Origin of the sequence: cyanobacterium endosymbiont of Epithemia turgida isolate EtSB Lake Yunoko (assembly GCF_000829235.1) — a bacterium.
GTDB lineage: Bacteria > Cyanobacteriota > Cyanobacteriia > Cyanobacteriales > Microcystaceae > Rippkaea.
Genome location: NZ_AP012549.1, coordinates 1,326,447 through 1,441,789 on the forward strand (window position 1 = coordinate 1,326,447; position 115,343 = coordinate 1,441,789).

Sequence of the window (115,343 nt, forward strand, 5' to 3'; positions counted from 1 at the left end):
CTTGGATTCCAGGTCATGAAAGCTGGAATCATATTGATAAGAGGCTATTGCCAGTGGTCTTAGAAAATGAACGTAGTTGGCGAATTCTACCCATATGGAAAAAAACAGATAACCCTGTCCTCATTTTGGAAGGAAAGGTAGTTCAAGATACTGTACCTACTAATCCAACCACTTTATTGGTAACGGTATTAGAGCTACATTCGGACGAAAATAAAGAAATTATTGGCGAAATATCTTTGAATAAACCTAGGATAAGTGCGCGAATTCCTTTCACTTCAGAGAAGCTAAAGAATTTAGAATTTCATGAAGGACTATTCCGTCTTCAGTTCATTGTCAAAGGAAATATTGAGCAAGGTCAACGCCCTAAAATTGAACTTGATAATTTTGTTTTTGAAGGAATGTCTTTTGAAGATACTATCATTCCTCTTGATGTAACCAGAGATCAATGTACGTCACGAGGAATTAAAACCTTTTGCGAAGTATCTGTAGGAGAACAGGCGCGAGTGGTTCAACTTCCAGCGATGTACTATCCTAGAATGCAACAGGTAAAAATTGATGGAAGACTAGTCGACTATTTTCCTGTCAACTATTATGACTATAATCTAGTCGGTCTGCGTCTGAAACCTGGCAACCATAATATGCAAGTTATCTTTGTTGGATTGGACTGGGCTAACTCAATTAGTTTTGTTGCTTGGCTTAGTGTTATTGTAATTACAATAACTTTAAACACAAATAATATCAAGAAAATGTCTAATAAAATTATCAAAAAGTAATGAAGCAATTTGGGAAGTTATATGGGTGAATGTTTGCAAAATAATCGGTATCATTATACGGGATCAGAACTGGAAATTGCCCGTGAAGCAAAAAACTGGAAAACTTATTTTTGTAATCTAATTGAGCAGTATCTAGGCAATGAAGTTTTGGAAGTGGGTGCTGGGATGGGAGGAACAACTAAAGTTCTTTGCAAGAACCATCATAAGCACTGGGTTTGTTTAGAACCAGATATTCAATTAGCATCTACTATTCAAGATTTTATTTCTCAAGGAGAGTTGCCCAATTTTTGTTTAGTTAAAAATGGAACTTTAATTGATCTGAAAAATTCAGACCAGTTTGATTCTTTAATCTATATAGATGTTTTAGAACATATTAAGGATGATAAGAACGAGGTTTATTTGGCAACTAATTACCTCAAAATAGGAGGATATTTGATTATTCTTTGTCCAGCTCATCAATGGCTTTTTACTTCTTTCGATCTAGCTCTTGGTCATTACCGCCGCTATGATAAAGAAACTTTATTATCAATAATGCCTGATAATTTGGACTGTCAAAAACTCAACTATTTAGATTCTGTTGGAATACTAGCTTCTTTAGGAAATCGCTTTTTTTTAAAGAGTTCTAATCCAACCTCCAAACAAATTCAATTCTGGGATACTTTGATGGTTCCTTTGTCGACAAAAATCGATCCTTTAATTAGATATTCCTTAGGTAAATCAATTTTAGGGATTTGGAAAAAGATTAATAATTAAGGATAATTTTTAATGAAAATCTGGAAGTTGTATCATACAGTAACTACATTTTTGCAACCATATAATACTAATTTATTAATTCTCTCTCTTTATGGAGTGATTGCCATTGGATTGATGGGACCGATGGCTTCATCAGAAGTTATTTTTCCCTATCCTGATCCTCAGTCTCATATTGGCTATGTTCACCAAGCACGTATCGCCTTAGAAGAAGGGCAATTTCCACTTAGAGTTGCTCCTGTTGAAAATCATGGTTGGCGTTATCCAGGTTTTCAATTTTATAGTCAGTTTCCCTATCTTTTCGGTGCATTACTCTATAAATTTATTACCCCATCAAACCCATATGATGCCTATAAATTGGTTATCTGGACATCATCTTTAGTAGGAGCTTTTTATATCTATCGTCTTAGCCTCTGGTTGATTGACTCTCAAACAGGAGCAATTTTGGCAGGGATATCTTACATATCAGCTCCCTATTTTCTTAATAATATTCATGCCAGAGGAGCCTTTACCGAAGCGATCGCCCAAGGAATTTTACCCGTTGTTCTTTATTACACTATTCAATGTTACGCAACAGGAAAAAGGCGTTATCTCCTTATGAGTAGCTTGAGTTGGTTTTTATTAGCAACTACCCATATTATTACTTTTATTTATACCACCTTAGCGATAGGGATATTGAGTTTTATCGTTTTTCTTAAAACTCGTAAAACAGGGTTTCAATGGTCCCAACTACTACCTCCTGTAATTGCCTATGGACTGGGGTTATTATTAGCCTTCTATTTTCTTGTTCCCGTAGTCTTAATGTCAAGTAACCTAGCTGTCGGCAAGCAAGTGGGAGGTTCTAACCCTTTTGATAGTCGTTGGTATACACCCCTATCTACGCTAATTTCCCCTACTTCTTTACCCCCTGCACCTTCAGAAACCGGGTTTGCTCCCACCTATGGATTACATCCTGCCGTAGGTTGGATTTTTCTGGCTGCTTGGGGAGTGGTAATTTACTATCACTGCTCTTCCCGTCGAGTCCCTTATAAATTACAGTCAACTCAACCCTATCTTATTGGGTCACTATGGGTCTTTTTAATTGCCTTTTTTGCCACTTGGAGTCCCATCGACTTCTGGAGGTTACTACCCCGTCAATTGTGGGTAACTCAATTTACCTTCCGTATTTTGACCCATGTTATGTGGTCTGGGGCATTATTAACAGGTTACGCAGTTGTATTGATATTTCGCCAACGGCTAGACCGTCGCCATTTAGTCATCGGTATTTTAGTTATTCTTATTGCCAATCGTCCTTGGCTTCCTATTCCTCGCAGTACAGCAACAGTTGCAGACTTAATCAAAGAACCTTTATTTCGATATTCTGGCGCACTTGATTATTTATATCGCGCCCCTATTACTACATTGTACGGAGGAGCAGAATTACGTTTACTTCCCGTAGACTGGCTTCCTGGGTATGCTACTTGGGATGTTTTTGTTAATAGTCCCTTATTATTAGGAGCAGAATTTCGTTACCCTCTATGGCAAGATAATGAAAAGCCAATTCTCCACCTTCAAGGAAAAGTTAATATCGATAATATTAAGGATACAGCCTCGCTTGAGATCCAGTCTGATGGCAGACCGTTTGATGAAATTCCCTTAACCTCCCGCGCGTTAAATTGGGCAATTCCCGTTTACAAGGCTCCTATTTTTGGGAAAGATCTTGGGCTTAAATTTGTATTTAAAGGGTCAACCAATGATGGTCAAATGTTAAAAATTCAGGTCAACCAACTCTCTTTTGAAGGAATGTCTCCAGCGCGTATGGTCATTCCCGTTTTTGTTACCCAAAATAGTTGTTTCCAAAAAGGAATAAGTACCTTGTGTGAGATTACTCTTAACCAAGATGCTCAGATTGTTCAACTTCCTGTTTTATATTATCCTCACATGCTAAAAGTATGGGTAGATAACCAGCTAATACAGTATTTCCCAGTGAATCATAGGGATCATAATTTAGTAGGATTAAATTTAAAACCAGGAACCCATAAAATTCGTGTAACTTTTCATGGTCTAGCTTGGACTAATTGGATTAGTGGTTTAGCTTGGTTAGGTTTTGTTTTAACAAGTATAACTCTTTTTATCGAAAAGAAACTCAAAATAAGCTCCTAGTTTTTTTATACTAGTATGTATATCACAACCTTAAAAAATAGTTTAAATACACAACAGTTTATTGGTAATCAATTCTTGATTAACTTAACTAATCGATAATATGGTTCGCCATTAATTGTCTCAAACGTCTTAATATCTTGCCAACGATATTCATCTGTTTTTAACACATTATTATCGCGGTAATAATGCAGTAGGTAAAGACAATTATCATTTAGATTATCCTCAATTTTTGGTAAATCTCCCTGATTATAAGGCTTAAAATCTATAATTTTCCATCGTTTCATATCCAATTTATCAGTAACAACATCAATGTCAAGCTTTTGATACTCAGCTGCTGGCATTTGTGTATAAAACGGAACTAATATATAAGCATACTTGCTCTCTATATTATCACTAATAAGTATGCAGTCAATGTTGCTGTTATTTGCTTCAAAAATAACATCCCGAAAGGTTGGCAACCAAGCATCTGAATTTAGCTTAGGGTAATCAACAAAATAATGTTCAGTAAAAATGGTTGAACTAGCAAAAATAACTAATAGGCTTACCCATGTTATTTTATATTTAAGCTTACCATTAAATTTATTGAGCAATAAGAATATTCCATAGCCAGATATCATCGCAAAAAGAGGTGCACCCACACAAGTTCTAACTGCACTAGATGGACTGACTAATGCGGCTGGAATAGGGTAAAGAAACAACCATAAAATAAGTATTGGTTTATAGTTAACTTGATTTCTAATTAGTCCTGCTATACCTAAGATTAAAGTTACTATTTCAAATAAATATAATTCCCCCATGTTATCAATAGTGTGTCTAGGAATAGGATCTCCTTTAAAGAATAAATAATCAGGACTAAAATAGGATAAATAATGACCGGCAATTTTGGGAATATTTTCTAAGATGCCAACTTCATTAGCTCTGGCCATTCCTTGAGGTGAAAGTTGATAAATAAACTGAGGAATAAATAAAATAGCAAAAAGTATTAGAGCAAGAATTGTTTGATTTTTATGTTTTATTAAATATTCTCTATAAATGATTACTGAACCTATCATGAAGAGAGGAATAAATACTCTAGCGGAGTAAAAAGTGTAAATACTGATTGCAAATAATATACCCGATATAGGAATTAATTTAGGAGTCTCAAGACTTCTCAAAAAAATTAGTAATGTAACACAAAATAATAAGGGAAATAAGATAGCTCTAAAAGTTATCCTACTAAAGTGAATATGCCAAGGAGAAATGGCTAAAAGTAAAGCAGAAAATAAGGCAACATGTCGAGAAAAAATTTCTTTAGTTAAATAATATAGAACTAAAACAGTCAAAGTTCCGATGACGGCTGATGTCATTCTAGCCCCAAATACATTAAGTCCAAAAACTTTAATAAAAGGGACCATAAGATATATGTATAATCCTTCACGATAGTCATTAGCTGACTTAAAATATGCTGGTAAAAATTCCCCATATTGATCACTTAAAGTGTGAATTATAGAATAGGCATCATAAGCATTAGAAGCCTCATCTGGAAAAAATCCATTGGGAATAGTTTCCAAAAATATAACTCTCAATAGGAACCCTAAAATAACAATTCCCAAGAGATAAAAAATACTGAGACTTTCCGTATGAATATGTTTAAGCATATTAAGTATTAGGCTCTAAAGGAGCTACTATAGACTTATATTATAATGACCTAATTGATATTAAATCTCCATCTAACAATCTACTCATCTTTATAACTTCTCAATAAAATCCTTAAACTATAAATAGCTGCGGTTAAATAAACAGGGCTAAATAAGACAATAAAGAGTAGTCATCTAACGATTCTTCTACCTTCACATTTTTCTTCTATATACTCTGGCGACATATCAAATTCCGCTTTAATTGAATAATCAGAGTCGGAGTGAAAATAAGAATTATAAAGAAAAGAATGGGGAACTTTTGCAACTAAACAAATCTGTTCTTCATGTTTAAAATTTTTTAGTAAATTTTGATCAATAATATCAGTTCTTTGAACCTGATCATGAAATGAAGAAAACTCAGGAATTGTAAAAAAGTATCTGGTTTTAGTGATAAAAATTATCATAAAACTAGCAGCAATTAAAGCTAAGTTTTCAGGTTTAATCCATGAAATATTTGAAGAAGAACCTTCCACTAAACGACAAACAAAATAACAATTTAATGAAACAAAAACAATCATCCAATACATATAATATCGAAGTTCATAAGACTGAGGCATGATCGATGTAAATAGGGTCATAATAACCATTAACGTCATGGCTACTTTTGAATCAGTATTATTATGTCTCCAACAAAGAAAAATGAATAATAGTATGTTGAAAACTACATATCCGCCAAAATATCCTCCCATTCCAAATCTTTCTTCATTCCAGGAAATAAAGTCCATTGCTAAAGTCCATTGCCAGGGTCTTCTTGAATCAAAAGCATTAATTTCTAGAACTGACTTTGCCCAACGGAAGGTAGGGGAAAGCTTTTTAAGATTTTCGTGCATAAAATCTGGTACTGCTTCATTATGATTAAGAACTATTCCAGCAATTTCTACTTTGACAGGATAAAATGGATTTTTATACAAAACTAAATTTTTAATCGGTGTAGCGAAAATTATTAGACTAGCAACAAAGCTAATTAATAATAGTTTCATTAATCCTATTATTTTAGATTTTCCTTGGGGAATATTTTTCCAAAATTGAGTCAGGATATTAGTTAGAGTAAAACAAAGAGTTATAAAGGTAACAGGAATAAGTTGAAACTTCGTGTTGGCTGCTGCAGTAGCAGATAAAAGGATTATCAAAAAGTTCTGGATATTAAAATCAATTTTTTTTATGTATAAAAGGTAGGTCGTTAAAATAAGAATTGAGACTGAAACATTTCCAGGTAAATCAATATAACTTCTAGCTGCATGCATATGAACCATGGGAATAGCTAAAAGGGCAATTGTTCCTAAATACAAAGGAATTCTTAAATAAAAAATTAGATAACTAATGAAAACTATCAAGCTAACATAACACAATAAATTAGTTGCCTCTGGTTTCTGGAAAATAAACCAAAAAAACCCTTGTAAAAAGTTAGCTAGTAAAGGAAATCCCAAAAAACGGTGTTCTGTATTATATTCAAAAGTGTACTGTTCTGGAGGAATAATGTGCCAAATTCTAGCTGCAAAGGGAATATGATACATAAAAGCATCACCCCCATAATTAGCATCGAAGAAACTAATTAAAAAGATAGAGAATAGAATTAAGCTTGCAGTGAATGTCAGAAGAGTTTTAATATTAAAGTATTTTAAAACTATCAGGATTTCATTGATTGTTCGACTAATTTTATGTAATCTATTGTCTTTATTAAATATTTCATAATCCTTAATATTTTCGAGAAAACTTAAACTAATAAAACTCAATCCCAATCCTCCTAAACAAATCCTTATTATTCTGAGAAATGAAGTGTCAAAATAATTAAAGTAGCCTATAATTCCTAAAATTAAAGCCATAGAAATTAAACCACTTCCTCCTAAGAAACGCGGCTCATTTTTAAACTTCAATAGCCAGGGAATACTTTGATAAATAGGAAGTCCTGAATAAACTAATAGAGTCATGCTCAACAAAGCAATACCTAAAATGAGGCTTAATAATGGGACTAGCATGATTTTAATTTTTATAGTGATTCCGAAAAAATAACTGGACTAGATATTTAGATATAAAGGTTAGTAGGTTGGTTTTGAAAATTAGTAACTTTTCTGATTTTTGCTCCTTGTATCAATAGAGTTTTGTCCTTTGTTCCATTAAGAAATTCAAAATACAAATTAACTTTTGAAGTTTCAGACAAATGAATCACCCAATCACGATAACTAGAAGCTAGTAAGTTACTATAGGCATGATAACGAAAAATAATCTTTTCCCCTACTCTAACACCACAGGTTAGGTCATTATCTTGACCTTCAGCCACAAAATCAATATCAATTAGATAACGTCCTCTATCTAGGATCAAAGGAGCTTCGAGGTAAATTGAACCATTAGTTTTAGTCTCAAAATCCGTTGCCTTTAAAGAAGCATATTCCTCAAAGTTAAAGGGAGGATTATAAACTACGTCAGACAGCTTATCTTGATGAATATAAAGGTTATTCCTAATTCCAACTCCTTTAGGATAGTTTTGTGAACTTTCAATGATCTGATAGTTGTTTAAATCGATGGAAATATAACCAGCTTTTCTCAAAAAATTGAGACAGTTGGTATCCTCTGGTTGAGTTTCTAAAATTAAATGTGGCTTAGCTGATTTGATAGTTTCATTCATTCCTTTTACTGCATCAAATTCAGCTCCTTCAATGTCCATTTTTACCAAGTCAGGGACTAACCCGGTGTGTTCTACAAAATCATCTAAGGCAATAGTTGAAACCTGATAAGCAGCAGACTCACTTTGTTTATTTGTATAAATACTATCATTAAGATGACTACCTAAATAAATGGGAACAGTTCCATAAGATTTACGATAAACGGCAGTATGAAAAAGTTGTACATTACTACAACCACTCAAGACGATATTACGTTGACATTTATCAACAATTCGGGGACTGGCTTCAAAGGAACAAACTACTCCTCTTGGTCCTACCATACGAGACATAACGGTGGTTAACCCCCCAAAATTGGCTCCTACATCAAATACTATATGCCCAGGACGACATAAATCTCGTAATGCAAGTTGAACAGGGGGTTCCCAGAAGTTCTCTTTATACCAAGGAGCAACTCCATAGAGTCTAACCTCTTCTAGTTTTTGATTGACTCCTAGTTGTCGATCAATCTCTGGGGACAATGCACGACTCAAACGAACCTTTAACCAGTCTTTAAATTGATTAATCATTAACTTTTTTCTACCTCAGTAAACCAAAGAAAAGCGTGTTGTTCATGACGATTATCATTGAAGATTTTATAGTTGGGTTGTAAACCAAAACTTTGTTCTGAATTCCAAGATTTGAGATGTTCTTGCTCAATTTTATGAGCAATATTTCGAGTTTGTAACATACGTCCTAGAGGAGAGAAGCGAGAAAGTTTAGACATCCAATCTAACTCTCGATATGCGTTAAGAAGAGTTTTTATTCCTGGCAAATATTTGAGAACTTGGGATTCGGGAGCAATTTCTCTCAGATATAAACTTAAGTTGTAAGCATACTCTAAATCGGTACTGGTATGACGGCAGTAGGACTTACGATAACACAAACATAGGTAAATTAATTGCTCTATTTCCTCAGTCTTTCGATTAGCAAAAGCATAACGCACTCCCGCTAAGGTTCGATGTATATACCAGGCTCGTAAATCTTCAATTTCCGTTTGAGGGCTTTGGGTAGTTCGTTCATCAGGATAGTTCCAAAAAACTCCTAAAGTTCGGTCAATAACTTTACTTTTAATAAAGGGCAAAACTCGACTTTTAAACTCTGTATCTCCCGCTCCTTGAAATGTACCATCATAGTATCCAAATCGATCATGAATTGAACGACGATATAATGCTCCCACCCAAGATAAATAACAGGTTTCTAAGTAGACTAAATCTTGCTTATATTGACTTCGATAATAGGGCATGATATCATTAATCCAACTCCCTTGTTTATCAACGTTTGTGACCAAACTGTTACCAATGACCCAGTCAAGTTGAGGATTTTTATCTAATTCTTCTGCTAAGACTTCTAGACATTCAGGAAGAATGGTTTCATCTACTCCTAAAAAAGATAAATAAGGAGCTTTGGCAAGAGAAATTCCACGGTTCCAAGCGGTCTGAATAGTTTCTCGTTGGCGCGATTTCACATAAAGAATTGGTAAATTAAGTTTGGGAGCTAACTGTTGAAAAACTAAGTATTCATCCCCTGGGGAACCACTATCAATCAGAATAATCTCTGCACACCCTGATTTCATTAGACTTTGATGCTGCAAAGTTTTCAGGAATAAAGGAAGTTTTTCCTCCGCATTATAGAGAGAAACAATAACACTTACTCGATAACTAGACTTCTCTCGGCGATCATCGATAATTTCATAGTTCCAGTCAGGATTATTGTGTTTATTTTCGTTAAAAGCCTGCTCAATTAGAGTGTGACATCGACTTTCTCGTTCGGCTAAATTGCCATACATTGCTTGTAGAACTTGTGCTTCACGAGTCAACCCTTTCTTTTCCAACGTTTGTAGGACAAAGGGGAGATCTCTAAAATTATCGCCGTCTAATAAACGCATTCCCCGAACCTTATAGGTGGCAGCTACAAAGTCATTACCTCGCAATTCCTCGAGTCTAGCAATTTCTCTCCACAGACGCACCCGATCAATACGATAGCCATTCTCTAAGCGATTTTGCCAGGTTTGAACATCCGCTTCAAAAGCTGATCCTAACTTCCAACATTCTTTAACTTTATTCCTCAAATCTTTCTGTGTTAATTCTGACGCATTAAATGTATGTTTATAGCGTCTGATTAATTTGGAAGCTTTTAATACTTGAGCATTCCTTGTTTCTTCTAAAGGTTTTCTTAACTGTTCTTTAATTTCTCCAATAGTTTGTTTTAGTTGCTTATAAGCAGGTTTAATTTTGAACTTTACCTTAGATTTTACTGCTTTAATGATTGGTATTTTAGAAAACCTAAAGCCAAGTTGATCTGACTCCCAATAATCGATAAGTTGAGAATACCACTGGTCTAATTCATTTCTGATTTGTACATCAGCTACAGAAGATTTATTATAAATCTCTTCTAAGATGGGATCAGTTATTTCTAAATTAGTACAGAGAATTGTATCTACTAGGTTTTTACGATATTCTTCATAGTTTTCTATTACTTGAATAATTGCTGGTAGACTCGAATAAATATCATTAATATCAATGGTTATAAAAGGAACTTTAGGAAATTGTTCTTCTAAAAAGCGACAAACCCCGGCTCTATTACCGACTACTGTTGGACAACCAGATAATAAGGATTCTAAGGCAACTAGATTAAAAGTATCATATCTGGACGGCACAAAAGTAATAGATTTACTCGCAAATAACTCTATTAATTCTCTCTGACTGACTGGAGCACTTATGTAGAGATCTTTGAGTCGATTTTCTAACATCTTTTCAAGATAATCTTGAGAAGAAATTGTGTTGTTATAGTTATAACTATGAGGACCAATAATTTGAGCACGATTATAGCTAGAACGGGGGAGCCACCATACTAAATCAATAAAAATATCAGGACCTTTTCGTTTTTCTGTTCGTCCAATAAAATTTAAGTTTGGGGCAGTTTCTGATGTTAAACATTGGGTAGGTTTAGGAAGATTAAAAAAATGAAGGGGATTATAATAATACGATGGGAGCTCAGAAATTTCTCTCCATTCATCTAGATAACTTTTACTAATACCATAGCGAATATCTACGGTTTTATACTGCATCATTTCTTGAATATCCAAGGGTATATTATCCCGTCCAAAATCAAACCAATCTAAGCGTAAGGTTTTAGATATTTTTCCATGCATTGATAGGGCAATACTTTTAAAATTGACTTGATAACGATTTAGGGCTGATCGCAAAAAGATTCCCCATTGTTCATAATCGGGAACGTCAATAATATCAAATTGTTGACCGACCGCAGAAATAGCAATATTACTAGCCATAACACAAGCCCGTTCAACCCATTTAGGAGGAGTTACTTCAAAGAAATTTTTAAAATCAGTAAGTAAAAATTTTTCTTGATATTTAAGAACATTAGCATTGAGTGGGCGAGAAGTGTTTAAAGGTTCTTTGTCGAGAAGATAATAAAACTCAATCTGGGGATTTTTTTTAATAATACTTTTGTAAAAGGTTTGCCCACCCCCTACTTTACTGAATAAATCAAAATCTGCAATCAGAACTTTCATGATATTTTAGTTAATAACGCTTCTCTGGTTTAAACATATTTTTTATGTTTGTAATAAATCCCCAAGGGGCTTATCCAATGGTCCTGAAACCTTTAGGACAAACTTTAACTTTATAAGAAATTAATAGTTAATTTTACTTAGGGACTGAGTTAATAGATTGAAACTATTACATTCGTAGAATCTTAGGAACAAGAGCCAAGTAAGTCAACTCATAACTGGTCAACAATATTAGTGTTTAACCTAGTTTAGGTTTAAGATACCTAATCATTGTGATTAAATTTACATCCTCAAAGGGTAACCAATTTAACAATCATTAAACTTGTCACTAGTCGACGCGTTAGTTTTAGGGTAGGTTCCCTCCAGGAGAGAGAGACTGATCAAGATAACTAATTGGAGAAAAATAAAATTAAAATTTGCAACCTTAGATATAGAATGCTCCCAGAAATAATTGTTAAAGTTCAATCAACTCTTTATATACAAAATATAAGCGAATAAAATCGTGATTTTGAGCTATTTTTTTGATATTAAGTACAATTTATTGCTATTTTTACTGATTATCAAGTAAATCTGCTATTTACAAAGAAAAATCTGTTAAGCAGTCGCATATAATGCTTTCCTATTGTGATTTCATAGGATAACCTCTAAAGGCAATAGCAGTTCCTAGAATCACTTTTCCGTAAGCCATCCTCTCCATAATTTTTAAGGAAGTTCCTGTTACTGACATAATAGGTGTAATAATCAAAGATACTTTTAAATAGAGGAGTGATAGTACTTGATTGTTAAGCTTCCCCAAGGATAAAAAGTCATCTTAACCTTCCGGTTTCCAAAAACTCCCAACCAGGATAAAGTTAAAATTCATACCGAGATATTCCTAAGCAAAAGATAGAACTATTTGACGAATTTTTGCAACATCATAACATAGTATATATTTACTATAATGATTAAGTGATTAGTATTCTAGTTGATATTCAGCTAGATTAATATTTTTACACTTGTTTGAAGTATATTGATAAGATCAAGTATTATAAACTTCACAAATAATTATAGTTTTATCTAAAAAATATTTTTATTAACTACCTTGCTAGTTGGAGTTAATAAAAAAAAGATTAAATCTATTAATTTTTACTAAAACATGAGCTTACAAATTATATATCTAGATTAGATTTTGTTATATACCTATTTTAAAAAATAAAAGAATAGGTATATTTACGAGTATTAATACCTTGAGGAAGTAAATCGGGGAGTTTACAATTTAAAATGTAGCTTTGAGTTAAAAAAAATTATTAATATCAGTAATTATTCTATTGAATTTACTTATTAACCCATCAAAATCTTCTTATTTTTAATCCTAAAAACTAGGATAAAATAGTCCATATATTTTACCCTAGTTTTTATAGCCGCAATGAGATAAGTATTCAATCGGCTTTAGTGTCAGTTCTTTCTTATTAGTCTGTAATAAGGAAAAAATTAATTTTTATAAATAAAAAACTTTTAAAACTTTAAAATCTATATGTTCAGTGAACATATCAACTATTTTTATTTAGAAAATAGAGCTTAAAATTTACTTTTTAAAATTTTTAATACCCACTAAAATTTTAACTATATAATCAAGTATTTTTTTGGTTTTATCTTGCAAAAATTGATTGAATTTTGCTGTAAGTTTGGGTAAATTTTTAAGAATTTAAAAAAATATTTTTGCTTTTATTCTCGTTCTATAGACAATTTTTAGGTGTAAGCAAACTAGTAAACTTTAATAGTTAACGTCTAGTGCTTAGACAAAAGTGTTCACTTTTGTCTAAGCTTCTTTAAGTTCACCTGCTTATGCAATTTTGAGCTAGTCCAATATATAGTGATCGCTTTACCCATTTCAGACAAAATATTGTATTCGATGTATAGTATCTTGGCAGAAGTTCCAGAGATTTGAGACAATTATTGTGTTGAGGAAAGATAGCTTTGTTAACTTAATGTCGGATTTATAAGTTCGTTATTTTCCCTAGACGTTTTTAATTATAGTTAGCAGAATTGTGATAACAATACCAATCTCTAGCCTGAGAAATTTGACTTTTATTTGGTGAGAAGCTTCTGACTAAACTAGGATGATTAGTCGATATTTCGTTTGGTAGACTTTTTTGCCAAAAACTTCTGTTCCAGAGGAAAATAGGTTAAAAACCAGTTACAAAATGATAGTAATCGATGAAGTATCAACTGACTTTAAGACAGCATAATCAAGTTTCTTGTAAAGAATAGCTGTATGTTTTAGCATGGGGAGTATATTAAAATCAATTACAGGTTAACGTTATTGTGAATTCTCAACGTCGATCAGAAACCATCACTTATGTCCGCATTACTCAGCAGTCTTGGCAACATGGCAAAATCGAGGGAGAAGTTAGGGCTTCTCAGTATGAATGGCGATTTCAATGGTGCTTTCAACAAAGTCGTTTATGGGTTCAACCAACCTTAGGAAGAGCTTTAATTTATGAACCGTTGGGGCGGTTTTTAGAAAATTGTGACTATAAACTAGAATTAGGAGGGGACTATCAATTTATAGTACGGGCTGAACTTTAATTCTAATCACTAGCAAAAAAATTTATCAAAAAAACTTTCAATCAATCTAAAATTAAAGTAAAAAAAAATAATATTATCTTCTAGACTAAAAATGTTTATCTCTAAATAAAAACCAACTAATTTGTAATGGCTTTAGCCGGTTCTTTCGGTGTGTTTGTAGTTTTTATTACAGGAACAATACTTGTGAATACTCAAGCGAAACAAGCAAAGATAACCGCCTAAAAATCTCGATCTAAAAAACTTAAAATAGCACAAGTTACTTTTACCAAGTTTACTAAGAACTTTAGCCAATACAAAATGTAAAATCTATTGCTAGACTCTGCTATTTGTCGACTAGGACAGACGGACTCTTAAACAAATGTTACTACTATAGTATCATCTAATCTTTTGTGATAACAATGGTGCTGTAATCTAGGTTTTTAAATGCGGATACTTTCTTTTTAAAAAACCACAAAATTATCTTTTTTAAAACTTGGATAATAGTGACGGTAACTCTTATCACGACGATAATTATATCTTGAACGTCATCAATCTTTGAGTATCATAAATGGGTTTTCTTGCTCAACATTTAATTTGGAGCCTAATTGAGAAGACTGGTAAGCAACATCAGCAACTTTCAGGGCATAAAGACTTGATTGTGGCTTAACATAAAGAGAAGTTTCTTCAAACAAATGATCTAAAATTTGTTCAGTATCTTGGGCAAATAAACCGTGAAGACTGCCCAATTCAATAGTTTTAGTACCTTCTTCTGTAATTACTGTCCCTAAATTACCGGCAAATTTTAAGGTTCCGTGACTTCCATGTAATTCAAATATTCGTTCATTTTTCCAAAACACTTCTCCTTTGCTATAGACTAAGTCAACCTTTAACCGATTATTAAACTCCAATTGAGCACCACATAAACAAGCTGTAAAATATCCCTCTTCCGGAGCATCCCAATAGCGAATGTGAGAGGATACGTTATGTACCGTACCAAATAAATTAGTAAAGCGATGAATATGAGGTAGGGCAGCTATCATGGGAAAACCAAACATCTCTCGATGATAAGTCCAACGGCGTGGAGCTGGTTTTTGAGAGGTAGTTGTTGCATAACGACCATAGAAGACTTGACCTAATTGGGAAAGATATTGACGAGTTTTTTGATGCATTTTCCCCAAGAGTTCAATGTGTTCGATGTGTAAAAGTTTTTCTTGTTGAATGGCTAAGGATAGTAACTCAGCTCCTTGAGCAAAATTGAGAGCTAAGGGATATTCTAAAATTACATGTTTTCCAGTTTTGAGGGCCGTGCGAGCGATCATGGCATGGTCTCGGTTAATGGTACAAATAACTACTAAATCAATTTCTTGATGGCTAATCAGGGTTTCCCAAGACTCACAAGTAGAAATATCGTAGGTTCGTCCAAAAGTAGCTACTCTCTCAGGAGTATGTCCTGTGACACAACAGAGTTGTGATCGCTTGTCTTGGAGAAAGGTTTCAGCTCGTTTCTGGGCGGCATATCCTGTACCAATAATACCAACTTTTAGGGGCTGCGAAAGGGAATATATCTTCTTCATTGAGTTTAATTACTATTGATTAGTATGTTATTTGTAAGTACTAATCATCAATTATAGCCATAACTATAATCAATAGTAATTGATAAAAGATTTTTGGAGAATAGTTTTCCGATACGAAATTTATCAAAGTATTTTAAAGACAAGATTAATAAAAAATTATTATTTAGTTAGATTACAATAACTTTCTCTCCTGATAAAATATAAGAAAAACTTATTATAAATTTTTTTAAAAATCTCATTACTAATCCTTCCCTAACTCTGGTTCTTTTTCCTTTAGTATCAGAGATGAGACTTGTAATCAAGTCTCATCTCAATAATAGTTGATAGCCGTTTTACTTGAAAATAGGAATCACATATGGCAACCTACAAAGTTACGTTAAAAAACGAAGCCGAAGGAATTAACAATACTTTCGAAGTACCTGATGACGAGTATATTTTGGACGTAGCAGAAGAGCAAGGGTTAGATCTTCCATTCTCCTGTCGAGCGGGTGCTTGCTCTACCTGTGCTGGTAAGATTATCTCTGGCACTATTGATCAGTCTGATCAGTCTTTCCTGGATGATGACCAAATTGAAGCAGGGTTTGTTCTTACCTGTGTTGCTTATCCAACTTCTGATTGTACTATCGAGACTCACCAAGAAGAATCTTTATACTAAACTCTTTAACCAGAGTACGACACCCATTAATTTTGATTATAATTTAGTACGATTCAGCAGGGGTATGTGGCACTATAATCCCTGCTGAATCATTTTTTTCATTGACCCTCAATTTTGACATGAATAGTAAATCGATTTATCAAAAGTTACCGAGTAACTGATCAAGACAAGGTGAGGGCTTTGGTCAAAGTTAGATCCTGAAATTAATCGTGGCTATTTCTTATAGTTGCTTGTAATCAATTTTACCTTGCTAATTACGAGGCAGATACTCAACAAGATCCGACATTGTAGCTGTTTAAGTTAACTCAATTACCCTTTAATAGCTGTCTGAATAGTTTCCTGAGATATGAAAGAGAGGTGAGAATGTATAAAGCAGTTATTTACATTTCTTATTTATTATGAATAATACTAATGACTGTTACGTTTTTAACTAGTCCTGTAGCTAAAATCTTTTGTTATCCTTCGATAGGAAATACATTCTTTCTCTTTGTAAGAATTTTTTAACTATTTTTATCAATAAGACGTAAGCAATTATAACCATCAAAATATTATAAGTCATCGGTTATTATCTCTGTTTGCCATTTAACTTAAGCATAGTAACTTAAAAGAAGTTTAATCTTAATAGTTCCTGTTTTATTAGTCTGTATAGTCTGTGAATAGATTTTAAGTTTTTAAATAAAAATAACCTATACATGCTTTAAAATTTTTTCTTTGCTATTATCTACTTTAAGAAAATTTAAGGTTTAATATTAAAAATTTAAAAAGCTATTTCAGTAGTTATATAAGTAATTTCATAAGTAATATTATATAAGTAAGTACTAGGTTGTTTATCTTCTTTTTACATGGTATAAAAAATTTTTTACATATTAAAATTATGCCAATTATTGGGCATAATTTTAATGGTGTTGGAACTAAAAAATATAAAAAACATAAAAAGTATAAAAAGGTTAATTAATTTAATAATATAATAAAGTCACAAATAAAGAAAAAAATTTACTTACTTATACTTAAAATATTAAATAAATTCTTAATTCTAATTATATAGATTTTTCCATGAATAAAAAGGCTAATATATTTCTTCTGATAATCTACTAGTCAGAATGATTATTAAATTTTTAAAGTTAAAAATAAAAAGATTATAACTCCCCATCGTAGATAATAAATTTTGTAAAATATGAAGTTGATTATCCCCTAAAATTAAATATAGCTAAGCTAAGTTAAATTAAATGCCTACTTTTATACTTTTTCTTTTTATTAAAGATTCTAGAAAAAATAGAGTATACACTATAGTGCACTATAAATAGTCAAAAATTGGGTCATAATTAGAATATAATAAAATATTATAGTAATATTTTTAGGATCTTAATATCTATTATCTGTTCTATGATATTCTATATTATTTAATAGAATTGATTTAGAGAAATATTTATTTTTTAAATAAATGTTTCTCTAAATCAATTCATCCATACGTTAATATCTATTTTAGAATATATTTAACCGATCTTTATTAGTATCATTAAACCAGTCATTAATCTAAAACAAAATTTATATATTTTTAGGTATTAATTCTTAAGTTAAATTTACAATATATTTTTACCCAATTTCCGTTCTAAAAACACTTGCTGTTTTCACTATAAAAATTACTGATTCTTCTTTTTAATAAAATTATTTTAATTTAACTAAATCTGAGATAGATTGACCCAAAGTTAAAGTATTCAAATGAATACAACATAATTATACTATTAAACTAAATACTTAAAGGTGATAAAATCTATCAACTAAATTCAACAATATTAAGTTTATTAAAAAATTAATAAATTATTAATATCTAATTGTAACTCAACTACTCTTGATAAGACATTAATCAAATTATACCTACTTTAATTTTGTGTTTAATAATGTTTTTAACTTGACTATAATTCCACTGCTATCTATCTAAAGCATACTTTTATATTGGTAACAAATAACCATATTGAATCTTTTTCTCTCTTCTACTTCTGTGTTAAATAAAATTAACTTCTATTAAGTCGATTGAAAGCTAAACTGACATACCGAAAACCTGTCAGTAATACCTCTAATGTAATCTACACTTAGATTACCATTTACAGCCGCAAAAAACTTTAAAGCTTATTTGAAAATTTATGTACTTAACTGAGATGAAGGAACAATTTCTCTCCAACAACCAACACCACAAATTTTATCAGTCAAAAGAAAATAATCTCTTTCCCTTCCCCTAAACTCCATAACTAGTTTTTAAAGGTTGGAAAAACAGCTAAAAATAGCAATAAAGATAGATAAAATTTACCATAATAAATAATTAATTTTGAAACCAACTAACATCAATATAATTAATTTTTGCATATGGTTCTAAAGCTGTTAAAATTTGACTACCATAACTCCGACAATTAACTCGATTATCCAATAAAGCCACCACCCCCTGACATTCCCGTAACGGCATTACCACCCGTTGAATTATCTTCATAGCTGTCGGCAAAAGATAGAAACGAAACCAATCTTTATGTTGTTTTTTATAATAGCTAACACGAGCAGCCACTAAAGGATTTTCTAAGGAAGGAATTGGCAGAGTTGCCATCACTAACAGTTGAGTTGTGGGCAATGCTTCATGATTATAATACCAAAAGTCCCAACTACTAATTAGAATTCCATTATTAGTAATTTGAGTTTTTTCTACTTGTACTCGCGATCCAAATTCAGCGGCTAAGGCTGTTCCAACCCGTACTTTTAAGAACATATCATTAATTAAAATAACAATTAGTTGGGAACGATAACAACATAAAGTAACAAAACGACGAACTTGGTTAAGCATTACTCCTTGAAATTCAGGTGTATTTGGCATGGGTAAATTATCACAAATATACAATTTAATACATTTATTTTGTCGATTAGGAGAGAATTTAAGACACAAAACATCATTTTTGAATCCAATGCTATCACGATAAGTTATTGCAGTTTTGTCTCCATCAAGAAACCCACCCATCAAAACAACAGGAGATGTTTGCCAAATCGACTCTAATATCGAACCTACTTCCAAGGGACTACTATGAAGGGAAAAATCTTGAATTTGATAATCTATAGAAGCCCAAAGCAATTGACTTTGGGCTGACATTTTCTTCCAGAATTTTTTAAAAGCTGAGTCCCCTGTAAGTACTTCTCCTAAATATTGGAGAGTCTTATATTCCTCTTCGTTTAAGAGATAACATTGATAGGGATTAGTGGAACGGCTTAGGATCTTTTTGGCGAGATAAAGACGCACCTCTTGAATTAAATTGCCATAGGCTGAGTAGTTTTTTTGTAATTGTCGCCAATGGTGAGGTTTAAGGGTGCTAGTAAGGTATTCCCTTGTCCAGTCTTCTAACTCATCAGCATTATCGATTAAAGTTAGAATTTTCTCGGAAAAATAGCTTTTTTTTCCCAGTCGAGCACTTAACCAAGTTTGGGGAGAGACCATTAATATCCCCCGAAAATTATCCCAAGTTAATCTTTCATCTTCTGTATGAATGACTTGATCAGTTTGTAACCATTCTTGTAGTTTAGGAATAATTCCGGTTAATAATTTTTCTTGAAGTGTGGAAGAGGCTACTAATAAAACAGGGCGATCACTCAGTAATGCTGGCATTAAATAACTACATCCATAACGGGATACTGTACTCCCAGTTTGAATAATTGCTGAACGTCCCAAGCGCAAACCCCTTGAGACTAATCTTGCCATGGTTAGATGGTGATCCCATAAAGGCAGTCCTTGTTGGCGTAAAAACGCTCGCAGTGAGGCGTGGACTTCTGCTTCAAGTAGGGTCATTGATAATTATTTTTTTTACCAAATTAGATTTTAACATTTTTATTGACTATGTACAATTTACTTTTAGTCTATAACTCAATTTTTTTCTAGATTTTATCTTTGAAATTTGATTCCTTAGTTGCATAGCAATTCACTTAAATATTAAAATTAAAATATTTTTTATTACCTAAATTATTGATATATAATAAATAATTATTATCAGATTAAATGTATCAATACAGATATAAATAAACTTCAAAAACAAAAGAAGATGATTCTATATTTTTATACCCGATCAATTACAGTTAAAATCATTATCTCTTTTTAAGAATAAGAGGAAAAAGCTAAATTTTATTGATGTCTTATTCTACATAAGAGGGTTTGAAAAATTATGAGTTACTGATTTACTAAGACTTGGTATAGAAAAACAAATGCATGCCTTATACTGTTTCAAATAAATTATTCTAAAAAATTTATTTGAAACAGTATAAGTCTGACTCTAATTATTTAGATATAGAGTACAATACGATTTATCCTTTATATTGATTTCTAGTCGTCTACTTATACATTAAAAAACAATTAGAGTGGTCATATCACTTGATTTCTCAAAAGAATTTATAATTTCAACAATAAAATCAAGAATTTATTTCATTGTTAAATAGAATTAACTAGTAATATGTTAGATTGAGGAATTTGCAAGTAAAAAATAGATAAAGTTTATAAATTAACTAGCTATTGTCTTAATTAACTTCAATCTATTATTAGGAATTTATACAATATTTTAAATTATTTAGGGAGTTTTAGGGAAATTATCCTAGTTATTTCTGTAAATTCGGAAAAATAATTAATTTTTAAAAAGTTATTGATTCAGATAAGGTTAAATTAATGTAACTAAGTTTAAAGATACTATAAAATACAAATTAACAGAAAGAATTTATATCCATTGTGTTACTCTGACTAGAGCAGATAATTTTTTCTATTGGGTTATTAACATGAGCCATAGGATAGACCATCATAAGAAAATTTTTATCCATAAAAAATATTTTAAATCGGTAATTACTCTTAAATATTATTTAAACCTATTCTTAATGGCTACTATTAACGCTACAGAATATAGCCGTAATCATAGTTTACATATAAAAAATCAACACTATATGGCTAGTAAGAAGAGAATTGTTATTTATAATACTTAACGGGTGATTGTTTATCATGTCATATGTGCTAAGAATGACAACTGGGTTTTCATTCTCCTTGTGATAAAGTTAATGTTATTTTTAATTGTATTTACCCTAACAAAAAATAATAATATCTTGAGTTTTACTATTTAAATTTTCGGTATCATTTTACAAATAATAATAAAAAGACTATTTATTGTGTGGGTTAAATAACTTATAACGAATCAATTTATGTTTAATTAAATGTGGCAGTAAAAGTATTAGAGAAACTTTAAGGTTATGTAAAATTATCAGTATTACTGGTGGCAGTAATACTGATAATTAACAAATTCTAGCTTAGCAGTTATAAATTAAGTATAAATTTAATTTTGCTGGGGTCATATCTGATGAGAATTTAGATAAATTTTAAACTGTTTTTGATTGTGCTGGGTTTCCTAGTTTAGATTTATTTATTAGTACTTTTATAGTAAAAAATTTTGTGATTAAAGTATCTGTTGTAGTTTTGGATACAGAAGGACAACCAGAGGTATTTTTTAGTATGGGTAATTTTATTTGATTTTATAAATTCTGATTATAGTTAACAGTTAATAGTTAATACTTAATAGATAGTTTTCATGAAAATTTATAATCATATTTTAGTTGATCAAAACTAGCCTAAAAGAATAGAAAAATCTATGAATTGCTAAAACAATTATTAAGTGCTTGAAGTTAATACTGAATAAAATAACAATAAAAACTTTATTAGTTTATTTAATAAATAGAGGTATCATTAGGTAGATCTAACAAAAGCTGATTTCCTCTTTTTGTTTAATTAAATTGTTTCAAATATATATTTAAGTAGGACAACATAATTTTTATTAATTAAACATTAACTTATTAATATAAATATTATTAATATAAATTATATTAATATATTTAAAATCAACATATATTAGTTTTAAAATAAGTAGGTTAGCTTGTAAAAATCTGAAAAAAAATTAATTAAAGCCTAGTAGTCGCTAGATATAAATCTGTCTAAAAATTAAGCTAACACAATCAGAATAGTAAGAAATATAAAAGTTAGATAATGCCAAAAAATTACTTATGGCATAAAAATATAAATTTTATATCTAAATCTAATAGATTTTTATTTTATAAATAAAAAGTAAATATAACTATAAAAAATATATATAACTTTTATATTTTAAATTATCAATTATTCAAGAAAGTAGTTATATAAAATTTGATTTATAAAGATAAATATCTTTGATTGAATATTTTCCAACATTCTTGAGCAATTGCCCAATCTTCTTCGGTATGAATAATAAGAATCCTGACAGTTGAATCATCGGTTGCAATATCAGTATCTACTGAGAAATTATTGTTTTTCTTAGGATCTAATTTCAGTCCTAGAAATTCAAACGCTTCACAAGTTTTTTCACGTACAATAGCTGAATTTTCTCCTACTCCTGCGGTAAAAACTAATGTATCTAATCCTCCTAAACTACCTAACATTCCTCCTAAGTGCCATCGTAGACGATGAATATACATATCAAAAGCTAATTGTGCGCGGTAATTTCCTTCATTAACTGCTTGAATAATAGATCGTAGATCAGCAGAAATACCTGAGACTCCTTGAACCCCTGATTTTTTATTCAACATAGTATTTAATTGATTAGCAGTAAAGTTATATTGACGTATTAAATGAATTAAAATGGCAGGATCAATGGAACCACTACGGGTTCCCATCATTAATCCTTCAAGGGGAGTAAATCCCATTGTCGTATCAATACTAATTCCATTCTTGATAGCTGCTAAAGAACAACCATTTCCTAGATGACAGGTAATTAATTTTAAAGATGTTAAGGATTTATTTAAAATTTGAGCTGCTTTTTCGGCACAATATTTATGACTGATTCCATGAAACCCATAACGACGAATACCCTTTTCTAACCATTCATAAGGAATGGGATAAGCTGCTGATTTGAGTGGTATATGACAATGGAAAGCAGTGTCAAATACTGCTACTTGTGGAACATTTCCTAATACCTGTTCAATAGCTTGTATTCCATTAATATGCGACGGATTATGGGTCGGAGCTAGTGGAATTAAGCGGGCGATTACCGCTTTTACATCCGGAGTAATTAAAGTTGCTTCAGAATAATCTGTGCCTCCATGAACCACCCGATGACCGACAATATTAATTTGTAAAAAATTTTTAATTACTCTTGTTTTTCCTTGAATTAACGTATTAAGTATTTGGGGTATTGCTTGACAAAAATGCTTATGGTTTAGAATTTTATTTTTCTTGATTCCATTAGCTTCAACTGTTAAAATACCTTGACCTTTGGCTACTGTCCAATCAATATTAGCTTTCCAGATAGGTTTTATGGAATATTTAGGTAAATGATCACTAGTTAAGTTATATAAGCAACTTTTTTGACTACTTGAACCTGCATTAATGATTAAAATTTTCATGATTATTTTATTTATTAAATTTTATATTATTCTGTATTTATGAAAGTTTTTCTAGGTTAAATTAAATTGATAATAAATTCAGAGTCTCCTCTTTAGAGGCAGTATAAACTCAGAGACGGTATTTACTTCATTTAATATTGTATTAGGATAATATTAAACAATGTAATATGAACAAAAGACAGATACTTGATGGTTACAATAATAACAATGATCAGTTAACCAACTTAAACTAACTCTATTATTTAGATATTCTTCCATGTTAGCTTTTTGAATATCTGAATTATCAGTTTTAGGATAAATTTATATAGCAAAGTATGGTGGTAGATAAAAAAAATTATTTTCCCTTTCACTCCATCCCCAAGGAAAATAATTGTTAGCTATAAATAAAATATCATAGCAATAAATCAGACTGCCAGGCAGTTCAAGCCCTGTATGAAAACCAAACATATCTCCTCATGCTTTTTCTTGTAACAAATTTAGTATATGCTTTAAGTTCTTTATTTTCTGATATTTCCCCTCTACGTGTAGTTGTCACTAAAATTATAGTAGTCTTTGATTATAATCTTAAATTTTAGATTTTAAAAACTTAGCTATTTTAATTCTTACTCACTAATATCGTCAATAGTTTATTTCATAAAATTATTGTATTTACTTTTTAATTATTGGATAATTAATGATATTAAATTCCTAAAAAACTCAGCCATATTAACATTATAAATATCCTTAAAAGTTAATAAAAAATATAGCAAAAATAGATTTCAAGCAGACTTTAATTAGTTATAATCAATATTTAATTAAAGTTATCTTCTCTTGATTACTGTTGCTAATTAGTTAATTTTTATATTAGTATCTTTACACTATATTATAAAATATATATAGCATATATATCATTTTTTTGTTGTTATAAAATATAAATATTTTATAAATCACTGATTCACTTTGTATCTATTTATTATCTATCATTACTTACTATATTTGAATTTAGTATGAGCTATTTTAAGTTTTAAAAAACCTCCTAATCCAGCCATTACTAGGAAAAAAAGAACAGTCATAGATTGGGGAACAGCCAAAGAAATAATTGAATTTTGCACCTCTAAAACATTCTGAGCCTCTGATGGGACAGACTGTTTTAGAATAAACTTTACAGGAGTATTTTTTAAATTATTGTGAGTTTGAGCTTGATCTAAATTAGTATAACCATCAACACTGAATGTTAAAGAACTTCCTATGGTTGAAGCAAGAGTAGCAGAGGAAGTTGCTACCACGAATCTATTAATTACGGTCATTTGTGTAAAAATCTTAATAAGAATAAAGTATCTTGGCAGAGATTATATACGACTGTTTAAATATACCTTTTTTCTTTATAAAAATTTTACATTTTAATTAATGAAGTAATTATGTATTAATAGCTAAAAGCTGTTCCCTTAATACTGAAATAATATTTATATTTTGTCTTTTTATAAAGCTCAAATTTTTATACTGAATCTATCTTTATGATTAAAGTTTATTAATTTATTTTTTACACTACAAATAGATTAGTATCTATTGTATAAAACAAAAGTAAATTATCGGTTTGGCTATGCTTATTTTTAAAAAATTAACTAATCATGGACTACAAGTGAGTATAATCACTGGCTTTAGTAGTTTCCTCTTGCCCAGTTCAATCACAGCTTAAACTAATTTGGATAAGTTAATAATAGAACTTTGTCAAAAGTCTATTGAAATCAAAGTAGCAGTCACTGAAAACATAAGAAAACGGATATAAATATCTTTTGAAACCGTAAAACTATCGTCGATTTCTAATACAGAATTTAAAATTAAAGGAACAGCACGTTTACGGAGTGGTAATAATTGGCGATTCTTCACCTATAACTGTTTAGTTAACGGGAGTGGGGAGTGAAGGACTGGTAAATAAAGTTAACTATAACCTAGATAAAATATAGACCCAGACCAAGTATCCGATTATGTCAAGAAGAACTGCGAGTGACTGTCAAACGAGATAGTAACGGTTCGGTGGAATTTAACGATAGTCTGAAAGCTTATTATGTGTCCAAGACAGAAAAAGGAGTCAGAGGAACTTTCATGGACAAAGGGACTCGAAATAGGTTAGTTAGAGCGAAAATATTTTAATTGCACATTCAATCTTCGGGAAGAATAGGTAATAAAACTTATTTAGAGTTCTGACAGTAGCAATCGCCCCATCGCCAGTGAAGAACAAATGATTTGGCTGTGTCAAGATGCTGTCCGTCAACAAGTCTCTTAAAATAGAATTGATCTAGGAGGAATTTTGGGAATTAGTATCGGAACTGGACAGAGTGTTAAATTTTGAGAATCGGTTAACACTTTTGATATCGCAGATGCTCAAAAAAGAATTGGAGGAAATGCCACCTTGTTAGAAGGCTAAAAACAGCGTCAGGTTAGTTATAAATGTACTCTTAACATTCGTCAGGGAATCATAACTGACACTACAATCAAATAATTTTGTAGCAAACTGAACTCTATAATTTGTATTTTTATTACACTCTAACTAAATATATAAAGAGAACAATGAGTAACTATAATTCCAGCCAAATTCAACAACTTCGAGAATTAGGGGCGTATTTGTGCCAACAAAGATTGGCTCGTTCCTTAACCTTAGAGCAAATAGCGACGAGTACCTTCATTCACTTATCTATCCTAAAAGCTCTTGAACAAGGGCAGGTTAATGAATTACCCGAACTCGTCTATGTGCGAGGCTTTGTGCGCCGTTATGGAGAAGTCTTAAATCTCGACGGACATAGCTTAGCCGATCGATTTCTCCTTCAGCAAGTTGAAGAATCCTCTTCTGCAACTTCCCCTGAATTGGCGATCCCCTCACCAGTTGAATCTTTAGGAGAAGGTTTGTTGCCTTTCTTAGGGGGCATACAGACAACCGCAAAAATACGAAAAAAATTGTCTTCTTTCCTAAAAAATTTAATACCCGTAACTCATAAAGAATTATCGATTCCGCCCATTTTTTTACCGTCTACACTCAAAGTTTGTGGGTCTGTATTCCTATGGGTAGGAGCTATAACAGTACTTTTTTATATTTTCTCTGCCTCTCAATTTTCTGAATTTTTTTCCAAAAACAAGACTTCCGAAGTGGGAACCCCCCTTTTAAAAAAGACTAAAAACCTAGCAGACCGAAAATCTCAACCTGCTTCCAATATCATTGAATCTGTTGTGCCTAAGTCCAATACCACCCCGGCTGCCAAAAATGTAATTCAAAAGCCAGTAGACGATAAAAAGGAAACCCCATCAGTCTTTACTTCGGCAAATACTGACACCAGAGAGAATAATGCTCCGAGTACGGGCAATACTACTTCCAAATTACCCCAAGAGCTAATCTTTTCAAATCTCAATTCAGGTAGTCCTGTAGATGTCTCTATTTTCCTGGAAGAGGATTCTTGGATGAGGATTAAGATAGACGGTGAAATTGAATATGAAGGAATTTTAGGAAAAGGCACTCAGCAAACCTGGACTGCCCAAAAAACTTTGATTATTCGGGCTGGTAATGCGGGAGCAGTCAACCTTATCGTTAATGATCAGCCTAGCCGAAAGTTGGGAAATATTGGTGAAGTACAAGAAGTTACCCTAACTACCAATAGTTGAGTATCAGTTTCTGATGAGGCTCAATCACCTTTGATCTCTACTCTATAATTTGTGTTAAACCCCTTCGATGGAAGCTAAGGGATCAACAACAGAGATCGATGGGGTTTAAAATTTGTTATAAAAGACGAATTTTAAACATAACTTTAGCCAAGTAATAAACTCAGAATTCAAAGAGATTATGGCAAAAGATAGTTTATGATACTTGTCCTTGACCTCTTTAAATTTTAGGGCTTCTATAAAAGTGGGTCATTTAATTAACTAAAAATTAATTTTTTTATTTTCCTCTTCATGGTTCCCTGCTCTTTCCTCAAACACTTCACCAAGGAACTCTTCTTCTCCAAGAAAACGTTGGCTGCCTAAAACACAATAATAGGTTGTTATTACTTAGTGATTAATATCTAATTATTAAAGATCAATTGTTAGTCCCCAAAAAATTTTCTAGATTAAGGATCATTAATAATTTATAATTGTCCTCTCATAGCTAGTTTCATTTCTCGGACTGCTCGTTCCATCCCTACCAACACCGCACGACTGATAATAGTGTGACCGATATTCAATTCTTCTATCCTCGGTAAACAAGCAACAGGGTAAACATTCTTATAAGTTAAACCATGACCAGCATTTACTCGTAATCCCAAGTTTGACGCCTGTTCACATCCTTGTCTTAAAAATTCTAACTCTTTTTGGCGTACTATAGCGTTAGGAGCATCTGCATATTTACCCGTATGGAGTTCAATAAATTGAGCTTGGGTGTCGGCTGATGCTTGAATCTGAGTTTCCTGTACATCGATGAATAAACTCACTGGAATGTCTGCACTTTGCAAGCAGACAACAATTTCTTTTAGACGATAAAAATTCCCTACAATGTCTAACCCTCCTTCGGTAGTTATTTCTTCTCGCTTTTCGGGAACTAAGGTCACGTAATCTGGTTTAATGTCGAGGGCGATCAGAACCATTTCATCAGTGGCAGCCATTTCCAAATTTAGATGAGTGCGAACAGTTTTACGCAACAACTGCACATCTATATCTTGAATATGACGACGATCTTCCCTGAGATGGATAGTAATACCATTCGCCCCTCCTAATTCTGCTAAGACAGCAGCAGCGATGGGGTCAGGCTCAACAGTACGTCTTGCTTGACGGATAGTGGCTATATGATCAATATTGACACCAAGAGTTAGCAATTAATTTAACCTCGTCTTTTGAACTCATATGTATTCTAACATTCACTATTTTAACTGAAGTTTTTAAAGGTTTTTAGTATTGTTTAATGATACTATCAATATAGTATCAATCTAATTTATTTTGAATTGATTATTATAAATAGGTTAAGAAGTTTTAAATATTGATCTCAGGAAGGATGCGTCAAGTTCTAGATACCTTGTTTTTTTGTAAAATAGTTAAACTACAATTTAATACAGCTATATTTTATGTTCACATTACCCTTGTCTCTTCTTTACTAAAAGAAACACTTTCATAAGTTCTAAATTAGAATTTATGAAAGTGTTTAGTATAAATTACTTTTTAGATAAAAATTACTTTGATTTTTTAACCAATTAGCACAAGGAAAGTATTGTCTGTTGATTCATTAGAAAATATCTTTTTATTTTATTGATATAAAATTTATAAATAAATCAATATTAACTAAATTTTCAGTATATATAAATATATTACTAATACAGTCAGCAACTAATTGAAATATTTGTTGTAAATTTTAAAAAAATTTACAACAAATATTTCTGTTTTTTTCTTGTATCAAAAATTAACTATTATCTAGATAAAATTTAATTTTTTTTTAGTTGCTAAAACTAAAATATTACTACTTATCTCTCACTCTTTCAGTCTGTTTTAAAGCAGAATATAGAAAATCTAGTTCATATCTAATTTATGCAATTTAGTTAATTCTATGATTTATAGCTCTTTGAAAAACACCGCCACTAACTATTGGAGCAACAATCAAGTCCTATATCTACTGAATATTTAAATTTTTTCTAAATTTTTAGTTATTAAAAATAATTATATATCAGGGTTTTAAACCTATTTACAATAATTTTTTCTAAAAGTTTGATTGTTAAAAATGTTTCATTCTAGGTTTCATTAATTAGCTCTTCTTGATAATTCTTATCAACTATTGTTTGAATAAACTTAGGGACTCTAATAATTACATGTCCTAACAACATGATTTAAATATTTAATTATTGTAATATTAATTTAATATACCAAAATTTTAATATTTTATTGACTTTATTCAACTATCTATCTATTGCTTCATAAATCACAATCAATTTATCTGTCTATTTATTTAAATTTAGCTTACTATATTTCATAGTAGTTGAAATAATTTATAAATTTTATCAGTAATAATTTTATTATATAATTAGAATTATTTATACTTAATTTTTTTAAAAATATTTTTTTTAGACTACATGTATTATCCTGAAATAAAACTAATTTTTGATGATTTTAAAATCAAACAGATAATCTGGTAAGTTTTAAGTATAATTTTATCTTTACATGTATTTAACATTTATTTAGATATTTAAAATAGATTTCTTTTTAATAAAAAAATTATTCTAAACCTTCTTAAGATAAGCTTTGCTAGATGTTGCATATTTTTGTTGAAATTACTTCGACAAAAATATTGTTTAATCTCGGTTTTTGAATTAAATAGTTCATAAGAAGAGCAAATTGTTATAATTTTATGACTTAGTAACTATATATATATTAATGTTTCCATAAATTATTCTTGATTAGTTATAGAATTTTACTTCTGTTCTTAAAAGAATACTCTTAAAAATTTTGACAAATCTGTCCATCCCGAAACAAAATAGTTCGTTGACAGTGACGGGCAACTTCTGACTCGTGAGTTACAATTACTAGAGTAATACCCGTATCATTAAGTTCTTGGAAAATACCCAGTATTTCTTGAGTCATTTGGGAATCGAGGGCTCCTGTAGGTTCATCGGCTAGAAGTAACAAAGGATCATTGACAATAGCGCGGGCTATGGCCACCCGTTGTTGCTGTCCGCCCGAGAGTTGATTAGGCTTATTATGAAGACGATTCCCTAATCCCACTTTTTCTAAGGCAGTAGCAGCGCGCTCACATCGTTTTTGAGTGGCAATTCCTGCATAAACCATCGGTAAGATTACATTTTCTAAGGCTGTCATCTGCGGCAGTAGGTGAAATTGTTGAAAAACAAAGCCAATTTTGCCATTGCGAATGGCAGCTAATTGTGTTTCTTGGAGTTCTGACACATTCGTATTGTCAAGGTAATAACAACCTGAAGTGGGACGATCAAGACAACCGACAATATTCATTAAGGTCGACTTTCCTGAGCCTGAGGCCCCCATGATAGCACAAGATTCTCCTTTTTCTATAGTTAGACTAACGTTCTTGAGAGCATGGAAAGTGGTATCGCCACTACCATAAACTTTAGAAATCTTTTCTAAGCGAATAATGATGGAGTAATATTCGTTAATTTTATTAAGATAATTCAAGGTATCTTGGGAAATGGTAAACTGCCAAAGGACATTTTAAAGTAAACGTCAATCTCACTTATATTTACCTTTTATTATGGCGTACATCATATAAATCAGACATTTCTTAATAGAATGGTTAGTAATCGCGGTTCTTAGATAGTTTCCATTAAGTTAAAATTTATTACCAATCAAGTGTGTTAGTCGTAAATCTTGTCTGATATTCTTAAATTTTTTGATTACTTATCTTATATTAATTGACAGTCAAATAACTACTTGTTCAATGCTATATCTTTTAGTGGGTTAGTTCATTAGTTTAATTTATGCTGTTAGCACAGTATCTTTAATATAGGATAGAAAAAAATTTTTTCTTAATTTGTATCGTGTATAAATTAAGTTCTTAATATAGAGGAAACACGCCGCTAGATTATATTAGCCTAGCATCCCCTTAATTTTTATATTTTATCGATCAACCTTTAGCTAAGAAAAAAGTTTTCATGATTTTACTTTCAATAGCAATTACGATAGTAGAAATCATTCATTAATAACCTGATCGTTCTCAATGACAGTTAAACGCTCAGCTAGTTCTCAATCGCTTGTTTCCCAATCGTCTATTCCTCAATTATCCTCTAGACAGAAGAAATCTTTCCCATCTTCTGCGATCGTATTATCAGGAAGAGCCACACTCCCAGAAAAGCAAAAGATAGATGAGACCCTTCGTCCTAGTTGCTTAGCTGATTATTTTGGACAAAAAGGACTTAAAAATATTTTGTCCATTGCTATAGGAGCCGCCAAAGCTAGACGAGATTCTCTTGATCATTTACTTTTGTACGGACCTCCTGGACTAGGTAAAACCACTATTTCCTTGATTATAGCTACGGAAATGGGGGTCAACTGTACAATGACAACTGCTCCTGCTTTAGAGCGTCCTAGAGATATTACAGGACTGCTAGTTAATCTTAAGCAGGGCGATATTCTCTTTGTTGATGAAATTCACCGTCTAAACCGATTGACTGAAGAATTACTTTACCCAGCAATGGAGGATTATCGTCTTGACATTACCCTTGGTAAAGGACAAGCTGCTAGAACTCGTACCATTTCCTTGTCCAAGTTTACTTTGATCGGAGCAACGACTAAGATTGGATCGTTAACCTCTCCATTACGCGATCGCTTTGGGCTCATTCAACGATTACAGTTTTACGAAATTGATGAATTAATGTTGATTGTATTACGAACTGCCAAAATTCTGAATACGGAAATTACTAAAGATGGAGCGGCAGAAATAGCTCATCGTTCACGAGGAACCCCTAGGATTGCTAATCGTTTATTACGGCGAGTGAGAGACTATATACAAGTAAAAAAACTCGATTGTATTAGTCAAAAATTAGCAGCCGAAGCCTTGGATATTTATCAAGTTGACATTCAAGGACTTGATTGGATGGATCGCCTAATCTTAGAAACTATGATCAATCAATTTCAAGGAGGACCCATTGGGCTAGAAGCTATAGCGGCTGCTACAGGAGAAGATGCAAAAACTATCGAAGAAGTTTATGAACCCTATTTATTACAAATTGGTTATCTTTGTCGTACGCCTAGGGGAAGAGTCGTTACTAACCAAGCTTATCAACATTTAAAGCAAATAACTCAGGGACAGTGATAGATTTTAAATAGATAGTTAATAAGGAATTTACTCTTCTGTATTAGGCATAAAAAATCATAAAATAAAAGGCTAAAAATCTTGTTTTGCAAGTCGCTAAAAACTTACTTTTAATAAGTAAGTTAGATTTAGTCACTAAAAAAATAATCTCTCCGGAGAGAGACTTGATTCTAAACTTAATTATTAATTTTTAACCTAATGACTGTAACCGGTTACTTGTTGGACTAAAGCAATAACGTCACTACGGCTTAGTTTTTTTTTGCCTAAAGCCATTACTTCTAGAGTTCTATAGGCTAATGCCAAAGGAATTTTACAGAAATCCGAGGCCGGTCCTGGGGGCAAAGACTTAGTGTAACAATCAGCTAGCGTAAGGTTACGACGAGCATATTGATGAACATCTTGTTCTAGCCATCCTTGGGGCAGGAAATTCACTCCACGTTTCAGATCTTCGCGATGATTACGGACAATATTGACTGCTTGTAACCCTCGACCAAATCCAATAGCATAAGTTCGGTTAGTTTGAGTTCCATCGTACCAGGCCCACAAGTCAGACAAAAGTAACCCCACTGCCCCAGCAACACTAAAGGTATATTGATCTAAGTTAGCTTCAGTATTAATTGTCCAGTTGTTTTCAGCCCAATATGCCATACGATCAGCCATTGCTGCTGTAGCGTCCCAAACACGAGGAGCAATGGAATCAGGGGCCAACAAAGCCCATTCTCCTACCCGTAAAGTCACATCTGGCAAAGTAGCGTTATAGGACATTAATCCGACTGAAAAATTCTCAATCCTAGTGTTTTCTGTTCCTGATTGCAAATTGAGACTCATACGACGTAAAAGTTTAGCTTTAGTAAAATTATCAAGTTGAGGATGATCTTCTACTTCATCAATAGCCCGCATGCATAAATAAGCAGAGGAGACGGCCTCCTGTAACCCATCTGGAAGACGGCTAATGGGAATGTAAAATGTTCTACTCGTTTCCTTGAGAATTTTTAAGGCATTATTTCGTAAAGTCATTTATTTAACTCCTCACACCAATTTAGGCAATAGCATAGACTTACTTACCTGAGACATCTAACTAAACTATTATTAAGTTCCTGACTAAAGGAAAATTTATTATCTTATATGTTTAGATAATAAAGACGATGTCCATTGTATTACGCTTAAGTAAAATTTGCTTTAATTAGAGAGTTTCATCAAATTAAGTATATTTTTATTAAATAAACAACGGCTCTCTATTCTCAATGAAATAAAAACTCAACAAGTTCTAAAGATTCAGTTGTGACTCACGATATAAATAAGTCTCAACCAAGATCAGAGCAACTAGTGAGTGGTTCTTGGTATTATAACTGTACCTCTACCAAATCAAGATCTAACCGAGATTTCTGTAGGGCTTCATCTCCTCGACATTGCAAAAATTAGTGAAGTTGAGCATAGTTTCATTATTGATTTTTATTTAGGATCGCAATCATACAACCAGCAACCATCATGATGAAATTAGCATTTTGGTCATATTTTTGCCAAGTTATTCCCCACATTACCCTAGCTACAGCTACTATGATCAGTTTGACTACCTATTTAATTTGTGCTGCTTTAAGAGTTATCCCGTACGGACTGTTTAACCGCAGAGAATAAGGATCATTGTCGCGATTTATTAGTTTTTGTTGTTTTGGTAGAGTCAGTAATTAACATTAATACCTGAAAGTTATCAGCTGGTAGTTTTACTATGATATAATGGCAATATTATCTCAAATCATTAGGATATAGCTCCTATAGTAATTTTTATTCAGATAAATAAAAGTGAAAAAACAGAGAAAATATTAGTTATATTAAAGAATGAAAATGTACTCCATAGATATCCCCACTAAAATAATAAAAAAATCACAGTAAAACCAATTGATCAACTGAGGCAGAACTGCTTAATATTATTGAACAGGTTTTAAAAGACAAAAACTATGCTACTTTTCATACAAGTGAGTATTTACTCACGGGAAGAAATTAATATTGAAGATAATATTGCACCATATTTAATTTAATTTAAAAACGGGAAGAAATTAATATTGAAGATAATATTGCACCATATTTAATTTAATTTAAAAACTTAAGTAAACTAACGAATACATTTTATGGATTTTCAGTTTACTTAAACTGAGTTTATTTTAACAAACCCGTAGTTGATTTAGCCATAATTTATTATTTTAACGTAGCAACTAAATAAAAATAAACTTATAGAAAATATATCAATAATCTAGAAAAAAATATTGTATTAATTAGAATGCTCGCTACATTGAATGTTTTCGCTATTTTCACTCTTAAACGATTAATAACTAAAGATATTTTTTAAAAAATTAACTAAAATGTTAACATCTTAACTCTTGACAAGAGTTAGAAAAAGGATAGGATATACAACAATAGTAAAAGTCGTATTTTTATACTCTTATTCTCATAATTCTTAATTTATTGAAAATGGTTAGTTAAAGATTAAATTTTAAAAAAATCTCAATAATACCGAAATTATATCATACCAAATCAAGCGATAAATTTAGTAACTAATGAAAATATAGCCAGACAGTTTATCCCACTACTATTATTATGAATAATATAATTGAAAACCACTACTACAAGTTATATTGTATTTGGTATTTTCAGCACTAAACTCGGTATGTTCCAAATCTTTTGTCGGAAAATGGGACGAGTAATTTTTTTCACTGTGATTCACGGCATAGCTATGTACTATCATTGATATCAAAATTCTTAAAAAATTCATTACAATTTCTTTACATAAAAATTTTAGATAATTAGAAACTACTCTTGTGAAGAATTTCCTTCGTCAATAATGTTGTTTTACATGGTATCTGACAGAATAATATTAATCTAAGCAGAATTTTCTAAAGATATTAAAAGAATAGGAGTCAATATCCTTACATTTATTGTCGCCAAAAACTCAGTACAACACTATTATAAATATTACCATTGGCAATAAAAACTCCTACTAGAGGGGAATAAAAAGCCCCTTGTAATCAAAAAGATACTCTAAATTATAATGAGTATCTCTTCCGGTATTAGCTATTTCAGATAGATCTAATAGTTGAACTACAGGAGAGTTTAAAATATAAAAAAGAATAGGTTGAAAATCCCAAAATAATGAAACGTCTAACATAGTTGAAAGTACCTCTAATTAATTCTATTTTTTCAAGCACTAATCAGCTTTTCTAAAAAATTTAACATGAGCCCAACATTTTTTTAGTTATATACACAAATTTACTTGTTGAAGCAACAGAATAATACCTTACTATCTCATCATTTTTTTCTATAGAGGAGCTAAAATTATAATTATTTTCAATCTTTTTTTCTGAATTTATATCTTTGAGAATTTTTCATTTACATTTTGAAGCTTCTAAAGCACTAAAAAAAATTTTTATATCTTTGGTGTTTAGATTTTTCACTTCCTGACTCAGAATAAACTCCAACCTTTTTAACTCATTTTAATACTTTTATATTGTAAATAACGTTTCACCTTATAAACAGACAATTATTACCTAATCTTATTTAACCAAAGGAAATCCTAATTCATCACGTTGTTGTAAATATGATCTAGCAACTTCTCGGGCTAAATTGCGAATACGGCCAATATAACGAGTTCTTTCGGCTACTGCGATAACTCCCCGTGCATCCAACAAATTAAAGCTGTGGGAACATTTCAGAATATAATCTAAACTCGGCAATACTAACCCTCGTTTAAGGAGTTGTTTGGCTTCTTGCTCATATAGTTCAAATAGTTTAAACAATAATTCTGGATCAGAGGCTTTAAAATTATAGATACACTGTTCTATCTCACTTTTTAGAAAAATATCACCATAATTAACCTGATCGTTCCACTGAATTTTGGTAATGGCTTCTACATCTTGGAGGTACATAGCTAACCGTTCCAACCCATAGGTAATCTCGATAGAAACGGGACGACAATCAATCCCCCCACATTGTTGAAAATAGGTGAACTGGGTAATTTCCATGCCATCTAACCAAACTTCCCAACCTACACCCCAGGCGCCTAGAGTAGGAGACTCCCAATTATCCTCGACAAAACGAATATCATGATCTTCAGGATGAATTCCTAACTTTCTGAGAGAATCAAGATAAGTTTCTTGAATATTATTAGGAGAGGGTTTAATAAGTACCTGATATTGAAAATAGTGCTGAAAGCGATTAGGGTTTTCTCCATAGCGGCCATCTGTTGGCCGGCGACAGGGTTCTACATAGGCTACTGCCCAAGGTTCAGGTCCAATTGCCCGCAAGAAGGTATGAGGACTCATAGTTCCTGCTCCCTTCTCTGTGTCATAGGGTTGAGTGATCAAGCACCCACAATCGCCCCAAAACTCATGCAATTTAGTAATGATTTCTTGAAAATTAATCGACATTTAATACCCTCACGTTCTAAAACAAATCTAAATAAATTGTCTAACTTCCATTTTGACACTCTGACTATTATATTTTCAAGGATTATCTTGATTTATCTGAACTATAATTCACAGCGGAACGTGTTGAAGCAAGAATGGGAAACCCAAAAAAGAGAATGGTTTTTGTTTTTTCTTAAAATGTTAGTTTACTGAACAATGAACAAAATGTATCAGTCATCAGTCTCAATGTCCTTGAGACTAACATGGACACTAGTAATTAGGTAGACTTAAATTTAAATAGATACAAAATAGAAAAGTACTTGAGCAAAGTTATCACTAGTTAGATAAATATTAGTATACTTGAAAATTTAGCTAATAAAATTAGAAGAAAAAAAATTATTTAATTTAACTTAACTTAACTTACAACTTAACAATCATCTCCAGAATAAAAATAAAAACAGAAATATTATGTTTACTTGCAACAGGATAGAAAATTTTATAAACTGCAGATTTGCTAAAAATTTCAAGAATATCATTAAGAAAACAATTTCTAGATAGATTATGCAAGAAACAGAATGATTGTGAAATTTTTCGACGGACCATTTGTTTAAGAGCTTGTCATTAAGATTTTTATCTCTACTATTGAAAATAATATTGCTATAAGAAGAAAGTATACATATTAGGAGGTAAAGCGATCAGCTTATTGATATTTTGCTCTAATATATGCTGCGGAGACATTACTTGGTGGTATAATTTGCTGTGAATATTGGCTAGTTACTTGTATTGTTCCCACAACTTTTTTATTTAAGGACGGTATCTTTAACAAATAGAATTAAGTTTGTTTATTTTTTTATTTAATTTTCCTGAGCTTTTCTGTCCTTATTTTCCCAAGTTACCACATCTTCGGGCATGCTGTTGATGTTGACACTTAGGAATAAAACAATCTTGTTGTGGAAAAGATTATACAAAAATAATGTTACTCTGTAACAGAAGAGTGAACAAAAATATTATTAATAATCTACTATTAAATTTAATATTTAAGATCCACTTAGGTATTTTTAGTGCATTTATATTTTTATAAATGACAAATTCACTTCGGAAAATTAATACTGAGATATGAGGTTTTAAGTTTTCTTGACAACTGATGTCTTTCCTAGAAGTTTTTGTAAAAAATTTACAAAAAACCTTTAGAATTAAATTATATTTATCCCATTTTCTATTTATTAAGATAGTTGTAATAAATGATAATTTTTACCAATAGCTGCTAGCGACTGTTGTGCTAGGAATAAGCGAAACCTAAAGTTGAACTTTCTAACCTTTAGATTAAAATTATTTAGTCAACTTGTAGATTAATTAACTTTTAAGGTAGGGTTTGTGGGGATAGGCAAAATACGGCATTTTAAAAGAAATTGAACATCATAATACTCCTTGTTTTCCAGAAAATTTGCGGACTTAATTGTGAGCATAAAATAAACAATACTTGATATTTTCTACAGAATTAACATAATGTTCTAAGCTGGGGGTTTGTAATCATTGTTAAGCTAAATCTCAATAATTTATCCATATTAGGTTAGGAGTATCTAATGATAGAGAAAGGGTAATATTTAAGGTCGCGCTGTTTTCAGTCAAAAAGAGACTTTAAGCTAACTTCCGCCTTTTATCAGTAGCCACGTTCCAGGTAATTCCATACATTCAGGTAGAAAAGTAATTGAGGTTTCGTAGTTTTCCAAACTCGGAGAAAGACTTTCTATCTTAAGTTATGAGGCATTTCACTTCCACACAATGTTGATAGCGCCAGTACAGTTGTCGGAACAGAATAGAATTACCTCACTGACACCGCAGCACTATGTCTTTGTCTTTTGTCTAAGTTTGGCTGTCTGCCAACATGATTGCGCCTTACTTCACCAGTCAATCCATTTACTTACACTGAGAAGTTATTTAAAAGTTCAATGAATGACGAAGAACAATGAATATCTGTCCAGCTTTTAAAAAGTTGTTATTCAAATGTCATGTTAATGCAGTTGTCTATATGTCTATCAAATTTATATTGGAGAGGAAAAGATAAATCAATAGTGGATAAACTGATGCAAGAAGATCAGTCAAGAAGTTTTTAACAATACCTTTTTGAAAAAGTCCCTTTTGCTTTAGCTTGCTGCAAATTTGATTGCGGTTTTATTAACTGTTATAGCTGTTATTTATTAAATACCTGCAGTAACGCACTAAGTCCAATTAATCCTAATTGCTTTGTGTCCTTTATTGTACTCTATCTCTCTTCCTATCTTATTAAACTTTATCAAAAATACAGTTTTTTTTATTTAAAATACTTTTTTACAAGATAGTGACTCATTAAAATATAAATTTTGAGATTAGTGAAAAATATATATTAATGGTGTAAGCAGTTAATAATTTAGGAAATTTACTTGTAGTCTTATCAAAAATAAAATCTTTGTTTTGCAAGTAAAATATTTAAGATCATAATTATTGATTAGTTATTAGTAAACGAGAGTCTAAAAATCTATCCATCCACATTTCTAAATAAGCACGATTAATTTTTCTCTGCTCAAATTTAGTTGTATTTAAAGAATAAGGAGCTAAGCTTTTAATAGCGGCTGTCATTACACAAAACATAGATTTCTGGAAAGTCTGACAAATTTTTACTAATAAGTCGTCTTCTTGACGAATACTTTTTTGGTAAAATTGATGAAGGTAGCTTGGTAGATAGTGTCTCATATCATGCATCAATAGAGTAGGTGGAATTCCTGCACATCCTATAGAGAGAGGATCAGCGTATAAAGCGCCATAAGTAAATAAACCTTGTTCTTGGGGAATTTGATAAGCTTGAGCGTTGTAAGAAACAGTTCCCAAAAAGGGAGTTCCTCGAAAAAAAATTGATTCTATATAAGGAACTGCTGTGTCATGTAAAAAAGTCAACCCAACAGATTTAGGAATAATATCGTAGCCTTTATTAAAAATAATAACTTGATAATAAATCGGTTTATTAGCATTTTTAACTAACCTATCTAAAATATGTTCAACTACTTGTGAAATTGAGTTAATTTCTTCTTTGTCATAACAATCAGAAAGAGACAAAAATATATCAGCCATGACTCGCCAAAATTGTCCTAAGCTACTATAGTAGGACATCATTCTTATCTGTTCAGGTAAAAATTCATGAAAAATCTTATCTAAAGCTAACATTAAAAAATTATTCTTAAATTTAGCTTTAATAACCTGTTTAGCAGTTTCTTTAAACTCTGGGGTATCTAAGTATTTATCTAGTCCTCCTCCCCCATGCCACATCATAGACTTCATACAATATTCAGCATACTCAAAATTAATACGGTCATGACACCAATGGTCCAATAATTTTGGGAAGGAAACCTCACCATTGAAATTTTTAAAAAAAGGAAATATTATTAAAAATTGATTTTCAGCAATATAAATTAAATTACGGGAATAAGCATCTAATATCATTCCATAACTCTTTAAAATACCTACCACTTCAAGAACATTGTTAGGCGAGTTTTTTAGAAGTGCTTCCCCTTGTTCTAAACGATAGATATATTCAGCAAGAGGATGGCAAGAAGGCTTCAGTTGAATAGTAATCATAATATATTTATTAAGTTTTTGTTGAGGGTTTAATTTAATGATTGTAGAAAATTGATCGCCTGCTATAGTTCTACACGAAAGGATTTATATCCCCCACCTTGTGTGTTAATTTACCAATACTGATGGTACACATTGCTATATAATGGAGGATGTGATTCCCAAACGCTACCATCGATTAAAACAAGTTCTAAACCGACGGCAACCGGATTTAACCGTCCTGACTGAGGACGTCCATAAACCTCATAATCTATCTGCAATTATACGCACCTGCGACGCTGTAGGAATCTTCGAAGTTCATAGTGTTAATGTTAAGGCAGAATTACCTACTTTCTCTCAGGTATCTCAGGGCAGCGAAAAATGGATTTTTCTGAATACCCATCCTGATACTAGAACAGCAATAAGTTACCTTAAAAACCAAAAATTTAGGGTCTATGCAGCTCATTTTAGTTCCAAATCCTTAGACTATCGTCAGATAGATTATACTAAACCTAGTGCCATCATTTTTGGAGCAGAAAAATGGGGCGTTACTAAAGAAGCAGCTCAATTAGCCGACGAACATATTGTTATTCCCATGTTGGGAATGGTGCAATCTCTCAATGTGTCTGTAGCTGCTGCAGTGATTTTATTTGAAGCGCAACGTCAACGGTTAGCAGCAAACATATATGATAATACTCGCCTAGAGTCTGAAATATATGATCAAGTTTTATTTGAATGGGGCTATGCTGAAATAGCACGAGTTTGCCGCGAACAAGGAATATCTTATCCCATTTTGGGAGAGAATGGAGAAATAAAAGAAGGCTTTTCTAAGTAGTTCTACATCAATAAACGATTCTATTTTAAGAACTACTAAGGAGTCATCTAAACTGTCAACTCATGCTGATAAACTCGAAAAGTTGCCTAAAATAATAGGCTTAAATAAAACTTAAAACTAATAGAAACGTCAGTTGGTGTATGTTTTACACTAGGTTTTTACCTGGTTGAATAAGATTTAGATTTTTCTGTTTAGTTTTAACTTAGTCAACTTTTTCAGGTTTCTAGTTTTTAACCAGAAATCTTCCCACTTATAAACTATTTTTTTCTAAGCGTGATTAGATAGAAATGATACAAACTATCGCCGATTCATGTTTATCTTCGAACACGAATCGGCTAATTTATCTTCTTTTATTTTTTGCCATCCATTTTCAACTATTGGAAATAAAAATATAACTATCATTTTTAAAACTAGTCTATATTAGAGCTATCTTTTTATTTCTAATAAATTAGATATATATATTTTTTTATGGATATGTTTATTTTTTTTCTTTTTTTAAAAAAAGTGATAGCTTGCCAAGGATTAAAGTCTAATTTATCTAGATATTGTAAATATTTTTTTATAGCCAACTTTATATTAAATTAAAAACTAACAAAAGTCTAAGTACTTTGTTAAACAACATGATACTAGAACTAGAATTAAAATAGACATTTTATGAAGAAATAATATTACTTAACAGAATATAAATTTTCCTTATTAAAAATTAGAAAACCCTAGCTTAAGTTTTAAATACCTAGAGTAAATAGCTAAATAAAAAGTATTTTATCTATATAAAGTTGAATTTAATGATAGAGAGAATTATTTATATAGTCTTAGAGCAGTAAGATTCTATGCTCTAAAATTTAAAAAGAAGAAAGAAAAAAGAAAGAAATAATTAGATTAGTGCTTTAAAAGAAAGAAAGATTTTTTCTACTTTCACTGTTGATGAGAGTTGTAATGAAGATCTATTTAAAGTTTAGTTATCTCAAAATTTAATTTATTAGTTGGAACTAGAAAATATCATTATTTTAGATAATGCCATTTATTATGAATGAGCAACCATTAAAGAAATACTAGAAAACCCTGGATGTGAACTATGGTATCTACCACCTAACTTTTTAGATTAAAACAAAATTTATAATTGGTATTTTTTTGTAAAAACTTAGTTTAAATAAATATTAACCAAATTTAAAATAGTTAGATAATATGTGGACGCTTCTTTCGAAAAGTATCCTAAGGCTTTTAGACCCTGCAATACCAATATATCACCTTTCAAAAATAATTATAATTACTAAAATCAATCATAGTATAAATTTTTTACTATTTTTATAAATTCTTAAATCAAGATTTTAACTTCTAGTGTTATTGACTAAAGCGTTATGTATTTTCCATAAATTATAGCGACTGTTTTTATTTAAATAAATTAAAATTAAGAAGTAAAAAATATTAGTTTTACTAATAAATAAAGTCTTATTCAAAAGATATTATTAGTAATAATATCTTTTGAATAAGACTAATTAATCAACGCAGTAACTAGCAGAACATTTTTAAGTAAATTAAAGTTTTGTTAGTTATCTTCTTGACAGTCATGAAGTAATAACAATATTATATTATATTATGATTATTTCCTTATGGACAAAAAAACTTTCCTTGATTGTGACAGAATAGGTTCATATCATATAATAATTTATAAAATAAAAGAATAATTACACTCTACAAGCACTAGGCATTCGTATACACAAAAAATAAGTTTTACAGTTTATCTTTGCACCATTTATCGCTTGATCCACAAAATTAACTTAATCCAAAAATAAATTATTTCTTATAATGTTTACATATTCAGACCTAAATTTTTTTAACAAAATTATTGTTTTACTGAAAAAAGTCAAATGTCATATAAATAACAATATTTATTCCGTTATTTTTTCGTAAATATTAAGTTTTAAATAATAAATAAATTAATAATTTTTTTGATTGTATTTAAATAATAAAAATAATGGTATAGTAGTTGCTGAAAAAATATATCATCAGGAATAATTAACTGACTAGTAAAATAAAATAATCAGATAGTTGACAGATGTTATATAAAAAAAATTTATATTTTTCTTTGTTTTTTCTGATTTTAGCTAAAATAAAACCTATTAATAAAAAATAAAAGATATTTATAAACTCAGGAATTTTCTGATTACATGGACTTTAATAAAACGCTTTTTTGGCAATTTATTAAAGACATAATTGCCTAGTTTATTCACTACAAGGAAGAAAATAGATCTTTTTTTGTACTCAACTTTTTTCTTACTCTCTCATTAATTTTTTAAACTTTTTATTAAATACAAAGATATAGAAATACTTGTTGTTAATGATATTTGCTAATAGACAGCGTACTTTTAAGAGAGTATTTAATACAGGCACACCTAGGAATATTGTTATCACCCACAATATGAATTTAATAGTGGTAATTACTGGAAAACTAAACCCTCTTAAAATAGACAGTATTTAGGAATATTTATGTTAAGTATAGAATGTTTGTAAAATTTAAGTAAGATAATTAATTGTTGAAAATCTAAAAATTTTTATTATCCTCTAAATAGGGTTTAAAAACTTGAAATATTGAGACTAAATATACCGTTATTATTAAGTAATATGCTATTTAAATTAGAGCTAAATGTTAATTATAATTAAGTTATGTAATTTATTTAATTTTATTTTTTGTTAATTTTTTCTAAATCAAAAAAAATCCGACATTTTCTAAATAGTAAACATAAAAACTACTATACTAGTTAATTATAATAAAAGGTTGAGCTACAGCTACATTCTTTTCTAAAACTTTACCTATAATACAGCTATCTTTAAATCCTGACTGAATTAGCTTTAATAAGCATGTATCAGCTTTATTTGAAGGAATTGAGGCAAGCAATCCTCCAGAAGTTTGAGGATCAAATAGTAGGGGGAATTTATTTTTCTTTTTAACTTCTTCTCGGTTAAGAATATAATTACTTGTCTGTAAATTCTGCAGGTATAACGAGCTAGTAATTCCCTGTTTTGTGGTTTGTAGTGCTCCTTCCAAGATAATAATATTTTCTAAGTCTAAACTAACCGATATTTTAGAAGCTTTAATCATTTCTACTAAATGTCCTAGCAACCCAAACCCAGTGACATCTGTACATGCTGTCGCTTCAAATTCTAAGAAAATCTTTGCTGCTTGTTGATTCGATAGTAACATGGATTCGACAGCATTATCGATCCATCTTCCTTTAGCTTGATAATTCATATCAGCTGCAAATAAAGTTCCCGTTCCAATTCCTTTAGTTAAAATCAGTTGATCTCCTGAATTCATCCCACTTTTCTTTAAAAGATTACTTGAAGAAATAAAGCCATTACAGGATAACCCTAATGCTAGTTCTGAGGATTCTATCGTATGACCACCAATTAAAACAACTTGAGATTGATTTAAAATTTTAATAACTCCAGAAAGCAATTGATATAGGCTTTCTTCTAGTTTATTTTCTAACCCATAAGGAAGTGTAACGATTGCTAAAACACTATGAGGAGTTGCGCCCATGGCGAAAATATCACTTAGACAATGATTAGAAGTAATTTGTCCAAATATAAAAGGATCGTTAATTATACTTGGAAAAAAATCGATAGTTTGCACTAATAAATTTTGATTTTTTAAAATTATTATCGCTGCATCATCTGGATTATTTAGTCCAACTAAAATGTCGTTATTTTGCTTAATTTCTAAACGATTTAAAACTTTATCCAAAATAGAATATCCCACTTTTGATCCACAGCCAGCACAAGGTATTAAATTTTTTGCGTTTGTTTTTAAATCTAAACTATCAATGGTAATAATTTGATTTTTATTCATTGAAGAAATTTTTTGAAATTGCTGCATAAATTGTCGATCAATATAATTCTTCCAATACCATAAAATAGAAGATTCCCAACCCAAATGACCCCAAGAGGCTATCGCTCTTTTATCTCCTGTTCCAATTAGACTTAAAAAATATTTTTGAGGTTGATAAGATATTAAAGGTTCTTCTAAAATTATTTTCTGTAAGTTTTTAAATAAAGGCTTTCCTTGTCGAACTGCAAAAACCCCCGCTTTTGGATAGGAAGTATTCTGAATTGTAGCAATATCGCCGGCTGCAAAAATATTGGCATGGGAAATAGATTGTAAGTTGTTGTTAACTATGATAAATCCTTTATTATCAGTTTTTAATCCAGAATCTTTTATCCAACTAGGTGCTGATGCTTGAGTTACCCAGAAAACAAAATTACAGTCAACAGCTAAACCTGTATCACAATAAACTCGATAACTATTAGAATTATTGGATATTACTTTTATTACCCTTTCATTAAGAAATAGTTGTATTTTTTTTTGTTGTAATACAATCTTTGATCTTTTGCTAACCCAATAATTATGACTATTTAGTAAAATTTCCCCTGGATGAAATAGATAAATTTTTATATTAGATAAAGACTGGTTATATTTTTGTAAAATTCTAGTCAAACGACTGTGTATATTTAAAGCTAATTCAACTCCTCCTGCGCCGCCACCAACAATGCTTATAGAATATTGTTGGTGGGGCTCATTAATAACCATTTCAATCAATGCATTCCAAACTGTTAAAAACCTGGAAATAGGTTTAGCAGTAATCGCATATTGAGAAGCACCAGGAATATTAACTGTTTCTGGAGTACTTCCAATATTAATAGATAAGTAATCAAAGTCTACTGGAGGATAATTATCACAAATTACTTTGTTATTAATTAGATCTAAATTAATCGCTTGATCAAGATAAAGTTGAGCTTGAGAAAATCGAGCAAGACGACGCAGATCGATATGAATGTCATCAAAACTATAGAAACCAGCTAGATAACCTGGTAACATTCCTGAATAAGGGGTGTGGGAGGTATCTGTAATTAAAGTGAGTCGTACTCCAGGAATTGGATTCATGCCCCATAATTTTAGTGTTATTGCATGGCTGTATCCTCCCCCAATTAGTACTAAATCATGGATAATTGGACTCGGTTTTGATTGCATCATTTTATTTTAGACCAAAAATAATCTACAGAAAAAATTTTATTGCCATACCTATTTAACTTATCTCATTTTTTTCCAAAAAGACAATACCTAGCATTTATTAGATACTAAGTAAATAAACTTAAATAAGTTTACAAAGAGCAATTACTAGATACTAGCTTGTATAAACATTTAGCTAATATAATTAAAAGAGTAAAAACTATGAAAGCAGACTCACGACCTAGAAATTTCTTCTAGAACCAGAACAAAAATAAAGATATTATATTTAAATACAAGAGGATGAAAAATGAAGAAAATACTGAATTTAGCAAGCCAATCAGAAAACCAATTATAGGGGGGTTTTTAAAAAAAAAGAACTTGGAACATAGAGAATATAAGATATTTTGAAGGGCACTCAGAAAAAGATTAAATAGTTTATGAGAGTCGATAATTATCAAGAATTTTAAACAGGAAAAAAGAGTTAAATTAAATTGTTTAAAAATTTATTTAACATTTAAAATATAGATATATATAATTAATAATATAGAATTTAAATTTATTTAAAAATAAAATACCTAAAATAATTAGATTTTTATCTATAAATTTTAGTAAAAAATGTTTATATAAAAATCATGATATAAAATTACTTTTTATATTCTATAAAACAGAAAAATAACTAAATATGATAAGAATATATAAAAAAAATTAGTTATATTTAAAGTATTCATTAGTCTAAAGAAGAAGATATTCCCGATTATTTTAGATAAAGATCTGGATAAAGTTTAAAAATACGGCAAAGATAAATGTATAAATACGGTAATTATTCTTGATACTAATTTAGTATATATAAATAGTCTAGTTTTAAAAGAAATAAAACAATAAAAAAATAAACATAATATATGATATTATACCTGTTTTATTTGTCAACTTATACTTAAAAATTTAATTTAATCCAAGGTAAACGGTATACAAGAAACACTGATTAAATATCTACAAGTATGTTTTATGAATATGATTTAGTTAAGACATCTAAAGAAAATGACATAAGTTAAACTTTGATTACTTAAATATAGAGACACAAGATTGTTTATAACAACTCTTATACTAGTGAGTTATATTTTAAATCTAAATTATATAATTATCATAAAAATTTTAAAATAAGTAATGACTATAAAACGGATTGTAATTTAATTTGAATATTTATATTTTTTCCAACTACCATAATAGCCGATTCACTAAACTTAGGAGGACCGCTTTTAATTATTGGATTGCTAGAAAATCCAAATTTTTCTGTGGGAATTCCTAGAACATTCCGATTTAGTTTACTATCTTCATTCTGGTCTAAAAAAACTGCCACAGCATAGGTTTTTGGAGGTAAATTATTGAATGTAACCCGCATAGGATTATTGGTTATTTTTACACATTCACTTTTAATTGCATATTTCTTATTATCTGGAAAACCTTGCCTGCTTGAAAATAGACTTAAACAAAGCTGTCCGCGACGTTCACCTAATCCAGTGATTTCAATTGTGAGATCGCTCATTAAATTGGCATTTGCAGAGCCAAAAACACCTAATATTCCTACTAAAGATAGTAATCTATAACTTATTTTATATCTACACTTCATTATGGTTTCCTCTAAAAAGATATTGTTTTATTTGATTTGAATACAATCGTTAGTTGTAGACTTCTATAGTGATTGTTTAAGAGAGTTATTTTGTTGCTATATTTTATTATAATTTGAGTATTAATTGTCTCTTATTTAACACCTTATTAAATATAACATATTTATAAAAATCATGAATTTTTTAAACAAAAAACATAATCTATTTATTACTGGATCTCGAAAATATAAATATTAATTTTTATTAAAATAACATATTTTATGGTATATAATTACTTTTGCCGATCTAATAAAGATTAATTAAAAATTAAAGTTTAATTTTTAAACTAATTTAATCAAAAAATATAAAATCTTTAAACAAGTCGAAATATGTATTTTTAGATCTTACTAAAGAGAATATACAAAAAAAATATATATTTTTTGTATATAGTTTTTAACTATGAATTTTTTATCTTAAGTTCGTTAAAACTAAACTTTATAAAAAAATGATAAGCATGCTCAAAAAACGATTTAGCTCTACTTAGTTAGAACAAATATTCTTATTGCAGACTGATGTATTTTGATAGACATATTGTGCTGTTGACTAAAAAGAATGATGGCAAAAGTTATTCCAAAATATTTAATCGTAATAAAACACCTTATTTTAAAACTTTAATCAACAGTATTTTTTCCTTAAAATTAATAAATATTTAATTGAACTTAATCTAATTAATAAAATACCTGAAAACAATTAGTAATATATGATGTTACTAACAGTTAATTAAAAATAATTTATTGTAGTAGCTTGTAACTATTATGAGTTAAATTTTTATTAAATATATGGAATAATTTATTTTTATGTATAAATAAATCTGGTTAATTTATTGAGTCTATAAATCATGATTTATCTCCTAGATTAGTTATGTTTAAAACAATAATTAAAATATACAAGCGTTACTTTTTCAAGTTTTATTGGAATTATAGAAATTTAAATTCCACAACCTTTAAGCTTTGAGCCTAAAAAATATTGTTATAATAAAAATATTGTTAATTATTGATTAATATTTTATTGGTTTTAGTATGCAATAGCTGAGCTAAGATTTTTTAAATGGTAGAAATTAATTTAAATTACAAAAAATCAATGATTAAGGCAGCTAATCGTCAATTATCTTAGTATTTTTCCTGAAATCAGAAATAACTAATATTCAACCCTATTTAGAAATATATGAAAGGAAACTCTTGGGAGTCTCGCCATGTTTCGATCCCAAGAGCTTTTGTCTTTCATTCTTACTTTTCACATACACCTGTGTTGACACAAGTTTTTTGTTAAAGTTCCTATGAAAGTGACAGTTTATTTATTATCACTGGTTAACAGAGAACGTTCACAATAGAAACCGTACTGTAACGAGTACATTTAGCCATAATTAAACTTTGCCTTTTTAAGTAGAATATAAAACTTATTAATTTGTTGATAATCTATGATCTATTTTTATATCAAAACTTAGATCTGACAATATCAATCTATGATTTTAAATCTCATAAGAGCTATGCTCCATATACTTAATCAACTATGATATTGATAATTATTACAATTACAGCCTTAAAAAGTAGAGTTGATAAAACAACGATTATATTAATGAATTGATACTGATCACAGTTATTATACCCTAATTTTATTACGGCAAGGCAAACTTCTCTTTTATATAATTTTCCAAGCGAGCTTAATCAATATTATCCGTAAATATCTTCTCTTCATATTATTAATCATTAAAACGCGAATTAGACCTGAACCAGAATAATTTAAAAATCTTGCTGATGATGATAAGAGTAATTTGTTGTACTTTATCCACAACTTACAATCATATTGTATTAATATGCTACCTTTAAAGCTGTTTAGCGGTTACAATACCTTGATACTAGTCTTTACATTTTCCTTGCCAAAGTTGATGTTGAAATTAAAAATAAAAGAAGAGTAAAAGCATTTATAAAAATACTTAATTTATCATATTTAAAACTAAAATATTTTTCTTAGTAGCTGTTAAATTTAATTTTTTATAAGGAGTGATAATCAAAAATAATTCTAAATTTTAAAATAAAATTTACTTAACTAGTTTATAAGGAAGTAATATAAAGGATTATGTTATAACTCTATTTTATTAGAACCCAAATTAGGTTGATTTTTAACGTTGTAGATTTTAGATAGGTACCTAACCTGACGATTATAAAAAACAGGTTAAGTTGATTAACTAAAAAATTTTAATATTTAAATTAACTTTAAAATTGTGGCTATTCTAGCCTAGCTGTAACGGAATTATAAGCAAATATGAATTTGATAAATTTTAAAAACACTGTTTTCATTCTTAATACATTCAGTTAAAATCTGACGAGGTTAACGATTATCTGAAACAGTAACGAAAACCGATTAAGACCACAATAATTATTATGAAACGGCAGGAAGCGAGCCTAAACTAAATGTATATTTACTTCCTTTCTAAAAAGTTACTATATTCTTCCTGTAAATACGTAAATTTAAATATTGGGCTAAATTTTTACTAACTAATCACTAATAATTACAGTTTGGGCTATTAACCTAACTATTAGACATCTGAAGATACGCATAAAAACGCATCCTGAATTTATTCTGAAAACGAGAAAATTACAATTTTGAATATTGCCTATCAGCAGAGGCTATGTCTGCAACTCTTAAAACTTATTGTGAAACTTAAATATTAGCTATTTTGATAAAATTATTAGTTCTTATTTGTGTTAGCGACTAAAATTATTTATAATTATCGACATAAGTAATATTAGAATGAATAATATATTTCTGTTTTAAAAGTAAGCACTAATGGCTAAGTTAGTAAAAATCAACTAATTTTTATATTTTCTCAAGGCATAATCTCGGACTGACTGGCAAACACTTAGTGTACATAAATTACCTCATTTTGCTATTTATCTGACTAAAAACTTAATATCCATACCTTGAAAAGAGCATTGATTGAATCTTTATTAATGCCTCTGTTCGGCTAAATTAATCTAGACAAACTTTCAAGCTTTGTAAAAGTCTCTTGTGAGTCGGTTGATTTTTTTAAAACCCTCATTATATTTTCCGATTATTAATAATTAAAATATACTAAAAAAGTATTTTATTCTCTATTGTATTTAGCAGTAATTGCAATAAAAATTTTTATAAATAAAAAGAAAGAGTAATCTAAATTCTTGAATTTTGGGGTTTTGTCTCTGCCATTATTATAATATGCTAATTTTTAATAGTTTAATAGTGATAAGGATGTCAATATAAGTAGACAGACTACAAATTTAAGTGATAAGATCACTTAAAGATCAAGTTAATAACACTCTTAGATTATACTCCCTATGTATGTTATGATGAGCGAGTAAGTAATAAAATCTAAGTTACAAAGCCTCCAGGGTAAGTTAGAGTTAAAAGCTATAACTATTACCAAATTTAATTGAGGAATTGAATTGAGTCCTTGTCAAATTAGTATGGCTAACTATTCTAAGCAGGAAGTTACCATTGCCGTGGTCGGTGATATTCACGGTCAGTGGGAAGAGGATGATAATCTTGCTTTAAAAAATTTAGGAGTTGATCTTGTCCTCTTTGTTGGAGATTTTGGGGATGAGGCAGTTTCTACTGTTCGTTTAGTTGCTGACCTCACTCTTCCTAAAGCCGCTATTATGGGTAACCATGATGCCTGGTACACTGCCTCAGACTGGGGGCGCGAACAATGTCCTTATGATCGAACTAGAGAAGATTGGCTACAGGCACAACTCGATTTATTAGGAACAACCCATGTGGGTTATGCTAAGTTAGATTTTGTGAAATTAAACCTCTCGGTGGTGGGGAGTCGCCCCTATAGTTGGGGTGGCTCTAAATGGAGAAACAAAGACTTTTTACGTGCTCGTTACGGTGTCACTAGTTTTGCAGAGTCTACTGCTAAAATTGTCGCTGCAGCCAAACAGGCAAAATACAATACTGTGATTCTTTTGGGACATAATGGACCAACAGGATTAGGAGAAGAACCTGGGGCAATCTGTGGACGTGATTGGAACCCCCTGGGAGGTGATCATGGTGACCCTGATTTAGCAGAGGCTATCACTGAAGTTCACGCTTTGGGTAAGCACATTCCCTTCGTGACCTTCGGGCATATGCACCATCGATTACGATATACAAATTCTCGACTCAGAATTCAAGTTGAACATAATTCAACAAAGACAATCTATTTGAATGCTGCTAGTGTTCCCCGCCACATAAAAAAAGATAAAGTTAAACTACGCAATTTTTCATTAGTTTTTTTGAATCAAGGAGAAGTTAGAGAAATATCTTTAGTTTGGGTTAATTCTGATGGGATAATTTCTTCTCAAGAATGTTTGTATCGTCGTCAAGATACTATTGCCCCAAGTACAGCCTTCCTGAATACCCAACTTTTTTAACCAATCCACTAATCTTATCTATGTCTAGTACTCATGTGTGGAGCTTTTTCCCGAAGATTTGTAAAGTCTTATTAATCATGTGTTAGTCTAACAATTTTTGATAGAATCGAAGATGCTTGTATTATTGGAGAGGTGGCAGAGTGGTCGAATGCGCCCGACTTGAAATCGGGTTTGGGTCAAACCAACGTGGGTTCAAATCCCACCCTCTCCGTTATGGGATTAATTGTTAAGAAGTTTATGAGTCAACACAAAGTTTTAAAGTTGAGAAGTCACTTTGACTTTGAGCGATAATAATCGGCTAGAGTGGTAGACGATAGCTTATGGAGGCTCTCTGTGTATTATGACATTTTCATCCCTGTTCATTAGAGAACTTCCTCTGTTTTCCTTCGTAGAAATAGGTTTATTTTTTAAGTCGCCCCTTCCTCTCCATATCTTTAAATTTCTCTATCGTATGATGATAAATACAGTTTTAGAGTAATGATAGTTGTTTTGGGGTTTTGATGGGTAATTCTCTCAACGGTAAAATTACCAAAGTGGGTTGTTGTTCTGAAGTGATTCGATTTCAACGTTTACCCGATAATTGTGTGAAAGTTCTTATCCTTTCCTTGGACAGCGAAAATTTAGACTGCTCGATACCGTTTCAGAAAACACCTATCGAATGGGATAGCTAGAATAGGTCAAGCATCAACCTTAATCCGAAGATTTAAGACCCCTAGCTGACTAAGTGCAACAGTTATTTTAAAATGTTGTACGCCTTTCAGTAAAATTGATAGATCAAAAGGTTGAATTGTCCAAAAACTCTACTGAGTAAATAAAATACTGCAATTCTCTTAAAACGTAGCTTAGAGACCTTAACTTGAAATCATTAATTTTAACTTATACCCGTAATCATTTAGCAGCTAGAACAGCTCTTTAAATAGATTAAGCTAGTCCCAATAGCTTAAAACTGAGCAATATCTATTTTTTTAAGTGATAATACTCGATAAGACCCCAAAATTTTTAGAGTTTCCGTATAGATTCTCAGTTCGCCTAAGGCTTCTTCAATAGAATTAAACTCTGAGTTAATCTCAAGATCGACAAAAAAGAGATATTCTCCTAGTGATCGCTTGGTAGGGCGAGATTCGATACGACTTAAATTAATTCCCCGTTTGGCAAATACTTCCAAGGGTCTAACCAGCGCGCCAGGAATATTATCAGGAACACTAAATCCTAAGGAAATCCGACTCCCTTTTATGGTGGTTGGTGTTAATTCCAATATCCAGAACCGAGTACAATTATCGGGATAATCGTTAATATCATTGATCAGGATGGGATAGTTGTATAACTTAGCAGCACGAGGAGAGGAGATCGCCGCCGAGGTAAAATCGAGATCTATTTGATGTAGAGCTTCCGTGGTCGAATTTGTTGAAATTAAGGAAACAGAAGGTAAATTCTGCTCTAGCCAATGTTGACATTGTGCTAAAGCTTGGGGATGGGAATAAACTGTTCTTAGTCCTTTTAGAGATTTTCTTCTTGATAATAAAGCATGGGAGATGGGCAAGACTAACTCTTGTTGAATCTTGAGTTTGTCTAATTGCCAAAGGCTGTCGAGGATGATAGCCACTGTTCCTTCTGTAGAGTTCTCCACTGGGACAACAGCCTGTTGAGTTTCTCCATAGGCAACAGCGTATAAAGATTGAACAATTGTAGGATAAGGACACAGAAAAGATTTTTTTCCCTCTTTTTGCTCTAACCAACGCTGATAAGCCAGAGTAGCAGTTTCTGCATTAGTTCCCGTCGGACCTAGATGAGCAATGGAAATAGCCATAGACAATAAATTTGCAACCTGATTGATTATACTGAGATTTGGATCGCTATGCTTAAGTAATTTAACTTGATCTAAAGTTCACGTGAGTATCATTTAATTAGTAAAAATTTTTTTCATAATTTTTCTAAAAAAACTTAATTTTTTTAGAAAAGTAAACTTAAATTAAATATAAAAATTTTTCTTTGAAAGATTTTTAGGTCGATCAATTATCTATGGATATTCATCCTAGTGCTTCGGAGACAATCTGGAGACAATCTCCATTGTTGTTGACGATACTTTAGTTTCAGTTTCCTTGCATGATTATCTACGACAACCTCAACTGTTAGTTGAGGCAATTACCAGTCCAAAATTAATAGAAACCATTTCCGAATATCTCTTTAGGTTAAAGATGTATACCCTCCATTTTATGGAGCTTTATCACTTATAACTCATAGTTGTTTTAAACATTAGGACCTATAGTTAAGATAAGATATATTTAAAATTTTCAGAATACGAATTTTGGGGTAGTGATTATATCAATAGTAGCTTTTATTTGAATCTTAGGAGAAAACTTATCCGATAAAATCAGGAGTAAAAAAATACCTAAAAAGTCAAGGTAATTAATAATTTACGGTAGCTTTAACTCCCCCATTATAGTTAAATTCCCAACTATTATTGGAAATGACTGGTAATATTTTTCTAAAAAGCATTCTACTAAAAACTAAACAATTCCTACTGAGTTAACTACTCAAAGACTACAGGGAGTGGGTCAGTCAATATTCTTTAGAAAGACTTACTCAAGAAAATCAACTTACTTCTTTCGTTAATTCTTTAGCCGGTTTATCTCAAAGCTTAAACAGGGCAAAACTGGCTATATGCCCAGTTATTACCAGTAATGATCGGGCAGACGACTTATCATAACCCACTAGTTAGAAGGCTTTCATTACTTTTTATATTTACTTTATAAATGCTTTTGTATAGTCATTGGTAGTAAATATTTAACAATTTCGTATTAAGCTTAAAATGGCAATTATCTTTCCAGACAAGAGATTATACTGCTCATAGTTTATGAATCTCTTCAAACGTTCAGATTTTGTCTAAGACAACCTTTTGAGTTACGTAACAATATAGGTCTTAAATTTTTAAAATACACCCATCCCAAAATCACTGTTTTTAGTATTTTTAAAATAAACTTCTGTGTAATTACTATAGATACTTTGGATTTAGAATGCTAAATTAGCGGTTAATAACTTACAAAACTCTTATTTTGACTACATTCTATTATGTCCAAAAACTCGACTTTTTTTGTTTATGGTGATTTTGTCATAGCCAAAGTAAAATATTTGCTGTCTTTAACTATTATTTTTTTAAAAATAAGGCGTATTTGAAATAGAAAATACTATCACAGGGCTAAATAGCATTCTATATATCACTTTATCGGCTTACATAGCAATTAATGTCCATGAGGACAACGAATCCAGACTAATCTCCATAAATATGAGCTGACGTAATTTTTGTCATACATAAGAAGAGACAAAGTTAAATTATCCCTTCTTATGTATCTATTTGCATTTTAAGATAATTACTAAGCTTCTTTGGCGGAAGAACGACGACGACGACGACGAATCACAGGGCGTTCAGAGTCATTTTCCGGTAGTTTTGTTGATGTTTCTTTATCATCTGTCTTCTCGTCATTGTCAGAAAACTCAGATACTTTAGGAGAAATGGATTGAGATATAACAAATGATGTGTCTCCACAAAAAATCTCCGCTTCCTCTTTTACCTCTTGTATTTCTTGTTCCTTTCTTATTTCTTGTGTGTTCGACATATTTACTAAATGTTCAGAGAACTTAACGGATACTAATACAGACTTAGGGTCTTTAAACTCACGATCAAGACACACTAAGGGAGAAACTCCCATTAAGGCATATAGATCTTGTTCCAAAGGGGTCATTTCCACAGATACCTTTTCCATTGGTATTTCTTCTCGGCGTAAATGTCTATGCCCTTTTTCTTTCCTGGGTTCAGCTTCTATTTCTCCTAAATAGTCACTCTCTTTTACCACGATATTAGGAATTACTTTAGTCGTTGACTCATCCTTCAACTGAGGTTGAGATTGACGGCGACGACGACGACGAGTGGCATTGGAGGCATTACCCTGTTCTTGATAGCTCGGATGGTGAAGTAATTCTAGTTGACTAGGGGTCTGATATATTTCATTTTCAAAACTAGATTCTCCAAGAATTTCAGGCTTTTCCACAGATTTTTCCACTGGTTTTACAACAGAAGAGGGGGAAACCACAGTAACCGTTTCTAAAGGAATCAATTCGGATTGTCCTGGAAGGCGAACCATATGTCCTAAACCACCACAACTGGAACAGGCTTGACCAAATAATTCGTAAATATTTTTGCCTTGACGTTTTCGAGTCAGTTCAACTAAACCTAATTCCGAAAGTTGTGCAATTTGTGGTCTAGCTTTATCAGATTTAAGAGCTTTATTGAAATGTTCTAATAGCTTCAGTTGATCGCGCCGTGAGTCCATATCGATAAAGTCTACAATGATTACCCCTCCAATATTACGCAGACGCAATTGACGGGCAATTTCTGTAGCTGCTTCACTATTAGTCCACAGAACTGTTTCTCTGGCTGTTGCTGAACGGGTAAATGAACCAGAGTTAACATCAACAACTGTTAACGCTTCGGTAGGTTCAATGATAATGTAACCGCCAGAAGGTAAGTCAACCCTTGGTTTTAGCGCTTCTCGAATCGCGGCATTGACGCGAAAATAATCTAAAACTCCAAGATGTTCGCGGTGATGATCAATCAAGACTCCTTCAGGAGAACGGCCACTACTCCAGTTCATTAAGTGTTGTTTTACTCGTTTTACCCCTGCTTGGGAATCTAAAACAATGCGGTTTACCTCTGCACTATATATGTCCCGTAACACCCGTTGAATAAAATCGTCATCACGGTTGAGTAGAGAAGGAGGACGGGTTGAAGTAGCCTGAACTTGAATAGATTCCCATTGTCGCTGGAGAAACTCTAAGTCTTCCATAATTGCTTCTTCAGCTTTCCCTTCGGCTTCTGTCCGAACCAGTAATCCCATTCCTGCAGGTTTAATCAAAATAGCTAAAGCACGTAGTCGACTACGTTCATCATCATTTTTAATTCTTCTAGAAAGGTTAACCCCTCGACCATAGGGCATTAAAACTAAGTACCGACCTGGCAATGTAATATTCCCTGTGAGTCGTGGACCTTTATTTCCCGTGGGCTCTTTCATCACCTGAACCAATACATTTTGTTGAGGAGTCAACAACTCTGTAATAGCTCCCGGACTTCTTTTTAAGCGAAGAGGACCTAAATCGGTGACATGAATAAACCCATTGCGTTCTGCATCCCCAATATTGACAAATGCTGCGTCAATCCCTGGAATTACATTTTCTACCACTCCTAAATAAATGTCGCTAACTTGTTGGTTACCAGTGGCAACCACTAGCTCTTGAATTTTATCTTCCCAGAAAACAGCAGCAATGTGGTGTTGCTCTGCGATAACAATTTGTTTTGACATGCAATTCCCTCAAACTTTTGTAGCCGACTAAAACACTTTATTAAGTCGAGTGCCTGTCGATATAAATTAGTCAAAAAACTGTCTAAATTTAGTTGCAATTGACTTCAAGCCAATGAAGAATCAAAGAAAATTATACTCACCCTTATCTTTCACCTAAACGTCGGCTATCTAATTAAGCTGATGTAAGTAATTTCGTCTGAGGAGGTTGCTCGTTTTCTGTATCTCTACCAATCTTAAAACGAGAATTGTAATTCGATACTTAGTGGACCCCTCTTTGAATAAACTTGTCAGCACCAACATTTATTGCATGTAAGACGCTTCTTAGGTGAATTGAGTTGATGATAGAACCAACAAGAAACACTTTAACTGTTTCCAGCAGTGAACTAACTAATGATTACAGTCAGCTAAACGGTTAAGTTCTATTTGTATTAAATTACTTCAGCTGGTTGAGTGATTTTGGTTTTTTTGGACATTAATCATTCAGGACAATCTACATAAATACTAGATTATTTTAACCCAATTAAAACCTAGTTAAAAACCTAAAACCATATCATTAGCTCACTTTTAGTTTTTGGATAACGTTAATGTTAACCAATTGTTCCTATTCATATTTTCAGGTTGAGCAACCAGTGTAAATCATATTTTCTAGAATCCTATATCTTTAGAAGTCAGATGTAACTCTATTTAATAACCCTAAGTAGATTCGTTACCAGCTGCAAGTGTCATCTTAACATATATATGTCCGTCATTTATTTTTCTCATGTAGACTTGAAAGCTAATGTTCGAAGTACATTGTATAAACTTTTCTGAACTATGATAAGAGAAACTTGTCCTAAATCGGATTGTAAAAACTCACTTTGATTTGAAGAAAGGAAGAAGGACAGAGATTTTAGAAGGTAAGAGAAAAGGGAAATATGAAAACCAGATTATGATATTCTAGTTTGACACAGAGTAAGAGTGTAGACTGGGGGTGAAAAGATCAAAGGGATAATCTTCACTGAACTTTAACTCAATGGTAATCACATGCCAAAAAAGGTTAGGTTTTTCCTTTTCCCAACTAGAAGCTAAAACCATTGAGTCAAGAGAGAATTTGTCACACCAAGTCTATATAATTTATTTTTGATCAAAAATTACGGATAAAAGACTCTTTATTTTTAATAAATAAACCGTGGAGTCAACAGAAGTAAATCAAAGTAGAGAACTGAAAACAGATTTTAACTGGTTAGTTTTTGACAATACTAATAGTCATTCCACTTTCTTCTGTAAAGAAAGTAGGAGTCATGAACAGGATGTATTTTATTAATTAAACCCTGCGTTATGTCTAAAGATTCTGATCCATTTCCTTTCGATATATCATTTTCCACATTTATATTAGCTTTAATTGAGATAGCACTTATCCCAATTTTTTGCACTCTAATATATTGTTAGTTCATCCTTAAGAAAAATTGTAGTTATAAATTATTATCTTTCAGAAATATTCATGCATTTTTACTAAGTCTTAAAGTTCTTAAAGTCATTGATATACAAATATCTTCTCAATTTTTTCTCCTAACTGTTCCTTGTTCTCGATTCATAACTATCAGTCTACTATCCTAAGTTAACTAGCACTGTATATAACCTAAACTATTACTAACGCAAGCATAAACAATAACTCTTTACTTATTGGGAAAGGACTTCCCCCAGTTCATAAAGTTTGGACTGATCAAATAGTTCTGGTTATAACTGAATTAATTGAAAACTTAGATTTTTAATTAACTAACCTAGAAACTAATGTCACTCACATTTCGGAAGGATTGGTAGAACCTTTAACAGAAATTGAAGAATGGTTAAGATGAAGTCGGGAAATTGTCGAGCATTTAGTGTCAGTTAACAATAGTCAAGAATTGCGGAAGGATTATTAATAATCTTAACCTTATATTGTTCACTTTATCAATAAAATCAACCAAAGTCAATTCTTGTATAAGGCATTTAAAGCCCTACAAAAGAGTGAAGTATGGAATACCCTAGGATCTGCCCAGAAGCGTATTGTTGAGATAGCTATCCGTGAAGCAGAATTCGCTGGTGTAGGGGTAGAAGGAGAAAACCGAGGTAGAAGGAGAAAAACGAGAACGATTTAATCAAATTTAATTAGAATTAGTAGAACTTTCTACTAAGTTTTCTAACAATGTTTTTGATGCAAACAAAGTATTCAGACTGAAATTAAAAACAAAAAAATAAGTTGATGGTTTACCCTCTAGTTTGCTAAGTTTAGCTGCTAAAAACACTGGGATATTAGTTTTTAGACAGAAAAACAACGGAAAATGAAGGTTTATTTAACTGCTGAAAAATTGCGCCTTTATTTTCCTTTAATTCAAGTATTAGAGGGCTTATTTACTTTAGCATAACGTATCTTCCAGGTAACCATAACTCTTGCTGATGGTCAAGCCTCTAGATGGCATAAAGATGTTCGTTATTTTCAGGTTAACAATGAATTAGGAGAAACAATTACCTATTTTTATTTTGACCTCTATATAAAAGTCGTTCACTAGAAAACCGGGAAGGGGCTTGGATGAAAAATTGTATTGTCCGTCCGGGCAAAAATCAAACCAGACAAAGGATTTTATACTCGTTTACTTGTCCGCTTATCTTATTTGTAATCAAACCCCTCCTGTGGGAAAAGAACCTAGTTTGATGACCTTTGATGAAATCACTATTTTGTTCTATAAATTCGGTTACGGACTTCAATATATGTTAACCAAAGTAGATTATCCAGGGGCATCAGGCATTAATAATGTTGAATGGGATGCCGTAGAATTACTTAGTTAATTTATGGAAAATTGGTGTTATTATCGCTATAATTTATTTGACTTATCTAAACATAATAAACCCAATGAAAAAGATACTCTCTTTCAAGTACATGATCGAGGTTTATAAAAAAATGGCAATTTACCCATTGCCATTTTTTTATGTAATTTTTGTCATATCTTTTCAGGAACCTATGCGACAGGGTACTAAAGTTATAAATGGGCATAAGTATTAATAGTGTTCCTTGTTCTTTACCTAAAAAAATAATTAAAGAATAAAAAAATTGATAAATATCTAATTTATTGTAAAATACAAGAAGTAAAAAAGAGATTAAAAATGTTCTAATATCTGGGGCTATTTATTATGACATCCGAAAATTTTTTTTTAGGGGTTGACAAATGCTGGTTGATTTAGTTATATTTATGGACGGCTTAGAGAATGGGACTGTAGTTCAACTGGTTAGAGCACCGCCCTGTCACGGCGGAAGTTGCGGGTTCGAACCCCGTCAGTCCCGTGTAAATAGAACTAACTTAAAGAAACCTATTAGCAAGTTGACAATTCATTGTCGCCTCTAGGTACACACTTGAGGGGCGAGATTCTTACCCACGAATTACGCGAGTGTATAGCGTAGGTTTTCCTAGCTCTTAATTAAGACTTTACTGCTTCAGTAGTCTTTTCTAAATAGAAAATGTTGCCATTTATTTGCTCTTGTTCGGACACTTCACTCGGTTAGTACTAAAGATTATCTATTGCCTATAATTTATATATATTATTTTAAACTACCAGAAAGACTGTTTTGAGATTCTTAAGATTGTTGATTATTTGACACAACTCAAGGATACTCGTACCCGCTGACTAGAGTAGCTAGGTTTGCCTATTTATTTTAGCCTTTTACTGGGGGTAGTATTGACTATCCTATGTTAGCCAGCCTAGCTTTATGGTTAAGTGCTTACTCTGCTTTAATTTCAATGCTAAAACATTTTGGATACTCCCTAGAATTTGATGTATTTTACTTATTGTATAGCAATTTCCCAGATGGGAGCTAGTTTCATTTAAGTCTTAATCATCTTTGCAAAATAAAATCAAAGGACATCGTTTTCTAAATGCTTTTCAGCACTTTAACTTTCTCGAATTAGTTTTAATAAATGATTGTCTAATTTTTTTTCGATATCTGTAAACTTTTAGTGACTAGTATTGATATAATCCTTATTATATCAAAAAAATAAAGTTTTTTTCAAGAAAACTAATTATTTACTCTCGCATAATTTGAACAAAGACATTAAGTAAAAACTTCTAAAAATATCAGTTAAAAATATTTTTCTTTATTTTAGAATAGCTATCTTCTTTTTTGTTTATTGTATTTATAATTCGAGAGAAACTTATATTATCTAATATAGCTAATCAATGAACTTAAGTTAACATCTATAATAAGTTATTTAATGACTGTCTTGTCAATACCTAAGGCTTTGTTTAAATAAAAAATTTACTTTATTTAAAGTTATTGAATAAATCAACAGGTTAATAAGTTATTCTCAACCATAAGCAATTAATATTATCATGAATAAATTTTTAAATCTCTTGGATAAAAAATTATTGCCTGAATATTGTGATTTATGAAAACATATAAACATAGAGCTATAAATGATACTCAGCTATTGATTTGCTCATAAGAGTTACAATACCTCTCCTTCATCCTATTAGTTTTCTGCTTTTTATTTTTGATAATAGCTTTATGTTTTTAGACACCTTGTATTTAAGTTCATCTGTCAGTACATAATTCTTAGTACATAGGATAGTCAATCAAATTCCATACCATAAACCCAAAATTCTTTTCTGGAAGACACAATATTTTTATCTTCTCATAGCAACATAGTTTTCTGTGTTGTTAAAACAGGTTGATCCACTGATTCTGGCTACCAACTAACTTTATTATCTGATACTCTACTTAATAGTGTTAGAAGGATAGAAGATGCCACCGACTTATCAGTAAGTTTGAGTTTCGCAGTTATTGATTATAACAACACCTACAAAAAATCTGAAGCTACTTAGACTGTTTTAGTTTTCAATAATTTTGTTCAATTTTAAAAAATATGACTACAGTTTTCAACTCTTTAACTATTCCTAGTTTAGGAGAGGTTTTAGCTTTTATTTATAACTTCTAAGAGTAAATTGTTAAGAGCTAAATTTAATAATAAAAATAATTAAAGATTATATTTATTATTTATATTTACTTGTAAAAAATTAATTATGATTTTAATGATTTAGTATAATTTTCACTCAGTAAAATTATTGAATAAACAAATTTTTTGTACTATCAAAAAATAAAAACTATCTAAAAAATTTATTTTTTAGATAGTAGTCAATTTGCTGATATAGTATATCTGGAGTCAAAGAATTATCAAGGACAACATTAGCTAAAGCAATTTTTTCTTCTAAGGACATCTGACTTTCTATTCTTTGTATAGCCTGGTTTTTAGTCATTTTATTATTTTTTATAAGTCGTTTAATTTGTTTTTCATAAGAACAATGAACAACCCAAATTTCTGTGACTAGACTGGTTAATTGAGCTTCAAAAAGTAGAGGAATAGATAAAATCATTATTGAAGATTTTAATAGACTTATTTCTTTCTTAAACTTATTTATGATAAAAGGATGAATTTTACTTTCTAACCACTGTCTTTCTTCGGAATTATTAAATATAATATCTCCTAATATCTGACGATTTAATTGTCCATCGGGTAACTGAACCAGTTGTCCATAGCGAATAAAAATTTCTTGCAAGGTAGAAGAATTGGCTTTAACAGCTTCTCTAGCATAAATATCAGCGTCTAAAATAGGAATTTTATAAATCTTATTAATGTAATTAGAAACCGTAGTTTTTCCGGTAGCAATTCCTCCGGTTAACCCAATAATTATTTGTGACTTCGTACTCATTTTCTATTCCTATATTTTTGGTATTTTAAATGTTACAGTTAAGTCCATATCGTATCTTTCTATGATAAACATTAGCAATTTTTTAAAAAAAGAGTATTGGTAAAAAAAAAATTATGAATTTATCAATCTGCCCTAAATGTAAGGGAAATTTAGAAAAAGTTATCTATGAAAAGATAGAAGTGAATCGGTGTTGCCAATGTCGGGGAATTTGGTTTGACTCTTTAGAAGCCGAACAGCTAAAAAATATTAAAGATTCTGAAACTATAGACTTAGGAAATTTTCAAGAGGAGAGTCCATCAGAATCATTACAAAACAAAGTAAATTGTCCCCGATGTCAAGTACCAATGCTTAAAATATTTGATTTTGACAAATATCCCCTTTGGTATGAAACTTGTGTTGAATGCCATGGTATTTGGTTTGATGCAGGGGAGTTCCAACAATTTAAACATAATTTTCAGCAGAAAGGATACCTAGCTCAAGCGATGAAAATCCTACGCTTTTAAAAAAATGTGTTATCGTGAACAGGGAGGAAAGTAGTATATTGCAACACTCTGAGGTATCAGCATGTACTCTCAGAACTGACAGAGCTCAACAAGGAGTAGGCAATTTCTGGTAATTTAGATTAATTATGTCCCAACGTCCCATTTACCTAGATTGTCATTCCACAACTCCCATAGATGAGCGAGTACTAGAAGCGATGATGCCTTATTTTACTCGATATTTTGGCAACTCTTCAAGTGCTACTCATATTTATGGATGGGAAAGCGAAGCAGCTGTTCAGAAAGCTAGAGAGACCATAGCGGATGCTATAAATTGTCATCCAGAAGCAATTATTTTTACTAGTGGTGCAACAGAAGCTAATAATTTAGCCATCAAAGGAATTGCTGAGGCTTATTTCAATAAAGGACAACATATCATTACTGTCCAAACTGAACATCAAGCCGTGTTAGATCCATGCCATTATTTGGAAACACTAGGGTTTGAAATCACCTTTCTACCTGTTCAAAAAAACGGATTAATCGATTTAGATCAATTAGAAAAAGCCATTCGTCCTGAGACAATTTTACTCTCAGTCATGGCAGCTAATAATGAAATTGGGGTGATTCAACCGTTGGCAAAAATTGGGCAAATTTGTCATGATCATAAAGTTTTGTTCCACAGCGATGCAGCACAGGCGATAGGAAAAATTCCTCTAGATGTTCAAACGATGAATTTAGATGTTATGTCTGTAACTGCCCACAAAGTTTATGGGCCCAAGGGCATTGGGGCATTATATGTCCGCCGTCGTAATCCGAGAGTGCGCTTGGTTGCGCAGTTGCACGGAGGGGGACAGGAAAAAGGAATACGAGCAGGAACTCTCTACACCCCCCAAATTGTAGGGTTTGCTAAGGCTGTGGAATTGGCGTTAGAAGAAATAGAGTCTGAGGGAAAACGTCAAAGTCAATTGCGCGATCACCTTTGGCATCAACTAAGTCAACTGGACGGTATTCATCTTAATGGTCACCCCACTCAACGGTTACCAGGTAACCTTAACATTAGTGTTGAGAAGGTTGACGGATCTGCTTTATTACTAGGATTACAATCAACAGTAGCAATATCTTCAGGATCTGCCTGTTCTTCGATGGGAACAACTCCTTCTCATGTTCTCCTAGCTTTAGGACATGGAGATTACCTCGCTTATGCTTCCTTGCGCTTTGGACTAGGGCGATTTACTAGCACCCAAGATATTAAGCAGGTGAGTGCATCAACAATGAATACTATTAAGTCCTTACGTCAAGCCATTATCTAACTATAATTTTTAGCAAAAAATAGGACTGTACACTAATTTACCTAATGAAATCAATTCTATATCAAACCAATATATCTCTTTAAAAGAAACAACTTTGGTCAACTTATCCTTGTTAAGGACTTATTAGGTAAAGTCTTTAACAAGGATAAGTTGTGGCTGAATTAGCTACACTCTACAATCTCATAATTTATTATACTACTTACTTTATGGATAATTAAGATGTTAAATTGATGATAGCAAGAATCGATGGCAATATAATGGTAGTATGGATTAACAAAACATCGATATCTTCAGTTAAAAAAGCGATTAAAGAAATTAGGTCTTTGAGACTACCTTTGTCAGGAACTATTAATAATCAAGTTTATTTACTATTAATGACTAGGGTCTTAGCTAACTTAACCTACTAAATCCGCATCTCAAAACCCCTTTAATTTTTTCTTGATATTTTTGCAGAAACGCTGCATGCAACCTCTTGAAAAAAAAGGGGATGACAACTAGCTCTAGGACTTTTTGCATGGTAAGAGGGTTATTGATGTAGAACATCAATTCAGATGATCAACAATTCAATCATCCTCAACGCGTCAGTTCATTTCATTTTCTTTCACTGGAATTTTTATCTTTTACCACTTCGTATAAATTCTCCCAACGAAGACTGACTGGTTTAGGGATTTTGGGTAAAGATATAGGGGGAGCATTTTTTCTTAAAACGTTAATGGCCCCTTTGTATTGAGGGTCAGCATGAGTTCCCATTAAAGATGGATCATTCCTAAGTTGTATATGTTGCTCCATGCTTAGGTCTAGATAAATATCAGGGTTAATCCCCTTTTGATTAATATCCTTCCCGCTGGGAGGATAATACCGGGCAATGGTAACCGCTAACCCAGATCCATCTGATAAAGAGTGAACTGACTGTACAGTTCCCTTGCCATAAGTGGTAGTTCCCACTACTGTTGCTCGTCCATTTTCTTTTAATGCTCCTGCTAAAATCTCACTGGCACTGGCTGAACCCTCATCGACTAACACCACTAAGGGCAAATCTGTTAATGAGGTTCCATTAGCTGAAAAATGGCGATCACCACCGCGACGATCAACTGTCATAACAATTTCCCCTTTTTTGAGCCAAAGGCGAGCAATATCTATGCTAGCAAGAAGTAATCCTCCTGGATTTCCCCGTAAATCTAAAATATAACCTGATACTTCTTTATTTCCAAGATCTTTTATGGCGTTTTTCATTTGCTCAGCGGCATGAGAACTAAACTCGTCGAGGCGAATATAACCGACACGAAGTTGAGCTTCCTGTTTGAGGTTATAACTTACAGAAGCAATTTCAATCTGTGATCGTGTTAGGGTCACTTGAAAAACCCCTTTATTCTCACGGGACAATTGTAGGCTAACATCAGTTCCTAATTCCCCTTGAACTGCATCTCTAGCTTGTTCAAGAGTCATTAACGCTGTTGGTTTGCCATTAATACGAATGATGCGATCACCTCTTTTAATACCCGCCCTAGCAGCCGGTGAACTTCTAACAGACTCCACCACGTACAATTGGCTAGTGCGTTTGTCAAATGTTAGCCTAACTCCTACACCGGACAATTCTCCAGAGGTTTGACTAGTAAGGGTAGCAAAATTATCAGGTGTTAAAAAACGAGTATAAGGATCTCCTAACCATTTTAAGGTTTTTTGAATGGCTTTGTATGCTTGTTTATGATTAGCATAATCTCGGCTAAGCAATTCTTGACGCTTTTCTTTCCATTCAACTCGATTGAATTCTTTGTCTACAAACTCATTGTTAACAATTTGCCACATCTCATCTATGACCACCTTAGGATTATCTTCTAAGATGGTCATCTCTGATTTAGGAGAACTTAACGCAGGAGTAGCCAGAGACTGGAGAGTTACAGCTAAGATCGTCCCTCCCCAGAGACAAATTTGATGCAACCGAACGGGCTTTATCGGAATATTCATGGGGATTTTTACAGAATAATGACAATATGAAATGGGTTCAAGCAAATTAACGAGGTTTAGGTAATAGAATTGTCCGCCTTCAACTTCAATGACTTTGATTAAACCACCACAATGGAAAAATTAAGTGTGAGTAGAGGTGATCACTATGTTTTCTTTTTGCTTTAAGTTGGACTCGAAAAAATCGAGTAGGATTGCCTGATGAACCTTTCCGATGGGATGAACCTTGTCGGTTTTTGGAGAATAGCATGGTCCTTGCTTAATCATATTCACAGGCACTAATCCAAAATCAAATCATTCTTGCAAGACTAATTGTTCTATCGCAACAATTAAAGGAGAAGAATAAAGATAACGAATAATATTCGGTCTATTATAAACTCTAAACTCCATTGGGTTAGGGACTTTATAATTAATTTCTTCAACTAATTCCCGTTTTAGTTCTTGTTCCGGGTTTTCCCCCAACTCTATATGACCTCCAAATAAACCACAACAATTAGGATAGGCGATCGTAGGCATATTATCACGCAACTGGAGCAAAAAATTATCCTCTTGGTAAACAATCGCTAAGGTTACCTGAGAAGAGAATTCAACGTCTTTGTCCTCAATGTTAGTTAAAGATAATTGAGGAGGGGACGAGGATTTATGCGCTCGCATGGGTATTTTCGTGTAATTTAACTTTATTTTGAGTTACTTTTATGGGGTAGTAGAAGTTCATTAATATCTAAATCCGATGTCGATGTAGGTTTAGGTGGAGAAGAAGACAATGGTTGTGTGAGCTGATCGGAAGTTTGGGTTTGGGTCCCAAGTTTTTCTACCTCTAAAACATACAATTCACCCAAATCTTGGCCACCAAGAGAAATTGGTTGATACTCTACTCGCCCTTTAATGGTTATGGAATCTCCTGGTCTGGGAAGGGTGCCATTGGTCAGAACCCAAACTGTCCCTGTATTATCTTGGAGTTTATAGGAACCATTATCCATAAAGGGCGCATAATCAACCACCGTTCCCTCAATATAGTAAACTGCTTCTTGAGTTTGAGAGGTTTTCTTAGGTTGCTGATATTGGATAATTTCATTGATAGTAGTTACTGGTATTCGAGCTTTTCTGGAAAAATTAAGTTGATTACAACCAATAATTTCTCCTAGCAGTAAGAACAGAAATCCACCATGGCAAATTCTAATGTTTAAATCTTTCATGATGAGTGGAAGTAGCTTCACTTAACTGAGATATTTTAACTAAAAGGACACCTTAAAATTTTCACTAGTTCCAAATTTATTACTTATTTATCGATGTCTTCTTCAACTTCTTTTGTGTTAAATGGTAAAGCCTTAGCCCAAAAAATTCAGTGTGAACTCCAAGAATGGGTTCGAAAACAACAACCCAGTATTGGCCGTCCTCCAGGATTAGCAGTATTGATGATAGGGGATGATCCGGCTAGTGCTGTTTATGTGCGTAATAAAGAGCGAGCTTGTGCTAAGGTAGGAATTGCTTCTTTTGGTCATCATTTCCCTGCTAATACTTCCCAAAAAGAATTAGAAACCGTTATTAGACAACTTAATCAAGATCCGCGAGTAGATGGGATATTGATCCAGTTACCTTTGCCCGTTCATTTAGACACAGTACAATTGTTATTGGCTATTAACCCAGATAAAGATGCTGATGGTCTTCATCCGATGAATTTAGGACGATTAATACGTGGTGAAACAGGTTTACGCAGTTGTACCCCCGCTGGAGTCATGCGTCTATTAGAAGAACATCAGATCGCAGTGGCAGGTAAACAAGCAGTGGTGGTAGGAAGAAGTATTCTAGTAGGTAAACCGTTAGGGTTAATGTTGCTTGAAAAAAATGCTACAGTGACTATGGCTCATTCTAAAACCCAAGATTTACGAAGTGTGACCCGTCAAGGAGATATTTTGATTGTCGCAGCGGGTAAACCAGAGTTCATTAACGCAGATATGGTTAAACCTGGGGCGATAGTTATCGATGTGGGAATTAATCGTGTTGTTCGATCAGATGGAACTTCCCAACTGGTAGGGGATGTGGATTTCAACTCTGTTGCTGATATAGCGCAATGTATTACGCCAGTTCCTGGGGGAATAGGTCCGATGACTGTAGCGATGTTATTAAGCAATACTGTGTTAAGTTATCATCAACGGGAGACACCATGAACAAATTTAATTTTTCTAGAATTATACCTGTGAGTCATCCTAAGGCAAAACTTAGCAGGTGTCCATTATTCTTGAGTGGAATGATGTAGACTTTTATTTGATAATTGGAGATCCTGTAGGCAATATTATTACTCAAGATAATAGTACTAATGCAGATGTCTATTGTACATTGTTGCGGTGATTCCAACAGCAAAAAACGCATATTTTAATTTTTATATTGAATATTCCAAGGTCCAAGCGATTATTCATGATAGTAATCCCGATCTTTCTACAACTTGTGTGTTCACTAGTATTATTGAAGGGGATTGTTGTTTTTGGGTTAAATCTCTTCTGAGCAGATAATTTTCTTTAAAATTATCTGCTCAGAAGAGATTTAAGTTGTTATTTATATTTTCTACTGCTGCTAGAGCTTTTTCGATAAAAACATACAATAATTTTTCCGATCCGACACTTAATTCACTTAATTATTCTACAAATTTTTGAATACAACAAATAAGGGTTTTTATACAAACTAATTGATATTAATAGGTCTAATGTCCAAGTTTAGCTTTTCTCAAATTGGGTTTAATTTATTTTTTGTTTTATACTTAAATCTTCTTCGATTTGTAAGCAAAATGTATATGTGTTTAATTTAAACCTGATAAACTTTTTTCTTTTGTTAGAATAATTTTGTTATATAGTTCATTAGTATCTTTTATAGCTAGAGCCTTTATTCTAAAATTAGAGATCCAAACGCTACATATAGAGTTTGCTTTAATTAGTTTCGAATGAATAAGGGATAATGAACCATAGACAAGAATGGCAAAATAGCGGTGTTGACGAACAATTGATTAACCTCAATGTAACAGCCTTAGAGGGGACTTCCCCTTTAGAGTACTTGTTTTATTCTGACGCACTTCCTAGACGTAATGATGGTCGGGTTAATAATTCCATGTTAAGACGCTATAAACATACAGAACGAGGAGGTTGGTGGTGTTCAGGGGTAGATCTCTTGACAGGTGGCGAGGATTTATGGGGGTGTTTTAAACCCAATTCCCCTCGCACGAGTCATGATGAGCACAAGTTGATCAAGTACGAGCATCCCCCTAAAACATCAGCGGGGGTTTTTGCCTTGCGGGTTCCATTACATCTGTGGCGACAATTAGCCCAACGCTATCACCAGGATATTACTCCAGAAGAGATTAATAATCAACTCCCAGATTTAGGTTTTTGGCAATGGGTGATAAATCATCCTTCGATTCCCGTTTGTATTACTGAAGGGGCTAAAAAAGCAGGGGCGTTGTTAACAGCAGGATATGTTGCGATCGCTCTTCCAGGAATTAATAGTGGCTATCGAACTCCTCGAGATAAGTTAGGTAACCGAATCGGAAAGTCTCGTCTCATTCCCCAGCTCGGAAAAATAGCGATTTCAGGAAGAAAAATTTATATTGCTTTTGATCAAGATAATAAACCAAGTTCGATTAAAGAGGTGAATTATGCTATTAGAAAATTGGGAAGTTTATTCACTCAAGCAGGATGTCAAGTTAACATTATTGTTTGGCTACCGAAATGGGGAAAAGGAGTAGATGATTTTTTAACTCATAAAGGACTAAAAACTTTTAATAAAGCTTACGAACAGGCATTATCTCTAGAAACTTGGAAAGCACAAAGTTTAAGACAATTAACATATCCTTCTGATGTTGAAGTCAGTACTCGATATTTAGGAGATTTACTAATTCCTCCAGCTGCTAAATTAGTAGGAATAAAATCTCCAATAGGAACTGGAAAAACTAAGACTCTTGAAAAGATTGTTGAACAGGCAATCACTTGTCAACAAAAGATATTAGTAATTGGTCATCGAGTTAAGTTGGTTGAGCAACTTTGTCAACGATTTAAAATTCCTTATTTAACAGAAATTCAAAAAAATAATGGTAAAATTTTAAAAGGATGTGGACTTTGTATTGATTCTCTTCATCCTAATTCTTTATCTAATTTTAATCCTAGTGATTGGACAGGTAGTCTAATTATTATCGATGAAGTAGAACAGGTTTTATGGCATGGATTAAATTCAAATACTTGTAAACAAAATAGGGTTTCTATTCTAAGATCTTTTAAAAACCTACTTGAACAAAGTTTAGAATTTCAGGGAAGAGTAGTTATTGCTGATGCAGACTTAAGTGATATTTCTCTTGACTATTTAATTTCTTTGATGGGAATTAAATTAAACCCGTTCATTGTAGTCAACAATTGGAAATCTAACGATAAAGAAACATGGGGAGTATATAATTATACGGAAACTACTCCCCGAGAATGGCTCAAGGATTTAGTGCAACATATTCAGCAAGGGGGTAAACCTTTTGTTTGTCTATCCGCTCAGAAATTAACTAGTAAGTGGGGAACACAAACCCTAGAATTATACTTAAAAAAGCGATTCCCAGAAGTGAGAAGCCTAAGGATTGATTCTGAATCATTAACTGACCCTAATCATGACGCTTATCAATCTATCAACCACCTTAATAAAATTCTATTAAATTACGATATTATTTTGGCTAGTCCTTCCATTGAGACAGGAGTCAGTATCGATATCAAAGATCATTTTACCTCTGTTTGGGGATTAGCTCAAGGGATACAAACTGCTACTTCTGTATGTCAATCACTAGGAAGAATTCGTGATAACATTCCTCGTTATATTTGGTGTGCTTCCTATGGGTTTAATAAAGTAGGAAATGGTTCTACTTCAATTCCCAATTTGTTAACTGCTGGTAATCGTGTTACTCAGTTAAATATTAAGTTGTTACAACAATCTGACTTAACAGCTTTAGATGATATAGATATAGAATTTCAAGCGGAATCTTTACTTTGTTGGGCAAAAATGGCGGTTCGCGTTAATGTTTCAATGATTCATTATCGAGAGTCAATATTAAGAAATATTACTGATCAAAATCATCCAATTCTTCGCAAGAAGAAACTAGTCACTATTCAAGATATCAAAAAATGTAAAAAATATTCGTATAATAGTAAAAATTCTTGTCAATTAATAAAAGCAATTGAAAGTGTTAGAGAACAAAATTATCAAGAAGAATGTGTAATGGTTTCCCAAGGCAAAGAGATTACTGATAAACAATATCAAGCGTTAAATAAGAGGTTAGTTAAAACTGTAGTTGAACGGCATAGCATCAAAAAATATAATTTACAAAGACGCTATTGTATTGAGATAACTCCTCAATTAGTTGCCTTAGATGATGAAGGATGGTATGACAAGATACGTTTACATTATTTTTTAACTTTAGGACGTTCTTATTTAGCAGATAGAGACACTATTCTTGCGAAGAAATTCATAGAAAAAGGACAGGGTAGCCTTTTCCTGCCTGATTTTAATAGTTCTCAATTAGGAGTAATTATTGGAACAATGGAGGTGTTGGGAATGCCGGTGTTACTCATGAACCATGAGCGAAAGTTAAAGCCTACAGATAAAGACTTGCAAGCGATGGCAAGAATTGCTATTAAAAACCGCGCTGAAATCAAGACTATTATGAAAATTGGTATTGCTAAAAATTCTAGTCCTATTACGATCATACGGCGTTTGTTGAATAAGATCGGCTACGGATTAACTTGTATTGGTTCTCAAAAAGTTAATAAAAAGCGAGTGCGAGTGTATCAAGTTGTTCTTCCTGATGATGCTAGGCAAAAGGTATTTAGACAATGGTGGATAAGAGATGGAAAATTACCAGGTAGTTCTGAACCTTGGTTTGAAGAATATACAAATATTAAGTCAGAAATGACTAAAATTCAACATCAGCAGGAAAAAAACAAAAATTATATCCAATTAAGTTTAGAATTTTAAAAATTTGCTTCAATATTTGATCTTAAAAACTATATTTCGTAGAGTGGATTAGATGAAGGTTAGATTTTAATGAAAAATCCTAAGTTTTTATTTACGTCGTAATCCCTAGGTAGGATGGAGAATCAATCTGAGTATATCGAAAGAATAAAATACCAGTAATGAATTGCACCATATCTTATGGGATTATATCCGTAGAAACCTTATAGGTAAAGTATCTACAGATATGATATACAAGGCAACAAATAAAGAGAGATTAAAATGCAGATTTGTGTATTGTCAATAACTAGAAGTTTTTAGGGAAAACCCAATAAAATTGTTAATAAAATATTCCCTAAATTCTAGGATAAAAGACTTTAACGCATGGTCACAAATTCTTCAGCAGAACTTGGATGAATACCCACGGTAGCATCAAAATCAGCCTTTTTAGCTCCCATTTTTACGGCAATAGCTATTCCTTGAATAATTTCGGCAGCATGATCTCCTACCATATGTGCGCCCAAAATCTGATCACTTTCTTGATGAACAACAAGTTTCATCAAAGTTTTTTCCTTTGTGTCAGGCAATACATAATACATTGGACGAAACTCGCTACTATATACTCTGATAGCATTTTTTCCATATTGTTCTTTAGCTTTTGCTTCAGTTAGTCCTACTGTGGCAGCTTCTGGAGTACTAAACACGGCAGATGGGACATTTTCATAACTCATCAGACACGATTTACCTCCAAATTTGGTGTCAGCGAAAGCGCGGCCTTCACTAATAGCGACAGGAGTGAGATTAATACGATCTGTACAGTCTCCGACTGCATATATATTCTGTTCGGCGGTTTGACTATACTTATCGACAACGATTACTCCATTGTGTACTTTAACCTCTGTATTTTCTAATCCTAAGTTTTCTAAGTTAGGGATACGCCCAGTAGCAGCCAATCCAATGGTATCAGCTAATACCATGTCATTATTGCTATCTCCTTCCAGAGAAATTGTTAAACCTTGGTTTGTCTTTTTGACTTCAGAGATGGAACAGTTTTTTAGGATGCGAATACCATGTTCTTCCATAGACTCTTGGATGATGGTTCGGATATCTTCATCAAACCCTTTCAGTATTTTATCGCTGCGAATAATTTGGATGACATCTGACCCTAGTCCATGCATAATACAGGCAAATTCTACCCCAATGTAACCCCCTCCCCAAATGACGACGCGTTGGGGTTGTTCGGGTAGTTCAAACATAGCATCAGAGGTCACTAAATATTCTTTTCCTGGAATATTAGGTTTGATGGGACGTCCCCCTACAGCAATTAAAACTTTATCAGTGGTAACTTTGGTATTTTCCACTTCTACGGTGTGGGGGTCGAGTAATTTACCATGGGCACGATACAGTTGAACATTGGACTTATCCAACATCTTTTGATAAATACCATTGAGACGACCAACTTCCTTATCGATAGCGGCCATCATTTTAGGCCAGTCGAGGATACTTTTAGCCGGACTCCATCCATATCCTTGGGACTCTTCCAAGACTCTAGGGAAATGAGAAGTATAAACCATTAATTTTTTGGGAATACATCCTCTATTAACACAGGTTCCCCCTAGACGATTAAATTCTGCTAAACCGACTCGAGCTCCATATTCGGCAGCGCGTCTAGCAGTGGCAATTCCTCCTGAACCACCACCAATAACGAATAAATCAAAATTAAAACTCATATTTTTACTAAATCTCCTAAATTTTAGGTTTAAACTTTGATCTTGTACTTTTTAGCCCTATCTTTTATCTTAAGATAATTGGTTATTTAAACACAATGAATGATTACCTCTCATTACATATTAAACCTTATTTATAAGTTTCTCTAACTCCTGGAAATATGGTTACTTTTTTATCTGATTTAAACTCTGCAACAAATAATAACTATACTTCCTAAGTATACCTTGTTCTCAGATAGCTAAAATCAATAATTTTCTGAGGTTTAATCTATCGAATAAACCTCAGAAAATTTACACTATTTAAACAAAAATAAACTTAGGTGATTATCGTGAACAATTTTTATACAAACTTTGGACCATGGAGAGAGTTTATATGGGTTATAAACGTAAGAATATTTTAATTTTTTGTTCTATATTAAAATACCAATAATAACAATAGTTTTATTGAAATTTAGTTGATAATTTTGTTTTAAAATTTAAATTTATATTAAACTTAGAACTTCCTTCTTTTAAAATTTTAAAAGAAGGAAGTTCTAAGTTTAATATTTGATAATCATAAAATCAATTTAATTTAAACCCAGCAAAAGTTTAATTAAAATACTTTATAGGTTAATAATTTAATCCTTAATGAGAATATATATTTTCTAATATCAACAAAATTATAGTTATTTAACTTATAATTAGCCTTTTAAATAACAGCTAAATAATAGTAGATTAACCATAAAAAAACAACGTTATAAACAAATATTTTTTCTTGAATTAAAGTACAATAATATTTTACTTGAACTGTTTTACTCATTAAATATAATTGACATATTAACTTAATAATTGTTACTATTAATATTTATTTTTTAATTATATTTATAACCAAACCTATAAATGATAACTGCAATATAATCTAAAAAATATAGTTGAATTAATCACAGAGACTAATAATGTCTATTCCAAAATCATTTCAATTTACTTTTAAAGCTTATATTCCTAAATAATTTAGGAATATAAGCTTTAAAAACTACTATAATCTGATTAATACTTAATCCTTATTCTTGTTAAGAAGACGATGATTGATGGTGGGTTATTCCGTCATAATTTAGTTACTAGAGAAATATTGGTTACCGTTTTAAAGTTAATACCTAAGACATTAAAAATAGAAACTTATCGTTAATTTTTAGCTTTAGGGATGGTCAATAGAACTCTTAAAAAGAGTTTTTAAAATATAGTCATTTAAGTTATTTTTTAAAGTAAAATAAAGGCAATATCTAGTATTTCTACATTTTCAGGCTATCTAATTATTTCTAGTTATTCCCCTTTAACCATTTAGCTATTAGCTTTAATATAAACCCCTCAGAAGCTACTGTGCAAGAAACTAGAAAAGAAGTTTATGAGAGTACTTTTTGAATTAGTCAAATTATTTAAAGATGTTAATCTACAGAATGTATGATATCACACTTTAAGATTTTGTACTGCACAAAAAACATAAAATTACTACATTAGGAGCAGTTTAAATTATCTAATAAAAGAATAAGTTTTAATGAACAAGAGCTAATAATTCATTAGTAACTTTAATTATTTCATAGCTGCTAATAAAGCAATAAGAGCATTATTTTCGTAGGAATTAATTTCTTGATCCAACCAAGCAATCCTTACCGCAAGGGGAAAGACACTCGCCGCTACATCGGGGTCAAGTTTTTTCAATAATTCTGATGATTGAGGAACCTTCAAAGCAGATTTGATACTAATCAAAATAGATTGATCTAACTTAAGGGGGGAAAGCTGAGTTTCTACCTCATGCCAGTCAATCTTACCCTTGGGAATTCCTACTTGGATTAAATAAGCCAGTAATCTAGACAGTTGCAATTGTTGTCCATCATTCATGTGGCTATAATTACCATCAGTAGGGCTACTAATTTTAGAGTGTGATCGCCCAATCTGCATTTCTGATGATCGCAGATTTTTAAGAATTTGTTGCCAGTCTTTAGCATCACATAAATCAGGTTTAGCTACTGTCAGACAAACATGAATGCGTTCAGCATGAGGAGAAAGTTGAGTCACCCTCGCCCGAACCCCAAGGTAACTTAACCAACGAGTAATGGTGTCAACTAGAGTCGCTTGGGTAGCTTGAGAATTTGCTAACAAACGGATTTGGGTTTGAACTAGGGGGCGAACAATTTGGGAGAGCATGATAACTACTAAGATGCTTTAATTTCTCTTCTTTCCGTAATATAGATCAATTGTCAAGTTTAATGTTGTCACAAGGATAGCGAAACCAATTTCGAAAAAAAGTGCAAATCATAGTTTTAATGTGGGCTATTTGGTTGATAAAGAAATTCTTTAGAATCAGTAGGGAACTATTAGGTAATTACTTCTATCCTAAGCTTTATTTAGCCTCGGTACCGAGTTTTTACTTACACAGCAGATTTGTTCTGACTTTTTTGTATGGTTGATTAGTGTAATCAATTCCCAAATGTTCTTAATATCTCTTAGTATTTCACTATTTCTGAACAAAAAATAAAGGATATTCAGGTTGTTTACTCAAACTTTTTTTATAAGAAGGGCGATAGTTCTTAAAGTTAGTAAAACTAAAACTAGAATTTCACCTATTCTTTTAGCTTTTTATTTCAGAGTTTTTGCTTTTTTTACCTATATTTACCCTTAATTATTTGAAACGACATAACTACCTATCCTAGTAAGATTACCAGTTATGTGTCAATCAATCAAGTTTTACTTGAAAAGTACCATTGATTTGAGGTTAATAATCAAAAGAATTTTAGATATAACCTAAATTATCCCACAATACACGGTGTAATTACTATTGCCAACCAACAACTCTATCCCATTAAAGAATTAGTTAATAAGCCTCAAATCAACAGAGTTCCCATGTTTTCTCTTTTTTGAAAATTTAAACTCAAGTAAACTAACTGTTTATTTAAGATCAACAAATCGCTTTCGTCTAGGGTAAAAACCCTACACTACAAAAGTCGAGAGTTAAAAACAGTCCCTAGTTAGTCTATCCTGTTATCCTGAAAAGGACAAGGTTTGTTAAAATCTACGAAAATTATTTTTTCCAACTTTTATGGAATGTATCATTAGCCGCCGCGCTCAATTTTCGGCGAGCCATCGGTATTGGCTACCCGAATTCGATGAAAGGGAAAATCAACGACTATTTGGAGCTTGTACATGGTTTCCTGGTCACGGACACAACTATGTCCTTTACGTTTCCTTAATCGGAGAAGTCGATCAGTATGGCATGGTCGAAAACCTTTCCACTGTCAAGCGAGTTATAAAAAAAGAAGTTACTGGTCAACTCGATTATAGTTATCTCAACGACGTTTGGGAAGAATTCCAACACACCTTACCCACCACCGAAAACCTAGCAAGGGTAATTTGGCAAAGGTTAGCGCCCCATTTATCTCTTGCTAATATCCAATTATTTGAATATCCCCAATTATGGGCACAATACGAAGGAAATGCCATGAAAGCTAGTTTAACCATTTCTACCCATTTTAGTGCGGCACATCGCTTAGCTCTTCCCGAATTAAGCTTAGAAGAAAACACCAAAATTTATGGAAAATGCGCCCGTCCCCACGGGCACGGACACAATTATCATCTCGAAGTTTCTGTTACTGGACAGATAGATCCACGTACAGGAATATTAGTAAATTTAGTCGCCTTACAAGAAGTGGTCAATAACTACGTAGTTGAACCGTTTGACCATAACTTTCTTAACAAAGATGTTTCTTACTTTGCTCAAGTCGTTCCTACCGCCGAAAATATTACTCTTCATATTGCTCAATTACTGCGAAAACCTATTGGAGAACTTGGTGTAGACCTTGATAAAGTTAAATTAATCGAGAGTCCCAACAACTCCTGTGAGATTCATTGTCGTCAGTCTACTTAACTCTTTCAGGGATTAACTCATCAAGAATCTGTCTTAGCAACAACTAATTAGGGGATTAAAATTGAAATAAGTTTATCTCAAGCTACTAAGAATTGATTTAAGATTCAAACTTGAAGATTACAACAGAAAGTTGACAGTTGTTTTGAGGAAATGATCTAGCCATGAGTGTGTCTGGTAATATGGGCAAACGCTAGGCGGTATACTAAATGATACGACTGTCTTGTCGCCTGCAAAAATCTCCAATCTTAGATTAAGGATAGATGTACGATGGAATTCCAAGCTCAAGAAAAAACGATCCCTCAAGACTTAGATACCGACCCTCAAGGCTTAGATGCCGACCCTCAAGGCTTAGATACTGAAGTTCCAGGGACATTGACCAAGCAACTGTCCATGATTGATCAACCTTGGCAAGAGTGGTTAGAACCTGTAGTTTATCTTCTTTCTAATGCCTCTGATTACATTGGAGAATGGTTCAACACCTACAAACAATTGCTGACGACTCTAGGCATTTTCCTTTTTGCTATCATCAGCGTTAAGATTATCGTGGCAGTTCTCGGAGCAATTAGTGATGTTCCTCTTTTGGCCCCTGTCTTACAACTTGTAGGACTAACTCATACTGCTTGGTTTGCGTGGCGTTATCTTTGGAAGGCATCTAACCGCCAAGAGTTAGTGGCTGAATTTGATGCCCTAAGAAATCAAATTTTTGGAGAAAACGCTTAAATCAACTTTTTGGTCGACCCAAATCCCTCCGTACTGTGATAGTCGGAGGATTTTTGATCTATATACCATTAATCTTCTTGTATACAAACATAAAGGAATCTATTAAGGTTTAACAATTATGCCATTGTTCAACAAAACATCGGCAAGGATTTTATGATATATTCAGAACCAAAGGTGAACGTGAAAGTTTTCCCAAGGTTAGCTAGCAGATTTTAGGAGACTTATAATTTATGACCACAGAAGGACGCCTGCAGGTCGGTCACCCTGCGCCAGACTTCACCGCCACAGCCGTTATCGATCAAGAATTTCAGACCAAAAGACTATCTAGCTATCGTGGCAAATATGTCGTACTATTGTTCTATCCCTTAGACTTTACCTTTGTTTGTCCCACTGAGATCATAGCATTTAACGATCACTATGACGAATTTGCCAAACTTAACACAGAAGTTTTGGGGGTATCAGTAGATAGTGAATTCTCTCACCTAGCTTGGATTCAAACTGACCGTAAAGAAGGAGGAATTGGTGATATTAATTATCCCCTGATTTCTGATATCAAGAAGGAGATTAGCACTGCTTATAATGTCTTAGATCCAGAAGCAGGAGTTGCTCTACGAGGACTATTCATCGTTGATAAAGAAGGAATTGTTCAACATTCCACTATTAATAATCTTTCCTTCGGCCGTAGTGTTGAAGAAACCTTGCGGACTCTTAAGGCCATTAAGCATGTTCAAACCCACCCCGATGAAGTTTGTCCTGTGGATTGGAAAGAAGGAGACAGAACTATGATCCCTGATCCTGTGAAAGCGAAAGTATACTTTTCAACTGTTTAGTTTCTCTTTACCTAAATTAAACAAAATCCATGAGCCTCCACTAATTAAAAATCGGGAGTCAGGCTCTGCCTGTAGTCAAGGATGTTTTAGTTTTGACAGTTAATCTTAAGGTGATTAATTGTAATTAGGGATAATATTCACTTCTACGGATTTAGATTCCTCATATAAACGTTTTTGGCTTTTCTCTATTAAGGCGCACAAAGTTGACAGCTAGGTAAAATAAGACCTTTAACTTTTTTTATTATAACTTTATTACAGTTAAGCTAGAAAAGTAACAATTTATTCTCGGTTTATGCTGCCAATTTTTTACTTTTAGTTAGCATTGACCCTAAGTGCATTTTACAAAAATAACTCCTAACAACTCTTTGAAATCTCTAATTTTTAACGATAACAGCTCTTATTCTTAATTTTTATACTAATATTCACTAATAAATAATATTTTCTTTTTTATTATTTTTATAATAAAAGCTCTTAGCTAAAATTATAAACAGTTTATGGAGCGCGGAATGGGAGACTAATTAATGATTACTAGTACCAATCAACAACAAAGCCAAATTGTAGTTAGGGAGAGTTTAGTATTAAAATCGAGACATTACAACTATTAAGTATTTGGATATATACACGAGGTAAATTCTAAGTATACTTTTTCTGGCAAAACTTATCTGGAATCAAAAGGGAAAAATATAATATAAACATTTATTTGCTTTTCTCAAGCTCAACATGAGTGTTGACAAGGCACAAAAATTTTCTAATTTGGGGTGATTCAAGAAAAATTTTAATTCTAGTCTAGTCTGGGAGTTATCCTCCAATTTTCTGTTACGAATGAACTTAGTATAGGTATCTGCTTCAATATCTAAAAGGATTTCTTATTATTTTTCTATAGCGAACTATTCAATTAAAAGGTATTCCCGCCAGATTTTTTTAATGTCTTCTTTGAAATCTTGTAATTGTTATTTAATTATTTTCTTTTTAGAATAATAAAAATTTTGTTATCAAATAGTAATATTTTTTGTTTTATAGGATAGCATGAAACTATTATTAGCGCTTTTTAATTATTCATTAAATTATTAATCTTAAAAACACAAAAGTAAATAAAACTACTCCAAATATGGCATCAATATTTTTGATATTTTAGGTAAAAAAATAGATATGCTTAATTACGACATAATGGAATATACGCTTATAAAATAACTTAAATAAATTAGTTTTTTTCTTTACTTTTAAAGGTGTTTTTCGTTGAAATTGGCTAGGGTAAAAACCCTAAATTTTTCCAGTATATGGGAGTAATTTTAATAATGAGGTTTTAATTAAAACTATATTATTATCTTACCCATTAAATAAAAAGTGATTACAAGGGTTTATGATTATTCGGGAGTTAAATTTTATAAAATAATTCTAAATACCACAACAATTAATCCAATTAATCTAATTATTCTGTCATTAAATGGGTGCCATAGGTAGAAAATAAAGTTAGAGATTGTTATTCTGAGAGAACATCAAATTATTTAGTAAGACACTACATACTAAAAATATACTAAAGAATTAAATTTAATCTCGATTTCCGTAAAAAAACAGAAACTTATAAGGGAGAGAAAAATATTCGTTTTCAATAGACACCTAAGTAATAATAAAAAAAGGGATGACCACTACCCTATTAAATAATACTTTTTACTAACTTTTAAGTCTCGAAACAGATGCCAAAAACTAAACTCTACTAATAAAGTAATTATAAGAGATCAAGTAATAAATTTAATAAAAGTTAAGGAGAGCTAGTCATCGAAATGATAATTATATTACAACTACAATACAAAGAACAAGAAGAAAATAATTGATTGTGAACTTAAGTTAACGAAATATTTCAAGCTACTTCAAAGTAAAAGAGGTGAGAGAGAAATTTCCAGGATCGCCTCTACGGAAAACCTGACTGAATGGGCATCTATAAAAACTAAAGTTAATCCAACAATGATAAAACTAAGGAAAGAATACATGAAGATTCGACGAATCCAAGAAATAATACAAGAGATAGTCGCCGTACTAAGAGAAGTATATAAGACTATTAAGAACTTCTTAGGATTAGTTTTTATTATTACATCAACTGTAGATTATAAACCTATTATCTTATTTCCAATTGCTGAATATATGAGATTGCTTTAGGTTAATAATTATTCCAATGACTAAATGAATCAAGAGTTAAGTAATCTTTTTATAAGCTAGTTTAAAATAGTTAGGTAAGTCAATGCTACAACTACTGATAACGTACTATTGAGGGTAATTCAATCAATGTCTTCTCTTGTTGAAATGTCAATATCTGTAACCAGTTGGGCAGAATCTCCTGTAACTAAAGTTCCTACTTCAGAAGAACTTAAACGGATCAACATCCATTTAGACTTAATATTGCTGGGCTTAGAAGCTTTAACTAATCTTCATGGCGATAGTCTAATTGAAGTAGCTACTGAATTAAGCTTACAGACAACTATGATTCAAAGTTGGCTCCCATGGGTACAAAGACAATCTCTAACGTCGTACGAGAGCCAAAAATCAAAACTATTAAAAGTAGAAGAGGTACGCTCGCTAATCGTTATTATTTGCTATTTATGCCAACAAAATCAAGAAATCATCCGCCGCGCTGTCATTCTTTTGGAACAGATTACAGCTCAAAATAAAGATCCTTTGGGACTTGCCTTACTTAGCAATTACTTTAACAAGTTTAATCGCCTCTATCACTCAAATGTATCTAAAAATAAACGTCTTGAATATCCCCAGTTATCAAAATTAGCTTTTAAACTCTTAGTAGATTTACTCTTTTACAGTACTACTAATGGTCATCACCGTCTTTGGTTAGCTATGTTAGATTATACCCGTTATAACGCCCTTTAAATTATCAACTGCTCTCTCTCAATCCTAAATTTAAAGCCTATTTATGCAATTATTTAGCAATACTCCTATCCGACGACGCTATACTCCTCCTACTTGTACTCTAGAATTGTGGGACAAACGCTCTTATTTATCTCGTTGGCGGGAAGAAGGCTACCCAAAAGAGTTAAACTTTGTGCTAAATTTCGATGATCCTAAACTCTTAGAAGAACAGCAAGTAACGCTTCAGGGAGATCTCCCTCAATTAGAAGTGTTATGTGATGTGGTTGCTTGTTATGTCCAAAATCTTCTCTATCAAACCGTTAATTGTTTGACCGTTACTCATCAAGTTTCCTTTGAAAAGACCACCTGTTCGTCTGAATTATCCTCTTCAAACCCTTCAAGTGAGGAAATAGATGAGCTAAATTTACCTCCTTCATTACGACCTAAAGGATTTTTAAGTCATCAGCTTAATTTAGGTTTCCTAGAAACTCAAGCTTCTCATTCCTTCGTTAGTTTGACTTCTTCTCAACTCTTTGATCTGCTTAACGCTTTAGAAGAATATAAAGAGGATATGAGTGTATTATCTTCTTCGAAGACTTCTATTCAACGTCAAGGAATTTGGGTGTGGACTTGGACAACAGTGGTTGTTTTATTGTCCATTGCTATTCCAATATTGGGACCAAAATGGTTCGATAGACTAAACTCTGGTGATGTATCCCTAATTCAGAATCAAGAAAGTTCAGAACAACAAATGTTATCTTTTTTAGATGTGTTGCCTCCTGTACCACCTCCACCTAGTGCCCCCATTCCTTCTCCATCAATGCCACCAATGTTGGACACAAAAGATATTTTACCCCCCCCCGAAAAGATTAGCATAACGGACCCACCTCTTCGTAATCCATCTGTTGATATAAAACCCCCCACCTCTCCAGTTTTGTCACCTCTCTCTATGTTACCCTTTGCTTCTCCACAAATTTTAACAACTAATAACTACTATCAAGTACATAATCAGCTTTCGGCTGAAGATATCCTAACCCTTCAAGTATCAAAAATCCCTACGATTATGCCTTTTTCTCCTTTGACAGTAACTGATCGTATTAATGCTATTCCTAGTATTCCTACCTCACCTTCCCTACAAGCTGAGGCGTTAGTAGAGCGATTTACTGAAAAACAAACCTCCGAAATCCCAATTGTCAACCCTTTATCAGAAGATAATATCTTTGCTGAAGCAACCCCCCAGACAACTCTTCTTGATGTCATTCCTCAAGTATCAGAAGCTCGTCAGTATTTTCAGCAACGCTGGCAACCCCCTAGAAATCTTTCTCAAACTCTAGAATATCGCTTAATAGTTCAATCTGATGGTTCCTTGAAACAGGCGGTTCCTTTGGGAAAAGCAGCTATTGTGTATTATCAGAAAGCATCTATTCCTACCCCTGGGAGTGCTTTTGTTTCAGCCCTAGATATATCAGAGAATCAAACTATTCGCTTAGTGTTGAGTCCTAATGGTAGGGTTAAAACCTTTTTGGAGTAGTAGCAAACAACTTTTGTGGGTTTTTTAAAAATTTAATTAACCAACTTTTCCAGAATTTTTATTCAAAGATTAGGTTAGAAGGCAAATAAGAAACTCGATTAATTTGCCAAAGAAGTAATTACAAATCTTATAGCAGACAAATACTATATCATTTATTTAATATTTCTGGTATATGCCATCATTATATTGATAATTGTTTAAAAAATCTGTATACTCTAAAAATTAATACGCTCTATTAGACGTAAATTAAAGTAATTTTGTATAAACTTAATTTTAAAATATTTCTCGTTGAGTGTTGTACTAAATAAAATGTATTTATAAATTTCAAAAAAGGTAAAAATGAAAGAAATAATTACTTTATTTTCTAAATAAATTAGACTAAAAAATTTACTATTTATATTTAAAAAAATAAATATAGTCATCTTTTATGATGCTAGCTAAGTACATATTAATTGGTTTTATTCTAAAATAATTAAAAGAAAAATAGTTATATATTTCTTATTTGTACTCTCTAACTAAATAGAATAAAAGAAAATAGTCTGAAATTAAAGATTATAAAAATTACGAAGTAATTTTTATAAATAAATATGATTTGGCTAAGATAGTTAAATAAAGTAATTTTTATAAATAAATATGATTTGGCTAAGATAGTTAAATAAAGTAATTTTTATAAATAAATATGATTTGGCTAAGATAGTTAAATAAAGTAATTTTTATAAATAAATATGATTTGGCTAAGATAGTTAAATAAAGTAATTTTTATAAATAAATATGATTTGGCTAAGATAGTTAAATAAAGTTATTATCAATGAACAAAGTAGTTGCGCCCAAAAATATTATTTTCACCCTACTTAATAATGTTTTTATTTATGATTCCAATACATTGGAATCATAAATAAAATTAGGGTCCTTGCTATCAGCTTAGATAAAGAATCACTGAACAGCAATTAGAATTTGTGTCAGGAAGGTTAAAACACTTTGGTTAAAGCTTTTGGAGAAGATGTAGTTATTTGAAATATAATGAATGCCATTAGTTTGATTAAAGACAATTTAAATAGCTAATTCAACTCATTGATGTTCTACTAGACCTAGATTAGGCTAAAAAAATTATGACGGGATCTGGCTAAGATAAATGAGTTGTATTATTTAACTGAAAACGGAACTACTTCAAAAATAGATATAAGTACTTTCTGATAAACCTTTTAGCGATTTTTTTGGGGATAAGTTTACATATAAAGTTCATCAGAAATATTAATGATGATTATTTAAATAGAAAACTTGTATTACACTTCTAAAAAATACTAGATTTTAGAAAAAAAAAGCTATAGATAAACATAAATATTGAGAAAAAAAATAGTTTACGACAAAAATTAAGCACAGTCATATTATGCTTTATTTCTGTCGTAAACTATTTTTGACAATCAAAGTTGGGATTGTTATATCTATGTCAATGACATTAGTTTGTAGATGTCTCAATATTGTATTTACACTCATCTTGACGTGGTAGTAATTAATAGTTCAAATGATTTCAAATTTTGTCTCAATATTTATCTCACAGAGCAAATTTTAAGTTCAAGTAAGGATAAACTTAAAAGTAAAAGAGGAAATTAATCAAGATTAACAATTGATATACATAAACCTTCTAAAGTCCATAAAGGACGGTTGACTTATTTTATCAACAGCTCAATTATTCATCTTTACTCAAAAGTGAGTGGAGGCTCAATCATTAAGTTTATTTTGTCTCTGTTAAAGACTTACTGTTTTTAAATGACTACGTGGATCATATGCACGACTAGCACTAATTTTCTGATAAAGTTCTCGTTCTGTTTCTGTTATGCTTTGAGGGGTGTTAATCACAATTTTGACTAGTTGGTCTCCTCGTCCATCTTTAGGATGAACCCAACCCTTACCCCGAAGGCGCAAAGATTGGCCTGAACGAATTCCTGAAGGAACTCTTACTGTTACTACTCCATCAGGGGTAGGAACCTCAATGGAAGTACCTAATATCGCTTCATCAGGTGTAATAGGAACTTCACATATTAGGTGCTCACCTTCAAATTGAAAAAACGGATGGGATATTAATTCAATTTTGAGGTACAAATCTCCTCGTTGCTGATTAGAAGGATTAATAAAACCTTTACCTCGGACTCTTACCCGACTCCCCGTTTTTGCTCCGGCTGGAATACGAACATCAAGAACTTCATTGCCTAAATTGAAGCGTTTTTGTACACCTCTAAAAGCTTCAGAAAAAGTTAAATGCAGGGTTGCTGTTCGATCAGTCGCAGGAGGTTGAGCTCCAAAACCACCTGTATCAGAAAAGCCACTAAAATCACTGTATTCAGGCTGTCTTCCAGTGGTAGTTCTATAACTGTAACCTCCTGTCGTTGACCCACTTGTTGAGGCAAAACGACCTAATAATTCATTAATAAATTCATCAAAGTTACCATATTGGCTAAAATTAAAGCCACTAACGTCAACACCACTCTGACCACTAGTCCAACTCCCTTGATTTGCCTGTTGCCAGTATTGACCGAATTGATCGTATTTCTGACGTTTTTCCTTATCTGATAGAATTTCGTAAGCTTCGCTAATTTCTTTAAATTTTTCTTCCGCTTGTTGATTTGCAGGATTTCTGTCAGGATGATATTTCACAGCTAACTTACGGAAAGCTTTTTTTATTTCTTCCACGCTAGCGTTTTTATTAACTCCTAAGATAGCGTAATAATCTTTGTAGTCAGTTGAAGCCATTAACATAAACCTCCTAGCTGGTAACAAAAAAATAATTTGAAATTTAATATTGAATAATCTTATCCTTCTAAATCTAAATTAACAAAGCCGTCAAGTCTATTTTGTTCGGTTCTCCCCGATAAGGGAGAGAGGATTTTCCCTACCACTACATTTTAGCAAGTCTATCTTGTAAGACAGGGAAATATTATACTGGTATATTATTGATATTTCTACAATAATCAGGGTTGGAATTGAGCGCTCACGGCTTTGATTACTTTCTAAGCAAAGTTCAAGAAGGGTACTTTCTCAAGTCTATAGGGTACCATTAAATTCTATATCACAGGCAAATTTTATCATTTTTTTCTGTTTTTTTCTAAAAAAATTGATAGTATCACAAACAACTATAGCAGTATTTATTAACAAAAATTAACTTGATATGGTAAAAGATACTAGTATATTAGTCCTTTAATTATTTAGATAATATTAATTGTTTGCTTTCTAGTAGTATGGTCAGCGAAATTAATGGAAATTAGAAATTAGTTTAATTAAACTATATTCTCTACTTCGTAAATGACTATATTTAAATACTTGAATCGAAGTTTAGCTGACTTACTTTTTTAAAAGTTGACGCTAGGGGAGTAATACAGTGTAAAAATTAGTGGATAAAATTATTGACTACTTGCCATCTTTGATTGAGATTTACTTTATTGTAGTCAGAAACTGATTTTTTTAGCATTCCATCAATTTGTCTACACTGTAGTTCTTGATGAAATCTACAAAATGGATAGTTTAAAAAACTTTACCGAATTTATGATGATAAAAATATACTGAACTTTGACATAGTACTATTGAACAATAGTGTTAATACTAAAAAATATTAGAAACATAGATAATTGCTAATTAATAATTTTAAACAAATAACAATATTATTGTATTTTACTTTTATAAAAGTAACTCTTAAAGTATTACTATTTATTTACTTAAAATAGATAGTAATTATCTTCAAATAAGGATATTATAAGGTATATATTAAAGGAATAATAGAGTGTACTATCGCAGTATAATGTACTAAAAACTGCTAACAATAATTTAGTAATAGTATGATAAAAATTTTAGTCTAACTCCAATATAAAAAGTTAACACAACAAATTTTACTTGATATTTTATTGTCAAACAGTTTCTAAGACTAATAACCAATTTATTCCTAAAATATAATAACAGTCACTAAGAGTTCAACTTATTCTTATAGAATTTATCAAAGAAATTGACTTACGGTATATTGTTCTATGTTAAGTTTATATCCAAAACCTAAAATTAAATAAACCTGTGTGAGAACGGATCTGTGAAACGAGTACAGTGGACTCCTCTGAGCCTTTATGGGTTTTCCCTAGTGTCAACTTTGTTAATTTATTGGTTAATTGCTGGAAAATTTGATAAAAATTTCCAATATACTCTTTTCCCTAAACCTTTACCTGTCGAGGCTTCTGATAAGTTGCAACAAGGACAAGAAATTTATCTTAATGGGAAACTATTTAATATTCCTTGGAGCCAGTGGAATCAAGGAAATGAGCAACGGATAGGAATCAGTGACACTGGAGCGATGAATTTATTAGGAATAGAACTTCTGAGCACAAGCAAACCGAATCTACAGCCTGTTAGATGGTTTTCTAGCGATTACCTCCAGGTTTTTCCTGTTACAGCGCGATTTATTGCTCCCTATCGGTATTTAGATGTGACTGACTTAATGAAATTAACGGCAGGAACTTTGCAAGTGAGGGATAACTTCCTAGAGATTACCTTGCCACCAGCGCGCATTGGTAATATACGAGAAGGAAACCACACCTGGGGTAAGCGCATTGTAGTGGATGTTGATCGTCCGACCGTTTGGCAGGTTAGTCAAACCAAGGGAAAAGGAGTAGTGATGATTTCAGGGACTACTAATGTCTCTCCCTCTGCTCAAACGCCAACTAGACTACCTCTAACTCAGGGGAATTGGAGTGATCTTCATGAAGATGATCTCGGTAGCGATGTTTCTACACCTATCAATCCTCAACTTTTCTCTCTAGAAAATAGTGGAAAAATCACAAAAGTTCACATCAATTTACCCACAGCCCATAGTTTAAGTGTTTTTAGTATTTCTAACCCCCATCGTATTGTCATCGATGTCCGCCCTGATGCCAAGATACCAAAACAAATTGCTTGGACAAAGGATATTACTTGGCGACAACAGTTAGTGAAACTGCAGAGAGACATTTTTCCGGTTAATTGGTTAGAGATCGATACGAGATCATCTAAAATTGCCCTAAGACCTATCACAACATATTCTGATCGACAAGAAGGGACAGTTTCCTTAGTGACTATGGCTAAGGAGTGGAAAGCATCAGCAGCTATCAATGGGGGTTTCTTCAATCGCAACAATAAGTTACCCCTGGGGGCAATTCGATCACAGACTCGTTGGTTATCCAGTCCTATTTTAGGTCGGGGTGCGATCGCCTGGAATGATCAAGGACAAATAAAAATCGGTCGTCTCAGTCTTCAAGAGACTTTAATGACTAGTAAAGGACAACGCATTCCTGTCCTGTCTCTTAACAGTGGTTATGTCCAAGCAGGAATAGCTCGTTACACCTCCGAATGGGGACCTAAATATATCCCTATGTCGGATAACGAAACAGTTATTTTCATACAAAATAATAGAGTCACTGACCAAATAAAAGCCGAAAAAGCAGGTCAAATTTCTTTTCTTATCCCCCCTAATGGCTGCTTGTTGATCATTCGTAAAAATGCTGTATCTGCTGATGCGTTGCAGCTGGGGACAAGGGTTCAGATTGAAAACACCACAATTCCTGCCGATTTTAATACTTATCCTAATATGCTTGGGGCCGGTCCATTATTAATTAGTAATAATCGTATCGTGGTCAACGGAACCTTAGAAAAGTTTAGCAAGGGATTTCAGCAACAAGAAGCCTCTCGTAGTGCTATTGGCGTAACAGACCAAGGAAAAATTATGTTAGTGGCTGTTCATAACCGTGTTGGGGGACGGGGAGCGAATTTGGAAGAAATGGCACAAATTATGCAAGCGTTAGGCGCGGTCAATGCGTTAAACCTAGATGGAGGAAGTTCAACCTCTTTAAGTTTAGGAGGACAATTAATTGATCGTTCTCCTGTTACCGCGGCACGGGTTCATAATGGGATAGGAGTTTTTGTTAGTCCATAGTTTACAGCCGTCAAAGATTTATGGTATATGATAACCTTAGGGGTATAAGTCTTACGTCCCAATGAATTTTAAAGTCGGTGGATAAAAACATAAAATACAACATCAAAAGTTGAGTAACTATCAGTGTTATGTTCATTTTTAGTATCACAAGTTGGATGTAATCTAAATTTTAAAAAAAGGTCAATTTAGAAGAAGTGTTGTCTCAATTTTAGCTAAAACAGTAGAATTCGATAGAAGAATCTCAAGGAAGGAATAAATTGGGCTTTTAATTATAGTGCAGAATTATAGCGAATAAAGAAGAGAAATTATCTAAATTTGAGATAAAAGGGTAGAACTATACTCAGAAAAGGATAGCCAAAAGATGAAAATAATTCTTAATAACTCTCAAAATAAATTTTGCTCTTTTCTTCTTAAATGTATTTAACCTATCTCTTCTTTTTTAAAACCTTATGTAGTTGTTGACTATTGATAAGTTTTTTCATTTATCTTTTGCTGAGAGCTTTTCGAAATATTTTATATCTTTTGTCTTATAAGTTTCTTTGCTTCCACTACCCAGAAAAACTCATAATTATTCTCTTCCTTGAATAATTAATATGAAAATTGTTTGTTAAATTGTATTTTCTAATAGTTTTACTCAATTTTAAATTTATTTAGTTTTCCATACTCTTACTTAACTCTGTACTTTATTTTTCAAGAAGTTAAAAGAGCTTTAATTAGTTTAAACAAAGTACTTCTGGACTCTAACTTGTAAAAACACCCTCAAACAAAGAAGTAAAGATGACATCAGTTAATCATAATTTTTAAGACCAACTGAAATAACACACTTTTGGGTCTATTTGCGGCTATTACCTGTAAACCTGCGACATACATCATGATACTAAAGTTATTGAGAGTAATTTTTTTTCTTAAAGTATTCATCAATTAACCTTAACTATCTCAATAGTAAGTGGCTTATTTGCGTTTCAAACGCCGTAATTCTTCTTGTAAAAGATCTACTTGATCTCGCAGTTCATCCCTATTGTTAGATTTTAAGTTTTTAGAGGTCTCTTCCTCTTCGGTAATGATTTCAATTAATCGAGGTTCTTTATCAGAGAGAGATTGAGATGAGTCTTCGGTTTTTTTCTGCGCTTGCTGCACCAAATCATCAACATACTTACGGGCTTCCTCAGCGGTTATCTCCCCTCGCGCAACCATTTTATCGGCCAGTGTTTGGGCTTGTTCCTCCAACTCAGTTAGAGCCATGCGAGCTTTCTCATTTGCATAAGACGCTAGACCTATTCCCAGATAAAACGCTTTTTGAATTAAACTACGAAAATTAGCCATGATTAAAAATTCTGTCCTCATAACTTAAGCAACATTTTCATCTCTCAGTATAGTCATCTCTCAGTATAGTCATCTCTCAGTATAGTCATCTCTCAGTATAGTCATCTCTCGACTGAATGAATCCAAGGAAAGATAATTTGCTCTCAATTGAAGATTCCAAAGATAAACTCTGAAGTCATCAGAATTCACTAATAACTATCTACCTTTACAATTATTAACTTCTATAACAAAACTTCTTAAGCTTTATTTAAAGTTTAGGTAGATTAAACTGATCACCCGCTTAAAGACTAAAATCTACTATATGATGCTGTTTGTAACGCTCGTAGAAATTCAAGAGAAAAACTTTGGTTTTAAAGAAAGGTAACTGTTGTTTGGTTAGGACTGCTTGGGTCTTCTGCATGCAACTGAAATATTAGCAAAAACTGCAATAAAAACCTATTTATTTGAACCTAAATTAGACAACGCTAAACCCTGAAATGAAGCTGTTCCTTTATGTGTAGTAGACGAACTTGACCTATCCTCAGAAATTATTGATCTTCGAGTGAGAAAAAGAAAAATGATCTACCCGTCTAATGTTACCGTCGATATCAATACTGAACTGGATAATGAATATGTTGGGATGCATCGTTGGGAAATTCTATACCGGTTATTACTTGACCGCGCTACATCATCAGGGGCGCATTTGGTTAACGGAACGGTATATCAACTCAATCTTTCTACCTAAATAACACCAATCTTTATGTCCCTCACTATGCCGAACACTCTAACGGCAATACTCAAGAAAACAAGTTAGTGATTAATGCAGAAGATTATAATTATGTGATCGCTTTTCAAGAACGCATTTGTCTCCCCTGAAACAAAATAGCTTACTACGCAGATCTCGCTTAGATGTATGCTGATAACGATATTTCCCCTGACTTCTATGTTTGTGGTTTCCATGAATACGATTATTTAGAGGTGAATATAGAGATAATAAAGGTTAATAAGTCTATTATTAAGAATTTACAATTTGTTATTCATCAGCATGCTTCTTTTAGCTTAAAAAGAGAAAAAATCATTAAAGTCAAAGCTTATCTTATGTCCAAACATCCTTGTACTCGTTGCTTTGTACATCTTTTGGCTTTAGTAGATGATGCTGCAGGAACTGTTACTCAGTTTTCTGGAGAAGGTATTGATTCAGCTGCTGAATCTGCTCGTACGTGTACCAAAACTATTGTAGAAGTAAGTAATGTGAGTTAAGCTATTTTTAGCAAGAATAAGTAAAAATCTATCTCAAACGATAAAACTAGAAGTATGGCATGACTTAACTTACCTTGTTCTTATTTTTAGTATTCTAAAACGGTTCTTCTACCGTTCAGATACATCCCGCAAGGCTTTTGTTGAAATGTGTGCTAATAAAGATGTTCAGGATATAACTTTTTAGCGTTATCTCTACAAAACTGTAGTTTTGTCCAGTGCTTTAGTATAGATAAAAATTATTGGGAGTTTATCACTGAGTTACTCTTTAGCTTCTTAACAACTATTTATCAACCTTAGTTGGACTTTCAGAGTGAGCAATGCTCACTCTATTTTTTTGTTGAAAGATACTTGACAGAAGAAAAATATGACGATTTCAGACTATCATTATGACTTAATGATAGTTTCAGAATTTAATAACTACTAATTTATCATAGCAAACAGAAAGGTTATTGAAATTATTTAGGTATGGTTACAAACGTTTTAATTAGTTAGCTATGGAACAAGTTCAAAATGAGTAAAAAGCGGGGAAATGATACCCTGATTGAAATTATAAAAAAACGAAACTTAATTTAATTGTATTTACCCCTGTATGGTAAGTTGGTTATCTATGATAATTCTAGGAATAAATCTCGATTAATAGCTGAATATCCATTTTAACAACCAGCAATTATTTGCCAATTTCCTATCTGACAACAAATAATAAGAGAAAATTATGGTTAAACAACAATTATAAAAATAATCTGACTAAATCGATACCAATGTAAAATAAGGAATTTCAGAAGCCGTTGTAGAAACACTGAAAAATTAGTAGAATTTATTAACCTTCTCAAAAACATCAAATCTCTTTCCATTAACTGACGAACAAATTACACCACTACAAGAAATAGAAGATAACTAAATTTTCTTGATTCCCCACGCCTTTCATATTCCTGTAAACGACAATAAAAGTCGAGTAAATCAAGAAAAATATTTAAGGATCGACAACCATTTACTCCTAATAATCACTCAACCTATATTCTTAGTTTTGATTATCGCGTATTAATCTAACAAACTTTTCGAATAAATAATCTGCATCGTGGGGTCCAGGACTTGCTTCAGGATGGTATTGAACCGAAAAAAGGGATAAACTTTTATGCGATAAACCTGCTACAGTTTGATCATTCAAATTAAGATGAGTAACTTCTATATTAGCATCTAAGGACTTTGCTCTCACGGCAAAACCATGATTTTGACTTGTAATTTCTACCTGTTGATTTAATCCACAAGGTTGATTTAATCCCCGATGACCAAACTTTAATTTAAAGGTTTTTGCTCCTAAAGATAATCCTAAAATTTGGTGTCCCATACAAATTCCAAAAATAGGTTTTCCCGCTTTAATTAATGCTTTGGTAACTTCGATCCCTTCTTCAACTGCTGAGGGATCACCAGGTCCATTAGACAAGAAAATTCCGTCGGGATTATACTTTAAAATCTCTTCAGGGGACATATTGGCTGGAACTACAATAACCCGACAACCATAACTAGTTAAACGACGGAGAATATTTCGTTTGATCCCAAAATCAATAGCTACTACCGTTAAAGTATTTCTTGAAACTTCTTTATTCCTCAGACGAAACTCCCAAATAGGATCGGTCGCAATAGACCACTCATAGACCTCTTTGGTGGTTACTTCCCTGACTAAATTTAAACCAGCCATCTTGGGAGTTAATTGAGCTTGACGTAGTAATTCTGTTGGTTCGAGAATTTCTGTGGAAATTGCTCCATTAATTGTCCCTAATGAACGTATTTTACGAGTTAAGGCACGGGTATCGATGCCATAAATTCCAATAATTTTGTGGCGATTTAAATAATCAGGGAGAGATTCAGTAGATCGCCAGTTACTCGGACGATAGGTTATATTGCGCGCAATAACCCCTTTAACCTGTGGACAAGAGGATTCCTCATCATCAGAGTTAGTTCCCGTATTCCCCAACTCAGGGTAAGTAAAGGTGACAATTTGACCACAGTAACTCGGATCGGTCAAAACCTCTTGATAGCCAGTCATTCCTGTATTAAAAACTACCTCTCCTAAAGTAGTTCCCCTTGCGCCAAATGACCATCCCTCAAAAGAAGTTCCGTCTACTAACATCAATAGGGCTGGTGTCGTCTTTGCTATTGCCATAATCATTAAATTTTTGATACTGAAAATAGGTGAAACCCAACGGTGAGCGATAAACTGGATTAGGTAATCTATGTGAAAATACCTAATTATCTAGTCATCTGTTGAGACACGTCCATCCCTAGGATACAACCGATGATCTTACCAGATATGATTCGGCATGTTAGGGTGAAGTCAAACTGCCAAAAAGGTAGCTAGAATCCTATGAGTCCCAAGAAACTGAACGACGACGATAAGCAAGAAATTCTTAAGCTTTATCGCCAAACACCAGAAACTACATCTACTTTAGCTGATCGTTACGGGGTCAGTAGCTCTACTATTAGCCGTTTTCTCAAAAGTTATTTGTCAGAGTCAGAGTATGAAGAATTAATTCAACAAAAACGTTTAGCACGGACGGCTAAGTCTGAGTTGCCATCTACACAAACTTATACTAAACCTGTGTTGGTGATATCAGAGAGTCAATCAGAGTATCCAAGCCCAAATATTGAGGGTGAACTTGTGCTGGTGACCTCAAAGCGTCAATTAGAGTTATCTTCAATAGAGACTAGTACTAAACAGCCCCTTATCCTAGCAAAGTATCAGGCATCAAAATATGCTCAACATTTAGACAAAAATAACGAAGAAGACGATCTTGAAGTGGTCGATGTTATTGCTCTTGGCGAAATGATTGGGGAAGATTTATCAGATGGAATTGATGATGATGAAGACTTAGAGGATGAAGATTGGGATGAGGGAGAAGAAGAAAATTATGATCAGTCTTTAGCTCAAGATGGTGATGTTAAAGTCTTACCTTTATCATCTGCTATTTTTCCTAAAACCTGTTATTTAGTGATTGATCGCTCGGCTGAATTAATTGCGCGTCCTCTTAAAGAATTCGCTCATTTAGGTCAAATTCCAACCGAAGAAGTGCAACAAAAAACTTTACCAGTATTTGATAATCATCAAGGAGCGCGTCGCTTTTCCAATCGCTTCCAACGAGTGATTAAGGTTCCTGATGGTCGTCTTTTGTACAAGAGTTGTCCCCATTTATACGCTAAAGGAATTACTCGTTTGTTGATGGACGGACAAATTTATTCTATAGAATCTAAATATGACAATTAAGCCAATATTAATGTTTATAAATCAATTTATTATTTTAATTCTTTTAGCTAAAGAAATATTCTGATTGTAGTCATTTTATCTACTAGTTTCAAAACTAGTGGTTATGTTTGACTGTAGAATTAACTAGTAAAATGTCAGCTTAAAAAAATTAGTAGTTGATAATTGGCAAAGTTTATGAATCCAGAAGCTATCCATTAAATTAACTTAAATTTATTATCAATCCCATCTACTATTCTTTTAATTGTTCCCAGGTGAGAATAGACAGTAATTTACCAAATTTAATACCTGATGATCCACAAATTTTTGGATAGAATAAATAACTTTTTTTATGGTCCCAATTAGCTAATTGTAATAATCCTATTCCTCAGTTTTATTTTTCTCTTAATTAGAGTGCTATTAAAAATAGCACTGGTGATTTTATTACACACTTGATTTAATTCTGCTTTTTATTTTTAACTAGTATTTTAAAGCTGTTTAGCTTCTTATTTAGGTTTCAGTATTTATTGTTTTATTTACAATTATCAAACTAAATATTTTATAAATATTTCTATTTATTATTTACGTAACTTATTTTTTAAAATTTAAGTAATAAACTATAGAATATTTATTTTATGAATATATTTTTATCTGTAAGAACTCATCATTTGACAAAGCTGTTTATCTTAAAATAGATGGCTTTATATATAAATTTTGTTTTATAGTTTATTTATTTTTCTGATAAAGCTTCTTAGTAACTGGATGAGAATAGATACAAGTAATAGATTGATTTATTGAAAAATAGATTGATCTATTATTTTCAAATTTAAAATACTATTTATTATAATTATTTAATATTGCCCATTTATTTTACCTTAAAAACCTAGATCTCGCCCTGGTTTAACTAAATAAAATATCCAAGGTAACAAGGGTAAAAAAGAGCGACTTACCGTCTAGTTTTAATTCTATAGACTCGACCAATCGATGAAAATAGCTATCGACTTTAAATAACAAATACTCTTTTTTTATAAATTACAAACAACCATTTTTTTTCAAAAACGGGGATTGAAAAAGTACTAATACTGCCGGAGTGTAGGCAATTTCAATATAATTCTTTACCCTAAACCCTATTTTTGTACTGTGTATCCCCAGAATCAAGAGATAAATCTTACTTCCATGCTTATTATAACAACTAACTTATTACCTCAAATAGAATTACTAATAACTTCAGTTCTCTTTTCTACTGCTGAGACAATAATGATTCCTTCAGTTAAAGCGACTATAATCTTTAAAATCGTCTGTTTTGTTAGTTTTTTTTGGGGTTATAACTTGAAAAATTAAAGAGAATAAGATAGAGATTGGAGCAAAGTGACAAGCTAAGACAATACCTGCTTAAATATGTTTAATAAGAGATGAAAACGGATATTTAGGAGAAGTTACACTAGGTAGTAATCAGCACCCTAGATGTTATGATGATTCTAGAAACGGCAAAAAAATAAGTTAGGTTCAACTTTCGATGTTTTGGCAGTATTGTATGGACAAGCAGGTAAAGATGTCCGTTATAAAAATCGCAAAAACATCAACAGTTAACATTAAGCCGATTTCCCAATTTAGAAGATGATTATATGGGAAAATTTTATAAACCCAAGTGGGAAACAATTCTAACTAAAGGTAAGTTTTGGTTTTGTGAGATTTTCATGGGATAATGATTTAGTCTGTTACCCCATACAACTTTTAACAGCTTACTGTTGATATCTGAACGTAAAGCCAATGACCACTCAGTTACCTCCTCTCAACACCGATACCATATGGGCAATTCTTAATGAAGAAATCGATGACGCAATCGTTAACCAGTTAGTTTGGTACTATCTAGGCTATCGTTATGATCAATCTCGTCAAATTTGGGATAATACTCAAGTTGCTGAAGACTGGCAAAAAGATTATCCAGATCCCCCAGATTTTGTTGAAAATCGACCTCCTATTGTTAGGCTGACTCGTTCTATTCCTAAAGAAAATAAACAATTACTTAAAAAAAAGTTAGGATTTAAAGGCTATAAAATTGGCGAATTTGGACCTAAACAAACCCGCCGTGCTACTATGGCAAACTGGTTGCTGAGTTATTTAACAAGTCAAACCTGCAGTGAACAGGTATTAGAATAACTCTCTATATGTTATTTTTACTATTTCCTAGGGAACTTGCCAGATTTTCTCATGACCACTATCATCTCCATCAAAATTTATATGATGATAGTGGTCATGAGAATGATTGTGTGCGACGGGAGTGATTCGGAATTTACACATCTGAGTCTGTCTTAGTTGACTTTTAAATTCCCGTTGGCGAATTATAAAAAATAATTCCGGAGCCAATCCAATTCCGGGAAAATCAAGAATCTCAATATCGGAATACTGTTCTTGTAGTTGAGCACAAATATCAAAAATTTTCTTAACCAATGTCCCTTTAAACAGAAAATGAGGAATTACTATGATGTGTTTAGGATGATAGAGTCTTGCTCGTTCACACCCTTGTTCTACACGGGTATGAGTAATCCCAATAAAACAGGTTTAAACTGAGCGATAATGACTTTATTCCCATAATAAACGGGAAAATTTACACATATTACTATTAGCATTAGGATTACTCGAACCTCTACCAACAATAAGTAATACAGTGCCTTCGTGGGCAATAGTCTTTCTATCAATTTTAGCTAAGCGTGAGCGCCATAGATCTAACAGCAGGGGAGTATGACCAAAATGTCGGACATAGTGAAATCTTAAAAAGGGGTAACGTTTGATGAGTGTTCGTTGTCATAACCACTTTCTTTTAATCTTATCAAAGGTAGCCGATTTTTATCCCCTTTGATTGACTAGTAATTAAGAGTCTAGTTATATTAATAATGAACACATCTTGAAAATTAAAGTTGTGGGATTGGATGGGAAAATACTTGTGTCGTTAGTCACGATTAAAACTCTTAAATGGAATTTTCTCCTTTTTCTTTTTTAGTCAGAAGTGTTCAATATTTGGGTTAAGTTTCGGAGAAAATGTTCCTAAAAGTTACATATTCAGAGTTAAACCTCAATATAAGCTTTCTAAAAACATAAAGCTATCGCTAGAAATAAAAAGTAGAAATTTAATGAAATAGAAGATATTTTAGTTTCTTTACTTAGTGTTGATTTATTAAATTCTAATATTCATAATTAAATAATTGATATTAAAATATAATCTCATAATAGTTTGATAGCGCGGACTGTTTTTTTCCAATACAAATTGATAAGCCTGTTAATTAATTTAATTAAGTAATGAAGTTAAATGAAATATTAACCTTATAGGTAAAACTTCAAGGATTGATGATACAGGTTTATAAAAAGACTCATAATAATGTCTACTTAAGTAGATTGATTTGCTATTTTGATTACAGTGTACAAATATCGAGTTTTACAGGTTAAATTTAAGTGTTAATCCTGGAATATTTTACGCTCTATTTCATTTAATTGATAACATGATTTAAATCTAAAATAGCATCAAGCAAATGACATCAACTTTACGTCACTTTAGATTTAAAAATTTATCTAAAGCTGTTATCATACGCGGCGGCCAACGACGAACTTTTATTACCCAATTTAAGTCTTGATAACGGTTATCCATTCCTACTGTTGCCACCCAATTACTCTCCGCTTCCCCTTGCTTTCCTAACTCCCATAAAATAGCTGTCAATGCTGCTCGCGTATCGGGAAACATAGGATACTTTCGTACAATATTTTTCATTTGTTTTAAGGCTTCTTTCGTGTTTTCCAATTGATACAATGCTAAAGTAACATTGGCTTTAGCAAAGGTAAAATCAGGATCAATTTTGACAGCTGTCTGGTAGTCTTTTAATGCTTGTTCCCAGTTGCCTAAACCTCCTTGGGCATTCCCTCTATTATTGTAAGCCATAGCATCATTGGGAGTAATTTCTAAGACTCGATTATAGTTTATAATTGCCTCTTGATATTTTCCTTGTCCTTCTAAGGCTGTCCCTCGATTAAGATAAAGAGCGGGCTCATTAGGAGTCAATTCAACAGCCTTATTAAAGTCTGCAATTGCTTTATCTAATTGATTCTGACTAACACGGATATTTCCCCTATTACTCCATACTGCTGAATTCCTAGGAAATTTTTCAATTAATTGAGTCCAATAGGCTTCGGCTTGTATAAAATCTTCTTTTTTAGTTGCTTCAAAAGCTTTTTTAGTGATTCCCTCCCCCCATTCTAATTGCTCTTGAGTAATTAGAATGGGGGTTTCTTGGGCCAAAATTGCGGGAACAGTCCCAAACCAAAGTAAGAGCATCCCTAACAGACTTAGTATTGTGCGGATCATTGGAGGTTTATATTGATAGTGTTTTTTACCTATTATGACTGTTCCATTTTTTTCAAATAGTCTTCATAGCCTAGCTGTTTGAGTTCTTCTTGCTTATCGATAACCATTTGTGTCAAATTTTGTCGATATTCTTGGATTTGTTTTAGTAGTTTAGAATCATGAGATGCTAGAATTTGAACTGCCAGTAGTCCAGCATTTTCGGCGTTTCCAATAGCAACAGTCGCAACAGGAATACCTCTAGGCATTTGCACAATGGAATAAAGAGAATCTACCCCCTGTAAATAATTGGTCACTATAGGAACGCCAATAACAGGGAGGGGAGTTAAAGAAGCTACCATTCCTGGTAAGTGGGCTGCTCCTCCTGCTCCTGCAATGATCACTTGTATTCCCTGTTTATGCGCAGTCTGGGCATAGTCTACCATTACTTTTGGTGTACGATGAGCAGACACAATCGTAACCTCACAAGAAACGGCAAAGTCTTGACAAACGATGATCGCACTTTTCATGGTTGGTAAATCGGAATCACTTCCCATAATTATGCCTACACGCGAAGAAGAGTTGGTCATGATAGTTTATCAGGTATACTTCGACAGAGTTATTCTAACAATGAAAAGCTATCTAGATATGGAAACTCGGTAATAATGGACCTATTGATTAAGCTAAGTTTTTTGGTGGAGTTATGATTCTAGTCCATTCATAAAATCTAATAAAAAAAAGTAATTTAGAACAAAACAATGCTAAAAAATATTAGAATCATTAATGCTAAAATATCTGGTTATGAAGAAAGTCAACAAGTTTCTATTAATTCCCAAGGTATTATCCAAAACATCTCATCAATGAGAACAGGGTTTAAATCTATCCAAAATGAAACGATTTTAGATTTAAAAGAAGATGATTTATCATTAGGCGGCATAGACTTACAAATTAATGGAGGACTAGGATTACCCTTTCCTGAAATCAAAGAAAAAGATTTGCCTATGTTACAAAAAATTTGTGATTTTTTATGGCAAGAAGGAATTGATGGATTCTGTCCCACAATTGTCACAACATCAGTTAAAAATATCCAAAGATCTCTTTCTGTAATTGATAAATTTATAAGCCAACAAGTTATAAAACCTGAAGAGACAGCAAAAATATTAGGGGTCCACTTAGAAGGACCCTTTTTAAACCCTAAAAAAAAAGGAGCACACCCTGAACAATATCTATTAATACCTAGTGTGGAAGCAGCAAAACTAATTTTGGGAGATTATGCTCATCGTGTCAAGATAATGACCTTAGCTCCTGAATTGGACTCAACTGATAAAGTAATTCCTTATTTAAAATGCCAAGGAATTATTGTTAGTTTAGGACATTCTCAAGCTACAGACAAAGAAGCTAAAAAAGCTTTCGAATTAGGCGCATCAATGGTAACACATGCTTACAATGCTATGCCACCTTTACACCATCGTAACTCAGGCTTATTAGGAGAAGCGATAATTAATAAAAATGTTTATTGCGGATTAATTGCTGATGGTCGACACGTCTGTCCAACTATGATAGAAATTCTACTGAAATCAAGTCATTATGAGCAGGGAGTTTTTCTAGTTAGTGACGCTCTATCTCCTATTGGTTTAGGAGATGGAATCTATCCTTGGGATGAGCGAAAAATTAAAGTTGAACAAGGAACTGCAAGTTTAACAAATGGAACATTATCAGGAACAACTTTACCCTTGTTTTCCGGATTAGAAAACTTAGTGAAATGGGGAATATGTGAAGTAGAAACTGCAATTTCTCTAGGAACAGAATCTCCTAGAAAAGCTATTAATTTACCTGGAATTTCTATAGGACAGCCAGCCCATCTATTGCGTTGGCATTGGGATGAAATAAGTCGTATTTTAAATTGGGAAAGATTAAACAAGTAATAATGAGAGGCTAAAGTCAATAGTGAAAGTTTCTCCTTCTTGTTTTCCGGTTTGTACGTCTTAAACTAAATCCGTCGAAGCAAACTCAACCCATGGGTGTCAGTTCCACAGGTTTTGAATAACCCATGGATTTTACTTAAAGCTAATACTTGTTCCGTTTGTTTTGGACTAGTCATCCAAGGTTTAGGATTACCATAGGCATAAAAAGCCTCCACTCCATCAATGCCTAAATCAGCACAGACGCGAATAAGCTCACCTGCAGAACGATTATAACGAGCAGGATGGGCTAGGACAGCTAAACCACCAGCTTGATGAAAAGCGTTTATAACCTGATGAGCTGAAGCCCAAAGGTCTTTGGGATGAGTCCCTCGGAGATAAGGCTGCATCAAACTGTGTTGCGGATCAAAACCATAGCCTAAAATATGAACTTCAGTATCAAGTAGATTAGCAGTAATTTCAACCCCAGTCCAAAGATGAGGTAAAAGTTTGTGAGGATAGTGTTGGCGAGTTTCATTAATCCAGTTTTGCGCCACTTGGTAACCATTGATAGAGTGGTGGTCAGTAATTGCCATCCCCCTAAGACCGAGAACCACTGCTTGTTCTATTAAAATCTGGGGTTTTAATTGTCCATCAGAGTGAACAGTGTGCATGTGGAAGTTATAATCATAAGGGCAACTTTCTCGGTGCAGAGCCTGCCAAACCTTTTTAAGAGCCTCGGTATCTTGCGCTGATGCTTGAACTGATAACATAAATACAACTATAGTCGGTGTTTTTACTGTAAAAATATTACAAATTGTTACATCTAGGATAACAACCCTTTGCTTAAAGAGTTAAAAACTAAGTGTGTAGTTTATTTAAACTGATAAGATTCCCAACTCAAGCCTATTTTCTAAATAAAATATTAAAAATCATCAAGTAGATATCACTAGAAAGAACACAATGTTCCAACTAGGTAAGATTACTAGGCAACATATGCTGCTAGTGTCATTAGTGCCAATACTATTGCGATCATTAAAAAATGATAGCTAAGTCATTGTTGCACTCCGATGTCACTTATCTTGGTGGCAATATGTACGTCATTCGTCGTTATACGGCTTTTATCCGTCGTGATATTGACTACTATCTCCGCTACTTCACTTATGCAATGTTAGGTGGCGATTGTTTTATATTTGATGAGCTGCTTCTCAACGGGTTGAAAGAAACTTATAATTCTTTAGGTATGTCCATCGCTAGCACTATTCAAGCAATGAGATAAATTACTGCTGATTTAATTAATATTGAGGCTGGTGAAAAAATGAGTGTTTGTTTACCACATTTACTCTAAACGATTAGGTCCTTGAAAGCCTTTTTCTTGAAAATTATTTGATTAATTCTAGGATAATTTCACCTATGCAAATGCTTAAAGTGACAGTCTGTGTTCTTATATAAAATTAGAGTCAGACTTAACGCGAATCATAGAATACCTAATTTACTAAGTTAATTTTCTACTATAGGTTGGTTTTGGGAACAACAGCATATTCATTATTAAAAACAGACAGTAGAATTGTAAAGTTAAAATTAGCCACTGATAAGGAAAGGGCTAATAAAAGTCTACTATGATGGTAAATAGTTATTAATTAAAAGCCATTTACTAATCAATGTTAACAAGTTATGGTTTAAGATTGTAATTGACTAACGTTGATTCAATGTAAACAAGTAAAAAGTTTAGTTTATATGTAGACCAAGAATAGCTTATTAATTAGACACTCAACTTAGTTGAGCATTAGAAATCATTATTAAAAACAATTAATACTTTATTATAGATAGAATCTTTTATATTTAAAACACATAATTAATCGTCATAATTAGCTAAACTCTTCTTGCAATAAGTAGCATAACTAATTTTATGATTTATCCTGATTTTACTTAAAAATGTCATTGTCGAATAATTCATAATAATAAATATATATTAGAGAGGTTATTTAGTTAATACTATTTAACAAGTTTAAAATCCAGTCTAAACTTGTTAAATAGTATTCTAATCAAAAAAAATATTTGCTCTCCTAAGAAGGACCATCACAAAAATAGAAAAAAGTTCAATCTATTTTTTGTAAAAATTAAGATAATTTCTTATATTTATAACTAAAAGATAAGTTGAACATTCTTTGGGTAAGACCAAATCATAGAAAGTCTATTCCTAAGTAGAATTATTTTCTGCCAAGAGAAAAATAAATAACATAAAATTATATAATAAACACAAATATTTAATATAAATATAACTATAGAATAGAAAAAAGTTAAAATTATTTATAAATTTATTTTATTTAACATATTGATTGATGTAATTTAAGTTATTAAATTGCTGTTTAATACAAAAAATAATTAAATAAGATAGAAATCAGTACTACTACAATAAACTTAGATATTCAATATTAAATAATTTAATTTTTGCTTATTTTATATAATTTATAAAATAAATGTAGGATTACAAGCCTTAAAAACCAGATCTAATTACGTAAAATAATTTATATTCTTTATACTAACTAACGTAATCACTGAGATATATTTTATAATACTGTAAATTTTATTAGAATTGTAGAGAGCATTCACTTTTGTTTCAATTATAAAAAAATACTATTGTTAATAATAATTTTTAAAAAAGTTATAATTTTTCTCCCGATCTCTCAATCCCTCACGATCCTCTCCAATTTTCCCAAGAGATGACAAGATGAGTTATTTTATGGAAAGTTGGTTGTAAGGTAATCCGTGTTTAAAATGCAATTGTCTCAACGTTGGGTTGATCAGTTACCGAGATCAGCGGACTGGTTGTTATTGGGGTTATGGGTGGTTATTGGGTCCATTCTTAGGTTTACCAGATTAACTGCTAAGCCCCCTTGGACAGATGAATTTGCTACGATGGTGTTTAGTTTGGGAAATGATTTCACCTCAGTTCCCCTTAATCAGGTAATTTCGATTGATGCTTTATTACAACCCCTAAAATTTAATCCCAATGCAAACATTGGAGATGTTGTCTCATTACTTTTAGAAAAAGATAACCATCCTCCTCTGTATTTTGTGTTGGTACATTTATGGGTGAAATTATTTCCCCCACTGGGAGAATACGTAGATATTTGGGTAGTGCGATCACTTTCTGCTTTATTGGGAATATTATCTATTCCAGCAATTTATTTTTTAGGAAAAATTGCTTTCCGTTCTCGACGAGTAGGACAAATTAGTGCGGCTTTAATGGCAGTCTCTCCCTATGGTATTTTTCTTGCACAAGAAGCTCGTCACTACACATTGGCAATTCTTTTTGTAATTACTTCTTTGACTTATTTTACATTTTCAATAAATATTTTTTTTTCAAAAAAAATATTATCTTTATGGTTAGTTGCGACTTGGATATTTATTAATGGAATTGGCTTGTCAGTTCACTATTTTTTCGGAATAACTTTATTAGCGGAAGGAATAACGGTAATATTTTTAATTTATCGTCATTATCAGCAAAAAAAGGATAACCTGTTTTTTACTTCACGAAATTTTATTCGTATTATGTTGGTTTTTCTAGGAGCAATTTCGACCGGATTAACTTGGATGGCGGTTATTATTCCTAAAGGATATGGGAATGGCATGATTACCTGGGTTCATCCAATTAAACATATTTTATATATGATTAGTCCTCCATTCCAACTGTTAGCAGTTTGGATTCCCATGGTATCTTTACTGCCCGTTGAATCTTCTTCCATAGCCATTGTTATTTTATCGAGTTTAATCTTATTACTCTTTTTTATTTGGTTCATTCCTTATATACAAAAAGGAATACAAGAAGTATTAAAGTATTCAGACTGTAACCTATCAACAAAGGGGTTAATAGTATTTATTCTTAGTGCAATCGCTATTTTTTTAGGAATAACTTATGTTATCGGATTGGACATTACTCGTGGTGCACGATACAGTTTTGTTTATTATCCAGCTGTAATCGTTTTAGTTGCTGTAAGTCTTGCTATTTTTTGGAATAAATCTAATTTTGATAATTCAATTCTTAAAGTAAAATATCAAATATTATTTAATCCTACTTATCTGTTAACGATTGTCTATAATAAACTCAATAGCAACGGACAATTCGCTGTTTATGCTGTTTGGTTCATGGGATTTATAGGAGCGATTACGGTATTAGTTAATTTAGGATATCAAAAGTATTATCTTCCTGATCGTTTAATTTCAGTCATTAAAGACACGGCTTCTAGCCCAGTTTTGATTGCGACAACTCATAGAAATCTAGTCCAAACAGGGGAAACTATGGGAATTGCTCTAGAACTACAACGACGTTTAGAACTGCAAGATACTTTATTTTTGTTATCTCATAAAGAACAATCGGAATATTCTGAAGCAACAGAAAATTTAAAACAAGTAGTTAGTCAAATTTCCTACCCTATTGAAGTTTGGACAGTTAATTTCCAGGCTCCCATTGACTTAAAACAATGTTTTGTTGATCAACAAAAATTTCCTCAAGTTAATGGTTATAGTTATCAAAGATATACTTGTAAATGATTACTATTAAAAGTCTACTACATATATTGAGAAAATAAATGTAGTGGACTTTGTTAATCCCAATTTATTCCTAGCGTCGAAATGCTTCAAGTAATAGGGTAATAGTAAAACGGATTGTTCCCATTGCATTAGCTGGATTTTGATGGGTTAAACAAACTTTTGAGTATATTTTTTGTTTAAGTAAATATTAACAATTTTTGCAGTTTCTCTTCAATTTTTTTTACTCCTACAATGGCTAATAATGATTTTATTTGTATGACACGTAGTACTACTTTCTTTAATATTTTTTTATATATTCGAGGCGGCGTTTCAATTTTAATCAGAGGACACCATCTCATATAAACTTTTTATTAAGTTTGAGCTTGATAGAATTTTATGTGGGTTAACCATCATTTACAAATGTAGACGATTGAGTCCAACCCAATAAAATATATTCCTCTTTACTAAAGGTTTGACTCAATTGGACAATTCTCTTATGTACTCTCTATACATCTTCAAACACTATCTAAATTTTTTCATCATGAATAAATAAAAACGTCTCTGGTATCTTCTATTTTTATAATTGAGTAACGGAAGTTGAAGAGATTCATGGGTAAGTACTTAGCATAAGTTTAAAAGTTTTATTGCTTTAGAACAGCAATGATTCATTGATTAGCCTAATCTATTTAGTTGAACTTTTGGTTATTAAAAAATTAACAACTTTAATAGAAGATGAGACAAAAAGTCCCTAACCTAAGCTAATTAGTCCAGTTTCCTAGGAAACTGGACTAATTAGCTTAGGTTAAAATTAGACTTGGCATATACTAGGTTGTCCATTAAAGTTCCTATCCATATTTATTTCTACAATACTTTTATCCTCTGTTTAGGAAACATAAATAGTCGGATATATATTAGCAATCTATATATAAGAAGTATCAATAAAATTGGCTAAATATTAACTTATATCAAAAAAAGTTACGAAGTTTTATAACATAAGAAACTTAAACAAATCTATGCCAACCAACATCTATATCAGTTAGCATATATTTGACACAAATTTTAAACCTTGTTAAATAAGCTTTAGATTTTTATGTTTAATTTTCAGTAAATCAATTTTTTCTACTTTTTTATTCTTGACAAAAAATATATTCACTTTTAAACAATTTCATCGTGAGCATGATTTGATAACTTCCATCACTGCCATCACTAATTATAAATTTTGTCTAATTTTAGAGAATAAATAGATGGCAAAAAATATAAATTTCACTTTTATAATTTAAAATTTTATTTTTTGTTGCGTTACCAATATAAATATTTGATAAGTATTCAAGCTTAATTTTCTTTTTAAAAATTATTCAATCTTTTTTTGACTTTATCAGATTATTAGTGGATTAACTTAACACATAAGTCTTTGCCAAACAAATAACTTTAACTATCGTAGTTGATTCAAATATTGTTTTGGTGATCATATGTTTGTATTTAAGATTATTACCTTTTTATATATAGTTTTATACTATCATTCGATAGACAAAATAAGTATAATATTTTTTAAAATTTTTTATTTTTTAGAACATAGAGCAATTCTTTTTATTATTGTTATCGTTACTACTTTCAGTTTTTTCAGTAACTCTTAAAAGAATAGTGTAGGAGTTAATTTTTCTTTTTTAAAATATTGTCTAATTGTTGTCTACTATCATTTATTTAGTCTTTTTTAATATTTTTAAAATTATTTTATATTTTATTTTTTTCACTATTTAGAGATGTATATATTGTTTCGGATTTTTTATCTAGACATAATTTTTATAATTTATTTTTTCAATCAATAATTATACTCGATTTATTTTTTTGAGTTTTTATTTTCTTTGATTTGAGCATAATATTTTTATTGTCGCACTCTTTCTATAGGTAGCTTTTAAGTTTTGAGTTAATTTCAATAGGTTCGATTTTTAAAATTCTATTAGCCTCCTTTTTAAGCAGGCTAATAGAATTAGTACGCTTTTCTGTTTATCACTTTTTATTTTTTATTTATTTAAAATCACCTACTTAGAGATATCAATGCGGTAAAGAATATAAAAAAACCTAGATTTTTTCTTTGATACAGGGGAGATCTCCTACTTTCAAAATTAAGATTTGATAGTGGAGTACTTAAAAAATCTACTATTTATCGCGCAGTCTCGCTGGTAGAAAACACCCATTTCAGCATCAGCGATGTATGTAGTTCACAAAAAAATATTGAAAGCAATCAATTAAGGCGATAAGTTCTCTACCGTCTATTCTTCAGCTCATTCGTTCAAGTAATTAGGGTACATTATCAGTAAGCACGCCAAACTCCTACCAAAACCCCTTGAATTTCCACCTCAGAAATCTTAACTTCAATCGGTTTAGACTGAGAATTTGATGGTTTAAGTAATACCTTTTCACCATTTTGATAAAATCGTTTTAGAGTTGTTCCATGACCTTCAACAATAGCAGCTACAATTTCTCCATCTTTAGGATATTCATCTCTAGGCAAGGATCGCATGATAGCTAAATCGCCTTCAATGATTAAATCTTCGATCATGCTGTCTCCTACAATTTGTAACCCATAGTAATTTTTCTGTTCAGTGATTTCAGATAAATCTAATTCAGTTTGATCATTGGCACAGAGTTCAACTAGTGTGCCAACCGTGATAGTTCCTAAAATACGAATACCCTTGAGTTTAGGACGTAAAATTCGAATAGTACGGGCTTTGCCTTCTATCCAATCGATATAACCTTTATTGCGTAATCTTTCCAGACGACTCTGAACAGGGGCTGGTGATCGTAAATGCATAGCGTGCATCATCTCACGAATGGAAGGAGCATGCTGGCTTTTGTCAATGTATTCAACTAACCAGTCAAATAGTTCTTGTTGGGCAGGGGTTAAAGATTCCATAGGTTTTGATGAGAACGGAAATAGTTATCAATGTAAAGGTAAGATTTTTACCTCTTTTTTAAACGAACATAAGTACTAGGATAAACCCATTTTATCTTTTGTTTAATTTTCACAATTTTTTCCTAATACTGACTAGAGGCAAGCCAAAGTTTTGGAGGCATTGGTCGCGATGTTATAGTTGGCAAGTAACGGAGTAAAAGACTGAAATGATGAAATATTGGAATCCTTGAGATATGCCTAAGAAATATTTCAAGGATTCCAATATTTCAATAAAATAGGGGGAAACAACAATACCACCTCGATTGAGATCTAGACCTGTCTTGACAGATCTTAATTTAAGATCAATTGGCAAAGTATACTCAGTTGAGTTGGCAGTAATTCTTTCTAAGACGTAACTTTTAGCATAATTAAACAGTATTTCTCCAATTCTTTGCCCTCAATAGGTTTTTTAGGAAAAAATAAGATATGGTCGTTTCGATTTATCTCAAGAATTCCGATTAATTCAGTATTCATTTTATATAACTACATTTTAGATCCATAGACTAGTCTTTTTCTTAAAGAACTACAAGCAATAAATTCAAGAAAATTACTACATCCTTGAGCTGTTATTTTAGTCAACTTGTCTTTAAAAAATATTGGTTTGATTAATCGATAAATATCTAAAAGATTTGACTGAGTAGCTAAGTTAATTAATGGCATAAATTACCAGTCATCCTCCTCTAGAGTAGCTTCTTGTTTTCCAGATGTTATAGTAAATTTTTTCTCATCTTCTTCCCAAGTTGATGTTAAGGGTTCTACTACATTAGCGATAGCGTCGTTAACAAATCTTTGAACAAATTCATTCTTACGACTCAGTTCAAATTGACGTTGTACAACTTCGGTAATTCCTCCATCGCCCCAGTCTTGATCGTGACGGAAATATTCAACAAAACTTTTTCCAGCGATACGGGTTAAATAAGCAGCTGTCACTCCCTGAATTGCTTTTCCAACTAAATAAGTAGTTATATTTAATTGTAGAGCTTTACTTAACAAATCCAAAGCTCCTTTTACTATTCCTAAACTTACTAAAGTTTTCCCTAAAGATAGGGCTAATTCCTTACCTCGATCACTATTTAACTCACAGCCATAGATTTGTCCAATTTCAATTACCATTTGGGCATTAACTGCCGCCATTGCCAACATATCCACTACAGGTAAAGGAGTCACAGAAATAACCCCGGCACCAATCCATCGATAACGATCTATGATCTTATCTGCCTGTTGTCTTCTTTGGCTATTAATCATTTTTCTAGCTTCTTCCCCCAGGCGTTGAGATTGCAACAAAATATTATCAGCAATTAAATCTTCTCCCTCTGCCCTTAAAACCACAGCAAGACGCTTAATTAGAGGTATAATTTCTGGTTTTGGCTCAATAATTTCCTTGGTTTCTAATAGAAATGATTGAGGTTTAGCGGCTACTGCAATAATATCTAAAGGAGAAATTAATACTTTAACTCTTTGTTGCAACTGCTTCATTAGTAATGTCAGTTCTTCTTTGGGATAAAGATCAATTTTATTCAAAATTAATAATGATCGTTTACCAATATTTACTAAAGTTTGTAGGGGGTAATATTCTGATTGACGTAAATCATTATCTACCACAAATAGCAATAAATCTGCTTCTGTTGCTAATTTTCGTGCCAACTGTTCTCGTTCAGTTCCTTCTACTCCTACTTCCAAAATTCCTGGGGTATCTGTGATTAAGATATCTCTCGAAACTCCTGACAACTTAAGGGAATAGGTTTCCCCCATTTTAGTAGTCCCAAGAGTTGCTTCTACATTGCCCACCATTTCCCCAATTAAGGCATTAACTAGAGATGTTTTTCCAGCTGATCCTGTACCGAAAACTACAACTTTTAAATCGCCTTTAGCCAAACTAGTTTCAATTTGAAGAGAACGACTCAATAGAGCTTTTTGAGTAACTTTATCTTGAATCTGTTGCACTTGGCGGCGTACTGCTTTTAGAGTTTCGTGCGCCGCTTCAGTTTTTTGTTCAGGGAGTTTAGGACGAGACCGTTCTTGACGACGAGTAAAGAAAAATTTACCAGAGACAGCTAAGTTGAAATAATAAATAAAAGCGTAGATTAACAAGCCTAAAAGACCGATAATCAGAAAAATCAATAGTTTACCTAATAAAGGCGCTGTAAAAGAGACTTGAATATAAAGATGATAAATAGAATTGATTAGCCATATAATCAATCCGAGAATTATACTCAAACCAATGATCAAAAATAACAGACGGAGCAGAGGCATGGAGAGAGGGGGAGAAAGTGGGAGAGAGGAAAAGAGAAAGAGCCTACTTTGACAGGGTGTGCCTCTTGCCTTACTGTTACTGGCTGCATTGTCTGAGAGCTTTTATGTAGAAAAACATAGATAATTGATAAAATTTGAGATTGAGCCATAACACACAGACTAGATGGAAGATAAAAGTCAGTCTAAATACAAGCTAAAGAGAACAAGGACGGATGACCTGTGAGCAAGGGAAGGGAAAGGTAAGTTCCCAAACTCATTATGGCAGTAGGCGAAACAACAAAAGTGATCGTCCTGACTTCAATATCCCCATCCGAAGGAATTTTCTATAGTTATTCTTGACTAGTTTGTCCTTATCCAATATCAGGTCAAGGCAAGTTGTTTATAAGCTATCATAATCACTTATTTTTCTAAATTAGTAGTGAAAATTATGATGTTAGGAATTAACTATAAGCAAAAATGTCCATACAACAATGCTAAAGCAGAAATTTTGCTATGGTGATAAATGGGGCAAGTATAGACGTTGTTGCAACTTATGGTTTTTAAACAGTTTTTCATCGATAAAAAAAATAATTAATATTATTATGCCAAATTAGGCGGAATCTTTTGAGATTTTAAGAAAAGATTAGGTGTCACTTGTTGAAGTTGTTTTTGAATCATGTTTTCTATGTCTTCTCGCTGTATTTCAATCCCTTGTGTTTTATTATTTTGGTTATCCATAAGAATAATGCTATCAACTTGGCGAATAGCAAACATCTGAAAGAAAAGATGAGTTATGGGTAAAGAAACAATATCAATAGGAGGATTAACACTACTGGAATCTACGGTATCTTGAAAATTGCGGGCGTCCTGACGGTTAACAAAACCATAAACTACTCGCTTCGTTATTTGGGGTTGTTTGCGGTTATTAAGGGTCGTAATGATCCAATGACGATCACTAGTATGTAAAACAAAATAGTCTGTCTGTTTGTGTTGAATAGCAAAGAATTTGAGTACTGGGTTGACGGCTTGTTCCATAATCTTTACAGACACGCCATATCCAGGAGCGTCATTGGCAAGAATTTTGAGTTGTTTCTCTATATTCATGAAAATTACCTAAATTTTAGTCATAGTCTACTCTCAAGTCCTGACTTTTGGTTTCTTTGGTGTTTTCCGTTTTGTGGCCTTGACAATTGACTGAAATCTATTCACTGAGTATAGGTAAGACAAAGAGGATTATGTTCTTATTTTAAGAATTAATAACTTTCTTTATCAAACGTTAGTGATAGCCAAAAGGGGTCAATTGATTTAAGACACAACATGTGGCACACACTAGCTAGTTGTATGGTTGAGTGAAATTAGCGCACAAAACCAGATATTCTACTAAGTATGACTGTTTCATATTCATGCACTAGTTCAACGATGCAACTTTCTAAAATCTTAATTGCAAATCGCGGAGAGATCGCCTTACGAATTTTACACAGTTGTGAGGAACTAGGAATCGCCACGGTTGCTGTTCATTCCACTATAGACCGCCAGGCACTTCACGTCCAACTTGCAGATGAAAGTGTTTGTATCGGTCCGCCATCGAGTAGCAAAAGCTATCTCAACATTCCTAATATTATTGCTGCTGCTCTCACGCGCAATGCCACTGCAATTCATCCAGGGTATGGTTTTTTAGCAGAAAATGCTAAATTTGCTGAAATTTGTGCAGATCATAAAATAAAGTTTATCGGACCAAGTCCTGAAGCTATCCGATCAATGGGAGATAAATCTACCGCAAAAAAAACTATGCAGAAGGCAGGAGTTCCCACGATTCCTGGGAGTTGGGGAGTGATTGACACGGAGCAAGAAGCCTTAGCTATCGCCCGTGATATTGGTTATCCTGTCATCATAAAAGCCACTGCTGGAGGCGGGGGACGGGGAATGCGCTTAGTTCGGGAAGATAAAGAATTTTCTCGTGCTTTCCAAGGGGCTAAGGGAGAAGCTGAGGCAGCATTTGGCAATGGAGGAGTATACATAGAAAAATTGATTGAACAACCCCGTCACATTGAATTTCAAATCCTGGCTGATAGTTATGGCAATGTGGTTCACTTGGGAGAAAGAGATTGTTCTATCCAGCGTCGTCATCAAAAACTACTTGAAGAAGCTCCTAGTTCTTTTCTTAATTTTCAATTACGTACAAAAATGGGAAAAGTAGCTGTTAAAGTAGCAAAATGTATTAATTATATAGGGGCGGGAACGGTAGAATTCTTGGTGGATAAGCAGGGAAATTTTTACTTTATGGAGATGAACACCCGCATTCAGGTAGAACACCCTGTGACGGAAATGATCTCTGGGTTGGATTTAATTGCTGAACAAATTCGTATTTCCCAAGGGGAAAAACTCCGCTTTTCCCAAAATCAAATCAAATTTCAAGGTCACGCAATCGAGTGTCGTATCAATGCTGAAGATCCTGACTGTAATTTTCGTCCTCATCCCGGTAAAATTAGTGCATATCTTCCTCCCGGAGGTCCTGGAGTACGGATGGATTCTCATGTTTATACAGATTATGAAATTTCTCCCTATTATGACTCTTTAATTGGTAAATTGATTGTCTGGGCTCCTGATAGGGAAATGGCAATTAAACGCATGAAACGGGCTTTAAAAGAATGTGCGATTACAGGAATTCCTACCACTATTCATTTTCATCAACGAATTTTAGAAACTTCCGCTTTTTTAGCTGGTGAAGTATACACTAATTTTGTTGAGGAACATTTGCTAAACAAGTAAACTACCAAAAGTAAAGTTTACTGTTGAAATAACTAATATAATTTTAATTATGCTTGATTTGTTAGTTTCAATAAAATATTGAATAATATTTTTTAGTACTTGCTAGTAAATTCAAATACACTATAAATATTTAAATAAGAATTAATTATTAAAATAA

The 115,343-nt window shown here is 32.2% G+C and carries 63 protein-coding genes, 2 tRNA genes and 4 pseudogenes (1 of these 69 only partly in view); 34 read left to right on the plus strand and 35 right to left on the minus strand.

Features of this window, described 5'->3' with window-relative positions; genetic code table 11:
• The 3 genes in view from ETSB_RS04125 to ETSB_RS04135 are tightly spaced (at most 21 nt apart) and all read left to right on the plus strand, a layout consistent with a single transcriptional unit that may run on beyond the window.
• Window positions 1–773: the 3' end of a hypothetical protein gene (locus ETSB_RS04125; RefSeq protein WP_044106473.1), read on the plus strand. 1,435 nt of this gene lie to the left of the window's left edge; only the last 773 of its 2,208 coding nucleotides appear in the window; its start codon lies off the left edge, out of view; the stop codon is at window positions 771–773.
• A gap of 21 nt (window positions 774–794) precedes the next feature.
• Window positions 795–1,526 carry an SAM-dependent methyltransferase gene (locus tag ETSB_RS04130; protein ID WP_044106474.1) on the plus strand — a complete coding sequence of 244 codons (732 nt, stop codon included), beginning with the start codon at window positions 795–797 and terminating at the stop codon, window positions 1,524–1,526.
• Between the two features lie 12 nt (window positions 1,527–1,538).
• On the plus strand, window positions 1,539–3,665 hold the full coding sequence (locus tag ETSB_RS04135; protein ID WP_044106475.1) for a 6-pyruvoyl-tetrahydropterin synthase-related protein: 2,127 nt from the start codon (window positions 1,539–1,541) through the stop codon (window positions 3,663–3,665).
• Between the two features lie 68 nt (window positions 3,666–3,733).
• On the opposite strand, the gene ETSB_RS04140 is transcribed toward ETSB_RS04135, so the two are convergent.
• From ETSB_RS04140 to ETSB_RS10485, 5 genes are all read right to left on the minus strand, one after another.
• Window positions 3,734–5,302 carry a glycosyltransferase family 39 protein gene (locus tag ETSB_RS04140; RefSeq protein WP_044106477.1) on the minus strand — a complete coding sequence of 523 codons (1,569 nt, stop codon included), beginning with the start codon at window positions 5,300–5,302 and terminating at the stop codon, window positions 3,734–3,736.
• A 170-nt stretch (window positions 5,303–5,472) separates the two neighbouring features.
• Window positions 5,473–7,317, minus strand: coding sequence for a hypothetical protein (locus tag ETSB_RS04145; protein WP_044106478.1), 1,845 nt, complete (start codon window positions 7,315–7,317; stop codon window positions 5,473–5,475).
• Between the two features lie 47 nt (window positions 7,318–7,364).
• The gene (locus tag ETSB_RS04150; protein ID WP_044107609.1) at window positions 7,365–8,525 is read right to left on the minus strand and encodes an FkbM family methyltransferase; all 1,161 of its coding nucleotides are present in this window, start codon (window positions 8,523–8,525) and stop codon (window positions 7,365–7,367) included.
• 2 nt (window positions 8,526–8,527) lie between these two features.
• Window positions 8,528–11,533, minus strand: coding sequence for a glycosyltransferase (locus ETSB_RS04155; RefSeq protein WP_044106479.1), 3,006 nt, complete (start codon window positions 11,531–11,533; stop codon window positions 8,528–8,530).
• A gap of 616 nt (window positions 11,534–12,149) precedes the next feature.
• On the minus strand, window positions 12,150–12,275 hold the full coding sequence (locus tag ETSB_RS10485; protein WP_269763983.1) for a hypothetical protein: 126 nt from the start codon (window positions 12,273–12,275) through the stop codon (window positions 12,150–12,152).
• A 1,559-nt stretch (window positions 12,276–13,834) separates the two neighbouring features.
• On the opposite strand from ETSB_RS10485, the gene ETSB_RS04160 reads away from it, so the two are divergent.
• Window positions 13,835–14,098: a DUF3146 family protein gene (locus tag ETSB_RS04160; RefSeq protein WP_044106480.1), complete on the plus strand. Its 264-nt coding sequence runs from the start codon at window positions 13,835–13,837 to the stop codon at window positions 14,096–14,098.
• Between the two features lie 527 nt (window positions 14,099–14,625).
• Here ETSB_RS04160 and ETSB_RS04165 read toward each other — a convergent pair.
• The gene (locus ETSB_RS04165) at window positions 14,626–15,651 is read right to left on the minus strand and encodes a Gfo/Idh/MocA family protein (protein WP_044106481.1); all 1,026 of its coding nucleotides are present in this window, start codon (window positions 15,649–15,651) and stop codon (window positions 14,626–14,628) included.
• A 355-nt stretch (window positions 15,652–16,006) separates the two neighbouring features.
• Between ETSB_RS04165 and ETSB_RS04170 the strand changes: the two genes are divergently transcribed.
• Entirely contained in the window at window positions 16,007–16,306 is a 300-nt protein-coding gene (locus ETSB_RS04170) for a ferredoxin (protein ID WP_044106482.1), read from the plus strand.
• A 2,317-nt stretch (window positions 16,307–18,623) separates the two neighbouring features.
• On the opposite strand, the gene ETSB_RS04175 is transcribed toward ETSB_RS04170, so the two are convergent.
• The 3 genes from ETSB_RS04175 to ETSB_RS04190 form a co-directional block, all read right to left on the minus strand.
• A complete protein-coding gene (locus tag ETSB_RS04175; RefSeq protein ID WP_044106483.1) occupies window positions 18,624–20,123 on the minus strand; it encodes a helicase C-terminal domain-containing protein in 1,500 nt (499 codons plus the stop codon).
• Window positions 20,124–22,504: 2,381 nt separating this feature from the next.
• Window positions 22,505–23,734 (minus strand): acetate kinase, encoded by a 1,230-nt coding sequence (locus ETSB_RS04180; RefSeq protein ID WP_044106484.1) that lies wholly within the window; start codon window positions 23,732–23,734, stop codon window positions 22,505–22,507.
• 962 nt (window positions 23,735–24,696) lie between these two features.
• Window positions 24,697–25,020 (minus strand): hypothetical protein, encoded by a 324-nt coding sequence (locus ETSB_RS04190; protein ID WP_044106485.1) that lies wholly within the window; start codon window positions 25,018–25,020, stop codon window positions 24,697–24,699.
• A gap of 697 nt (window positions 25,021–25,717) precedes the next feature.
• Between ETSB_RS04190 and ETSB_RS09915 the strand changes: the two genes are divergently transcribed.
• Together ETSB_RS09915 and ETSB_RS04195 are read left to right on the plus strand one after the other, a co-directional pair.
• Window positions 25,718–25,864 (plus strand): hypothetical protein, encoded by a 147-nt coding sequence (locus tag ETSB_RS09915; protein ID WP_171816401.1) that lies wholly within the window; start codon window positions 25,718–25,720, stop codon window positions 25,862–25,864.
• Between the two features lie 417 nt (window positions 25,865–26,281).
• A complete protein-coding gene (locus tag ETSB_RS04195) occupies window positions 26,282–27,364 on the plus strand; it encodes a helix-turn-helix domain-containing protein (RefSeq protein WP_044106486.1) in 1,083 nt (360 codons plus the stop codon).
• A gap of 105 nt (window positions 27,365–27,469) precedes the next feature.
• On the opposite strand, the pseudogene ETSB_RS09225 reads toward ETSB_RS04195, so the two are convergent.
• The 3 genes and pseudogenes from ETSB_RS09225 to ETSB_RS04205 all read right to left on the minus strand — a co-directional run bounded on the left by ETSB_RS09225 (window position 27,470) and on the right by ETSB_RS04205 (window position 30,862).
• Window positions 27,470–27,745: pseudogene (locus tag ETSB_RS09225) on the minus strand (MgPME-cyclase complex family protein).
• 80 nt (window positions 27,746–27,825) lie between these two features.
• The gene (locus ETSB_RS04200) at window positions 27,826–28,548 is read right to left on the minus strand and encodes a pyridoxine 5'-phosphate synthase (RefSeq protein ID WP_044106487.1); all 723 of its coding nucleotides are present in this window, start codon (window positions 28,546–28,548) and stop codon (window positions 27,826–27,828) included.
• Window positions 28,549–30,154: 1,606 nt separating this feature from the next.
• Window positions 30,155–30,862 carry an ABC transporter ATP-binding protein gene (locus ETSB_RS04205; RefSeq protein WP_269763984.1) on the minus strand — a complete coding sequence of 236 codons (708 nt, stop codon included), beginning with the start codon at window positions 30,860–30,862 and terminating at the stop codon, window positions 30,155–30,157.
• Window positions 30,863–31,403: 541 nt separating this feature from the next.
• Between ETSB_RS04205 and ruvB the strand changes: the two genes are divergently transcribed.
• Entirely contained in the window at window positions 31,404–32,498 is a 1,095-nt protein-coding gene (gene ruvB, locus ETSB_RS04210) for a Holliday junction branch migration DNA helicase RuvB (RefSeq protein ID WP_044106489.1), read from the plus strand.
• A gap of 195 nt (window positions 32,499–32,693) precedes the next feature.
• Here ruvB and ETSB_RS04215 read toward each other — a convergent pair whose 3' ends face one another.
• Window positions 32,694–33,515 (minus strand): squalene/phytoene synthase family protein, encoded by an 822-nt coding sequence (locus ETSB_RS04215; protein ID WP_044106491.1) that lies wholly within the window; start codon window positions 33,513–33,515, stop codon window positions 32,694–32,696.
• Window positions 33,516–33,986: 471 nt separating this feature from the next.
• Here ETSB_RS04215 and ETSB_RS09920 point away from each other — a divergent pair, with 471 nt between their 5' ends.
• A complete protein-coding gene (locus tag ETSB_RS09920) occupies window positions 33,987–34,133 on the plus strand; it encodes a hypothetical protein (protein ID WP_171816402.1) in 147 nt (48 codons plus the stop codon).
• A gap of 1,910 nt (window positions 34,134–36,043) precedes the next feature.
• On the opposite strand, the gene glyQ is transcribed toward ETSB_RS09920, so the two are convergent.
• Complete coding sequence (gene glyQ / locus ETSB_RS04220) at window positions 36,044–36,916, minus strand: glycine--tRNA ligase subunit alpha (protein ID WP_044106493.1); 873 nt, start codon at window positions 36,914–36,916, stop codon at window positions 36,044–36,046.
• Between the two features lie 2,457 nt (window positions 36,917–39,373).
• Window positions 39,374–40,504, minus strand: a complete 1,131-nt coding sequence (locus ETSB_RS04225) for a CO2 hydration protein (RefSeq protein WP_044106496.1) — start codon at window positions 40,502–40,504, stop codon at window positions 39,374–39,376.
• 142 nt (window positions 40,505–40,646) lie between these two features.
• Between ETSB_RS04225 and trmH the strand changes: the two genes are divergently transcribed.
• Window positions 40,647–41,315: a tRNA (guanosine(18)-2'-O)-methyltransferase TrmH gene (gene trmH, locus ETSB_RS04230; RefSeq protein ID WP_044106497.1), complete on the plus strand. Its 669-nt coding sequence runs from the start codon at window positions 40,647–40,649 to the stop codon at window positions 41,313–41,315.
• 2,755 nt (window positions 41,316–44,070) lie between these two features.
• On the opposite strand, the gene selD is transcribed toward trmH, so the two are convergent.
• Window positions 44,071–46,347, minus strand: coding sequence for a selenide, water dikinase SelD (selD, locus tag ETSB_RS04235; protein WP_408643688.1), 2,277 nt, complete (start codon window positions 46,345–46,347; stop codon window positions 44,071–44,073).
• Window positions 46,348–47,491: 1,144 nt separating this feature from the next.
• The gene (locus ETSB_RS04240) at window positions 47,492–47,950 is read right to left on the minus strand and encodes a DUF2141 domain-containing protein (RefSeq protein WP_044106500.1); all 459 of its coding nucleotides are present in this window, start codon (window positions 47,948–47,950) and stop codon (window positions 47,492–47,494) included.
• A gap of 3,480 nt (window positions 47,951–51,430) precedes the next feature.
• On the opposite strand from ETSB_RS04240, the gene ETSB_RS04245 reads away from it, so the two are divergent.
• Window positions 51,431–52,378, plus strand: a complete 948-nt coding sequence (locus ETSB_RS04245; RefSeq protein ID WP_044106502.1) for a TIGR04168 family protein — start codon at window positions 51,431–51,433, stop codon at window positions 52,376–52,378.
• A gap of 126 nt (window positions 52,379–52,504) precedes the next feature.
• Window positions 52,505–52,589 (plus strand) — tRNA-Ser (locus ETSB_RS04250).
• A gap of 729 nt (window positions 52,590–53,318) precedes the next feature.
• Here ETSB_RS04250 and pheA read toward each other — a convergent pair.
• Entirely contained in the window at window positions 53,319–54,185 is an 867-nt protein-coding gene (pheA, locus tag ETSB_RS04255; protein ID WP_044106504.1) for a prephenate dehydratase, read from the minus strand.
• Between the two features lie 292 nt (window positions 54,186–54,477).
• Between pheA and ETSB_RS10290 the strand changes: the two genes are divergently transcribed.
• The gene (locus tag ETSB_RS10290) at window positions 54,478–54,612 is read left to right on the plus strand and encodes a DUF1997 domain-containing protein (protein ID WP_232509862.1); all 135 of its coding nucleotides are present in this window, start codon (window positions 54,478–54,480) and stop codon (window positions 54,610–54,612) included.
• Window positions 54,613–55,749: 1,137 nt separating this feature from the next.
• Here the strand turns inward: ETSB_RS10290 and ETSB_RS04260 are convergent.
• The gene (locus ETSB_RS04260; protein WP_044106505.1) at window positions 55,750–57,732 is read right to left on the minus strand and encodes an Rne/Rng family ribonuclease; all 1,983 of its coding nucleotides are present in this window, start codon (window positions 57,730–57,732) and stop codon (window positions 55,750–55,752) included.
• A gap of 1,916 nt (window positions 57,733–59,648) precedes the next feature.
• Here ETSB_RS04260 and ETSB_RS10490 point away from each other — a divergent pair.
• A pseudogene (locus tag ETSB_RS10490) lies at window positions 59,649–60,723 on the plus strand (M3 family metallopeptidase); the annotation flags it as partial.
• 233 nt (window positions 60,724–60,956) lie between these two features.
• A tRNA-Asp gene (locus ETSB_RS04270) sits at window positions 60,957–61,030 on the plus strand.
• A gap of 1,814 nt (window positions 61,031–62,844) precedes the next feature.
• Here ETSB_RS04270 and coaE read toward each other — a convergent pair.
• Window positions 62,845–63,450: a dephospho-CoA kinase gene (gene coaE, locus ETSB_RS04275; RefSeq protein ID WP_044106506.1), complete on the minus strand. Its 606-nt coding sequence runs from the start codon at window positions 63,448–63,450 to the stop codon at window positions 62,845–62,847.
• Between the two features lie 113 nt (window positions 63,451–63,563).
• Between coaE and ETSB_RS04280 the strand changes: the two genes are divergently transcribed.
• On the plus strand, window positions 63,564–63,953 hold the full coding sequence (locus ETSB_RS04280; RefSeq protein ID WP_044106507.1) for a zf-TFIIB domain-containing protein: 390 nt from the start codon (window positions 63,564–63,566) through the stop codon (window positions 63,951–63,953).
• A gap of 125 nt (window positions 63,954–64,078) precedes the next feature.
• Complete coding sequence (locus tag ETSB_RS04285) at window positions 64,079–65,239, plus strand: cysteine desulfurase family protein (protein WP_044106508.1); 1,161 nt, start codon at window positions 64,079–64,081, stop codon at window positions 65,237–65,239.
• Between the two features lie 591 nt (window positions 65,240–65,830).
• Here ETSB_RS04285 and ctpB read toward each other — a convergent pair.
• From ctpB to ETSB_RS04300, 3 genes and pseudogenes are all read right to left on the minus strand, one after another.
• Entirely contained in the window at window positions 65,831–67,204 is a 1,374-nt protein-coding gene (ctpB, locus tag ETSB_RS04290) for a carboxyl-terminal processing protease CtpB (protein WP_044106509.1), read from the minus strand.
• A 120-nt stretch (window positions 67,205–67,324) separates the two neighbouring features.
• Window positions 67,325–67,855: pseudogene (locus ETSB_RS04295) on the minus strand (NUDIX hydrolase).
• 23 nt (window positions 67,856–67,878) lie between these two features.
• Complete coding sequence (locus ETSB_RS04300; RefSeq protein ID WP_232509863.1) at window positions 67,879–68,397, minus strand: DNA-binding protein; 519 nt, start codon at window positions 68,395–68,397, stop codon at window positions 67,879–67,881.
• Between the two features lie 93 nt (window positions 68,398–68,490).
• On the opposite strand from ETSB_RS04300, the gene folD reads away from it, so the two are divergent.
• The 3 genes from folD to ETSB_RS04310 all read left to right on the plus strand — a co-directional run bounded on the left by folD (window position 68,491) and on the right by ETSB_RS04310 (window position 73,192).
• Complete coding sequence (folD, locus tag ETSB_RS04305) at window positions 68,491–69,369, plus strand: bifunctional methylenetetrahydrofolate dehydrogenase/methenyltetrahydrofolate cyclohydrolase FolD (protein WP_044106511.1); 879 nt, start codon at window positions 68,491–68,493, stop codon at window positions 69,367–69,369.
• A 58-nt stretch (window positions 69,370–69,427) separates the two neighbouring features.
• Window positions 69,428–69,550 (plus strand): hypothetical protein, encoded by a 123-nt coding sequence (locus tag ETSB_RS10495; RefSeq protein ID WP_269763985.1) that lies wholly within the window; start codon window positions 69,428–69,430, stop codon window positions 69,548–69,550.
• Window positions 69,551–70,150: 600 nt separating this feature from the next.
• A complete protein-coding gene (locus tag ETSB_RS04310; RefSeq protein ID WP_044106513.1) occupies window positions 70,151–73,192 on the plus strand; it encodes a plasmid replication protein, CyRepA1 family in 3,042 nt (1,013 codons plus the stop codon).
• A gap of 353 nt (window positions 73,193–73,545) precedes the next feature.
• Here the strand turns inward: ETSB_RS04310 and gorA are convergent, their stop codons facing one another.
• Window positions 73,546–74,898: a glutathione-disulfide reductase gene (gorA, locus tag ETSB_RS04315; RefSeq protein ID WP_044106514.1), complete on the minus strand. Its 1,353-nt coding sequence runs from the start codon at window positions 74,896–74,898 to the stop codon at window positions 73,546–73,548.
• 1,563 nt (window positions 74,899–76,461) lie between these two features.
• Window positions 76,462–77,076: a hypothetical protein gene (locus ETSB_RS04320; protein ID WP_044106515.1), complete on the minus strand. Its 615-nt coding sequence runs from the start codon at window positions 77,074–77,076 to the stop codon at window positions 76,462–76,464.
• A gap of 892 nt (window positions 77,077–77,968) precedes the next feature.
• On the opposite strand from ETSB_RS04320, the gene ETSB_RS04325 reads away from it, so the two are divergent.
• From ETSB_RS04325 to ETSB_RS04345, 5 genes are all read left to right on the plus strand, one after another.
• Window positions 77,969–78,793, plus strand: coding sequence for a 6-carboxytetrahydropterin synthase (locus ETSB_RS04325; protein ID WP_044106516.1), 825 nt, complete (start codon window positions 77,969–77,971; stop codon window positions 78,791–78,793).
• A gap of 267 nt (window positions 78,794–79,060) precedes the next feature.
• Window positions 79,061–79,513 carry a CAAD domain-containing protein gene (locus ETSB_RS04330; protein ID WP_044106518.1) on the plus strand — a complete coding sequence of 151 codons (453 nt, stop codon included), beginning with the start codon at window positions 79,061–79,063 and terminating at the stop codon, window positions 79,511–79,513.
• Between the two features lie 230 nt (window positions 79,514–79,743).
• Window positions 79,744–80,343: a peroxiredoxin gene (locus tag ETSB_RS04335; protein ID WP_044106520.1), complete on the plus strand. Its 600-nt coding sequence runs from the start codon at window positions 79,744–79,746 to the stop codon at window positions 80,341–80,343.
• 2,280 nt (window positions 80,344–82,623) lie between these two features.
• Entirely contained in the window at window positions 82,624–83,220 is a 597-nt protein-coding gene (locus tag ETSB_RS04340; protein ID WP_044106522.1) for a DUF3038 domain-containing protein, read from the plus strand.
• A 43-nt stretch (window positions 83,221–83,263) separates the two neighbouring features.
• Window positions 83,264–84,730, plus strand: coding sequence for a DUF4335 domain-containing protein (locus ETSB_RS04345; RefSeq protein ID WP_044106524.1), 1,467 nt, complete (start codon window positions 83,264–83,266; stop codon window positions 84,728–84,730).
• A gap of 1,746 nt (window positions 84,731–86,476) precedes the next feature.
• On the opposite strand, the gene ETSB_RS04350 is transcribed toward ETSB_RS04345, so the two are convergent.
• Entirely contained in the window at window positions 86,477–87,478 is a 1,002-nt protein-coding gene (locus tag ETSB_RS04350; RefSeq protein WP_044107610.1) for a DnaJ C-terminal domain-containing protein, read from the minus strand.
• A 1,321-nt stretch (window positions 87,479–88,799) separates the two neighbouring features.
• Here ETSB_RS04350 and ETSB_RS04355 point away from each other — a divergent pair.
• Window positions 88,800–90,671 carry a phosphodiester glycosidase family protein gene (locus ETSB_RS04355; RefSeq protein ID WP_044106525.1) on the plus strand — a complete coding sequence of 624 codons (1,872 nt, stop codon included), beginning with the start codon at window positions 88,800–88,802 and terminating at the stop codon, window positions 90,669–90,671.
• Between the two features lie 951 nt (window positions 90,672–91,622).
• Here ETSB_RS04355 and ETSB_RS04360 read toward each other — a convergent pair.
• Window positions 91,623–91,994 carry a phasin family protein gene (locus ETSB_RS04360; protein WP_044106528.1) on the minus strand — a complete coding sequence of 124 codons (372 nt, stop codon included), beginning with the start codon at window positions 91,992–91,994 and terminating at the stop codon, window positions 91,623–91,625.
• 556 nt (window positions 91,995–92,550) lie between these two features.
• On the opposite strand from ETSB_RS04360, the gene ETSB_RS10860 reads away from it, so the two are divergent.
• Window positions 92,551–92,718, plus strand: coding sequence for a hypothetical protein (locus ETSB_RS10860; RefSeq protein ID WP_408643689.1), 168 nt, complete (start codon window positions 92,551–92,553; stop codon window positions 92,716–92,718).
• 164 nt (window positions 92,719–92,882) lie between these two features.
• Window positions 92,883–93,233 (plus strand): hypothetical protein, encoded by a 351-nt coding sequence (locus ETSB_RS10865; RefSeq protein ID WP_408643690.1) that lies wholly within the window; start codon window positions 92,883–92,885, stop codon window positions 93,231–93,233.
• Window positions 93,234–94,251: 1,018 nt separating this feature from the next.
• Here the strand turns inward: ETSB_RS10865 and carA are convergent.
• Window positions 94,252–95,394 (minus strand): glutamine-hydrolyzing carbamoyl-phosphate synthase small subunit, encoded by a 1,143-nt coding sequence (gene carA / locus ETSB_RS04370; RefSeq protein ID WP_044107612.1) that lies wholly within the window; start codon window positions 95,392–95,394, stop codon window positions 94,252–94,254.
• Window positions 95,395–95,595: 201 nt separating this feature from the next.
• On the opposite strand from carA, the gene ETSB_RS04375 reads away from it, so the two are divergent.
• The gene (locus tag ETSB_RS04375) at window positions 95,596–96,492 is read left to right on the plus strand and encodes a helix-turn-helix domain-containing protein (RefSeq protein ID WP_044106529.1); all 897 of its coding nucleotides are present in this window, start codon (window positions 95,596–95,598) and stop codon (window positions 96,490–96,492) included.
• Between the two features lie 1,746 nt (window positions 96,493–98,238).
• Window positions 98,239–98,628 carry a DUF1823 family protein gene (locus ETSB_RS04380; protein ID WP_044106531.1) on the plus strand — a complete coding sequence of 130 codons (390 nt, stop codon included), beginning with the start codon at window positions 98,239–98,241 and terminating at the stop codon, window positions 98,626–98,628.
• 27 nt (window positions 98,629–98,655) lie between these two features.
• Here ETSB_RS04380 and ETSB_RS08860 read toward each other — a convergent pair whose 3' ends face one another.
• The 3 genes from ETSB_RS08860 to purE form a co-directional block, all read right to left on the minus strand.
• A complete protein-coding gene (locus ETSB_RS08860) occupies window positions 98,656–99,021 on the minus strand; it encodes a CbiX/SirB N-terminal domain-containing protein (protein ID WP_084220188.1) in 366 nt (121 codons plus the stop codon).
• 991 nt (window positions 99,022–100,012) lie between these two features.
• A complete protein-coding gene (locus tag ETSB_RS04390; RefSeq protein ID WP_044106533.1) occupies window positions 100,013–100,822 on the minus strand; it encodes a tetratricopeptide repeat protein in 810 nt (269 codons plus the stop codon).
• Window positions 100,823–100,854: 32 nt separating this feature from the next.
• Window positions 100,855–101,388, minus strand: a complete 534-nt coding sequence (purE, locus tag ETSB_RS04395; RefSeq protein WP_044106535.1) for a 5-(carboxyamino)imidazole ribonucleotide mutase — start codon at window positions 101,386–101,388, stop codon at window positions 100,855–100,857.
• Between the two features lie 168 nt (window positions 101,389–101,556).
• Between purE and nagA the strand changes: the two genes are divergently transcribed.
• A complete protein-coding gene (nagA, locus tag ETSB_RS04400) occupies window positions 101,557–102,723 on the plus strand; it encodes an N-acetylglucosamine-6-phosphate deacetylase (RefSeq protein ID WP_044106536.1) in 1,167 nt (388 codons plus the stop codon).
• A 65-nt stretch (window positions 102,724–102,788) separates the two neighbouring features.
• On the opposite strand, the gene ETSB_RS04405 is transcribed toward nagA, so the two are convergent.
• Entirely contained in the window at window positions 102,789–103,472 is a 684-nt protein-coding gene (locus tag ETSB_RS04405; protein ID WP_044106538.1) for a PHP domain-containing protein, read from the minus strand.
• 225 nt (window positions 103,473–103,697) lie between these two features.
• On the opposite strand from ETSB_RS04405, the pseudogene ETSB_RS09245 reads away from it, so the two are divergent.
• Window positions 103,698–104,047: pseudogene (locus ETSB_RS09245) on the plus strand (allophycocyanin subunit beta); the annotation flags it as partial.
• A gap of 1,421 nt (window positions 104,048–105,468) precedes the next feature.
• Window positions 105,469–107,253 carry a glycosyltransferase family 39 protein gene (locus ETSB_RS04410; protein WP_044106540.1) on the plus strand — a complete coding sequence of 595 codons (1,785 nt, stop codon included), beginning with the start codon at window positions 105,469–105,471 and terminating at the stop codon, window positions 107,251–107,253.
• A 2,290-nt stretch (window positions 107,254–109,543) separates the two neighbouring features.
• Here the strand turns inward: ETSB_RS04410 and lexA are convergent.
• The 3 genes from lexA to ETSB_RS04430 form a co-directional block, all read right to left on the minus strand.
• Entirely contained in the window at window positions 109,544–110,146 is a 603-nt protein-coding gene (lexA, locus tag ETSB_RS04415; protein WP_044106542.1) for a transcriptional repressor LexA, read from the minus strand.
• Window positions 110,147–110,848: 702 nt separating this feature from the next.
• Window positions 110,849–112,438: a YcjF family protein gene (locus tag ETSB_RS04425; RefSeq protein WP_044106544.1), complete on the minus strand. Its 1,590-nt coding sequence runs from the start codon at window positions 112,436–112,438 to the stop codon at window positions 110,849–110,851.
• A 579-nt stretch (window positions 112,439–113,017) separates the two neighbouring features.
• Window positions 113,018–113,521, minus strand: coding sequence for a hypothetical protein (locus ETSB_RS04430; RefSeq protein ID WP_044106547.1), 504 nt, complete (start codon window positions 113,519–113,521; stop codon window positions 113,018–113,020).
• A 315-nt stretch (window positions 113,522–113,836) separates the two neighbouring features.
• On the opposite strand from ETSB_RS04430, the gene accC reads away from it, so the two are divergent.
• The gene (gene accC / locus ETSB_RS04435; protein ID WP_044106549.1) at window positions 113,837–115,186 is read left to right on the plus strand and encodes an acetyl-CoA carboxylase biotin carboxylase subunit; all 1,350 of its coding nucleotides are present in this window, start codon (window positions 113,837–113,839) and stop codon (window positions 115,184–115,186) included.
• The last annotated feature ends 157 nt before the right edge of the window (window positions 115,187–115,343 follow it).

Excerpts from the sequence above, each read along its gene's own strand:
- ETSB_RS04130 (WP_044106474.1), top strand. The coding sequence starts at position 795 with ATGGGTGAATGTTTGCAAAATAATCGGTATCATTATACGGGATCAGAA.
- ETSB_RS04135 (WP_044106475.1), top strand. The coding sequence starts at position 1,539 with ATGAAAATCTGGAAGTTGTATCATACAGTAACTACATTTTTGCAACCA.
- ETSB_RS04140 (WP_044106477.1), bottom strand. The coding sequence starts at position 5,302 with ATGCTTAAACATATTCATACGGAAAGTCTCAGTATTTTTTATCTCTTG.
- ETSB_RS04145 (WP_044106478.1), bottom strand. The coding sequence starts at position 7,317 with ATGCTAGTCCCATTATTAAGCCTCATTTTAGGTATTGCTTTGTTGAGC.
- ETSB_RS04155 (WP_044106479.1), bottom strand. The coding sequence starts at position 11,533 with ATGAAAGTTCTGATTGCAGATTTTGATTTATTCAGTAAAGTAGGGGGT.
- ETSB_RS04165 (WP_044106481.1), bottom strand. The coding sequence starts at position 15,651 with ATGAAGAAGATATATTCCCTTTCGCAGCCCCTAAAAGTTGGTATTATT.
- ETSB_RS04170 (WP_044106482.1), top strand. The coding sequence starts at position 16,007 with ATGGCAACCTACAAAGTTACGTTAAAAAACGAAGCCGAAGGAATTAAC.
- ETSB_RS04175 (WP_044106483.1), bottom strand. The coding sequence starts at position 20,123 with ATGACCCTACTTGAAGCAGAAGTCCACGCCTCACTGCGAGCGTTTTTA.
- ETSB_RS04180 (WP_044106484.1), bottom strand. The coding sequence starts at position 23,734 with ATGAAAATTTTAATCATTAATGCAGGTTCAAGTAGTCAAAAAAGTTGC.
- ETSB_RS04190 (WP_044106485.1), bottom strand. The coding sequence starts at position 25,020 with ATGACCGTAATTAATAGATTCGTGGTAGCAACTTCCTCTGCTACTCTT.
- ETSB_RS04195 (WP_044106486.1), top strand. The coding sequence starts at position 26,282 with ATGAGTAACTATAATTCCAGCCAAATTCAACAACTTCGAGAATTAGGG.
- ruvB (WP_044106489.1), top strand. The coding sequence starts at position 31,404 with ATGACAGTTAAACGCTCAGCTAGTTCTCAATCGCTTGTTTCCCAATCG.
- ETSB_RS04215 (WP_044106491.1), bottom strand. The coding sequence starts at position 33,515 with ATGACTTTACGAAATAATGCCTTAAAAATTCTCAAGGAAACGAGTAGA.
- ETSB_RS09920 (WP_171816402.1), top strand. The coding sequence starts at position 33,987 with ATGATGAAATTAGCATTTTGGTCATATTTTTGCCAAGTTATTCCCCAC.
- glyQ (WP_044106493.1), bottom strand. The coding sequence starts at position 36,916 with ATGTCGATTAATTTTCAAGAAATCATTACTAAATTGCATGAGTTTTGG.
- ETSB_RS04225 (WP_044106496.1), bottom strand. The coding sequence starts at position 40,504 with ATGATTACTATTCAACTGAAGCCTTCTTGCCATCCTCTTGCTGAATAT.
- trmH (WP_044106497.1), top strand. The coding sequence starts at position 40,647 with ATGGAGGATGTGATTCCCAAACGCTACCATCGATTAAAACAAGTTCTA.
- selD (WP_408643688.1), bottom strand. The coding sequence starts at position 46,347 with ATGATGCAATCAAAACCGAGTCCAATTATCCATGATTTAGTACTAATT.
- ETSB_RS04240 (WP_044106500.1), bottom strand. The coding sequence starts at position 47,950 with ATGAAGTGTAGATATAAAATAAGTTATAGATTACTATCTTTAGTAGGA.
- ETSB_RS04245 (WP_044106502.1), top strand. The coding sequence starts at position 51,431 with ATGGCTAACTATTCTAAGCAGGAAGTTACCATTGCCGTGGTCGGTGAT.
- pheA (WP_044106504.1), bottom strand. The coding sequence starts at position 54,185 with ATGGCTATTTCCATTGCTCATCTAGGTCCGACGGGAACTAATGCAGAA.
- ETSB_RS04260 (WP_044106505.1), bottom strand. The coding sequence starts at position 57,732 with ATGTCAAAACAAATTGTTATCGCAGAGCAACACCACATTGCTGCTGTT.
- coaE (WP_044106506.1), bottom strand. The coding sequence starts at position 63,450 with ATGAGTACGAAGTCACAAATAATTATTGGGTTAACCGGAGGAATTGCT.
- ETSB_RS04280 (WP_044106507.1), top strand. The coding sequence starts at position 63,564 with ATGAATTTATCAATCTGCCCTAAATGTAAGGGAAATTTAGAAAAAGTT.
- ETSB_RS04285 (WP_044106508.1), top strand. The coding sequence starts at position 64,079 with ATGTCCCAACGTCCCATTTACCTAGATTGTCATTCCACAACTCCCATA.
- ctpB (WP_044106509.1), bottom strand. The coding sequence starts at position 67,204 with ATGAATATTCCGATAAAGCCCGTTCGGTTGCATCAAATTTGTCTCTGG.
- ETSB_RS04300 (WP_232509863.1), bottom strand. The coding sequence starts at position 68,397 with ATGAAAGATTTAAACATTAGAATTTGCCATGGTGGATTTCTGTTCTTA.
- folD (WP_044106511.1), top strand. The coding sequence starts at position 68,491 with ATGTCTTCTTCAACTTCTTTTGTGTTAAATGGTAAAGCCTTAGCCCAA.
- ETSB_RS04310 (WP_044106513.1), top strand. The coding sequence starts at position 70,151 with ATGAACCATAGACAAGAATGGCAAAATAGCGGTGTTGACGAACAATTG.
- gorA (WP_044106514.1), bottom strand. The coding sequence starts at position 74,898 with ATGAGTTTTAATTTTGATTTATTCGTTATTGGTGGTGGTTCAGGAGGA.
- ETSB_RS04320 (WP_044106515.1), bottom strand. The coding sequence starts at position 77,076 with ATGCTCTCCCAAATTGTTCGCCCCCTAGTTCAAACCCAAATCCGTTTG.
- ETSB_RS04325 (WP_044106516.1), top strand. The coding sequence starts at position 77,969 with ATGGAATGTATCATTAGCCGCCGCGCTCAATTTTCGGCGAGCCATCGG.
- ETSB_RS04330 (WP_044106518.1), top strand. The coding sequence starts at position 79,061 with ATGGAATTCCAAGCTCAAGAAAAAACGATCCCTCAAGACTTAGATACC.
- ETSB_RS04335 (WP_044106520.1), top strand. The coding sequence starts at position 79,744 with ATGACCACAGAAGGACGCCTGCAGGTCGGTCACCCTGCGCCAGACTTC.
- ETSB_RS04340 (WP_044106522.1), top strand. The coding sequence starts at position 82,624 with ATGTCTTCTCTTGTTGAAATGTCAATATCTGTAACCAGTTGGGCAGAA.
- ETSB_RS04345 (WP_044106524.1), top strand. The coding sequence starts at position 83,264 with ATGCAATTATTTAGCAATACTCCTATCCGACGACGCTATACTCCTCCT.
- ETSB_RS04350 (WP_044107610.1), bottom strand. The coding sequence starts at position 87,478 with ATGGCTTCAACTGACTACAAAGATTATTACGCTATCTTAGGAGTTAAT.
- ETSB_RS04360 (WP_044106528.1), bottom strand. The coding sequence starts at position 91,994 with ATGGCTAATTTTCGTAGTTTAATTCAAAAAGCGTTTTATCTGGGAATA.
- ETSB_RS10860 (WP_408643689.1), top strand. The coding sequence starts at position 92,551 with ATGATCTACCCGTCTAATGTTACCGTCGATATCAATACTGAACTGGAT.
- ETSB_RS10865 (WP_408643690.1), top strand. The coding sequence starts at position 92,883 with ATGTATGCTGATAACGATATTTCCCCTGACTTCTATGTTTGTGGTTTC.
- carA (WP_044107612.1), bottom strand. The coding sequence starts at position 95,394 with ATGGCAATAGCAAAGACGACACCAGCCCTATTGATGTTAGTAGACGGA.
- ETSB_RS04375 (WP_044106529.1), top strand. The coding sequence starts at position 95,596 with ATGAGTCCCAAGAAACTGAACGACGACGATAAGCAAGAAATTCTTAAG.
- ETSB_RS04380 (WP_044106531.1), top strand. The coding sequence starts at position 98,239 with ATGACCACTCAGTTACCTCCTCTCAACACCGATACCATATGGGCAATT.
- ETSB_RS04390 (WP_044106533.1), bottom strand. The coding sequence starts at position 100,822 with ATGATCCGCACAATACTAAGTCTGTTAGGGATGCTCTTACTTTGGTTT.
- purE (WP_044106535.1), bottom strand. The coding sequence starts at position 101,388 with ATGACCAACTCTTCTTCGCGTGTAGGCATAATTATGGGAAGTGATTCC.
- nagA (WP_044106536.1), top strand. The coding sequence starts at position 101,557 with ATGCTAAAAAATATTAGAATCATTAATGCTAAAATATCTGGTTATGAA.
- ETSB_RS04405 (WP_044106538.1), bottom strand. The coding sequence starts at position 103,472 with ATGTTATCAGTTCAAGCATCAGCGCAAGATACCGAGGCTCTTAAAAAG.
- lexA (WP_044106542.1), bottom strand. The coding sequence starts at position 110,146 with ATGGAATCTTTAACCCCTGCCCAACAAGAACTATTTGACTGGTTAGTT.
- ETSB_RS04425 (WP_044106544.1), bottom strand. The coding sequence starts at position 112,438 with ATGCCTCTGCTCCGTCTGTTATTTTTGATCATTGGTTTGAGTATAATT.
- ETSB_RS04430 (WP_044106547.1), bottom strand. The coding sequence starts at position 113,521 with ATGAATATAGAGAAACAACTCAAAATTCTTGCCAATGACGCTCCTGGA.
- accC (WP_044106549.1), top strand. The coding sequence starts at position 113,837 with ATGCAACTTTCTAAAATCTTAATTGCAAATCGCGGAGAGATCGCCTTA.